General features: G+C 58.2%; 68 protein-coding genes and 7 pseudogenes. 36 read left to right on the forward strand and 39 right to left on the reverse strand.

The window, feature by feature from the left end:
* Nucleotides 1-68 precede the first annotated feature (68 nt).
* Complete coding sequence (tnpB, locus tag FHT97_RS20020) at nucleotides 69-422, reverse strand: IS66 family insertion sequence element accessory protein TnpB (protein WP_113451388.1); 354 nt, start codon at nucleotides 420-422, stop codon at nucleotides 69-71.
* Nucleotides 403-822, reverse strand: a complete 420-nt coding sequence (locus FHT97_RS20025; RefSeq protein ID WP_113451387.1) for a transposase — start codon at nucleotides 820-822, stop codon at nucleotides 403-405. The genes tnpB and FHT97_RS20025 overlap by 20 nt, the downstream gene beginning before the upstream one ends.
* Before the next feature lie 559 nt (nucleotides 823-1,381).
* On the opposite strand from FHT97_RS20025, the pseudogene FHT97_RS30915 reads away from it, so the two are divergent.
* A pseudogene (locus FHT97_RS30915) lies at nucleotides 1,382-1,501 on the forward strand (IS110 family transposase); the annotation flags it as partial.
* Between the two features lie 785 nt (nucleotides 1,502-2,286).
* Here the strand turns inward: FHT97_RS30915 and FHT97_RS20030 are convergent.
* Together FHT97_RS20030 and FHT97_RS20035 are read right to left on the reverse strand one after the other, a co-directional pair.
* Complete coding sequence (locus tag FHT97_RS20030; RefSeq protein WP_183757797.1) at nucleotides 2,287-2,862, reverse strand: acyloxyacyl hydrolase; 576 nt, start codon at nucleotides 2,860-2,862, stop codon at nucleotides 2,287-2,289.
* Nucleotides 2,863-3,410: 548 nt separating this feature from the next.
* Nucleotides 3,411-4,517 (reverse strand): LacI family DNA-binding transcriptional regulator, encoded by a 1,107-nt coding sequence (locus FHT97_RS20035; RefSeq protein ID WP_246712696.1) that lies wholly within the window; start codon nucleotides 4,515-4,517, stop codon nucleotides 3,411-3,413.
* Nucleotides 4,518-4,729: 212 nt separating this feature from the next.
* On the opposite strand from FHT97_RS20035, the gene FHT97_RS20040 reads away from it, so the two are divergent.
* The 11 genes from FHT97_RS20040 to FHT97_RS20090 all read left to right on the forward strand — a co-directional run bounded on the left by FHT97_RS20040 (nucleotide 4,730) and on the right by FHT97_RS20090 (nucleotide 14,315).
* Nucleotides 4,730-6,004, forward strand: a complete 1,275-nt coding sequence (locus FHT97_RS20040) for an amino acid ABC transporter substrate-binding protein (RefSeq protein ID WP_183757798.1) — start codon at nucleotides 4,730-4,732, stop codon at nucleotides 6,002-6,004.
* A 69-nt stretch (nucleotides 6,005-6,073) separates the two neighbouring features.
* On the forward strand, nucleotides 6,074-6,820 hold the full coding sequence (locus FHT97_RS20045) for an ABC transporter ATP-binding protein (RefSeq protein WP_183757800.1): 747 nt from the start codon (nucleotides 6,074-6,076) through the stop codon (nucleotides 6,818-6,820).
* A complete protein-coding gene (locus FHT97_RS20050; protein ID WP_183864015.1) occupies nucleotides 6,820-7,551 on the forward strand; it encodes an ABC transporter ATP-binding protein in 732 nt (243 codons plus the stop codon). The genes FHT97_RS20045 and FHT97_RS20050 overlap by 1 nt, the downstream gene beginning before the upstream one ends.
* A gap of 12 nt (nucleotides 7,552-7,563) precedes the next feature.
* On the forward strand, nucleotides 7,564-8,442 hold the full coding sequence (locus tag FHT97_RS20055) for a branched-chain amino acid ABC transporter permease (RefSeq protein WP_183864016.1): 879 nt from the start codon (nucleotides 7,564-7,566) through the stop codon (nucleotides 8,440-8,442).
* Complete coding sequence (locus FHT97_RS20060; RefSeq protein WP_183757806.1) at nucleotides 8,442-9,485, forward strand: branched-chain amino acid ABC transporter permease; 1,044 nt, start codon at nucleotides 8,442-8,444, stop codon at nucleotides 9,483-9,485. The genes FHT97_RS20055 and FHT97_RS20060 overlap by 1 nt, the downstream gene beginning before the upstream one ends.
* 65 nt (nucleotides 9,486-9,550) lie before the next feature.
* Entirely contained in the window at nucleotides 9,551-10,333 is a 783-nt protein-coding gene (locus tag FHT97_RS20065) for a glutathione S-transferase family protein (RefSeq protein WP_183864017.1), read from the forward strand.
* A gap of 33 nt (nucleotides 10,334-10,366) precedes the next feature.
* Nucleotides 10,367-11,293 (forward strand): dioxygenase, encoded by a 927-nt coding sequence (locus tag FHT97_RS20070; RefSeq protein ID WP_183864018.1) that lies wholly within the window; start codon nucleotides 10,367-10,369, stop codon nucleotides 11,291-11,293.
* Between the two features lie 2 nt (nucleotides 11,294-11,295).
* Nucleotides 11,296-12,057 (forward strand): SDR family oxidoreductase, encoded by a 762-nt coding sequence (locus FHT97_RS20075; RefSeq protein ID WP_183864019.1) that lies wholly within the window; start codon nucleotides 11,296-11,298, stop codon nucleotides 12,055-12,057.
* A complete protein-coding gene (locus FHT97_RS20080; RefSeq protein ID WP_183864020.1) occupies nucleotides 12,057-12,935 on the forward strand; it encodes a 3-keto-5-aminohexanoate cleavage protein in 879 nt (292 codons plus the stop codon). The genes FHT97_RS20075 and FHT97_RS20080 overlap by 1 nt, the downstream gene beginning before the upstream one ends.
* A 32-nt stretch (nucleotides 12,936-12,967) precedes the next feature.
* The gene (locus FHT97_RS20085) at nucleotides 12,968-13,972 is read left to right on the forward strand and encodes a zinc-binding alcohol dehydrogenase family protein (RefSeq protein ID WP_183864021.1); all 1,005 of its coding nucleotides are present in this window, start codon (nucleotides 12,968-12,970) and stop codon (nucleotides 13,970-13,972) included.
* 10 nt (nucleotides 13,973-13,982) lie between these two features.
* The gene (locus FHT97_RS20090) at nucleotides 13,983-14,315 is read left to right on the forward strand and encodes a cupin domain-containing protein (RefSeq protein ID WP_183864022.1); all 333 of its coding nucleotides are present in this window, start codon (nucleotides 13,983-13,985) and stop codon (nucleotides 14,313-14,315) included.
* 688 nt (nucleotides 14,316-15,003) lie between these two features.
* Here FHT97_RS20090 and FHT97_RS20095 read toward each other — a convergent pair.
* The 4 genes from FHT97_RS20095 to FHT97_RS20110 all read right to left on the reverse strand — a co-directional run bounded on the left by FHT97_RS20095 (nucleotide 15,004) and on the right by FHT97_RS20110 (nucleotide 20,735).
* The gene (locus tag FHT97_RS20095) at nucleotides 15,004-15,372 is read right to left on the reverse strand and encodes a response regulator (protein WP_183757819.1); all 369 of its coding nucleotides are present in this window, start codon (nucleotides 15,370-15,372) and stop codon (nucleotides 15,004-15,006) included.
* A gap of 69 nt (nucleotides 15,373-15,441) precedes the next feature.
* A complete protein-coding gene (locus FHT97_RS20100) occupies nucleotides 15,442-16,098 on the reverse strand; it encodes a response regulator transcription factor (RefSeq protein WP_183864023.1) in 657 nt (218 codons plus the stop codon).
* Nucleotides 16,091-17,653 (reverse strand): ATP-binding protein, encoded by a 1,563-nt coding sequence (locus FHT97_RS20105; RefSeq protein ID WP_246712697.1) that lies wholly within the window; start codon nucleotides 17,651-17,653, stop codon nucleotides 16,091-16,093. The genes FHT97_RS20100 and FHT97_RS20105 overlap by 8 nt, the downstream gene beginning before the upstream one ends.
* 784 nt (nucleotides 17,654-18,437) lie before the next feature.
* Entirely contained in the window at nucleotides 18,438-20,735 is a 2,298-nt protein-coding gene (locus FHT97_RS20110) for an FdhF/YdeP family oxidoreductase (protein ID WP_183864024.1), read from the reverse strand.
* Nucleotides 20,736-21,347: 612 nt separating this feature from the next.
* Here FHT97_RS20110 and FHT97_RS30920 point away from each other — a divergent pair.
* Together FHT97_RS30920 and FHT97_RS20115 are read left to right on the forward strand one after the other, a co-directional pair.
* A pseudogene (locus FHT97_RS30920) lies at nucleotides 21,348-21,567 on the forward strand (AraC family transcriptional regulator); the annotation flags it as partial.
* A gap of 248 nt (nucleotides 21,568-21,815) precedes the next feature.
* Nucleotides 21,816-22,388, forward strand: a complete 573-nt coding sequence (locus FHT97_RS20115; protein ID WP_183864025.1) for an AraC family transcriptional regulator — start codon at nucleotides 21,816-21,818, stop codon at nucleotides 22,386-22,388.
* 42 nt (nucleotides 22,389-22,430) lie between these two features.
* Here the strand turns inward: FHT97_RS20115 and FHT97_RS20120 are convergent, their stop codons facing one another.
* From FHT97_RS20120 to FHT97_RS20140, 5 genes are all read right to left on the reverse strand, one after another.
* Nucleotides 22,431-22,706: a hypothetical protein gene (locus FHT97_RS20120; protein ID WP_183864026.1), complete on the reverse strand. Its 276-nt coding sequence runs from the start codon at nucleotides 22,704-22,706 to the stop codon at nucleotides 22,431-22,433.
* A gap of 222 nt (nucleotides 22,707-22,928) precedes the next feature.
* The gene (locus FHT97_RS20125; protein WP_183864027.1) at nucleotides 22,929-23,750 is read right to left on the reverse strand and encodes an alpha/beta hydrolase; all 822 of its coding nucleotides are present in this window, start codon (nucleotides 23,748-23,750) and stop codon (nucleotides 22,929-22,931) included.
* Between the two features lie 15 nt (nucleotides 23,751-23,765).
* Nucleotides 23,766-25,253 (reverse strand): NAD-dependent succinate-semialdehyde dehydrogenase, encoded by a 1,488-nt coding sequence (locus FHT97_RS20130; RefSeq protein ID WP_183757832.1) that lies wholly within the window; start codon nucleotides 25,251-25,253, stop codon nucleotides 23,766-23,768.
* A gap of 17 nt (nucleotides 25,254-25,270) precedes the next feature.
* Nucleotides 25,271-26,497: an iron-containing alcohol dehydrogenase gene (locus FHT97_RS20135; protein ID WP_183864028.1), complete on the reverse strand. Its 1,227-nt coding sequence runs from the start codon at nucleotides 26,495-26,497 to the stop codon at nucleotides 25,271-25,273.
* Nucleotides 26,494-27,528, reverse strand: a complete 1,035-nt coding sequence (locus tag FHT97_RS20140; RefSeq protein ID WP_183864029.1) for an Ldh family oxidoreductase — start codon at nucleotides 27,526-27,528, stop codon at nucleotides 26,494-26,496. Before FHT97_RS20140 ends, FHT97_RS20135 begins: the two co-directional genes overlap by 4 nt.
* Nucleotides 27,529-27,639: 111 nt before the next feature.
* On the opposite strand from FHT97_RS20140, the gene FHT97_RS20145 reads away from it, so the two are divergent.
* The 5 genes from FHT97_RS20145 to FHT97_RS20165 all read left to right on the forward strand — a co-directional run bounded on the left by FHT97_RS20145 (nucleotide 27,640) and on the right by FHT97_RS20165 (nucleotide 32,584).
* Nucleotides 27,640-28,320 (forward strand): GntR family transcriptional regulator, encoded by a 681-nt coding sequence (locus tag FHT97_RS20145; protein ID WP_183757838.1) that lies wholly within the window; start codon nucleotides 27,640-27,642, stop codon nucleotides 28,318-28,320.
* A gap of 28 nt (nucleotides 28,321-28,348) precedes the next feature.
* Nucleotides 28,349-29,908 carry a sugar ABC transporter ATP-binding protein gene (locus FHT97_RS20150; RefSeq protein ID WP_183864104.1) on the forward strand — a complete coding sequence of 520 codons (1,560 nt, stop codon included), beginning with the start codon at nucleotides 28,349-28,351 and terminating at the stop codon, nucleotides 29,906-29,908.
* Nucleotides 29,905-30,897: an ABC transporter permease gene (locus tag FHT97_RS20155; RefSeq protein ID WP_183757841.1), complete on the forward strand. Its 993-nt coding sequence runs from the start codon at nucleotides 29,905-29,907 to the stop codon at nucleotides 30,895-30,897. Before FHT97_RS20150 ends, FHT97_RS20155 begins: the two co-directional genes overlap by 4 nt.
* 57 nt (nucleotides 30,898-30,954) lie before the next feature.
* Nucleotides 30,955-31,905: a substrate-binding domain-containing protein gene (locus FHT97_RS20160; protein ID WP_183864030.1), complete on the forward strand. Its 951-nt coding sequence runs from the start codon at nucleotides 30,955-30,957 to the stop codon at nucleotides 31,903-31,905.
* A 61-nt stretch (nucleotides 31,906-31,966) separates the two neighbouring features.
* Nucleotides 31,967-32,584, forward strand: a complete 618-nt coding sequence (locus FHT97_RS20165) for a DJ-1/PfpI family protein (RefSeq protein ID WP_183864031.1) — start codon at nucleotides 31,967-31,969, stop codon at nucleotides 32,582-32,584.
* Nucleotides 32,585-32,891: 307 nt separating this feature from the next.
* On the opposite strand, the gene FHT97_RS20170 is transcribed toward FHT97_RS20165, so the two are convergent.
* Both FHT97_RS20170 and FHT97_RS20175 read right to left on the reverse strand, forming a co-directional pair.
* The gene (locus FHT97_RS20170; protein ID WP_246712698.1) at nucleotides 32,892-33,344 is read right to left on the reverse strand and encodes a hypothetical protein; all 453 of its coding nucleotides are present in this window, start codon (nucleotides 33,342-33,344) and stop codon (nucleotides 32,892-32,894) included.
* A 935-nt stretch (nucleotides 33,345-34,279) separates the two neighbouring features.
* On the reverse strand, nucleotides 34,280-35,203 hold the full coding sequence (locus tag FHT97_RS20175; RefSeq protein WP_183864033.1) for a LysR family transcriptional regulator: 924 nt from the start codon (nucleotides 35,201-35,203) through the stop codon (nucleotides 34,280-34,282).
* A 256-nt stretch (nucleotides 35,204-35,459) separates the two neighbouring features.
* On the opposite strand from FHT97_RS20175, the gene FHT97_RS20180 reads away from it, so the two are divergent.
* Nucleotides 35,460-36,278, forward strand: a complete 819-nt coding sequence (locus FHT97_RS20180; protein WP_183864034.1) for an alpha/beta hydrolase — start codon at nucleotides 35,460-35,462, stop codon at nucleotides 36,276-36,278.
* 251 nt (nucleotides 36,279-36,529) lie between these two features.
* Here FHT97_RS20180 and FHT97_RS30925 read toward each other — a convergent pair.
* From FHT97_RS30925 to FHT97_RS20195, 3 genes and pseudogenes are all read right to left on the reverse strand, one after another.
* A pseudogene (locus FHT97_RS30925) lies at nucleotides 36,530-37,081 on the reverse strand (integrase).
* 381 nt (nucleotides 37,082-37,462) lie between these two features.
* Nucleotides 37,463-37,618 (reverse strand): annotated as a pseudogene (locus FHT97_RS20190) (SDR family oxidoreductase); the annotation flags it as partial.
* A 393-nt stretch (nucleotides 37,619-38,011) separates the two neighbouring features.
* The gene (locus FHT97_RS20195; protein ID WP_183864036.1) at nucleotides 38,012-39,355 is read right to left on the reverse strand and encodes a PLP-dependent aminotransferase family protein; all 1,344 of its coding nucleotides are present in this window, start codon (nucleotides 39,353-39,355) and stop codon (nucleotides 38,012-38,014) included.
* A 178-nt stretch (nucleotides 39,356-39,533) separates the two neighbouring features.
* On the opposite strand from FHT97_RS20195, the gene FHT97_RS20200 reads away from it, so the two are divergent.
* From FHT97_RS20200 to FHT97_RS20210, 3 genes are read left to right on the forward strand one after another with little or no spacing between them, the layout of a single operon-like run.
* Nucleotides 39,534-39,713 carry a DUF1127 domain-containing protein gene (locus FHT97_RS20200; RefSeq protein WP_183864037.1) on the forward strand — a complete coding sequence of 60 codons (180 nt, stop codon included), beginning with the start codon at nucleotides 39,534-39,536 and terminating at the stop codon, nucleotides 39,711-39,713.
* Nucleotides 39,710-40,489: a sulfite exporter TauE/SafE family protein gene (locus tag FHT97_RS20205; protein WP_259131358.1), complete on the forward strand. Its 780-nt coding sequence runs from the start codon at nucleotides 39,710-39,712 to the stop codon at nucleotides 40,487-40,489. Before FHT97_RS20200 ends, FHT97_RS20205 begins: the two co-directional genes overlap by 4 nt.
* Nucleotides 40,470-40,925, forward strand: a complete 456-nt coding sequence (locus FHT97_RS20210; protein ID WP_183864038.1) for a hypothetical protein — start codon at nucleotides 40,470-40,472, stop codon at nucleotides 40,923-40,925. Before FHT97_RS20205 ends, FHT97_RS20210 begins: the two co-directional genes overlap by 20 nt.
* Nucleotides 40,926-41,792: 867 nt before the next feature.
* Here FHT97_RS20210 and FHT97_RS20215 read toward each other — a convergent pair.
* Nucleotides 41,793-42,359, reverse strand: coding sequence for an HWE histidine kinase domain-containing protein (locus FHT97_RS20215; RefSeq protein ID WP_246712699.1), 567 nt, complete (start codon nucleotides 42,357-42,359; stop codon nucleotides 41,793-41,795).
* Between the two features lie 44 nt (nucleotides 42,360-42,403).
* Nucleotides 42,404-42,637, reverse strand: coding sequence for a PAS domain-containing protein (locus FHT97_RS30930; RefSeq protein WP_259131355.1), 234 nt, complete (start codon nucleotides 42,635-42,637; stop codon nucleotides 42,404-42,406).
* 232 nt (nucleotides 42,638-42,869) lie between these two features.
* Here FHT97_RS30930 and FHT97_RS20220 point away from each other — a divergent pair.
* Nucleotides 42,870-43,311 (forward strand): annotated as a pseudogene (locus FHT97_RS20220) (3-hydroxyacyl-CoA dehydrogenase family protein); the annotation flags it as partial.
* Nucleotides 43,312-43,521: 210 nt separating this feature from the next.
* Here the strand turns inward: FHT97_RS20220 and FHT97_RS20225 are convergent.
* Together FHT97_RS20225 and FHT97_RS20230 are read right to left on the reverse strand one after the other, a co-directional pair.
* Entirely contained in the window at nucleotides 43,522-44,709 is a 1,188-nt protein-coding gene (locus FHT97_RS20225) for a GGDEF domain-containing protein (RefSeq protein WP_183757861.1), read from the reverse strand.
* Nucleotides 44,710-45,250: 541 nt separating this feature from the next.
* The gene (locus FHT97_RS20230; protein ID WP_183864039.1) at nucleotides 45,251-45,922 is read right to left on the reverse strand and encodes a DUF938 domain-containing protein; all 672 of its coding nucleotides are present in this window, start codon (nucleotides 45,920-45,922) and stop codon (nucleotides 45,251-45,253) included.
* A gap of 285 nt (nucleotides 45,923-46,207) precedes the next feature.
* Between FHT97_RS20230 and FHT97_RS20235 the strand changes: the two genes are divergently transcribed.
* Nucleotides 46,208-46,621 (forward strand): response regulator, encoded by a 414-nt coding sequence (locus FHT97_RS20235; RefSeq protein ID WP_183864040.1) that lies wholly within the window; start codon nucleotides 46,208-46,210, stop codon nucleotides 46,619-46,621.
* A 315-nt stretch (nucleotides 46,622-46,936) separates the two neighbouring features.
* Here FHT97_RS20235 and FHT97_RS20240 read toward each other — a convergent pair whose 3' ends face one another.
* Nucleotides 46,937-47,167, reverse strand: coding sequence for a patatin-like phospholipase family protein (locus tag FHT97_RS20240; protein ID WP_183757867.1), 231 nt, complete (start codon nucleotides 47,165-47,167; stop codon nucleotides 46,937-46,939).
* 297 nt (nucleotides 47,168-47,464) lie between these two features.
* Here FHT97_RS20240 and FHT97_RS20245 point away from each other — a divergent pair, with 297 nt between their 5' ends.
* From FHT97_RS20245 to FHT97_RS20265, 5 genes are all read left to right on the forward strand, one after another.
* Nucleotides 47,465-50,062, forward strand: coding sequence for an EAL domain-containing protein (locus FHT97_RS20245; RefSeq protein WP_183864041.1), 2,598 nt, complete (start codon nucleotides 47,465-47,467; stop codon nucleotides 50,060-50,062).
* A gap of 41 nt (nucleotides 50,063-50,103) precedes the next feature.
* Nucleotides 50,104-51,345, forward strand: a complete 1,242-nt coding sequence (locus FHT97_RS20250) for a type III PLP-dependent enzyme (RefSeq protein ID WP_183864042.1) — start codon at nucleotides 50,104-50,106, stop codon at nucleotides 51,343-51,345.
* A 15-nt stretch (nucleotides 51,346-51,360) separates the two neighbouring features.
* A complete protein-coding gene (locus FHT97_RS20255; RefSeq protein WP_183864043.1) occupies nucleotides 51,361-52,509 on the forward strand; it encodes a DMT family transporter in 1,149 nt (382 codons plus the stop codon).
* Nucleotides 52,510-52,894: 385 nt separating this feature from the next.
* Nucleotides 52,895-53,536, forward strand: coding sequence for a VOC family protein (locus FHT97_RS20260; protein ID WP_183757876.1), 642 nt, complete (start codon nucleotides 52,895-52,897; stop codon nucleotides 53,534-53,536).
* Between the two features lie 209 nt (nucleotides 53,537-53,745).
* A complete protein-coding gene (locus FHT97_RS20265; RefSeq protein WP_183864105.1) occupies nucleotides 53,746-54,213 on the forward strand; it encodes a hypothetical protein in 468 nt (155 codons plus the stop codon).
* Here FHT97_RS20265 and FHT97_RS20270 read toward each other — a convergent pair.
* Nucleotides 54,134-56,305, reverse strand: coding sequence for an EAL domain-containing protein (locus FHT97_RS20270; RefSeq protein WP_183864044.1), 2,172 nt, complete (start codon nucleotides 56,303-56,305; stop codon nucleotides 54,134-54,136). The two genes, FHT97_RS20265 and FHT97_RS20270, sit on opposite strands and share 80 nt — an antisense overlap.
* A gap of 82 nt (nucleotides 56,306-56,387) precedes the next feature.
* Between FHT97_RS20270 and FHT97_RS20275 the strand changes: the two genes are divergently transcribed.
* A complete protein-coding gene (locus FHT97_RS20275; RefSeq protein WP_183864045.1) occupies nucleotides 56,388-56,555 on the forward strand; it encodes a hypothetical protein in 168 nt (55 codons plus the stop codon).
* A 159-nt stretch (nucleotides 56,556-56,714) separates the two neighbouring features.
* Here FHT97_RS20275 and FHT97_RS20280 read toward each other — a convergent pair whose 3' ends face one another.
* Nucleotides 56,715-57,140: a hypothetical protein gene (locus tag FHT97_RS20280; protein ID WP_246712700.1), complete on the reverse strand. Its 426-nt coding sequence runs from the start codon at nucleotides 57,138-57,140 to the stop codon at nucleotides 56,715-56,717.
* 786 nt (nucleotides 57,141-57,926) lie between these two features.
* Between FHT97_RS20280 and FHT97_RS20285 the strand changes: the two genes are divergently transcribed.
* Nucleotides 57,927-59,030, forward strand: a complete 1,104-nt coding sequence (locus tag FHT97_RS20285; RefSeq protein ID WP_183864046.1) for an NADH:flavin oxidoreductase/NADH oxidase — start codon at nucleotides 57,927-57,929, stop codon at nucleotides 59,028-59,030.
* Between the two features lie 366 nt (nucleotides 59,031-59,396).
* Here FHT97_RS20285 and FHT97_RS20290 read toward each other — a convergent pair whose 3' ends face one another.
* From FHT97_RS20290 to FHT97_RS20305, 3 genes and pseudogenes are all read right to left on the reverse strand, one after another.
* Entirely contained in the window at nucleotides 59,397-59,618 is a 222-nt protein-coding gene (locus FHT97_RS20290) for a hypothetical protein (protein ID WP_183864047.1), read from the reverse strand.
* Entirely contained in the window at nucleotides 59,608-59,970 is a 363-nt protein-coding gene (locus FHT97_RS20295) for a hypothetical protein (RefSeq protein WP_210296743.1), read from the reverse strand. The genes FHT97_RS20290 and FHT97_RS20295 overlap by 11 nt, the downstream gene beginning before the upstream one ends.
* 381 nt (nucleotides 59,971-60,351) lie before the next feature.
* Nucleotides 60,352-60,489 (reverse strand): annotated as a pseudogene (locus tag FHT97_RS20305) (selenium-binding protein SBP56-related protein); the annotation flags it as partial.
* 255 nt (nucleotides 60,490-60,744) lie between these two features.
* Between FHT97_RS20305 and FHT97_RS30935 the strand changes: the two are divergent.
* Complete coding sequence (locus FHT97_RS30935; protein ID WP_246712707.1) at nucleotides 60,745-61,503, forward strand: transposase; 759 nt, start codon at nucleotides 60,745-60,747, stop codon at nucleotides 61,501-61,503.
* Nucleotides 61,504-61,546: 43 nt separating this feature from the next.
* Nucleotides 61,547-62,023, forward strand: coding sequence for a transposase (locus tag FHT97_RS30940; RefSeq protein ID WP_348649626.1), 477 nt, complete (start codon nucleotides 61,547-61,549; stop codon nucleotides 62,021-62,023).
* Between the two features lie 137 nt (nucleotides 62,024-62,160).
* On the opposite strand, the gene FHT97_RS20315 is transcribed toward FHT97_RS30940, so the two are convergent.
* The 8 genes and pseudogenes from FHT97_RS20315 to FHT97_RS20350 form a co-directional block, all read right to left on the reverse strand.
* On the reverse strand, nucleotides 62,161-63,936 hold the full coding sequence (locus FHT97_RS20315; protein ID WP_183864048.1) for an ABC transporter ATP-binding protein: 1,776 nt from the start codon (nucleotides 63,934-63,936) through the stop codon (nucleotides 62,161-62,163).
* Between the two features lie 64 nt (nucleotides 63,937-64,000).
* A complete protein-coding gene (locus tag FHT97_RS20320; protein WP_183864049.1) occupies nucleotides 64,001-65,104 on the reverse strand; it encodes a glycosyltransferase family 2 protein in 1,104 nt (367 codons plus the stop codon).
* A gap of 3 nt (nucleotides 65,105-65,107) precedes the next feature.
* Nucleotides 65,108-66,274 (reverse strand): acyltransferase, encoded by a 1,167-nt coding sequence (locus FHT97_RS20325; RefSeq protein WP_183864050.1) that lies wholly within the window; start codon nucleotides 66,272-66,274, stop codon nucleotides 65,108-65,110.
* A 1,172-nt stretch (nucleotides 66,275-67,446) separates the two neighbouring features.
* Complete coding sequence (locus tag FHT97_RS20330; protein ID WP_183864051.1) at nucleotides 67,447-68,001, reverse strand: OmpA family protein; 555 nt, start codon at nucleotides 67,999-68,001, stop codon at nucleotides 67,447-67,449.
* A complete protein-coding gene (locus FHT97_RS20335; protein ID WP_183864052.1) occupies nucleotides 67,998-68,672 on the reverse strand; it encodes a L,D-transpeptidase in 675 nt (224 codons plus the stop codon). Before FHT97_RS20335 ends, FHT97_RS20330 begins: the two co-directional genes overlap by 4 nt.
* Before the next feature lie 821 nt (nucleotides 68,673-69,493).
* Nucleotides 69,494-69,694: a hypothetical protein gene (locus tag FHT97_RS20340; protein ID WP_183864053.1), complete on the reverse strand. Its 201-nt coding sequence runs from the start codon at nucleotides 69,692-69,694 to the stop codon at nucleotides 69,494-69,496.
* Nucleotides 69,695-69,716: 22 nt separating this feature from the next.
* Entirely contained in the window at nucleotides 69,717-70,511 is a 795-nt protein-coding gene (locus FHT97_RS20345; RefSeq protein WP_183864054.1) for a DUF2092 domain-containing protein, read from the reverse strand.
* A 231-nt stretch (nucleotides 70,512-70,742) separates the two neighbouring features.
* A pseudogene (locus tag FHT97_RS20350) lies at nucleotides 70,743-72,404 on the reverse strand (SulP family inorganic anion transporter).
* A gap of 264 nt (nucleotides 72,405-72,668) precedes the next feature.
* Here FHT97_RS20350 and FHT97_RS20355 point away from each other — a divergent pair.
* On the forward strand, nucleotides 72,669-76,598 hold the full coding sequence (locus FHT97_RS20355) for an AAA and adenylate/guanylate cyclase domain-containing protein (protein WP_183864055.1): 3,930 nt from the start codon (nucleotides 72,669-72,671) through the stop codon (nucleotides 76,596-76,598).
* Nucleotides 76,599-76,721: 123 nt separating this feature from the next.
* On the opposite strand, the gene FHT97_RS20360 is transcribed toward FHT97_RS20355, so the two are convergent.
* The 3 genes from FHT97_RS20360 to FHT97_RS20370 are packed head-to-tail and all read right to left on the reverse strand — an operon-like array spanning nucleotide 76,722 to nucleotide 81,220.
* Nucleotides 76,722-77,723 carry a 3-oxoacyl-ACP synthase gene (locus FHT97_RS20360; RefSeq protein ID WP_183864056.1) on the reverse strand — a complete coding sequence of 334 codons (1,002 nt, stop codon included), beginning with the start codon at nucleotides 77,721-77,723 and terminating at the stop codon, nucleotides 76,722-76,724.
* A complete protein-coding gene (locus FHT97_RS20365) occupies nucleotides 77,716-79,407 on the reverse strand; it encodes an FAD-dependent oxidoreductase (RefSeq protein ID WP_183864057.1) in 1,692 nt (563 codons plus the stop codon). The genes FHT97_RS20360 and FHT97_RS20365 overlap by 8 nt, the downstream gene beginning before the upstream one ends.
* Nucleotides 79,408-79,420: 13 nt before the next feature.
* Complete coding sequence (locus tag FHT97_RS20370) at nucleotides 79,421-81,220, reverse strand: thiamine pyrophosphate-binding protein (RefSeq protein ID WP_246712701.1); 1,800 nt, start codon at nucleotides 81,218-81,220, stop codon at nucleotides 79,421-79,423.
* A 355-nt stretch (nucleotides 81,221-81,575) separates the two neighbouring features.
* Between FHT97_RS20370 and FHT97_RS20375 the strand changes: the two genes are divergently transcribed.
* Nucleotides 81,576-84,730 (forward strand): N,N-dimethylformamidase beta subunit family domain-containing protein (locus FHT97_RS20375; RefSeq protein ID WP_183864059.1); only part of this gene is annotated, 3,155 nt, incomplete at its 3' end.

Raw genomic sequence — 84,730 nt, forward strand, 5'->3', positions numbered from 1 at the left:
GCCGGTTCGAGTCATCAGATTCTTGAATCTGAACCGCCCCTTTGCGTCAACAGCTCAATTCGCCATCCTCAGCCGGCGATCTGATATTGCCGCACCGGATGGCGGATCATCGCATCGATATCGATGCCATCGAGAATCCAATGCAGCTGCTCTGTCGTCAGCGTCACCACCGCAGTCTCTCGGCGGGGCCATCGGAACCTGTCTTCCGTCAATTTCTTCAGGACCATCACAAAACCGGACCGATCAAAGAACAGGAGCTTCACCCGGTCGCGACGGCGATTACAAAAGGCAAAAACCGCAGGAGCAAAGGGATCCAGCGCCATCGTCTCCTGGACCAGGACCGCGAGGCTGTTGATGCCGGCCCGAAAGTCGATCGGCTCACGATGCAGGTAAACCTGGAGATCAGCGCCAAGTCTGAACATGACCCAGCGCTCCTATTATTGCTGCCAACCCATCGACATCACTGCATTCCACCGTCACGCTCACCCCGTTCGGCAGTGAAGCGCTCAGCTTGGCCGCACAAGACAGCCTCTTGATGCTTTTATCCAAGCTGCTGCGCTGCACTGGCAGGCTCCGATCGGGACCGACCTGAACCGGAACGAACGCCGGACCCGCAGGCACAGGATGACCAAGCCGCTTGGCCCTCTGTATCCATTTCCGCAGGAGATTGACATTAACGCCGTGTTCAAGCGCAAGCCGCGATACCGAGACACCCGGTTCAAGACAGGCTGCAACAAGACGATCTACCGAAGCTGGGTCATATCGACGTCGTCCGTCACTACCCACAAGCCGCACCCGCAGTCTTTGCTCATCTTCTTCCATGATTTGGTGTCCACCTATTTTGGTGGACACTTCATGCCTGAGAGCACTTCGCTTCAGAAGGTGCGCAGAAATTCGCGCTTACAATCAGTCGCCGATAGATGCTGCTGACGTGGATCAGTCATCCCAGCGAGCCCTTCAAAGACTTGACGATGGGTTTTTAGGGTACGCTTTGACCGCCTGACGCCGCGCGAACGTGAATACGTTTTCGCCATGGCTAAGTTAGGCGAGGGGCCTTCCAAATCCGGCGACGTTGCAGAGATGATGAAAGAGCCGCCTACCAAGCTCGGGCCTTTGCGGGCCAGTATCATAAAAAAGGATGATCTACAGCCCTTCATATGCCGACATAGCTTTCACGGTTCCATTGTTCGGAGACTACTTACTGCGAAACTGGATAGGTTCTAACGCGTAGAAGCCGAGATATAATACGGGCCGCCGCCGCTCTATACTGTATGTTCGTGGAGTGAAGGTGGCCCGCGCTAAGCTGAATCGGCGGATTGCTCCGGATGGGCCGCAGCAGGGCCCATGCTTGGCGAGGGCGAACCATGAGGGGGATATCTTAAAATTCATCGAACTTGCGCATAACTGCGTGGCGGTGACGCCATCGCTGGTGCCCAAGCGAGCGGGCGATCGGGTGAAGACCAACCGCCGCGACTCCGTCAGTCTGCAGACGCGGATTCACTGAAGAACTTGCGCTGATGGGGTGTAGGCATCAGGTTAGCTGTCGCGCGAATTTCGCCAAGCTGATGGGATGGAGGTTGGGCCTGCTGTCGATAATGAGAGAATGAAGACGTGGCGACTGCGCTTGAACTGGCCAGCCCGGTCTTGGTTTGCGCCGGTCTCAGTGTTTCAGCTCGGTTCCGTCTTTCCCACACATTCTTTGTCAGATCACTTACTTACGAAACGGAACGCAAGGTCAACAGCTCGTATCCTGTCAAGACCAGGGACGTCTTCGCCTGTAATAGCTTTGCGCCCGGATTCGGCCGTGAAGCAGACCTTGCACCTGCCAATGTCTTTGCGCTTTTCTAAATAACGCAATCTTTGTGCTGCCGATGGCGAAAGTAAGCATCGTCACCTTCACGGGACCGCCAGCCATCCACATTTTTCGGATAGCAGAGAATGCCGAGGTCAGACCGGTAATATGGCCGCGACCATTCGGGCCGTGCGTGGGGGCAGCGTCAAACTGATATGTCATGTCCGAAGGCACCGATCTCCTTCCGGAGATAGTTGCGGTCGTCGAGGATATCATCACTGAAAGCTCGGTAGCAGCCTTGAGGGAGCTATGACTGTCCTGTTGGTGCTGGGCACCGAGAGCGCAGAGGTGTAGACCTATCCAAAAGCGCGCTCGCGCAAACGGCCTTCGCCAATGTATCTCATGAGCGGACTTTCAAGTTTGTCGGGTCGAGCTTATCGGATAGATTGGCCTGAATTTCTTTTGGTGATCGACGGCAGAAAATCGCTGGCAGCTCAGAACTTGTAGCCGACCTGAATACCGGCGCGCGTCATGCCGTTGTTCGGACCATCGCAGAGATTGGCATGCGACGAATGGGCAACCTGGGCGATGACATTCCAGTGTTGGTCAAAGCGGTAACCGACACCCAGGGATTCTCGAAAGAGGAATCGACAGCCGAGATTCGGGCCATCCGTGTTGCCTTCGAGCTCCCCATCGTGCCAGACGCCGCCGAAGCCGGCTTCGGCAAAGACCTGGTCGTTGAAGTTTGCAGTCCAGGAGAGACCCGCAAAGATTTGGGTGGCTTCCCCCGATGTGCCGATCGAGGTGCCGAGATTGATGCGCGGGCGCAGAAGCTGTTGCTCAAAGCCCGTCGCGGAGTCCTGACCGAAGGGATCAAAGAACACCGTCACCTCGGGAAAGATACCGTCTTCGTGCTCGCCGCCGCCCTGTATCGATGCGGATGCTCCGAAGCGTAATTCATCAAAGATTTGCTCGCCGGCATGAGACGGAATGACTGACATATTGACCGTGACCGTCACAAGAAATGCTAGTGAGGAACACCCTACAACTTTCGGAAATTCGATTGCCATCCAGATTTCCTCATCCGACTCGCGTCAGAGCCCATTCCCAATTAGTAGCATCGATCGAGACTTGGTAAACCGCGTTTGATCAGCCTTAGTATTTTATTTCGGATGTGCGGCCAACCACGGTTTGAGCTCTCCCCGTCATGTCTGCGCCGGCTGCTACAGCAGCCGGCGCAACGTCATGACGCCCACGATCGATCGTCCCGGCTGACGGGCGAGGAGAAGCCAACGGAGATAAAGGATGATGGCTGGGACGAATGATCAAGGATCGTCAACCGGGGCCAGGGTGCTCGCGGGCGTTAGGATGGCCATGGAAGGGACACGTACATTGTCACCAGATAGCCGGCGGTGTATCTGGTTCACGCGGATGTAGAGTACACTCACGATCTGATGATTGCTGGCGCTACCATTTGCTACGCTTTCGAAGGTGCGACCGCTTGATTGATCATGCCGTCTGGGACGCGCCCTCTTGCTGGGCCGATGAGTTCATCGATTTGTGGGCTGCCAATTCTAGACGGTATAAAGAAGTTTCTCGCCACAGAGCGCTCCTCAATTTATTGTTGAATAGCTCCAGCCGGGTCGTTGGGTTTAGGCAACACCGAAGCGGGAATTTCTGGGGCAGAGCCCGTGCTGTTACGGACCACAAGCTCCACCGGCAAGATAGTCTCCCTCGGAGCGGAGCTATCGCCGTTCAGCAGTTGCAGCAGGACGCCCGCCGCCGCCTTTCCGGCGCCGAATTGCTGTATGCGGACGGTTGTAAGTTGTGGCTGAACGAGGTTCAGGAATGGCATGTCATTGAAGCCGGTGACCGATATCTGCCCTGGGCAGCCAATGCTTCGCTCCCTCAATGCCTCAATTGCTCCAAGAGCAAGTCGATCGTTGGCGCACAGAACCGCTGTGAATGGCTTGCCCTTGGCTAACAGGTTGAGAAGGCAACGTGCCCCTTCCGCCTCGTCGAAGCGTGAAGCAACCTCGATCAATTCGTCATTGACCGCAACGTTCATGTCATCGGCCGCCCGTCGAAAGGCCGCTAAACGAAGCTGGCCCGTCGACAAATCCTGAGGGCCGGATATGTGGGCAATGCGCGTATGACCAAGATCCCGAAGATGCCGCAGCATTTGACAGATCCCAGAATCGTCATCGTTGACGATCGAAGGTATTGGCGAACCGTCAACCTTTCGGTTCAATGTCACCACGGGCAACCCATCATCAGCCGCCTTTGCAATCGCGGGATCGTTTCGCAGGACGGCCGCATGAATAACCCCGTCGACGCCTCGGTCCCGCAAAACGTCTATCAATCGTTCCTCCCGCTCTGGATCACTGTCGGTATTCACGATGATCGAGGCGTAACCTAGCGGTTCGAGAACACTCTCAATCCCGCGCAGGATCGGGGGGAAGATGACGTTGGTGATGTCAGGGATAATTACGCCAACCGTCATGGTCCGATTGGTGCGAAGCCCGGCGGCAATCCGATTGGGGCGGTAACCAAGCGTTTTGGCCGCGGATTGAATTCGATTGGCGACTTCCTCTGTAAGGTGCTTGCATTCCACAGGATCGAGGGCGCGGGAGACTGTCGACACGTGGACCCCGGTCTCGCGTGCTATGTCCTTCAATGTGATGCGTTTTTTTAGCATGTACTTCGACCCTTCAACGGAGGTCATACTAGCGACTCCTGATATTTAAGCAATCGATTGCATGAATTTGTTGACGATATGATAAGACGTATGCTACCTCCTAATGCAATCGATTGCGTAACTCAGTTGAATCCGCAGGTCATGGAGGTGACCGTGGTATTTCACGGTCGGACTACGGCTTTTGGCGAGCGTGTACGCAATCGATTGCGCAGCAAGTTTCGGAGAATGGAGGAGTCTCGATGAAACTTTCAGTCCTTCTAGCAACCACTGTCCTGGCGTTGAATGCACCAGCCGCTCATGCGGACGATATCAAGATTGGCGCGTCGCTACCTATTACCGGCGGCCTTGCCGTCAGCGGCGAAAAGCATAAACGCGGTTATGAGCTGTGCACTAAACTGATAAACGACGGAGGTGGAATCCTCGGTCGTCCAGTTGATCTCGTTGTCAGCGACAATCGTTCGGACCCGGCAACCGCGATCAATCAATACGAACGGTTCATCAACGTCGACAAGGTCGATGCCGTCTACGGAACGTTCTCGAGCCGCCTGACGTATCCCGTGGCAAGCATACTGTCGAAGTATAACATGGTTCACCCCGTGCCCTCCGGCGGTGCGTTGCGCATCTACGAGCAGGGATACAAGAACCTCTTCTATTTTCAGGTTGGCGCCGCGGAATACACTGGAAAAGACGTCGTCAACGTCATCAAGGACCTGATCCCGGCTGGGCAGGGACCGAAGTCAGCTGCCATCGTCCACGCCGACGACTTCTTCGCCAACGCGATCGCATCGGGCCTGCTTGGCGAGAAGGTAGTCGACGCGGCGACAAACAAGCAGATCGCCGACCTCGCGCCAGGATATCTCAAGGAGGCGGGTATTGACGTCGTCATGCAGGAAAAGTGGCCGGACGATGGGTTCAATGACTGGCTCAACCTCGCCAACTCCATCAAGCGTTCTGGCGCCGAACTGATTGTCGGTCTGACGGCATCGGAGGAAGAGGCCGTACAGCTGACCCGTGCCCTTAAGACAGTCGGCGCGACGCCGAAGTTCGTCTACCTCAGCCAGGGCGCTCAACACGAGTTTATCGAGGGTGTCGGCGCAAGCGCCGCCGAGGGCGTCATGGTGCACGCTAACTGGCACAAGGATGCACCTTTCGAAAGCACGCTGGCAGGAAAGCCGTTCACCAATGAGGACTTCGTCAAGGCCTTCAATGCAGCCTATGGCGTTGACCCCGACGAAGACAGCGCCATCCCGTTTGCTGTCTGCCAGGGGATTGAGCAAGCGATTGCGGGATCCGGTTCGACTGACAATGCGAAGATGGCCGAATGGCTTCACGCGCGTACGAAGGACAGCCCGGTGCGGACCGTGCTTGGACGCTTCTCCTGGGACGATCGCGGCCTCGCGAAGGACAAGTCGTACATCATGACGCAATGGCAGGGCGGGCAGCTGAAGTTCGTCTATCCCAAGGACGAGTTTCAGGGAGTTTCCCCGTTGAGCTATCCCAAGGCGGGCTTTTGACAAAACCTCGAACGGGGCGGACGCGCGCCGCCCCGCAAACCAAGCCAGCGAACGAAGGAGGATCGGGCGATGCTAGAGGTCAGAAACCTATGCAAGTACTATGGAGGGCTGCGAGCCGTGGACGGCGCTTCCTTCACGGTCGAGAAAGGCTCGATCACAGCGTTGATTGGACCCAACGGAGCAGGAAAAACCACCGCGTTCAATTGCATCAGCCGCACCGTCACGCCGACGTCCGGTGAGATATGGCTCGACGGTGAGCGCATCGAGCAGCTGCGCCCCCATAAGATCACGGCCAAGGGCCTTAGTCGCACCTTTCAGATATCGCGCAATCTGTCCGACATGACGGTCATCGAAAATGTCATCGTCCAGTCGAAGGTCAATGGAATTAGCGGGCTCTTCCGTCCAGCAATCAGCCGCGAGGAAAAAGACAAGGCGATGTCGATCCTGGAGTTTCTGGGGATTACGCGCATCGCCTACGAGGATGGGCACAATCTTTCCTACGGGCAGAAAAAGCTCATGGATTTGGCCGCGCTTTTGATGTCGGAACCGAAAATCATCCTGCTCGACGAACCTGCCGGTGGCGTTAATCCCACGCTCATGGAAGAGATCGTCGATCGGATTCGGGCGCTGAATGAAATGGGCCTCACGGTCCTTATCGTCGAGCACAACATGGATCTCATCATGCGGCTATCCCACAAGGTCGTGGTCATGGCGCAGGGCAAGGTCATCTGTTCGGGCACCCCGGATATCGTGCGCAAGGACGCGCAGGTCCTCGATGCCTATCTTGGCGGCGTGTTGGAAGAGGAGGCGGCCTGATGCAGGAACTCCTCCAAGTCACAAATATCACCGCTGGCTACGGCGATGGCCCGGCAATCCTTGATGGTGCCAGTCTGACCGTCGAACCGGGCAAAGTGCACTGCATCATCGGTCCGAATGGAGCGGGCAAGTCGACGCTGATGAAGTCAATCTGCGGAATGCTCAAAATCCGCAAGGGCGACGTGATCTTAAAAGGCAAGAGACTGAACGGAATGCGTCCCGACCAAATCCTGCGGGAAGGCATCTGCTTCGTGCCGCAAGAGCGTGCTCTCTTTGCAAAGATGACCGTACGAGAAAATCTGCGGATGGGCGGCTTCATTCTCGATGGCCAGAAAGAGCTTTACCGGCGCGTTGACGAAATCCTGGAGCGTTTCCCGATGCTTAAGGAGAAGGCTGATCAGCACGCCGGGACGATGTCGGGTGGCCAGCAGCAGACGTTGGCGATGGCCCGCACGCTGATAATCAAGCCTAGTATCGTCATGCTCGACGAACCCTCGCTCGGTCTGGCGCCGAAGGTAATTCAAGAGATGTTCGACATCATGAAGATGATGTCGGCGGACGGCATCACAGTGTTGCTCGTCGAGCAGAATGCCCTGATGGGGCTCAAGAATTCCGATTGGGGCGTCGTGCTCGATCTCGGACGAACCCTATTTCAAGGGCCCGCGAAAGACATTCTCGCCGACCCTCGAATCCGGGAACTCTACCTTGGTGGCAAGAAAGCTGCCGCCTGAAAGGGGAACAACATGGCTCAATTTATCCAGATATTGGTGCTCGGGCTCGCGCTCGGCGGCGTCATAGCACTTATGGGATCAGGACTGTCGTTGGTCTTCGGCGTGATGCGGATCGTGAACCTTGCACATCCGGCTCTGATCATCGGCGGAGCGTATATCGCCTACTGGGCTTTCAAACTCCTCGGCCTCGATCCCATCCTCATGGTGCCGGTTGCTTCGATCGCAATGGCCGCGGTCGGGGTGGTGCTTTACAAACTCCTCTTCGAGCGCGAGGCCAAGAACGCGAAATATTCCGAGATGACGGTGCTGCTGACCTTCGCGCTGGCGACGATGGCAGAAGGATTGCTCGGCGGCATGTTTACGAACACGCAGCGCATTACGTCTCCGGCCTACGCGACAGATGCGATCTTCATCGGCGATCTCTTCATTCCGAAGGGTCAGCTCTACGCCGGTATTGTCTCGCTGCTGATTATCGGCGGTCTGACGCTCTTCCTGAAATACTCGCGGCTTGGCTACGCGATCCGCGCCACGACACAGAACCGCGAAGCCGCTGAACTGCTGGGCGTTAACGTCAACGCGATCAGCATCCTCGCCTTCGCTATCGGGATCGGTCTCGCAGGCGCCGCTGGTTCGCTTGTCAGCTTCGTCTTCAGCTTCTTCCCGGCCAAGCATTGGGAATGGATCGCTATGCTGATGTCTGTCGTCGTGCTCGGCGGTATGGGGAGCATCCTCGGCACCGTCGTGGCAGCCCTGGGCCTGTCGCTCGTCGCGGCCTTCGTCGGCACCTGGATCGGCGCGACATGGTCGACGATGACATTCTTCCTCGCACTTTTCATTGTCCTGCTCGTCCGGCCACAGGGCCTGTTCGGCGAAAAACCGGAGATGGCGTAATGACGGTCACATTCCCTCACTCAAGCACGAACAGCGTGGTTGAAGCCCGGCGTGCGCATAACGAGAAACTGGCGCTGAAGGCCGATCAAACGCGAGCCACTTGGTTTCCGCTTGCACTGCTCACCATCCTGATTGCACTGCCACTTTTGCAGTTCGCAGGCAATTTCAACTACCTCCTTCATCTCGTGCTTTTTGCTGCATCCTTTGTCGCGATGGCTTCCGGATGGAACATATTGGGTGGCTTTGCAGGCTATATCTCCCTCGGCCATAGCGTCTTCTTTGGCATCGGTGGCTACGTGGCCGGAATGCTGCTTGCCCGCTACGGTATCTCAACGATCGTGACGGCCCCCCTGGCTGGCCTCATCGCAGCGGCGGTCGGTTATCTCATCGGGCTCGTGACATTGCGGGTACGCGGGCCGAGCTTCATTATCTCCTCGATCGCACTGCTGATGATTGCGCGGATCCTGTTCGACAACTGGGCATTCATTGGCGGCACGAATGGCCTGACATTGCCCTCGAACAGTCTATCGGCTCAATGGACCAAACTGCCGTACTACTACGCGTTTATCGCCATTGCCGCCTTCACGGTCTGGGCAAGCTACAGGATCAAGCACTCAAAGTTTGGTCTTGGTCTCCGCGCCATCTCCAAGGATGAGATCAAGGCGGAAAGTGCCGGGATAAACACGCGGCTGTACAAGGTACTGGCGTTCGCGCTGTCGGCCTTCTTCGTTGGCATGGCCGGAGCGGTGTGGGGTGAGTACCTGACCTACCTGCGGCCCAACATTTTCCTGATCATCGGCATCTCGGCCAACATGGTCCTGATGTGCATTCTCGGAGGAAAGGGCACGATCGCGGGACCAGTCATTGGAGCTGTCGCCATCGTCGCGCTCAACGAACTGTTCGTGGCGACAATGGGTGCCTCCGAACTCAACATTCTCGGAACGGGTCTGATCATGGCGCTTGGGCTTGTCTTCTTCCCTCTCGGCCTGGTGGGAACTCTTGCCAAGAAAGGCAAGCTTCCCCGGATTTTGAACTGGGACTGACGACAGTCCCATAACCGATCAACACCATGGTGACGGACTTGCCCAAGGGGCAGGAGGAGAAAGTCATGTCCGAATTCGTACTCTACAACGCGCCACAATCGACCTGCAGTCAGCGTGTGCGCTACACGCTTCACACCAAGGGAAGGGCCTTCGAGGAGCACAGACTCGATCTGTTCAGGGGCGACCAACTGAAGCCCGAATATCTCGCGATCAACCCGAATGGTGTTGTTCCGACGCTGGTTCACAACGGCACGCCCGTCGTCGATTCCGCCGTCATCATGGAATATCTCGAAGATATTCTGGGCGATGTCGCGCCACTGCGTCCGCGGCCTCCGATAGAAGTGGCGAGGATGCGGGCAATGATGAGCTTCATCGACGAAGTTCTGACACCGGCCGTACGTGTTCCGTCATACAACCTGGCCTTTCTGCCGCATTACCAGGCAATGACGGAAGAGGAGTTCCTCGCCGTTTGTGAAAGCAAGCCGCTGCGACGCGAGTTCCTCTTGAAAATGGGGCGAACCGGCTTTCCGCAGTCGGAAATGGATGAAGCACTCGGGCGGCTGAAGCGAGGGATCGACCGCATGGCCCATTGGCTGGGCGAATGTGGCGGCCCTTGGCTGCTGGGCGCTGAACTGACCCTCGCTGATATCGCCATCATTCCGGTGATCGTTCGGATGGACGACATCAACCTCGGCCATCTCTGGGCTGATGCGCCCCAGATCGATCTTTGGCTGCGCAACATCAAAGCAACCGATGCTTTCGCGCAGACTTATTATCACGGGTCTCTGCTGACCGAAAAATACCCCCATCTGCAATCCCTGCAACGGACGGCGCACGTCGCCGCATAAGCGGCCGCGCCAGCACACAGGAGGAGACAAGCAATGCAACACGTAACCATCGAACCCCGGCTGATCGCGACGATCGCGGACGTGACGCCAACGGTACTGACCGCAATGGCGAAAACGACCAATCCGCGCCTCAAGGCGATCACGGATGCCTTGATCAACCATCTTCACCAATTCATCATCGAGACGCGTCCGACCGAAGAAGAGTTTGAGTTTGGGCTGCGCTGGATCGCTGCGCTCGGCCACCACACCCATGAGACCAACAACGAGGTGGTACTGGCCGCCGATGTTCTAGGCGCGTCGACCCTCATCGATCTGATCAACAATGACGGCATGCAGGGCGAGACCATGTCGGCACTTCTCGGTCCGTTCTATCGTGGCCACGCGCCAGAATGTGTCGACGGCGAGTGCATCGCCCGATCCGAGACGCCGGGACCGACGCTGTTCTTCTCCGGTCGCGTGGTCGATATCGATGGAGCGCCTGTCGCGGGTGCCAAGCTCGACATCTGGCAGGCTTCTCCCGTGGGACTCTACGAAAACCAGGACAGTGACCAGGACGACTTCAATCTGCGCGGCGTCTTCCATACGAACGAGCAAGGAAGCTTCCGCTTCAAGTCGGTTAAGCCCGCGGGCTATCCCGTCCCGACGGATGGCCCAGTCGGCGTTTTGCTGCATGCGCAGAAGCGGCATCCGATGCGGCCCGCCCACATTCACTTCATTGTCTCAGCACCTGGTCACAAGACGCTGATTACACAGATTTTCTCCGACACCCAGGAAGCTCTCGTAACCGACGTCGTCTTCGGTGCGAAGGCTCAGATCGTGGGCGACTTCGTCGAGCATCTTGAGCCGCATCCAAATTATCCCAGCGAGCAGCTGCCTTTCTATACCTGCGAATACACATTCAAGCTTCTCGAAGGTGACCCGACATATCCCATCCCGCCAATCTCTGGAACGAAGGCCTGACAATGAGTGAGAACGTTCAATTCGACACCCTCAAGGGTCAGGTCGCGATCGTGGTCGGCGGGTCCGGCGGTATCGGCAGCGAAACATGCCGCCTGCTGGCCCGAGCCGGTGCCACAGTCGTGATCGGCTATCGATCCGGGGAGGCCAGGGCGCGTGAGATCGCGGAGGCGTTGCCGGGACGCGGCCATATCGCGCTTAGGGTCTCGATCGAGGATACTTCATCGATCCAGACTTTCTGTGCCGCGGCCCTTTCCGCTTGCGGGCGTGCCGACATCCTCGTGAATGCCGCAGGCGTGACAAAGCCGGTTCCACATGCCGATCTCGACGCACTCACCGACGAGATCATCGACCAGGTTTTCGTGAGCAACTGGCGAGGGGTGTTTGCGACCATTCGAGCCTTTGCACCGGCACTGGCGGAACACGGCCAGGGACTTATCGTCAACGTGTCGTCGATTGCCGCCTTCACAGGCATCGGATCGAACATCGCCTATTGTGGCGCAAAGGCGGGTCTCGACATTATGACGAACTCGCTCGGCCGCGCCCTCGCTCCAGCGGTTCGGGTCATGGCTATCTCTCCGGGCGTGGTCGATACCGAATTCGTTCCCGGCCGCGGCCAAGAGTTCAAGGATAAGGCGGCAGCCGCAACGCCCCTGAAGCGTCTCACCACGCCGACCGACGTTGCCGAGGCCATCCTTGCCTGTGCAACGCATCTTAAATTCTCGACGGGCACCCGCATCGTCGTCGACGGAGGGAGGCATCTCTGATGCAACAGAACGTTTTCATCACCTGTGCGGTTACCGGCAATCTCACGACCCGCGAAAATCACCCGGGTCTGCCGGTGACACCTGAGGAAATTGCCAACTCCTGTCTCGAAGCAGCGGACGCGGGCGCGGCTATTGTCCATATCCATGTCCGCGATCCCGAAACGGCAAAGCCGTCGATGGAGATTGCGTACTATCGCGAGGTCATCGAACGGATCCGCGCGAAGAACAATGCAGTCATCCTCAACGTCACCACGGGCCCCGGCGGTCGGTATCACCCAAGCGATGAAAATCCCGCCGTTGCCGGTCCCAGGACCACGTTGATGCGGCCTGAGCGACGGGTCGAACACATCGTGGCCTTGAAGCCCGACATTGCCACGCTCGACCTGAACACCATGACTTTCGGGGCCGAGGTCGTGATCAACACCCCTGGCAACGTGAAGGTCATGGCAGAGATCATCGAGAGCACCGGCGCAAAGCCTGAACTTGAGGTTTTCGACACGGGCGACATCCAGCTTGCTCACGATCTCCTCAAGGCCGGTGTGCTGAAATCGCCTGCCATGTTCACCATCGTCACCGGCGTCAAATATGGCCTCCCGTCGACAACGGACGCGATGGCGACCGCCGCTCGTATGTTGCCGCGCGACGCCGCTTGGACCGGCTTTGGCGTCGGGCGGATGTCGTTCCCAATGGCGGCACAAGCCTATCTGCTTGGCGGACACGTCCGCGTGGGCCTCGAAGATAACTCGTACATCGCCAAAGGCGTCCTCGCAAAAGGCAATGGCGAACTTGTCGAGCGGGCTCGCGACATCATCGAAAAGTTGGGTGGCGCCATCGCAAGCCCATCGCAAGCCCGCGACATCCTCAACCTCAAGCCTTGAACCCAATTGCTGGTCTCAGAAAGGACAACACTATGAACATCCAGATTGACACGAAGTTGGGCAAGGCGCTGCGGGTTAGCGGTCCGTCGCCCGATCTTGATAACCTTCAGATCGAGGTCGCCGATGTTGGCGTGCCGCAGCCTGGTCCAGGGCAGGTACTGGTCGAAATCATCGCGGCAGGTGTCAACCCGAGCGATGTGAAGGCCTCGCTTGGGCACATGCCCCATGCCATCTGGCCGCGCACACCCGGCCGCGATTTCGGCGGCATCGTGCGCGAAGGGCCAAAACACATGGTCGGAATGGAAATCTGGGGCGGTGGCGGCGAATTGGGCATCAGCCAGGACGGCAGCCATGCCAAATGGATGGTGCTTGATGAGAAGGCTGTGCGGCAAAAACCCGCCAATTTCACCATGGAGGAGGCTGGCTCCATCGGCGTTCCCTTTATCACGGCGTACGAAGGTCTGCGCGAGGCCGGTGGCGTTCAGCCAACTGATGTCGTCCTTGTATGCGGCGGCAACGGCAAGGTCGGCCAGGCGGCTATCCAGCTCGCGACCCTGGCGGGCGCCAAAGTCTTTGCGGTCGAATATAACGCCCAGCCGCTAATCGGCCATACCAACGGCCCGGTGGAAATGCTCGACAGCAGCAAGGATGACGTGGCGGCCATAGTTCGCGAGCGGACCAACGGCCACGGAGCTGATATCGTCTTCAACACCGTCGGCAGTCCGTATTTTGAATTGGCCAACAAGGCGATGGCCAAGCAGGCGCGGCAGATCTTCATCTCGACTTTCGATCGCGCCGTACCGTTTGACATCTTCAACTTCTTCCGTGGTCGGCACAAGTATATCGGCATCGATACGCTGGCCCTGTCATCGGTCGACGGCGCCCGCATCTTCGACCGGCTGAAGGGGAAATTCGAGGAAGGTCTGTTGAAGCCTTTCCCGATCAATCCGGCCACCTGCTACGGTCTCAGTGACGCGGCCAAGGCATATACGTCTGTCCTGCGCGGAACGGCCGACCGCGTATTGTTTAAGCCCTGAGACAGCCGACATGCAAGTAACGCGGTACAAGGAAGCTCGGCCCTACGAGGCGGCCGAGCACTATGACATGCAATGCCTGCGCCTTCAGGGGAAGGAAGCAACGAACACCGACACCATCTGGATTGGCCTGTCGCACCTGTTGCCTGGTGCGCGAACCTCCCTGAAGGATGCGGCCGTTGAGAAAATCTACGTCGTGATTTCTGGCGAAGTAACAGTTGAGACAGCCACCCAGTCAGTAGCGTTGGGTCCGTTAGATAGTTGCAGACTAGCAGCTGGCGAAGCGCGGGCGCTATTCAACCGGTCCGGTTCCCTGGCGACCATTCTCCTCGCGATGCCCGTATAATTGACGAGGTGTCCCAAAAATCGGAAACCCGTGTGGCGAAAGCGCCTATGCCTTGCCGCTGACGGCGTCGGCAAGCCGCACCGCGGAAAGCAATATGATGCATTTTACCTCTCTCCCGGCATAGCTGTAACCGCCGAGATCAAGACGGCAGGAGGCGTATCCCCGAATATATTTTTTTCACCGGTGGTCGAGGGGACGGCTATAAGCAAGCAACCAACTATTGCATAGGCGAGCGGCGAAGCGCGGCGCCGTCATCAAGCAATCGGCGGCGCGGTTCGACAGGTCAAATGCCAGAAGCGGCGTTGTCTATGGACTTGCGCAGCGATTCAAGCCGCCTGTCGAAAGCTGTCGTATCGATCGTCTCGATAGGCTCGTGACGCCGAATCTCGCATCGCAATGTGTATGATCGGCGAGACAGGTGATTAACCAGGCTGACGCTCAGGGACCGCAATCCGTCTTGCTCGGACAAATGGGTGTTCGTGAATGAGGACACAGTCCTGTCTCCTTTGCTTGCTTCCTCGGTGTATGCCTGAAGCGGCGTGCGCCGAGTACCCCAAAAGGTGTCGCTCCGGTGAGAACACCGGGCTTCTCAGCCGCGACCGCTCGGTTTAATTTGCTGGGCCGTGCGAGACGTTTCGCTAAATGGTTCCGCGCAGAATAGCTGCAATTTCAGTTTGACTTTCAGCGCTCAGTGGCCGAGCGCTGATTCGAGGCATCCGATCAGTTTTTCGATATCGACCGGCTTGCCAAGAAAGGCGAAAGCGCCGCCGTTCATCGCTGTGCTGCGTGTCCGCTCATCCTTGTACGAGGTGACAAAGATCATTGGGGGGCGCTGCGAATGCCTGTTCAATTCAGCCTGTAGTTCGATCCCGCTGAGGCCGGGCATCTTCACGTCGACAAGCATGCAATCAATGGCCGATCGCGGTTCGAAAGCAAGAAACTCTTCCGCCGAGGCGAACAGCCGGCACTCGTAGCCGTAGGACCTGACAAGATCGTCCATGGCTTCACGGATGGCCTGGTCATCGTCGACGACGGCTATGGTTGGGATTGGGGGCAATGAACGGGCCTTCTCTGGCTGCTTTTCTAAGTCTTGTTATGCCTTCATGCCCAACTCAAAGATATCATACTAAGATACAGGTGGTCGTACGCCTTCGCCCAGCATTTCGGTCTTCCTTACAAGCTCGGCCACCGAGCGAACTTCCATTTTCCGCATGACATTGCCGCGATGCAGTTTGACAGTGACCTCGCTGATCCCGAGTTCGTAGGCGATTTGCTTGTTCATCAGCCCCTTGACCACCGCGTCCATGACCTCGCGCTCACGTGGAGTCAGATTTCCGGCAAGCGATGCGACGGCCTTACTCTGCGCACTCTGGCGTCGGCGCGCGGTATCGTGCTCCATCGCCGTCGCGACGGCATCGAGAATGTCCTGATCCTTGAAGGGTTTGGTCAAGAAGTCGACAGCGCCAGCCTTCATCGCCCGCACGCTCATCGGAATGTCGCCGAAGCCGGTCATGAAGATGATGGGCATCTGGCTGCCGATGCGTTCGAGTTGTGTCTGGAAATCCAGTCCACTCACACCAGGCAGGCGGACATCGAGAAGAATACAGCCCGGACGATTGAAGTTCGCCGTTTCCATGAAGGACGCCGCGCTCTCGAATGCCTCGGCGTCAAATTTCATCGAACGGAACAGGTCTGTCAGCGCTTCCCGCATGGAGAGATCGTCGTCGACGATGAAGACGACAGGCCCGGCTGGTTGCTTCTGCGATTTGCGTAGGTCAGGCATGTTCCAACTCCGGCTTTATCGGCAAGCGCATCTCGAATATCGCGCCGCCTTCGGGGTGATTGGTTCCGTCGAGCTTTCCGCCACGGGCCTCCAAGGTACTGCGGCAGATAGACAGTCCCATGCCCATGCCGGTTGCCTTCGTCGTAAAGAACGGTGAAAACAGCTTGTCCTTCGCATCTTGGGTGATCCCGGGTCCGGAGTCACGCAACGCGATGCACACGTGCTCGATGTCAGGTCGCTCAATCGCTATCTTGATAATCCGCTCTGGGCAGCCGGCCTCATCCATTGCCTGAACGGCGTTGGTGATCAGGTTAATCAGGACCTGCTGCAATTCGATCTTCACGGCAAGGACCGACGGAACGCCTGGCTTTTGATCGACAAGCACCGTCGTGCCGCTCCGCTGAAGCTCGTGCTCCATCAGAGCCATGGTCTCATCGACCAGGCTGCCGAGGTTGAGGGTTTCGAGCTTATTGCTCGCTGGAGAAAGCAGACCGCGCGTGTTTTGTATGATCTCGCTCGCCCGCTGGCTGTCGCGGATCATTCGCTCGGCCGAACGGCGTACGGCTACAAGATCTGGTGGATCTCGATCTAGCCACCGCAAGAGCGTCTGCGCGTTGACCACGATCGCACCGAGCGGCTGGTTGAGCTCGTGCGCAAGCGATGCGGACATCGCGCCAACCGTTGCTGCCTTCGATGCCTTCGTCAATTCCGCCTGCGCTTCCGCCAGGGCCTTCAAAGCCACTTCGCGCTGGGTTACGTCGACCATACTGACAACGACCCGGTTGAAGGCGGCCGGGTCTTCCGGGAAGCTGATGCTTAGTAATACGAGCTTCGTCTCTCCATTGTCGGCGAGTACTTCGACCTTGTCCTCGAACACCCGTTCACCGTCCATGATCGCCTGAAACACGTCAAGGAGCTTCTCCTGCCCCGGCAGGATGAACCGGCGGGGGCTTCTGACCGAGGCAGATCCCAGCATCTCGCGCGCTGCTTCGTTCGCCGCGACCACTTTTATAAGACCCACACAATGATCGAGGACGGACGGGTTCGCGCGCGCATACGCCTTGATGTCGGTAACCCCCTGTGCCCGGACATCGATCAGATAGCCACGCAGCTTCGAGTAGTCTCGCTCCCACAACGCAACACGGGTGCGGTCGAAGATCGACCGATATCTTGCCTCGCTCTCCTTCAGCGCGGAATTGATGGAAAGTAGCGCGAGGCGAGCCGTCTCCGACTTTAGGAGAAGCATGGTCGTGACGCATAGCGCAGCGAGTGCGACGGCCAGGCGTACGGTAGACTGAAGGTCGGCATCTTTCCCATGTGTCACAACGTAGGAAACAAGGGTGAGGGCGGCACAAACGGCTGCGATGACGAGCAGCCCCACCCGGGTACTCGCTTGCACCGCAAGCAACATAACGACCACATAAAGCACCGCAACGGCGCCCTCGATATCGGTGTACGTATCGACGTAGAAGACGGCGGCCGCAAGCGCGATCGCAATCAAGGCGAAGACCAGGTTCTGACCCGATCCCTCCACATCGCGAACGCGGAATATCATTGACGGTACAGGCATCCTTCCCCCAGTCTTTTCTGCCAAGACCTTACCCGCTTTCTGGTCCCATCTAACCTATACATAGGTGTAAACCGGACTGGTGGTTGTTCGATGTATCCGCGCCTTGCAGCGACGCCAGTTCTGGTCGTGCATGATAGCATTTCTTTCAATCCAGTAGCTGCCTCTCGACAGGCTTTTCCGGTCAGGCAAATGATGCAGCAATGGCGTCTCGGCCGGTGCCTTGCAGGCAGAGTCCGGGTGCAAATTACTTTACTGCTTCTAAGGATTCCACCAGCCCCAGACCGGTGCTTCACTGCTCGTTTCGGTCGGCGGAGATTCTTGCTCGTAGAGGCAGGGGCGTCTCCACCAGCCACGTGGCCATCGCTGTGGAGCAGCTCGCAATCGCCACGTACCATAAAGACCGAACCGCCGGTCAAGCTGTCAAGTGGGAGCCACACAAAATTGTAGATCTCATGCATACCGGTGGCAAACACGAGTATGTCACCAAGCCGATATAGCCGCCTACCATCGTGGCACCGACCAGAAAGGCGAAGAACCTGACGTTCATTGCCTTGTGTTCGCTGGACTTTGCAAAGTTTGCAATGGACTCCTGGTGCATGACGAGATCCTAGCACCTTGCCCAGATCGGACCACGTAAGTGTACGTGGATGAGCCAAAAGTTTGGGTCCATGGAAACAGTGGCCTGGCACCCACAAAGCCACTGCTCCAATGAAATGCGGCTCGAAATAGACGCGTCGCGGGCACAATTTTCCGGAAGTCGATCCGCTGGTTAGCCGTCGCTGGTCGCGGTGACCGTCACTGGAACGCCCTTATAAGACGGCGTGCCCGAGATACGGTCATAGTGGCTCAGAGAGACGACCGCGTTCATCTCGGGGTAGTAGCCGGCAACCGATCCTCTTGGGATATTGTATTCGACCGCCGTGAAGCCACGCACGCGATGCGTGGCCTCGCCAGTTCCCACGAGGCCACGAATGTCGATCCGGTCGCCGTCCTTGAGGCCGCGGCCGGCCAGATCGTCCTTGTTCATGAAAATCACATCGCGGCGGCCAAAGACGCCGCGATAACGATCATCGAGACCGTAGACAGTCGTGTTGTACTGGTCGTGGCTGCGGATCGTCGTGAGGACCAGAGCATCGGGGTTCTTGATCAGCGGATCCTCATCGAGGCCCGGAGCAACAAGGAAATTTGCCTTGCCGGTTTTGGTGTTCCACCGACGGAAGGAGGCGGCGACATCAAGGCGAAAACCGCCATGCACACGCACACGCTTGTTGAACTCGTGGAAGTCGGGGAACACCACTTCGATCTTCTCGCGGATACGGTCATAGTCCGCAATCATGCCGTCCCAGTCGATGCCATAACGATTGCCAAGCGTCGCCTTCGCAATATTGGCGATGATTGCAGGCTCGGACTTCAGCGCTTCACTCGGAGGCTTCAAGAAACCGCGCGAGGCGTGAACCATGGACATGGAGTCTTCCACGGTGACAGCCTGTGGGCCCGAGGCTTGCGTGTCGAGGTCCGTACGTCCAAGACATGGCAGGATCAGCGAAGTCTTGGCTGTTAGAAGATGCGACCGGTTCAGCTTGGTGGCGATGTGGACGGCTAGATCGAGCTTGCGCATGCCCTCGAAAGTGGCCTCCGGGTCGGACATCGCGACGGCAAGATTGCCGCCGAGGCAGAGAAGCGCCTTGGATTCACCCGCGATGATGGCCTCCACAGCCTCGATCGCATTGTGTCCCTTCTCCGCGGGCGGACGAAAGCCGAACGCTCGTTCCATGCCGTCGATGAGCGCTTTGTTGGGGCTTTCGGTGATCCCGACGGTGCGGTCGCCCTGAACGTTTGAATGGCCGCGGATCGGAGCGATACCGGCGCCTTGCCGGCCGATATTGCCGCGTAGCATCAACAGGTTGGCGATCTGCTGTACGTTGCCGGTGCCATTGGCGTGCTGGGTGATGCCCATGCCGAAGCAGACAATCACGTTTTTTGCCTTCGCGTAAACCTCGGCCGCACTCTCGATGGCGTCCTTCGTCAGCCCGCTGATCGCGACGATCTGATCCCAGCTCGTGTTCTCAACATCCGCGCGCAGGGCATCGAAGCCGGCGGTATGTTCCTCGATGAACGTCCGATCAAGCACCCCGGAGCCGCCCGTCGCGATGTCGGCCACATCGCGTTCGAACAGGGCCTTCATCAGGCCCTTGAGCGCTGCCAGGTCTCCGCCAGTACGGACCTGGTGATAGGCTGACGCGATCGGTGTCGATGAGAGGGTCATCATCTCGATCGGGTCTTGGGGCGCGGCAAAGCGTTCTAGCGCGCGCTCCTTCAGAGGATTGAAGACGACGATTGGAACACGACGGCGCGAAGCCTCGTGCAGCGTCGTCATCATGCGCGGATGGTTTGTCCCGGGATTGTGGCCGAAGCTGAAGATCGCATCGGCGTAATCGAAATCCTGCAGGGTCACTGTGCCCTTGCCAACTCCGATCGACATCGGAAGCCCGACGCTCGTCGCCTCGTGGCACATATTGGAACAGTCTGGAAAGTTGTTGGTCCCGTAGGCGCGCACGAAGAGCTGGTAGAGAAATGCTGCTTCGTTGGAAGCACGACCCGATGTGTAGAATTCCGCTTGGTTTGGATTGTTTAGCTTGTTTAGTTCTGCGCCGATGAGTTTGAAGGCAGCCTCCCACTCGATCGGCTCGTAGCGATCGGTCTCGCTGTTGTAATGCAGCGGCGTTGTCAGCCGCCCCGCGTCTTCCAGCTCATGGTCGCTCCAGTTCCAAAAATCGGAAACGGTGTTTTTCTCGAAGAGTTCCGGTCCAGACCGTTTGGCTGTCGATTCCCAGGTTATCGCCTTGGCGCCGTTTTCGCAGAACTCGAATGACGACGTGTGTTTGGGATCCGGCCATGCGCAGCCAGGGCAATCGAAGCCTTCCGGTTGATTGGCCCTCAGTAGCGTCATGGTGCCTTGGGCCACAACCCGCTGGTGAGCCAGCGTTTTGGCGACAGCCTTGAGCGCGCCCCAGCCGCCGGCCGGTTGCTCGTATTGTTCGATACCTTCTGGACGCTGATCCTTCATGTCGAATCTCCTTGAAATCCGGGGCTGCTTCGGCGCCGCAGGCGCATCAGTCGAGAGAGACTATCACAGGTGTGCATCCGGCCCATTATACTGAGGAATAGGGCGTCGCGGACTGTTCCCGTAGGTGTTGGCCTTAAGCCAATCTCGCCCAGCGCCGGATATTGGTTCGGACGGTGCTTGATGAATAGGGCGGCCGCCGAATCATATGCTGGCACGTTCAATGGTGGCAGCGAACCATATCCGCTTCCGCTTATGAAGCCCGACACGGCTTCAGAAAAAGAAGGCCGTCTCCGGGCGGATGGAGACGGCCTTGGCGGATCTTGGGAGGATCCGCGGCTTCGGCGGAGGGGGAGGGAACACCGAAGCCGGTAGCTGGGAGGGCGCTACCCGCCTCATGAGGGGTGAGGCGATGGAGTCGAAGGTAGACCCGTCCAGCCGATCACGTAACTAAACTTAGGTATTGGCTGGATTAGACCAGCAGTCGATTGGAGCTGCCACCGGCACTTTCATTCTCCACGCCGATGGGCCGATCAGAGAGAATGAAAGGTCTGATGGCGGCGCTGGCCGCATCGCTGACACCTTTAGCTGCACTCTGACGGATGAGGTCGATGCGCGAGCATCAAGGATGACATACGCCGCGATCTTGCAATCGAGATGCTGCTGAGCACCGTCGAAGGCGACGGGCGAAATCGCAGCCCAGCTTGGCTATTCGGAGCCTAGCTCCTTCTTCCGGGCATTTCGCAAATCGACGTCGAAGAGCCCCGAAGCATCACCCAGCGAGAGCCACGGTAGTTCGGGAAGCCAAAAGCACCAGGGACCTTTGTATAAATGATCCCGTTTATGGAGAAGCGAGCATGCTGTTTCGCAGTGCCATTTGGCTCTGGCTCCCTACTCCGCACTGAGCAAGCGCATCGGATTTCTCGCTCCATCAATGGGCGCGCCTATATGCCTACCCGACAATCTATACCGAGGCGTAGCGGTTCCATACCAACGTCTAGGGAAATACACTGGCCGTACAATTCATTGCTCGCATCCTGCGTCTCACTATGGGGCCAGCCGAACTCTCCAAGGAGATCATGGATGCCTGGCGCTACGCCTCTTACCCGACCTACACCGTCTTCTCTTGACCTCTCCGATGTCAGCCACGAGACCTTGCGCGAGGTCTCGCGCTTGCTGTTCCATGCCACAAGTTACGTCGACCGGGACGAGGCCATCACCATCAACCTCGTCAAGGCAGCGTCGACCCTGCTGCGGCCTTTGAAAGCCAGCGGCGTCGAAAGCAAACAAGGCTCAACGCGGGGCCTCGCCCCTTGGCAGATCAACCGTTTGAAGAGCTTCGTTGATGAGCGGATATCCCGCCCAATCTCACTTGAGGACCTCGCGCGTCTAGTTCGGTTGAGTAAGAGCTACTTTGCCGCGGTGTTCAAGGTTAGCTTCGGTTTGACGCCCCACAACTACATCGTTTCGCGACGGGTCGAGCATGCCAAGCATAGGATGCTGACAAGCAACGCCTCCCTCTGCGAAATTGCATTGGATTGCGGCTTGGCCGATCAATCCCATCTTTCGCGAGCCTTCCGTCGCGCGACTGGAACCACGCCAAGCGCATGGCGGCGACATGCGGCAGCAGTTGATGTCCCGCGCTACAATAGCTGAGGACCACCACGGCGATCTCGCGCAAGCTGGAGGATTAGATGCTCATGCCGACTCTTTGGCCGCTTCGCCATCGTTACTCCAAAGGGCGCTGTCGAGACGGTTCATGGCTAGCCGATGCTCGGCCATATTGGTCCGTTTACAGCGTGGCAGATAACGATCCGCGCGAAGGATAATCTCGATGTCGATCTGACTAGCGTGGATCGCCTCAGCATGTTTTTGTTCACGGACGTCTGTTTGAAACCCATCCGAAACGATCGGAACAGGCTGCCTCGAGCAGCCCGCCTTCTGGGTCAGCATCTTGAGCGATGTGGCCGTCACTTGTTGCCATTCCAAGAATTGCCCGCGCGGAGACGGTCTTTCGAACCTTGATGTAACGCGCGCTTGAGCTTAGCATTGCCGTTTTGTTTTTACGCGTCACCAATCCCCGGACTTTGCAATGCGGCACTTTCTGGCAGCAAACAAAAGTACTCCACCCTCATGTAGGCCCCGTCTGCGCTGCCGGCAACATATGCAATTTGGGCCAACAGAACTATCCGACGATCAAGCTCCAGAATTTATGAAGCTGATCAGAAGATCTCCCGTTTCGGATCCCGCTACTCCCAGGTCGCGAACAGAGTTCATATGGTTGCGACCCGTTATCTTGTTACGCGTTGCCGAAAGGCCTTGGGCTGCAACGTGGTTGATGAAAGCATCCGATTGGTCATGAAAGGGACGTGTTTCGTCCTGGCCGACAGCCACTAAAACTCGGCAATCTGCTCGATGCCGTCGAAAAAGTGGTGTGAAGCGAGACACCTCGTCCTCGGTCAGCGCTATCTCTCTCTGCAAGAAGGATTGTTGGAGCGGTGCAAGATCATAAAGGCCGCCGAGCAGGAAAGCGCCCTGAACTCTGGATGCTTTTTCGCTCTCCTCGAACGTGAACGTCGCGAGATGCGCTCCCGCAGAGTGTCCGCTCACAGAAAGACGCAAGGGATCGCCGCCATAACTTGCAATATGCTGGACGACCCATTCCTTGGCGCGGACGACTTGGTCGACAAGAACCTCCATGCGCTGCCCCGGCATGAGGGAATAATCAACAATCACGGCGATAGCACCCGCCAAAGTGATGGTGTTGGCGATGCAAGAGTAATCCCGCTTGGAGAACATCCGCCAGTACCCGCCGTGGACAAACAGGTGGACAGGAAGGTTCTGACGGGGACCCGCAGGAAAGAACATGTCCACCGTCTCATCTGGTCCGTCGCCATATGCGACGTCCAGTATCATTGGCAAGGTTTCGCGCGTCCTCGCACTCGCCGCGACGATCTCACCAACAATGGCATCGAAATCCGCGACATGGTCGCGGATCCGGAATGGGTCGGTTTCCATAAGAGCAACTCCGCTTCAGAAACTCGTAGCGATATATTTGGCTTCCATGAACTCGGCAATGCCATGGTGCTGTCCGCCCTCGCGCCCCAACCCGCTCTGCTTTACGCCGCCAAACGGCGCTGCCGGATCGGAGACCAAACCTCGATTGAGGGCGATCATACCTGCTTCGATGGCGGAAGAAACGCGTAGGCCGCGTGCAAGGTCACGGGTGTACACATAGGCTGCAAGACCATATTCCGTATCGTTGGCACACGCTATGGCTTCTTCCTCGTCATGGAAACGGTAGAGCGGTGCAACGGGACCGAAAATCTCCTCTGACATCATCTCCGAGTTTACCGGGACGTCGGCAAGGACAGTCGGCGGGTAGAAGAAACCAGACCCGGACGGCGCCTCACCGCCGCATAGAACGCGCGCGCCCTTGCCTTTTGAATCGTCAACCAGGCGGCTGATTTTTTCGACCGCCTTGCGAGTGATCATCGGGCCGCAGTCGGTCTCGGCGTTGATGCCCGGACCGACCTTTAAGGCGGCCATACGCTTGGCCAATCCTTCGGCAAATGCGTCGTATATGCCGGATTGCACGTAGAAGCGGTTTGCTGCCGTACATGCCTCGCCCGCATTGCGCATCTTGGCGATCATTGCCCCGTCGAGCGCGGCACCGAGATCGGCATCATCGAAGACTACGAAGGGCGCATTGCCGCCGAGTTCCATTGAGCACGAGATGACATGCTTCGCTGCCGCTGCAAGCAGTTGTTTACCAACGCCTGTCGATCCCGTGAAGGAAAGCTTCCGTACACGCGGATCTGCCAAAACATGTGCCGTCACAGGCCCGGGATTGGTGGTTGTCAGAACGTTGACGACGCCCTTCGGCACGCCAGCCTCTTCGTAGATTGCCGCAAGTGCGTAGGCCGTGAGTGGCGTTTCGCTGGCAGGCTTGAGGATGACCGTACACCCTGCCGCAAGGGCAGGGGCGATCTTGCGGGTTGCCATCGCTGCGGGGAAGTTCCAAGGCGTGATCATCAGGCAGATCCCGATGGGCTGATAATCCACGATGATGCGGTTCGTGCCTGATGGGGCGATGCCGAACTCTCCTGTGATGCGTACTGCCTCTTCGGCGTTCCAGCGGAAGAACTCGGCAGCGTAGGCGACTTCGCCGCGCGCGTCACGCAACGCCTTACCGTTCTCCAACGAGATCAAGGTCGCCAGCATCTCCGAGCGTTCGACCATCAGTTCGAAGCAGCGACGCAAAATCTCGGATCGCTTGCGGGGCGGAGTGGCACGCCATGCACGCGCGGACGCCGCTGCGGCATCGACGCATGCCTGGGCATCTTCGATTGTCGCATCAGGCACAGCTGCGAGAATGACACCAGTCGACGGATCGACGACGTCGATTTGCCGACCGGACTGCGACGGCCGCCATGACCCGTCGATATATAGCCCGCGTGCAGCGGCGTCGATGTCCGGCGTTTCGCACTCGGTTGCATGGATCTGCTGGGCAATGGTCATGAGTTTTCCCTCGATGTTCAGATTGCGGAGGCTTCGAGATCGCCGTCGTAAGCTGCTCTTACAAGACGCTTCATTGCATCGAGATCGAACGGCCGTGGATTGTTCTTGATGAGCCTGTCGATGCCGAAGGCCTGTTCTGCCGTCCAATCGAGCTTGTCGGCTGCCAGCCCGAGATCGGCAAGGGTGGGGGTGATACCGATCGCTGCGAACAGCCTGCGAATTTCCTCGATCGCGGCGACGGCAAGCTGTTTTGGATCGGCACCCTCACGATCAAGCCCAAGCGCTTCAGCGATATCGGCCATTTCGGAGGTGGAAACCGACCTGTTGTAGTTCATCACGTACGGCATCATGGTTGCAACACCGAGGCCGTGCGCGGTGTGGGTCAGCGCTCCGGCTGGGTATTGGACGGCGTGAGCCGCTGCGGTCCCTGCTGTCCCGAAGGCACAACCCGCTGCCAACGCTCCCATCATGACATCGGCTCGGGCCTCTTCATCAGAGCCATCCTTGCAAGCCTTTTCGAGACTGCGCCCCAGAAGCTTGATTGCCAACAGTGCAAAATGATCGGTGAGGGCGCTCTTTCCGATAAAGACGTGTTCTTGCGCCAAAGCGGGATCGGTGCCTCTGCGAGCCGCGGTGAAAGCCTCGATAGCGTGGGTCAGGGCGTCGGCTCCGGCGATTGCGGTCAGTCCGGGAGGGCAGGTCATCGTCAGTTCCGGATCGCAGATCGCCACGGCCGCGATTAGATATGGGCTGGATATGCCGACCTTCAGCGTGCGGTCGGTGTCGGAAATGACCGCAACGGGTGTGACCTCTGATCCCGTTCCTGCCGTTGTTGGCACGGCAATGACGGGGATAGTGGGACCTGGGACCTTGTACTCGCCGTAGTAATCCTTCAACGCTCCGCCGTGGGTGAGCAGCAGGGCCGCACACTTTGCCATATCAAGGCAACTTCCTCCGCCGATCCCGATCACCAGATCGGGATCAAAGCTGCTTGCGTCCTCGACGCATGTCGAGACAGTAGCTGCGGGGACGTCAGGCTGGACACCATCATGAATCAGCACTGCAATGTTCGCAGCCTCCAGCGACTTGACGATCTCGCCGAAGACGGGCGTGCCAGCAAACCGTTTGTCCGTGCAGATGAGGGCGCGTTGACCTAGTTTAGTCGCAACCGAGGGGAGAGCATGGCGCTGCCCCTTGCCGAAAAGAATTTCGCGGGGAAGCCGGATGGCGGCGAAAAGGGTCATTGTCGATGTCCTCTGGCAAGTGGTTTGTTCGAGTAGGAAAGTGCGTTGAGCTCGTCCCACAGTTTGGGGCTGATCTCGATTCCGTCCTTGTGCGCCTGTTCACACCGCGACGATGCGCCGTCGCCGGGAACTGTGACGGGGCGCAAAGGATCAGCGGGGATGGAAGTTCGGATTCGCTCGAGATAGTCACTGAAGCGCCGGACCAGGGCTGGCTCTGCAGCAACGTCAATGACGATCAGCACATCTCCCTTGTTGCAGATATTGTCGGCGTCGAGCGTGCCGCGCACGTCGGGAGCCAGCGCCGAACCAGCGATCGAGGCGACGAGGAGCTCGAGCGCTATCCCGAGAGCGTACCCCTTTGCATCGCCGAAAGGCGCGATCGAACCCCTTGTGGCAGCTGCGGCATCCGTGGTCGGCTTTCCGTTGCTGTCGCGAGCCCAACCTTGCGGAATGGCGACGCCGTTGGCAGCATGATGGTGGATCTTGCCCATTGAAACGAGACCGGTTGCCAGATCGACAATGAGCGGCCTTCCGGCCGTGGGAACAGCGATCGCGAGCGGGTTGGTTCCGAGGAGCGCGCGCGTCCCTCCATAGGGGTGAACAAGCGCTTCGCTCGAGGACATGGCAATGCCGATTTGGCCGCGATCGGCCACGCATTCGACGTAGTGCGCAAGCATGCCAAGATGGTTGGAGTTGCGGATGCCAGCAACTGCAATGCCAGTTGCACGAGCCTTGTCAGCGATCCGCTCGAGCGCGGCATGGGCGACGACCGGTCCCAGTCCTTTCTGGCCATCAACCTCAAGGAAAGAGGACGAGCGCCAGTTTTGCATTCCCGCAGCCGATGTATCGATAAGGTCGCGCTCAATGCGGGACAAGATACGCGGTAGCCGCTGCAGGCCATGGGAGGGATGGCCTTTCAGCTCCCCTTCCACCAGCACGCGTGCCTGCATTGCAGCGTGGGCCGCAGGTGTTCCGCGGTCCGCAAGGAGGCGTGTTGCTAACGCCATGGCGCCGTCTTTATCTACCCTCACAACATCTCCGATATAAAATCCTATAGGATATGGGATTGCATATCGCGGAGCATCGTGTTAGCGATGGTTTGTGTCAAGAGGCAAAAAATAATGCAGGACCGGAATATAACGATGTTGAACGAAGCGCCCGACCCAAGTGGATTCATTCAGCGGAGCAACAGCCTCGCAGGCAGTGTCTATGACGCGATCTTCGCCCAGTTGATGTCCTTGAAGATTGCCCCAGGCGCAAGGATCACCGTCGATAACCTCGTCCGTGAACTCAACGTATCGCAAACCCCTATCCGCGAGGCGCTCGGTCGCCTTGAGGGAGAAGGGCTTGTGGTGAAGACCCATCTCATCGGATACAGCGCAGCGCCTCAGATCGCTCGCAGGCGTTTTGATGAACTCTATCAGCTCCGTCTGCTGCTTGAGCCTGCGAGCGCAGCCAAGGCTGCATCTGTCATGGATGAGCACAAGCTCTCCGCACTTAAAGAGGCCGCAGGTGTGATGGGCCGCCGGGACGGCGGCGACGAACGACTGCGCTATTCGACCTTCGCTCGCCAGGACGCGCTCTTCCACGACAAGATTCTCGAAATCGCTGGAAACGAGCTCATTCGCGAGACGCTGAACCATCAACACACGCACTTTCACATTTTCCGATTGATGTTTCACTCTCGGGTCACCGAGGAGGCTCTAGATGAACATGAGGCTCTGATCACCGCGTTCGCTGCGGGCGATGCTTCCGCAGCCGAAGCGGCAATGCGTGTCCATCTCGAGCACTCACGTGACCGACTGCTCCCCGCGTTCGATTAAGAGGCCGCCGATGTCGAGCGTTGTGAGCATGGAACGAAACGGAGGGGCCTCGGCGACTGAGACCCACAGCGTTGCGCGCGCTCCCGTTCTGCGCGCCGAGGGTGTCTCCAAGCAGTACGGACCAGTTACGGTTCTATCTGATGTCTCCCTCGAAATCTTCCCGGGTGAGATCCACGCGGTCATCGGCGAAAACGGTGCTGGCAAGTCGACCTTCATGCGCCTCTTGTCGGGCTACGCCGAACCGAGCACCGGGTCGCTTTCCATGAGCGATGGTGCGGTCCGGTTCTCTAGGCCGGAGCAGGCTCAACAGGCAGGTATCGTTCTTGTCCACCAGGAGATCCTGCTCGCTGACGCGCTTACCGTTGCAGAAAACCTGTTCCTCGGTCGTGAGCGGATGCGAAACGGCGTGGTCGACGACAAGGCCATGCGTCGTATCGCCAGGGAGAAGCTCTCCGAACTCGGCTGTGATGCGTCACCCAACGCGCTGGTGCGCAACATATCGCTCGCTGATCGCCAGCTCGTTCAAATCGCCCGCGCGCTTCTCGACGATTACAAGCTTGCGATCTTCGACGAGCCGACTGCAGTCCTCACCGAGGAAGAGGTCGAGCGTCTGCTTTCGATCATCATGCGACTGAAAGAACAAGGCACCGCAATTCTATACATCAGCCACCGGCTCGATGAGGTGCAACGCCTGGCCGACAAGGTAACGGTGCTACGTGACGGCAAGATGGTTGGCAGCTATCCCGGCCACACCCTAAGCCAGATGGACATGGCTCGCCTGATGGTCGGCCGCGATCTCGCCGCGCTCTATCCGCCCAAGCGGGTAAAGGCGTCAAGCGGCGTGGAACTGACTGTTCGAGACCTCTCGGTGCCAGGTTTCGTCAAGGGCGTGTCCTTCCAGGTGCGCAAGTCCGAGATACTGGGTTTTGCCGGGATGATCGGTGCCGGTAGGACGGAACTGTTCGAAGGCATCATGGGATTGCGCCCGGCAAAAGGTGTGGTTGAGTTGCTGGGCAAGCCCATCGACATCCATTCGCCGCGGGCGGCACTCGATGCGGGCATCGGGTATTTGACCGAGGACCGAAAGGGAAAAGGTCTTCTTCTGCGGGAAGGATTGGCGCCTAACCTGACGTTATCGGCTCTCGGTCGCTTTCACCCCGGGCTCCTGATGCACCGTCGCCGCGAGCGGGCCGCGCTCGCTGACGCAATCGAGCAATACGATATTCGCCTCAAGAGTACGAGGGTCCAGGCGGGCCAGCTCTCAGGCGGCAACCAGCAGAAGCTGCTGCTCGCCAAGGTACTGCTGACCGCACCGTCGATCGTCGTGATCGATGAGCCAACGCGCGGCATCGACATCGCCAACAAGGCGCAGATCTACGCCTTCATTCAGCTGCTGGTCTCGCAGGGCAAGACCTGCATCGTCATCTCGTCGGAGATGCAGGAACTGATCGGCATCTGCGATCGGATCCTTGTGATGCGGGAAGGGCGCATCGCAGGAGAGGTCTCTGGCGAAGAGATGACAGAACACAATGTCGCGCTCTTGGCGACGAGCGATGCCGCTGAACGTGTTCAGGGAGGAACAAGATGACCGTATTAACAGGCTCCACTTCGGTTAGACCGGAGCGGGAATGGAATATCGGCTGGGCCGACGTCGGACCCTTTGTCGCTTTGGCCGTGCTGATGGTGATCGGCTTTGCGATCAATCCGGACTTTCTGTCCGCGACCAACCTCGGCAATGTCATCACGAGAAGCGCCTTCATCGCCATCATCGCCGTCGGCGCGACGTTCGTGATTTCCTCGGGTGGGCTCGATCTGTCCGTCGGATCAATGGCCGCGTTCATCACCGGAATCACCATCATGTTCATGAACCGGATGGCCCCGGAGTGGGGGGTGTCGGCAATCCCGGCTGGCATGGTCGTGGCTGTAGCCGTGGGACTGTTCTGCGGCCTCATGAATGGCCTGATCGTCACTGTCGGGAAGATCGAGCCGTTCATTGCCACGCTCGGCACGATGGGCATTTTCAGGGCGCTGATTACCTACATGTCGGACGGAGGCACGATCCCGATCGACCGGAGCCTACGCGACGCTTACCGTCCGGTGTATTTCGGGACGGTCGCAGGTATACCACTGCCTATCGTGATCTCGCTCGCAGTTGCCGCGATCGCATCCTTCATCCTCTACAAGATGAAGTACGGGCGCAAATGCGCAGCCGTCGGCGCCAACGAGGACGTCGCGCGCTACTCCGGCATCTCGATCATTAAGACCCGCACTATCGCCTACGCGATCCAGGGTGCCTGCGTTGCAATCGCCGCCATCTGCTACGTGCCGAGACTCGGAGCAGCCACTCCGACGACAGGTGTTCTTTGGGAACTGCAGGTCATCACCGCGGTGGTGATCGGCGGAACAGCGCTGCGGGGCGGCAAGGGACACATTTGGGGAACGGTCGCGGGCGCGGTCATTCTTGAACTCATCGCCAACCTGATGGTGCTTTCCGATTTCGTCTCGGAATACCTCGTAGCTGGTGTCCAGGGCGTCATCATTATTATCGCCATGCTCATTCAAAGGTTTTCGAAATAATCCGTGTCAGGACCACACGGGTTCACGGTCTTCGGTCCAAATTCTGGGAGGAATGGAATGTCTACTACGAAATGGATAGCGGCCGCGGCCGTGAGTACTTTGTTCATTGCAAGTCATGGATTTGCCGCCGACAAGAAGGTCGTCGCGGTTTCGATCCCCGCAGCCGATCACGGATGGACGGCAGGTATCGTTTATCACGCTCAGGCGGCAGCCAAGGAAATCAACGCTTCGTTTCCCAACGTCGAAGTCGTCGTCAAGACCTCGCCCTCGGCAACCGCACAGGTAAGCGCGCTTGAAGATCTCTCGGCAGGCCGCAAGCTCGATGCGCTGGTCATCCTGCCCTACACGTCCGAGGAACTGACCACGCCTGTGAAGGCCGTCAAGGATTCGGGGACGTTCATCACCGTCGTCGACAGGGGTCTTAACGACCCGTCCATCCAGGACCTTTATCTGGCGGGCGATAACATCGCCGTAGGCCGTAACACGGCGAAGTTCATGATCGACAAGCTCGGCGGCAAAGGCAATCTCGTCGTACTACGCGGCATTCCGACCGTGATTGACGATGAGCGTATCCAAGGATTTCAGGATGCCATCAAGGGCACCGATCTCAAGGTTCTGGACATCCAGTACGCGAACTGGAACAGCGATGAAGCCTTCAAACTCATGCAGGACTATCTTGCCAAGTACCCGAAGATCGATGCTGTATGGGCAAACGATGACGACATGCTGCTTGGCGTACTGGAGGCCGTCAAGGAGTCAGGTCGCAAGGACATCAAGCTGGCGCTCGGCGGTAACGGTATGAAGGACATCGTCAAAAAGGTCATCGACGGTGACGCAATGACCCCGGTCGAGACGCCTTACCCGCCTGCCATGATCAAGACTGCGATCTACATGACGGTCGCCAACCTCGTCGGCCAGGCGCCTGTGCGTGGAGCGGTCAAGCTGGATGCGCCGCTTATCACCCAGGAGAACGCCAAGGAATACTACTTCCCGGACTCTCCGTTCTGATTATCAACGTCACCGGGGCGGCCAGCGCCGCCCCATCGCATGACCTAAGAGGAGTAAAATCATGTCAGGCAAGAAGATACTGATGCTGACGGGCGAGTTCACCGAGGAGTACGAGATCTTCGTCTACCAGCAGGCGATGGAAGCGGTCGGCCATACGGTGCATGTGGTCTGCCCGGACAAGAAGGCAGGGGATCTGATCAAGACGTCGCTACACGACTTCGAGGGCGACCAGACCTACACCGAGAAGCTCGGCCATTTTTTCACGATCAACAAGACCTTCTCGGAAGCCGAGGCGCAAATTGATCAGTACCACGCGGTCTACGCGGCGGGCGGGCGCGGTCCTGAATACATCCGCACCGACAAGCGCGTCCAGGCGATGGTTCGCCATTTCCACGAGACCCGGAAGCCTATCTTCACGATCTGCCATGGGGTCCAGATCCTGATCGCCGTCGACGGGGTCGTGCGCGGCAAGCGGGTTGGTGCTCTTGGCGCTTGCGAGCCTGAAGTGACACTCGCCGGTGGCACCTACGTCGATCTGTCGCCGACGGAGGCACTCGTTGATGGAACTATGGTTTCGGCGAAGGGATGGACGGCACTTGCGGCGTTCATTCGCGAGTGCCTGAAGGTCCTTGGGACTGAAATTCATCATCGTGACGACGTGGCACAGGCTGCGGAATAACCGGCAAACTTTTGCTGACCTATAGATCTTAAGTTTAAGGCTGCCATGTTGGCGGCCTTCCAATCATGAGAAAGAAAAGCGACCTCATCTTTGGGGTCGGGTTCGATCGGATAGGAGAATTCACATGGAGGCACGCCCATGGGAACGCTGTCTGACCCTCTCACCACGGACTGATCATCAAGTTCAGTGGGGACGAAGTATTCATCGAGTTCGAAAGCGCCCTAAACACTGTCCAGTGCGTGATAGCGCTCGAGGCGAGAGGCCTCGAGCAGCGCCAGTTAACTCGTTTGAAGAGCTATTTCCATCGTCAGTCGGGCTGAACTGGCCGGATCGTTTCCACCGAAATCTCCCCCTCCAAGACGCCGCGCGAGACATCGGTGCGGTTTCTGTCGATCTCGATCACCGTGTAGAGCTTGTCGTCGCGAAATGCTCTCGCGTTGACCGTGGTAACGTCATCTGCGGGCGCGGCGTCAACCTCCATGAAGTCTAGTTCACGGCTCGCCGCGACGATCCGCGCATCCCCCGCCGTTCTTGCGGCGACAATCACTACGTCATGTCCTGGCGAATTGCCCCAACGCGGATCATCTGGCTCGGCGATCGGCTCCAGACGATAGATTCGAAGCGTCTCACCAGCATCCCCGGACGCCCCCGCCGCTGCAGCGTCGGCGATTTGAGCCTGGCTCTCCACTGAACGTCCAAATGTATTGGGATTGGTCGCATTGTTGACTTCGTCGGTACCAGTCTTCGAAACGTTCGACATTTTGTCCTCCATGGTCCGACAATAACGATGTGCGTAACCAACAGTTCCCGTGCCCTCTTTAGTCGTGCTGCGGCTCGGGATCGAAGCCTTGCAGCGTCAATCCTGCAGACAGGCGTCACGACCGGCGCCAGCATCGCGTCCGCGAGATTCGGCAACTCGCCACATGCCATGAAAGATCGCGGTTGTCGGCAAGGCGCTCAGGGAGGGCAACCAGCTGGCGCTCCCGCGCGTCTGGGCGGACGCCGGAGGTCGTCAAAGCTGTGGGAGCTGCTTGACCCTCGCCATGGCGACGCCTCTCGTCCATGCCGATAGGGTTGCCAACACGCCTCGAAAGCTTCTGAAACGGGCGCTTAAGCGGGCGACATTCTCTTACGAAGGTCGAGGGCGGAAGCTCTTAGTCGACGAAACGAACGTTACGTCGCTCAAAGCAAACACACCAGAGAGCCGGTGACCAAGGGGTGCGGACGCAACAAGGCCCATCACGGGGTGAGATGAGCCTCTAGGCCGGTCCAGGAATAACGGGCCCCCACAGCAACAGCGAACGCAAATACTGACGGCGGAACCGATTTCTGTAGATCTAAGGGCGGCCCATTGCCGTCATCATGGGACGGGATCACCTTCCAGCAACAAGTGCGAAGCATCAATCTGAGAAGTTCAGACGGCCGCGGGGGCAATCTCACGCACCAAGGTCTTGAGGCGTACCGGCATCGACACTTTCAAGCCGCAACGGGCGGCCTAGGTGATCGAGGTCGCGACAAAGTCCGCGCCAATATCTGCAAGATTGATCTCAACATAGTCCTGATCGTTTGCGGTCGGCAGGGTCCGTGAACAAAGTCGGCATTCGACTGTAAACCGACATCGGCGAAAGGAATATGTCCCTAAAACCAGTCCGTCAGTTCTGGATGCGGCGCCCCTCCGACAAAGCTTGATCTCTACTATGGAACCTCAGCATAGCGGATGATGCTCTGATTCTGTACGTTCGCGACTAGTTCATCAGAACGAGACAAAAATCGGCGGAGCAAAGGTGAGGAATTTGAATCGTTGTATCCTAAGGTGAGATCAATTGTCGGAGGCACACCCTCAAGTGCTCTAGCAACGACATTTGGAGTCAGCATATTTTGCGCATAAAGCGGAATAAGCGTTATTCCACCTGTAGACACGACGAGCGACATTGCTGATGGTAGGCCTTCGCCTTCGTACTCTGCCTCGAGTGTGATCCCGACGCTCGACGCGTAATCTTGGATTACCGATTGCAATACGGGAGAAATTCTAGCCGAACTCACGTAAGTTTCGCGCGCAAGGTCCTGGGGCTGGATCTTTTTACGCGACGTCAAGCGGTGGTCCGCCGGCATCACGGCGATCAGTGGCTCCTTAGCTAAAAACTTGAAGGAGACACCAAGACTCTGCGTCTCGGGGCGAAGGAAAGCGACGTCCAGCTTGCCTCGCATCAGTGCCAGAGCAAGGTCTGGGGAAGACTGGCTAGACAATATAATATCAACCCCCGGCGCTTCCTCACGAATGATGCGCAATGCATGGGGTAGCCACACGACCTCTTGGCCTGCGAGAAAACCGATAGCGAACGACTGTTTTTCTGGCCGTTCTGCCCGCCGGGCTCCTTCCGCAGCGGCCTCGACTTGCAACAACGCCAGCCGCGCGTGATCAAGAAACACTTTACCGGCAGCGGTGAGCGTCACGCCGCGCGACTGCCGTTCCAACAGTTTCACACCGACTTCGGTTTCAAGATCGCGAATTTGCCTGCTGAGTGAAGGCTGGGAAGTGTGAAGCCGCCGTTCGGCTGCGGTCAGGAAGCTTCCCTCCTCCGCAACAGCAACAAAATAGCGCAAATGCCTCAGTTCCATCGGGTCTTCGCTATACCTTCAAGGCATAGCTCGAACGTACAAGGTATTTGTCTTTGATAAAAGTAGGATTTAATCAATGTCGCAATTTCGGGATACAATCGAACACGCCTCACCGGAGTATTTCGCTCGCGAGTCGAAAGGAAAGATGAGGTATTCCTGACAATCTTGCGTTGTTTATTTCAGCGCGCGTGGGTGAGTGGCTCTAGTTGAGCAATTATGACTTTAAATGAGTTAACAGCACGGATGGAGCGAGACCATGCCTACAATCACTACCACGGACGGCGTAAACATCTTCTACAAGGACTGGGGCTCAGGCCAGCCGATCGTTTTCAGCCACGGCTGGCCGCTGTCGGCGGACGACTGGGACGCTCAGATGACCTTCTTTCTTCAGGCCGGGTACCGGGTGATCGCCCACGACCGGCGCGGCCACGGCCGGTCCGACCAGCCCGGCACCGGCAACGACATGGACCACTGGGTTGCCGACCTCGCGGCCCTCACTGAGCACCTCAACCTGCGCGGCGCGATCCACATCGGCCACTCCACGGGTGGCGGCGAGGTAGCTCGCTATGTCGCCCGCCACCCGGAGCGGGTCTCGAAGGCGGTACTCGTCGCTTCCCTGACGCCGAACATGTACCGGAGCGAGGACAACCCATCCGGTCAGCCGCCGGAGTGGTTCGAAGCGATCCGCGCGGGCGTGCTTGGCAACCGCTCGCTGTTCTTCCGGTTCGTCCCTGAAAACCCGTTCTACGGTTACAACCTGGACGGGGCCGAGCCTTCGGAGGCGATCATTGCAAACTGGTGGCGTCAGGGCATGACCGGGGGGGCCCTGGCTCACTACGCGACTGTCGACTCTTGGCTGGAAGATTATACGGAAGACCTCAAGAAGATTACCGTGCCGGTATTGGTGATGCATGGCGAGGCCGATCAGGTCGTCCCCTTTGCGAGTTCCGTGCCGCGTGCGGTCGACCTGCTCAGGAACGGGTCGCTGAAGACCTATCCAGGATACCCCCATGGCATGCTGACCACACATGCGGATGTCCTCAACTCCGACCTGCTCTCGTTCATCAGGTCTTGACGACATCGACCGGACCGCGGCCTTCAACCTGTCACCCGGGAGTGCCGGGTGACACCTGTTGCCATTGACATGCCAGCATTGCTGGCGTTGCTGCCATCTTCGGGTTTTATTGCGCTCAACGCGATGGCAGCCTTTGGGACCTGGCCATCGTGTCCGAACGGCTGAAATGCCGGCGCATAGTCGCTTCCTCGAATCGACGGTGCCGCTCGATTATGCACGAACGGCATCGCCCGGTACGGTGCTGCAAATTTTTAGATCTCCGTGCGCTCGGCGAGGTCTATGTCAACGCCGAGATACCTCACTGAGTAATCTTGGTATGGCCAAGCAGGATCTGGATCGCTCGGAGGTTGCCACTGGCCTTGGATCAAGGCAGCCTTCGTTCGTCGAAGGGAATGCGTGCCGTGATCTTGCCGACGCAGCCAAATCCCAGTGACCCACTCATCGACCAGTCTGGCGTGTTGCCGTGTGCTGAGATGATCGGGTGGTCGACTCGACTGGGGAGAGACATAGTCATCGACTGTTCCTCCCCGTGCGGCCGGTCTTCTGAACGACCATCGCTCGAGTTCGAATTTCGTGGCACGTGACGAGGGTCCCAATTTTGATTTTTGGCAAATCGCAGCCGCGGAGCTCGCTGTCGATGGCGAGATCGAACGCGCTCGATCTCGCATCCTTCCTTCTCGGTCGAGAAAGAAGCACACTGCACAGATCTTGCGCTGCTTCAGGGGCTTCTTGACGCCAACTTGCTTGCCTGCGTTCCAAGCAGGTCGACCCAGTGCAGCAGGATCGTATTGTGAGATACCCATTTCAGTTCTCCTATGGCCACCATTGGCCAGAGGGAGAACGCAGAGCTCTCGGTTCTATGACGCGGCCGGAAATAGACTGACCGGAGTTGGGGCCCGGATGGAATTGCAACCACAGAACAGGTGAGCTCAATGATCACTTCCGCCATCATTGCAGTCATGTGAGCGCCAGGTTTACAGACCAAGAAGTTACCATTATGCGGCTACGCGCCTCTACGGCCCACCGCCGCATCATTGCGCAGGCCGGCGTTTGGCCAATGGGGCAAGTGATGCCTATGCACGAGCACTTCGCCAAATCGCGGAGGCGTTTGCGACCTTTGGTGACATTTACCGTAGCTCAGACAGGTCATGTCCACACACCGAACGGTACGGTACGCACGTGCTTTAGGTGGTGGGCACGGTCCCACCGTCGATCACATGCTCGGTGCCGGTGATCGATGACGCTCTATCAGATGCCAGGAAGGCGATCAGGTCCGCCACCTCTTCCGGCTTGGCCGGTCGTCCGAGCGGTATGCCGCCAAGCGAGTTCATGATCACCTGGATCGCCGCGTCATAGCTGAGCCGGCTTCCTCGGCGATACGCGTCCTTAGAGACTGGCCACCCTCTCTAGCACCACTAGCGTTGTACTACAGAATCCGCCAGCGGCTTTCACAGCGTTCATCCAAGCTGCGCGTGAATTTGCCGCGACCCAAGATCGGAGGACAAAGCAGGAAACGTCAATCGAAGGGAGGCTCGAGCGTGGTGCTCGCCCCCATGAGGGATTCGGCCACTTGCGGCGATCACTCGGCATTGGGCGGCCGGCGGCACATGAGGCCCGATAAACAGACTTCTCCCAATGCCAGGCAAATGGCAGCTTCTGCCACCGGCACGAACGACCGAACGTGTAAGCTGACAACTCCAGCCAAGGCGTCGAGTTAATCGACTGGAAGTTCTTCACTCCGTCGCTTCGAGATCGTGGTCACTGGACCGGAGTAGGGCGGCAAGCGTGCGGAGTCCCGTCTCGAGCTGATCGATTGAAGGCGCCGCCAGGGCAAGCCTGACGGCGTTAGGCGCGTGGCCGGGGTTGACGGCGAAGGTTGTCGACGGGGTCAATGCGATGTCGCGACGGGCTGCGGCCGCCACGAAACTCTGGGAGCGCCAGTGCTGCGGCAGCGTCAGCCACAGATGATAACAGTTCGGATTGGCCTGGAAGTCGAACCCCGCGAGACACTCGGCGGCGAGCGCCTGGCGTACCTGCGCGTCGCCGCGCTTCAGGCGCGCAAGTTCTGCGGCAGCCCCGTCCGTCATCAGACGCTCCGCCGCAGCGAATGCGAAGCCCGATGCGGTCCAGCCCCCGGAGCGCACTGCCGCCATCACGCTTTCGCGCAGCGCAGGCGGGGGGACGATGAACCCTAAGGTGAGCCCCGGTGCAATCTTCTTGGAAAGGCTGTCGACGACGATGCAGCGATCCGGAGAGAGACTGGCAAGTGGCGGGCCGTCCTCGAGAAAGCTGTACACATTGTCCTCGACGATCCAAAGATCAAGCTCATCGGCGGCGCGAACGAGATCGCGTCGACGGGAAGCCGGCATTGTCGTTCCCAAAGGATTGTGCACTGCTGGCTGAACATAGATTGCCGACAGGTTTGCCTCCTGGTGCGCCTTGCGTAGCGCGTCTGGACGCAAGCCCGAAGAATCCATCGCGAGCGGAACCAACGAGATGCCCAGTCGGATCGCGACGCCCTTTATGAATGGATAGGTCAGGGCCTCGACGCCGCATCGTCCGCCGTTCGGAACAACGGCCGCTAGCGCCGCCGCGATGCTCTGGCGGCCGTTGCCAGTGAATACGAGTTGCTCCGGGTTCGGAGACCACTCGGTTCTCGCGAAATAGGCCGCCGCGACGTCGCGTATTCCACGGGTGCCGACGCTGGTCGCTTGTCTCAAGGCAATCTCCAACGCCGCAGGCTGACCCAGTCCCTCCAGGCTCCTGGCGACGATGGCCGTTTGGTTGGGGAGGGTGGGGTAGTTGAACTCGAGATCGATCCGAACGTCGCGGGGTTCGCCCGGTGCGGCGGCGCCCCGCCTCGCTTCACCGGATATGAACGTGCCTCGACCGACCTCGCCAACGACCAGTCCTCTGCGCAGAAGCTCTGCGTAAACCCGGCTTGCAGTGGAGACAGCAATCTTACGCTCATACGCGAATGCTCGCTGCGGTGGCAGGCGATCGCCAGGTTTAAGAGCCCCGGCGGCGATCTGCGCGGCGATCGTGTCGGCGAGCTTCAGATATTCGGAATTCGCCATTATTGCTCCGAGCTCAATGTTTTTATTGTACCGATATAGTATCGGAGCATAATGCCCTCGTCAACCGGTGGCGCGGGGCACTATCACAACCGCAATCATTCCAGGCCGCCTGCCGATCTCGACCAGCGGAAGCGACGACGGCCTCGCGTTGCAGCGGGTCAACCGATGGAGAATGGAAATGATCACAGTGCTCTCAGCATTCAGGAAGGTTCTGCGCCACTACGGGCGTCGTATCGCGGTGTCAAAGCTTCGCGAACTTGACGACGATGCTCTGAAGGACATCGGTCTTGCGCGCTCTGAAATCGAGGCCGCAGCCTTCGGCCGGATGCATGCCTACAGCCGAGGGAGGAGGTCGTGACCACCCAGCCAATCGCTGCAGATCTGACCTTGATGACCGTTCTGGTCGCTTTCACAGGGGTCTTCTTGATCTGCTTCCTGAAAGGGGCGTTCGGAGGAGGATTCGCTATTGTCGGGATCCCGCTCCTGTCGCTCGTGATGGATCCGGTAACCGCCGGTGGCCTGCTCGCTCCCCTGTTTGTCGCCATGGACCTCTACGCGCTCCGCTATTGGAAGCCAAACACGTGGTCGCGGCAGGATCTCGCCCCGTTGCTTCCCGGACTTATTGTCGGAATCGGGAGCGGATATCTGCTTTTCCGCTTTCTCGACCATCATGCGATCGAAATCGTCATGGCTGTCGTCACACTGATCTTCGTTGGGCTGTGGCTCGCGGGAGGCGGCGGCGTTTCCATTCGGCCTCGATCGACACCCAAGGCTGTTGCAGCCGGGCTGGCGTCGGGCATCACCACGATGGTTGCTCATTCCGGCGGACCGCCGCTTGCGATGTACCTGCTGCCGCTCGGTTTGACCAAGGAAGTCTATGCGGGAACGACCAGCCTCTTCTTCACGGTCGGCAATGCCACCAAAGCCGTTCCGTGGTTGATGCTGGTGCGGCCGGAAGGTGCTGACCTGGTGCTAATGGCCGTATGCTTGCTCGCGGTTCCCAGTGGTGTCGGAATGGGCTGGCGACTTCATGGACGTCTCGATCAACGCCAGATCTTCCGCGCATGCTACGCACTGCTTGCTGTGACTGCTGTGAAGCTTCTGTGGGACGGTGTTGCCGGGTATCTGGTATGAAGATCACCAGGAGGTGAGGGTCGATGTGGTGGCGATGTCCTTCCGTCCGTCGCTCAAGAACGTCGTCGGAAAAAGGCAGGCGGTCTCGCGGGATACAACTATTCCCGGCGATGCGGAAGGCGGGAGAGGACGGGTTGGTCTGGACGGTCATCGATTTGTGGGGATTCCTTTCGAAGCCGAGCAGGAAGGTGTCTGGCACCACGATTCGTTTTCGGGCCTCTGGGGTTTCGAAATTGAAGACCTGATTGTCTATCTCAAGGCAAAAGCGAAGAAAACATGTCCTGCTTTCACCCGAAGTCCAGTTGCTCTGGATCGAAGTGGAGAAATTCCGAGTCCGCTATCGAGCGAACGGTGCCGCAATGACACGGCAATCGATGCAGTCGCGACCGAAAATTTCAGGCGACCAATTCATGAGGTACCTTCGCAACTGACCTGATCGTGAAGAGCGGTTGGTCCGTGACCGATGCAGCAAATATGATAGTCGCCGAATATGTTTCTTGCCGAAGGTCTAACGGGGCAGATGCTCGGTCACCGAGTTATCCTCAGTGAAGGACAAGCTGTTCAAGGTGTGCACAGAATGACAAGTTCTAGTCGGATGCCTGCACAGCAGGGCTATGACGGGATTCGAGAATTAAAGAGATTGCCACTATGGGGTCGCGCTCCACGTGCAGACGCATCGCTGCAATGGCAGTTGCCTCCAGTCGGAGCCGCAGCAATGAGCGGCGACTGGCGAGGATCTCAAGCTGAAGCTCGAAGACTTCGTCGATGCGCAGGTCGTGCTGGTCGCCATGTCTCAGGTCTTCGGCGCGATCCAGAAGAAAACTCGAAGTCCGAGATCAGCAATCAGCTCGATGCGACACCGGGCGAATGTCTCGGCCATCGGACGCCGGCCTAGGTCTTCCGCAAGAAGCTACGCGCGCAGATGAAACATGTAGCTTAACGCGGCGCGCAAGTCGCGGTTCGCCATGAACCCTCAATCTCTGGACAGCCGTCTCGCTCACTGATCGCGGTTGGCAAGTGCGGAAGGTGCTTGTCGGTAAGTGGCGCGATCCCTACTAGCCGTCGATCAGCTTACGAATGGCTCGGACAAGTTGACCTTAATCGGTGGGCTTTCCCACATTCAACGCGGTGGCGAGGATAGGGAAGGGAGCCAGTTCGTGCGCTGCGGATGCGGTTGCAAGCACAAAGGGGATGCCTCGCTTCTCAAGCTCCACCGCCACTGGCGTGACCTTCTGCCGCCTCGTCCTCGACCACGAGAACGCTGTCGCCGTGGTTTCCACTTCCTCGGGGGCGCTCACATTTCTCACACCGGGATCTTGATTAGAGCGATAAAACCCTCAGCGGGATAGGAAAGTTCCACCGATCCTGCGATGTGGACGCTGAGCCCTTCGATCAGTTCGCTCCCATAGCCCCTCCGCTGCGGATCCGACACAGGTGGCCCGCCTTTCTCGCGCCATTGACAGGCGATCAATTGGCGCCCTCGCGTTCCGGTTTCCAACTCCCAGCTCACGTGGATGCGACCTTGCGACTCGGATATCGCACCGTATTTCATCGCGTTGGTGGAAAGCTCGTGGAAAATCATGCTGACTGGAAGCACTTTCGCGCTTGGCACCTCGACGGTCGGACCTGAGCAATCGAGCCGTTTCGAAACTCCGATGCTGATCGACTCCCTCATGAGGAATTCGAAATCGGCAGTCTCGGAACGGGCGGCGATGTCCTGCGGCTTGAACGTCACGTCGAGGCGACCGAGCAAAGCCTCTTTGAAGTTCGCCGCATCAGGCTGATCGGCCCGTGTGTTCGTGATGACGGATCGGACAACAACCGACATGTTCTTCATTCGATGCCGCATTTCCGCGACAATGAAGTCCATTTCAGCGTCGTGACGTTGGCGTTCCGTCACGTCCTCGAACATAACTAGGATATTGCGGCTGTTGTCGTCGGGATGGATAAGCCGCCGCGCGTCCACGGAGGAAGGTCCGTGGCCCGATGTTCGGGAATGTCCCACTGTCTGTTTCCGAGAGAGAAGAAATTTTCTGAGAGAATGTCGTCCCTGTCGACCCCGAAGGCTTCTATGAACGCATTGTTGGCTGTCGTCACGCAGAAATTCTGATCGATGACGACGACCGGTTGCGTCATCGTGTCGACCACATGCGTATTCCTCCGCGCTCGCGGCTTCCCGTATATGGCATCCTTTGGGCTTTGATCGGCCCATGTGATCAGCTCACTCACGACGGCATCATTGTACGGCGTCTGAACAACGGCTGGCTATAGGGGCATCTGCCTCCGCCTCGCCGAAACGCTTCGAGAAAATGAACTTCTTTTTTTGTTCGACAAGGCATGGCTGAAATGTGAACAGCCGGGCCGCCCTTGCGACCCCCATCCGGCACCTGCGATGCAGCTGGTGGAGCTGATCCGGGGCGATGCGACCAGCAGAGAAACATTCGAGACGGTTTATGACGTCATCAAGCGACTCGGCAAAACTGCTGTGGTCGTAGATGACTATCCGGGCTTCACCGTGCATCGGACCTCATTTCAATGATCAATGAAGCGGTCTACGCTCTGCACGAGGGGGCGAACTCAGTTCGCGAAATCGACAACAGTATGCGGCTGGGTGCCGATCGCCCAATGTGACCGCTCGAACCTGCCGATTTCATCGGTCTGGACACCTGCCTCTCCGTTATGAGTTCGTGCGCGTAGGGCTCGCGGACAGCAAATATCGACCTAGTCCCCTGCTGGTCAAATACGTCGAAGCCGGCTGGGTCGGACGAAAGTCAGCGAAAGGATTTTACGACTATCGCGGGGATGTGCCGGTGCCAAGCCGCCAATTTAGCGGGTGGACATCGCCACGGCAGTCCTGCCACCAAGAGCACGTCGTTACTCGCTCCGTTTTCTGCTGTAATAGTAAAATATGTCTCTGCCGGCCATTCCGGCCACTGATAGCGCTTTTCGGACTATGCCGCTACTGTCTCACGCAGGCTCCAAAAGCAGGCAACTTTAAGGGCTAGAAATAGTCTGGCCTGAACAGCCCGTTTTCACGACACCACCCGAATATCCGGCGACGCAGAACGGGCACTTCGAGCCTGTCTAACGCAATTTCTTCCGGCTCGCTTTGCTTCGTAAAGCGCCATGTCGGCCCGGCGCATTGTGTCGTCAAGACTCTCCCCGGCGACGACTTCCGCGACACCGAAACTTGCGCTCACGGTTAGCGACTTAGGCAAACCCTCTACAGTGATTGCCATCGTCTCGCGCCGCGCAACACCGGCAAATAGCATGGCCGCATCGACCGTGGTGTTCGGCATAAACACCCCAAACTCCTCCCCGCCGATACGCCCGACGATAAAATCCGGCTCGGCTATGGATTTCAGGAGGTCGGCAAAGGCTCGGATCACTTGGTCCCCGGCATGGTGTCCGAACGTGTCGTTGATACTTTTGAAGCGATCGATATCGCAGATCATGACAGAATGTAGGACAGCAGGTGCAACCAGGCGCGCAGCGGAGACACCATTCTCGAAGCCTCGGCGGTTGGCAAGACCCGAAAGCATGTCCCTTTCGGAATTGCTGCGCTCGTCAGCCATGATATCGAGGACGAGCACCGAAAGCAGTGTCAGACCCACCGCTACAATCAACACCGCAGTCGATCCCTGAGAAATCACTGCATAGTTCGTGTGAACGTAATCGGCGGCTTTGGTACCAGCACCCGCGGTCACCGCCAGCGCAGCTTTCGCAAAGAAATGTAGACCGGTTGCAACGAGCAGAAAGCCGAGGACCCGATCGATCTTCGCGTGGCGCGCTGAAGCAAAGACCGCCACAGCACTGGCGAGAACGACCAGGGCAAACGGTGTTTGATAAGATATGGCGTGCCGAAGCGTGCTACGCGGCAAACCATAGATAACGAGATCGAGTACGACACAAGCTGCGAAAAAAAATGTGGCCCAGAGCGGCGCTATTCGGACGTCATAAAGCTCGCCGATACCCACGCGTAGAAGGATCATCCCCCCAAGCACGCTTCCAAAGGCCAGAACGGCGAAGAGTCGCGGCAAGTCTGTGTATGCAACAAGGAGTTCACTAATGGCGGAAAGTGAAGCGACAGCGAAACCCGCCGAGAACCACAGTGCGGCCTGACGCGATCGGCTGCGCACTGCCACGACGGCGAAAACCAGTGCAAAGCAGATCGCGATGATGAAGTTCACTACAAGGAAAAAAACTGCTCCGTTCACCATTGCCACATCCCACTACAAGCCCGGCCGAAGCTTCAGTACAAGTGTCCTAATAAATTGTGAAACACGAAATAGCGATCGTTGCCCGAGGTCGCATTATCACCCTGGCGATCCAGGTCACTTCACTCGATCCAGTCTCGCTTCATAGCGGGACTGGATCCGCAGCCGCAATAAGACAAACGCGGGGCGGTGGCTAGATTCCTTTCAACTGCACTGGATGGCGAATGACGGGCTCTCAGGTTTTGTTCCGGCGGGACCTTCGAGAGCTCGTCCGCTGTCGAGCCTCTTTCGGAGGTTTGCGATGAGCATGTTTTAATGACGGCTTCACGTCCATAGTGTGGAGCCATCGGCCGCCGTTGCTGCGAAGCGGACATGACGCCCTCCAGGATCCGCTGACCAAAGGCCGCAACCGAGCGCAACTCCTTGGCACGGCTTGCATTCGGTTCAGTGGCGACTGACACGACGCGTCCTTGCTTTTTTGTTGCAGGGCACCCGCTGGCACGTTTGTGGTACCCGATCTTCCGGGGCCTGGGACGATTGTCGTTCAGGCACTGCCGCTGGAGAAGACCAGCAACATATTGTTGGTAGGCATCTCGATCGCCTCGCTGAGACTAAGTCCAGCGGCCTCGCCCACTTGTTCAAGATCAGCGATATCACGCACACCCCAGGATGGGTTGCGCTCCTTTAGAGCCGCGTCGAAAGCAGCGTTCGAGGGGGCGTTGTGTGCGCCGTCGCGCATGAACGGGCCGTATAGAACAAGAAGCCCACCAGCGCGAAGCAAACGGCCAGCTCCTGCGAACAATCCTAAGCTTGCCGCCCATGGCGCGATATGGATCATATTGATCGACACGATGGCGTCAAAAGCCCCCATTTGTTCGACGTCCCATTGTCCTGAGCACACATCAATATCCCGCGGTGCCAGCACATTCTTCAGCCCTGCGAATTTGCTCCAGCTAGACGTGCTGGTGCGAGCGTCGGCATCCGGATCACTGGGCAGCCAGGTGAGGTTGGGCATTGCTCCCGCAAAACACACGGCGTGCTCGCCAGTCCCGCAACCAATCTCCAGCACAGCGCCATGTGTTGGAAGGACACGTTTTAGGGCCGTGAGGATCGGCGCCGAATTTCGCGCAACGGAAGGCGAGAACATGCGCTTGTCGGCGCTTACGTCGCGCTGTTCCAGTGCAACAGGCGAACGGTCGTCCTTCTCTGCGGGCATGGGTCTTGAATCCACTTTGGCGTTGTCTCCCACCTTATAGCTGAAACGATGGGACTGAAACCACTTGGTCTAACGCGGCCCCGTGGAGGTTCAATTCTATGAACCTTGTTATTCGGTGAATGCATAGCGCATAACTGGTCTGCATAAAGTCGCATTTATTTTGGGCGTAATTGAAGTATGGTCGACGTGGGAAAGCAAAATGCGAGCCTCTAGATTGCTGGTTTGAATACGTCCTTCCGTTGCTCCCGATCGGAGCAAGGAGAACAATGCACCCGGGGGACTGCGTTGAAACAGAAAGACATTCAACCCGAACTCGCCGGCGCGATTCTTATCGTCGAACCCGATGCGGATCTGTACTCTCGCATCGCGGCTCAGTTGGCATGCACGGGCCTCGCTGCGATCCCTGCGATAAACGCACTAGAAGCGCTAAGTATTCTCGACCGGCGAACTGACATCGGGCTTGTGTTCACCGCCGTAAACATGCCAGGTCCACTTGACGGAGTTGCTCTTGCTGTTCGCATTCATCGTGAGCGACCGGATCTCGCAATTGTCATAACATCGGGAGTCGTTAGTCTCCGGCAGTCTTCGCTTCCCCCACGCTGTCGGTTCCTGAGTAAGCCATATGAACCTGAGGAGGCGATTAAATGCTTCCGGTTCCTGCTGGGAGTTAACACACCTGTTTCGACCGTTCGGATTTAGGGGAAGACCCGCTCAAGCTTATAAAATGAAAACCGCGAAGGCCTTTGCGACAAATCGTTCAGCTGCCGTAATTCGCGGGGACGTCGCATAGGGTTGCTCTGCAGCCTGTTTTACCCCGCTTGAGATGGCCTGGGCATCGACTTTAAATCAGGATCGGGCTTGGCATCGCCTGGAGCCGGGAAGAACCGACCGTTAACATGCGATGACATCGTCGATAGCGCACGTCAATGGCGCGGGCGTAGGCAATCCAACGCGTGATCGTCAAAACGATCCCAACCGGTTTCCGATCGCTGTCACCGCGTTCCGGGCCACCGCTCATAACGTCAGGTGCGGTGCGCTGGAAGGGCTAAAGCCGGCTATCCCGTTGACGCGGCGCCAGGATGTCTCGAGCGCCGCCATTACACCTTTCTCCCCGTCCAGCGCAACGCCGTGGGCAAGAACGACCGCATTCATCGCCCCCGCGGATGTGCCGGTAATGCTTGAAATGACCAGGCCGGCCTCGTCGATGATCCGCTCGATTACCCCCAGCTGAACGCCCGAGCGCACCGCCACTTTGCAGGGCGAGATCGATGGCTATAGGCTCTCGCCGGATGACATGTTCGCGTTGGAATTGCTGCTTGGTCTTAGTGGTATGGTAACCTTCCCATTTCAGCATCTCTAGACCATGGCGAATATTGCGGCGTAGCCAGAGACAAATGCCACCATATTTCAGTGGTTTAATGGAATAAAACACGCGGGGAAATCAGATCCATATATTGTTAACCAACGCGAAAAGTTACAATTCTAGTTAACTGAGAATTTGTATCTCAACTCGTAGTTTTGAAAAAACTTCATGAGGAAAAGATGCGCGCCTTCGTTCCCCATACGGCCAACTTTTTCGGTCGCGATTTCAACCGCAGGATCGTATTTCCTATGGCTGGGATCCTCATCGTGGCAATTACGATTGTCATTGCCATTGTTGTTCTATCCGCGCGTCAGCAAAACAGCCTTGAAGTCGAAGCATCCACCAAGCTTGCAACTACGGCTCTCCAGGTCAAGGCGCGCGAGGTCGCGCGCAATCTGCGGGACTATGCGGTTTGGGAGGACGCATACAAAAACCTGCACGACAAGAGCAACCTGGAGTGGGCGGCAACCGACGGGAATATCGGGGCGAATATCTTTGAAGGCCTGGGCTACGAGATGGCCTTTGCTGTCGATGCCAACGAAAACACCGTATACGCAGTGATCGAGGGCGTTCCGCAGAAGGTTGATGCCCTCAAGCTGATGCCACGTGGATTGCGTGATCTCTTGCATGTCGCTGCCATACAGACTGACCCGGTTACGAGCTTGATCAAATCAGGGGACAATGTCTACCTGGTTGCGGCCAGCGCTTTGTTGCCTCCCTCGATTGATCGATCGACGGTTAATCCGCGCAAACTTACGATGCTGGCTTTCGCAAAGCGGCTCGACCAGAGCTTCCTGGATCGCATGGGACGAGACTACTTACTCTCCGACTTGAAGATCTCGCTTCATGAGGCCGGTGGAGCGGAGGCATCTATACCATTGCTGACACAAGACAGGGTATTCCTCGGAGCGATTACCTGGTCACCCGCAAAGCCGGGATACCAGCTCCTGCAGTTTATCCTGCCCCCGCTATGTCTGGTGCTTGCAGTTCTGGCGGCGTTTTCAGCTCTTGTCGTGCGCAATGCCAGGCGTTCGACGAAGGAATTGGAGGATTCCGCCAAAACCGTGGAAGCCTATGCTCAGACGCTGAAGGAGAGCGAAGTAAGGTTCAAGGACGTGGCGGAAGCATCGTCCGACTGGATTTGGGAAACCGACCATTCGCTCAAACTGGTCTACTTCTCGGCACGTTTTACCGATGTCACCGGGTTGCCCGCCTCTGATGTTCTCGGGAAGACACTCGGTCAGTTCTTTTCAAGTGACGCTGACTCTGACGGTTGGAAGCGGCTGGTCGAGGGATCTGATGAGCACGTCTCGTTCAGAGATCTTCGCTGCTGCTATCGCGACGCAAAGGGTCACATCCGCATCTCCAGATTGGCCGGTCGTCCCATCCTTGGCACGACAGGGGAATTCCTTGGTTTCAGGGGGACAGCGACAGACATTACCGAAGAAGTGGAAGCCCAGGAACGGGCAAGCCATCTGGCGCACCACGATGCCCTGACTGGACTTCCGAACCGCGTTCTGTTCCGGGAACGTCTGAATGTTGCTCTTACGTCGAATGCCGAGCAGACCGCGAGAGTTTCGGTGATCTGCCTCGATCTCGATCACTTCAAGGAAGTCAACGATACCTTGGGCCACGGTGCTGGAGATCTCCTGCTTCAGCAACTTTCGGGACGGCTGAGGGCATGCGTACACCAGAATGACACCGTCGCCCGACTTGGCGGTGATGAGTTCGCGATCATCCAGATCGGCCTCAACCAACCGCTGGAAGCCGAAGAACTCAGCCGAAAACTCATCGATGTCGTCCGCGCGCCTTTCATCATTGAAGGGCAGGATCTTCATGTCGGAGTTAGTATCGGGATCGCGATTGCAAACGTGGATGATGCCGATCCGGAACGGTTGCTCAAAAGTGCGGACATCGCACTTTACCGAGCCAAGCAGGGTGGTCGGGCGACCTACCGGATTTTCGAGGCTCAGATGGATGCCGAACTCCAGGAACGCAAGACTCTCGAATATGATCTTCGTCAGGCGGTCCTGAAGGACGAACTCGAGATTCACTATCAGCCGTTGATCGATCTTGCACAGCATGGCGTTGCGGCCGTGGAAGCGCTGGTTCGATGGAGGCATCCGATCCGCGGTCTCGTGTCTCCGGCAGAATTCATTCCGCTCGCAGAAGAAACCGGCCTCATCGTCTCGATGGGCGAGTGGATCCTCGAGACGGCCTGCCGACAGGTCATGGAATGGGATGGACTGCGCGTCGCGGTAAACCTTTCACCCGTGCAGTTCCGCAACAAGGAGCTGGTCGAGACAGTGCGCCAGGTCCTGGTACGCACAGGGCTCGATCCTGCGCGCTTGGAACTCGAGATAACGGAAAGCGTCCTTATCAACGACACATCAGCAGCCTTGGAAATCCTGAATGGCCTCAAGAGCTTGGGTGTCAAGATTGCCATGGATGATTTCGGCACCGGCTATTCGTCGCTCGGCTACCTGAATTCGTTCCCCTTCGACAAGATCAAGATCGACAAGTCCTTCATAGGAGACATGAACAGCAAGGATAAGTCGGGCGCCATTGTGAAATCCGTCATCAGTCTCGGCCAGAGCCTGAACATGACCACGACTGCAGAAGGCGTTGAGACGCCGGAGCAGGCCGCGTTCCTTGCCCAGGAGGGTTGCGACCAGCTGCAGGGTTACTACTTCAGCCGCCCTGTGACCGCACCGGAACTGTCCGCCTTCATCGGGCGCTGGGCTTCCGGTAAGGAAGCTGGCGAAGAAGCCGCATAGCTTTCGCGCACGACGAATAATCAAAAACAGGTTCAACGAAAATGAATGCCCATGCCCTTTCGGCCGAGCACGTACTCGGCCACGACGCGCGACATCTGCAAGGTCAGATTGAGACAGCTTTTTCGGGCGACGGAAGGACCCTCCGGCCCGCGAAGGATGCGCTCAGAAATTTCGCAAGCGTGGATGCGGTCATTGCGGAGCTCAAGCCGTCAGAACCCGTCTTCTGCATCACGCCCGAAAGACTACGCAGTGCTGCTGCGAGCTTCTCTTCGTTTCCCGGGACCTGCCTTTACGCCGTCAAATGCAATCCTCATCCGTTTGTTCTGGAGACCCTTTACCAGACCGGAATTACAAACTTTGACGTCGCCTCTCTCGACGAGGTCGAACTGATTGGCAGCCTGTTCGGAAGCACCGCTGGAAAGTTCTACAACAACCCGGCGAAGACACGCCGTTCGATCCGAATGGCAAATGATCTGCACGGCATTCGCTTCTATACGGCCGATTGCCTGGAGGAGGTGGACAAAATAGCCGAGGAAGCCCGCGGTAGCGATCTCGTGATTGCCGTCAGGCTCGCCACGAATGGAACCGACGCTCGCTATGTTCTCTCGACCAAATTCGGTGCGATGCCGGACAAGGCAATCCACCTGCTGCGTCACATCCGCTCAAAGGGGATCAAGGCGGGGATTTCATTTCATGTCGGTTCACAGTGCCTCGCACCTGGTGCGTTTTCAGAGGCTGTGGAACTTGCCGGAGACGTGGCGAAGCGGGCAGGAGTGGAGCTCGCGGTTCTGAATGTCGGTGGTGGTTTTCCTGCTCCTTATCCAGGCGATGACGTTGTTGGCCCGGGGCATTATTTCAAGAGCGTCGCGCGCGCACTGCGCAATGGCGCAATACCTCGCTCCTGCTCCATCTTATGTGAGCCCGGCCGAGCGCTCGTCGCCACCGCCGGGATCACGCTCGTCCAAGTGGTGATGAGGCGTGATCACAATCTTTTTCTGAACGACGGAGTATTTGGCACCTTGCAGGAACTCGGGCATTCAAAAGAACGCCGGCCGGTGCGTCTCATTCCGAGCAAACCGCGTGTATCCGCCACATACACCGATTTCAAGGTCTGGGGGCCGACCTGTGATTCAAACGACGTGCTCGGTGCACCTTTCAGCCTCCCGGATGATGTGCGTGAGGGGGACTGGATCGAGGTGGGCATGATGGGAGCTTATAGCCTCTCCATGCGCACTCACTTCAACGGATTTTTTGCCGACAAGATCGTGACGATCGGAGCATAGGAGACAGGCTTCGAAATGAAACGATTGGCCGCTTCTGCAATCGGAGCCATGGGGATCGTGCTTTGGGCAAGCGAAACCGTGCTCGTAACCTATACGACTTCCATCCCTCCACTGCAGACGGTTTCGATGGCGTTCCTCTTCGCGGCGGCTCTGTCGCCGGCTGTATGGTACCTGACCGGAAGCCATCCTCTTCTCGCCTTCCGGCAGCCGATCCATGTTTGGCTGCTGTCGGTGAGCGCGCTTGTTGGCTATCATGCTTGCATCTATTACGCGACCCAGAAGGCGCCGCCGGCCGCAGCTGCGCTGCTTCAAGGGACTACCCCACTGATGATCGTTCTTGGCTCCTGTCTTCTGCCGGGCGAGAGACTCAGATGGTGGCACGTCGTCGGTGTTGCCGTCGGACTGTTCGGCGTGCTGCTGCTCATCGAGCGCGGCGGTGATGCATCCATATCCGAGGGTGCGCCGTTTTACCTGACGCTCATCGGGATCGCTGCCGCGCTCTGGGGCATCTATTCGGTGCTGACCCGGACACAGGCCGCAGTACCCTCGTCTGCTCTCGGGTGGTTCTACGCAGCATCTGCGGCCGTATCCTTCCTGGCACATCTGGCGCTTGAAAGCTGGGTGGCGCCTAGTGTGGCGGAATGGTCCGCGATGGCAGCACTCGGCGTTCTGCCCATGGGCCTGGCGATCTACATGTGGGATCACGGAATGAAGCGTGGCGACATTCAGGCGCTTGGCGCGTTCTCTTATGTCGAGCCTTTTATCGGAGCGGTCCTTGTTGCGATCTTTTCCTCAGCAGCGATTGAAGCCTCCTTGTTTTGGTCAGGCGCACTGATTGTGGGTGGCGCTGCATTGGCGAGTTCGGGGCTCTGGAAGCCCGATACAAAGGACGATAACGAGGGAAAGGAAGCGACGATGCGTACGCCCGGAGCTCCGGTGCCCAAGCGGTCTATCCTTCAGCTGCTTGCCGAGGCGGATTCCAAAGGTGAGCTTGCTTCAATCAACAACAGGCTGCTTGAGCGCCTCATCGAGATTGGTCGCGATTACAACGATCCCCGCAAACACGATGCTGAGCTTGCGGAGTTGCTTCTCGCTTTGGGCATTTCGGTAGCGATCTGGGATAAGGCCATCACAGAGAGCGACGCCAGGGAAATTGCGGCCTGAGGCATTGCTGCTATCTGCTCTATGTCAGACGAGGGCGTAGCGAGCGGTCTGAAAACCAATCCCCGGGACGGCAAGCCTTCTCATGGTTTTAACATGAGGCTTTGGAAACAGGCGCTCTTCGAGGCTTGCCGAAGAAGGATCAGCGCCCATTTCACCTTGTGCAAAAGCCCCGTTGTAAAGTTTGGAAATGGCCTATCCGGTGTTCATGAATTACTATTGAGCGCTCAAGGGTAGGCGCATCGGCCACCTGGCAGCAGCTCGAGTTCATTTTTACGTAGCACGCATCATTCAAATTCATACGGAAGCCGATCCAGGCCTCCATGCGAACCGCAGCTGGAATCACTGGAACGCGATCATCTCGGGATCGAGGACGGAGGAGACAAGAATGAGTATTCTTGGTGAAGGCAACGGCAAAGCTGGCAAGACGAACGTCGATCTAAAGCTTGAAGTCGTCGCGATTCCCGTCGCTGATGTTGATCGCTCGAAACGCTTCTATTCCGCGTTGGGGTGGCGGCTCGACGCCGACTTCCCGGTCGGCAATGACTTCAGGGTGGTGCAATTCACGCCGCCTGGCTCACCCGCGTCCATCCATTTCGGCGTCGGCATCACCAGCGCCGCTCCCGGTTCTGCTCAAGGACTCTATCTCGTCGTCACAGACATCGAGGCGGCTCGTGCTTCGCTCGCGAGCGGCGGTGCGCAGGTGAGCGAGATCTTTCATCGCGACGGCCCCGGGCAACCGGCAATCGAGGGCCGGGATCCAAACGGACGAAGCTACAGGACCTATGCGACCTTCAAGGATCCGGACGGAAATGCCTGGCTGCTGCAGGAAATCACGCAACGGCTTGAGGGACGGCAGAGCACCGAGGTTACGTTCGCGTCACCTGCAGAAATCGAAGGCGCCCTGCGAAGGGCGGCTGCTGCTCATGGTGAACATGAGAAAATCACGGGAAGGCACGACGAGAATTGGCCGGTATGGTATGCGCATTTCATCGCCGCCGAGCAGTCCGGCGGGCCGCTGCCCAAGTAGCGTGCGCCATCCAATCAGCAGTTTCACACCGGAATAACAGAGAATTGAACGCCCGGTTTTTTCCTGTCAGCGAAACTGCGCCGATCTCGTCACCACCCAAACCTTTGTTGCAGCCTCGTAGCGGCTGCCAGTGTACCGTTTGAACATCTGGCACGGTACGCTAGCTTTAATTTTTCCGGTACACGAGCCAGGACGAAGACATGGGTAAGATGGTGGCGTGCCTGCTTGCAGCGGGACTTCTATTCCAATTGCTGGCCACGAACGCTGACGCAGCCAACGCGCTCGAACGAGCGATCGGGGAGGCACAGCCATGCAAGTCACTGAAAGCGAAGGTGTCCAGCTTCGGTGTGAGCATCGATGTTGGAATCGACAGGTTCGACACGGCCAAGATCGAAAGTCTGCAGATCTCGGTGAATGGCGACGCAGCCGAGGCAAGTGCGAGGGGGACGCTTGCTTGCAAGACATCTGACGATGCCCTCGTGAGAGGAGGCTTCTCGGCGACCGCACAGGTTCATCTAAAGGTCGACCTCGCAACATGCAAGACGACCGAGAGCTCGATAGAGATCGTCGGGACAGGCGGTCGTTTCGGTGACATCGTCAAGGGACTGGAGGATGAGATCGCAAGCGCGCTTCGCCGCAGCCTGGAGAAAAACGTGGCCAAGTTCTGCCAGAGTTAACCGCAGACTGAGGTAGCAATTCTTTCGAGCTGAGCCGGCAGTCAAAAAGGCGTTCGACGTCCACGGTCGGAAGCGGCCTCGCGAAGAGATATCCCTGGAAGACCTCGCATCCCGCCCTTTCCAGGAAACGCGCCTGTGCTTCGGTCTCTACACCCTCCGCAACGACTTCCAGTCTCAACAATTTTGCCAGCGAAACGATGGCATTGGTGATTGCCATGTCTTCTGAATCGTTCGGGATATCTGCGATGAACGATCTATCAATCTTGAGTCGGGACAATGGAAATTTCTTGAGCATGCTCAAGCTGGAATAACCGGTCCCGAAGTCGTCGATCGAGAGGCTTACCCCCAGGGCCTTCAATTCATGCATCCGTGCGATAGCTCCCTCAACGTCCTGCATGATGAGGCTTTCTGTGACTTCCAATTCGAGCCACTCCGGGTCAAGGTCCGCGTCGGCCAGTGCCTGACTGACGTGAGAGGTCAACGACGGCTCCAGGAACTGGCGAGGCGAAACGTTGACCGCAACGCGCACGCGGGCAACACTACGTTTCTGCCAGTCTTTGGCTTGCTGACATGCCTTGTTGAGGACGATATCGCCGATCGCGACAATCAAACCCGTTTCCTCGGCGAGGGGTACGAACTCCGATGGAGCAAGGACTCCTCTTGTAGGATGGTTCCATCGGACAAGCGCCTCGACACCAATCACATTGCCTGTATTGGCGTATTGAGCCTGGTAGTGAACGACGAATTCATCGCTCTCGATTGCCCGACGGAGGTCATCGATACGCGCAAGTTTGTTTCTTGCTTCCGCGGCCATCACAGGCGTGAACATCTGAATACCGTCACGCCCAGCCTCTTTCGCTCGGTAAAGGGCGAGATCCGCATTGGCGCAGAGTTGCGAGGAGGTCACTCCAGGCCGCTCCAGGCATGCCACACCGATACTGGCCGTGATGCGAAGGTCGATTCCCGAGATCGATATCGAAGTTGCGATCGCCGCTCGCAAACGTTCAAGCCGATCTCTGAAAGATTCGTTGGTCTGTCCTAGAATCAAGACAAACTCGTCGCCGCCTATGCGTGACACCAATCCGGCTTCGCCGACCTCACGGACGATCCTGTTGGCAACGGCCTTGAGAAGTTCGTCACCGGCGGCATGCCCGAGGCTGTCGTTGATGAGTTTGAAGTTATCGAGATCAAGAAAGGCGACGGCGACGGCTTTGTCGTCGTCTACGGCATTGGTGAGCATCCTCTGAAGGGTGCGGTCAAGCAAAGTTCGGTTCGGCAGGCCTGTGAGCACGTCGTGTTCCGCCAGATGGGCGATACGTTCGACGTCCCGGTTTCTATCGAGTGCGATTCCGATTGTCTGCGCGACAGCGGACAGGAATTCCAGTACGCCCGCGTCTTCGTCTGCGAGTTTGGAGATCATCAGTGACCCGTGCCGCCCGCCATCTCGGGAGGCTATCGGGAGCGCCAGGGTTTCGGGGGAGGGCGCGTCCAGGGTCTCGCCATGGATCACGATCTGCACGCTTCGTGATGGAAAGAGGCTGCGCAGCGTGACGATGAAGTCTTGCAGGAGTGATTGGATTTCGACACCTCGCGCAACGTTTTGCAGAAGTTGCGTCTGGGCCCGCATCAGCTCTTCGGCGCGCTTGCGGCTTGTGATATCTCGCGAGGCGCCTACAACGCCGATGACGTTGCCGTTGCGGTCGCGCAGTGGAACGCGAGTCATCATCAGCCAGCCATCCCCTGTGAGGCGGGGCTCCTCCACGCCGAGATCCGCGAGACCGGTCGTCATGACCTGTCGCTCGATCTCGTCGATCTCCTGTGCGAACGACGACGGGTGAATATCGAAGTCAGTCAGTCCCACCAGTTCGTCCACATGCGAAAAGCCGTTGTTCCTCACCACCGCACGGTTCGCGAACAGGAACCGGCCTTCGAGATCCTTCGCATAGATGAAATCTGGCACGTGATCGATCATCGCCTTAAGCCATTCATGTCGCTCGCCTGGGTCCGAAGATTGTGTGTGCTTGGTATTCTCGTTTGTGTCGGGGACTGCCGGCTTGGTCGCTTCTTGCCGGATTTTTCTGCGGGCGCTCATTCCATTCCTCACAGCCTGATTGGCTTATGGCGAACGTTAGGCACAACGTATTATGCAACTATGAAGAAGGTGGCCGAGCGCCATGGTTGATATCTTCCGTTTTGAGGATGGTGAACGATCCGTTTATGGCGATTGGTCGAGTTGTGAACTCGACGATCGAGACAAACCGAACCCTATTTCGATGCGAGACGTACTGGCGATCTTCGGCCAGATCTTCGCGAAGGAATGCGCCCGTAACAGGGTGCGTTAGATCAAGTTTGGTGAATTGAAGCGACCCGACGTCCTGCGCTGACCCTCGCATCCGCAACAGCAGGGGGCTTTTGTTCGCAACCGAACGGAGACCTATTCAATAAACGCGCTATGCCCGCAAATGACGCCGCTCTCCTTGAGTGTTGCGACGTCAGGCGCTTCAGCATGGCTCGCGATTTAGGATTCCTAGCGTCCTTATCTGATCCGCAAGCGTCAACAGTGCCTTCGCAACAGTTTCGTCCGACATCAGCTCAACATTTCGGGCGATGTCGTCAATCACCTGTTCGGTGGACGCGTCGATAGGGAAAATCTTTCCGTTTTTGACGAGTAGATCCCGCAGAGCGCTAGATGCGGCAATGCTGCGCTCCAACAGGCGGCGCCGATCCGCCATCGGTAGCTTGGAAAGATGGTTCGCCGCTCGGACGAGATCGACGACGAGGTTGGTGGTGACTGTCAAGAGATTTGAACTCCAACGTTCTTGCGACCGCAAACCTACCCGTATCTTCATCACACTTTCGAGGATTGCAAGCTCGCCCCCCAGTTCGCAAGCCGGGCCAGCAGATGATTGTTGGCCGCAGTCCTTCAAGTGTATCCCCGCCGAGGCAATCTGGGCGGCGGATCAGATCCGGAATCTGTCCGCACTTGGCCACAATTGCTGACCTCCAGATCCGACGTGCTGCCTGGGGGCATCGAGCCAGGCGATCCCACAAAAAGGGTCCTGCTTGGTTCGAGCAAGCGGGGCAGTGCTGGCTAGGTGAGGAACAACGGAACGTGGAACCCCGTTCTTCCGGCCACCAACATACCATCTCAACGTTTGTTGCATGCTGAAGGAGAGGGCTCACATATTTGTCGACGCTGTTTCGAACGATTGGATGGAGAAGAGCGCTCTCGGCCTTGCTGAAACCTCTTCCCCTCCCAATGACGATACTAACTCGAAAGCCCCGCTTGCCTGAGAACAAGCGGGGCCACACTGAGGAAAACAACGGTGGAGCGCAATCAAATCGCTTTTTCGACGCCTCAAGCAGTAGCCGCTCGCGTTTGTTCCAAAGTATCAGCATCTTCAAGCCCCGGAAACTAGGGGGTGAGCATGCGCATCCTGCGCACTATGGAGCAAGCGGCGGTCTTGAGACCCCCAAGTGAGGAAAGCCTTTTGGCTTCCGTTTCGGTGGGAGCCGTCTAGTCGGGAATGAAATTGATTGCATTGGTTCGGATCGTCTCATCGAAATTGTACGCTGCTGGCTCTACGGTCCGAAAACAGCACGACTGCGCAAGGGACCGTCGATAGATTACCCGTCAACTTGCGAAAGTGGCAACTCACGGACAATATGGTGCCACCGTCCTGCATTTCTTATCGCTCAAGTAAGGGAACCCTATGCCAACTCCTGTTCTTTTCACTCCTTTTCGCGTAGCCGGGATGGAGCTTTCAAACCGAATTGTCATCGCCCCGATGTGCCAGTATTCAGCGGAAAATGGATGCACAACTGACTGGCATCTGATCCATTTGGGCCAGCTCGCCCTATCGGGAGCGGGATTGCTGACCATAGAAGCGACTGCCGTATCGCCGGAGGGGCGGATCACCTTCGCCGATGTCGGGCTATACGATGACGTTACGGAAGCCGCCATGGCAAGGACCCTTCAAGGGGTACGCAGATATTCGGACATGCCGATCGCGATTCAGCTCGCTCACGCTGGGCGTAAGGCTTCGACAAGCATCCCATGGCGCGGTGGCCAACAAATCCCGCCTGATCAGATGAACGGCTGGCAGACAGAAGCGCCTTCTGCTGTAGCGTTCAGTTCGGAGTACGTGCTACCGACGGCTCTGGATCTCGGCGGTTTAGAGCGCATTTGCAATGCTTTTGCCTCAGCTGCAAGACGGGCGGCCAATATCGGTATCGATGCCGTCCAGATACACGGTGCGCACGGCTATCTGTTGCATCAATTCCTGTCACCGCTGTCCAATCTGCGGACGGACAACTATGGCGGAACGATCGAAAATCGAATGCGCTTCCCGTTGGCGGTCTTCGACGCGGTCCGAAGCGCGTTCACGGCAGGCAAGCCCGTCACGATGAGGGTTTCGGCGACGGATTGGGTTGAGGGTGGCCTTGAACTGGCCGAAGTCATTGCCTTTGCGAAAGCGCTTGAGGCGAGGGGATGTGACGCCATTCATGTATCAAGCGGCGGCCTGCATCCCAAACAATCGATCCCCGTGGGTCCAAGCTACCAGGTCCCGCTGGCACGGGCCATCAAGAATGCAGTGAAAATCCCCGTTGTGGCTGTCGGATTGATAACTGAGCCGGTCCAGGCTGAAGCGATTGTATCGACGGGCGACGCGGATCTGATTGCAATTGCACGGGCGGCACTTTACGATCCTCGTTGGCCTTGGCACGCTGCCGCGGCACTTGGCGGTCAGGTATCGGCTCCTCCGCAGTATCTGAGGTCGCAACCGTCGCAGTACAGGAACCTGTTCCGGACGTAGCTCTACGAAGTGAAGGATTCGACCTCGGCCCCCAGGATTTTTCGCGACTTTGGCTTTGGTCGTTCGCCGTTCACAGAACCTTTTTGAGGTCCCACCCATTTTGGGGCGCTTCCAACCGCGTCTTGCAGCCCTGACGTCCGCCTCGGCGGCCGCTTCCGTTTCGCCTCCGGCATCCCCTCAGCCCAAACACTTATCCAATATCGGCCGCCATGAAGATATAACGGCCGAGGTTGGCGCGGCGACCAGATGACTATCTCGCCCGGAATAATCTCCCGGGTCGACTTAGCGCGACCCGCCTTCCGAAGTCCGGCCCCTGGGCGAAGTGCCATTTTCGGAGCGGTCTCGAAGCTCGGCCTTTGCGATCGCCTATTTCTTTCCAGCGCCTAAAGGCTCCCGTTCGAATTTGGGTGTCCACCCGCGAGTCATGCCTCGGCTCATTGCGGCTTCGGCCAACGCCAGCTGTATGCGAAGGTGTTTGATATCTCCAAGAAGAGTTGCGATGGTCGCCTTGGCATCCTCATCGTGGAAGGCGAGGGCGGCTTCGACCTCGAAATCAATATCCAGCTGCTTTGCTGATTTACTCGACATGACCTGCCTCTCTTACGAGTTCATAGAAGTGCTGAATAGCGTCGTTCTCGTCTCCCGCGCACTGGAACCATATCGGTGACCGCATCACGACGCGGGAGCCGACTGCACTGTAGTGACCACAAACTCTACGCGTAGCTTGGTCAAAAGCGACATCGAAATAGCCGACAGGCTCGCCCGAACAGATGTCATAGACATTGGCCGAATAGAAACCCCAACTCCGAGGGTTCGGCGTCATGATAATGATTGCCATCAAAAGGGGATGGATTTCGGCGATTGTTGCTTCGGTGGGAGGTGTCCAATAGGTGCCCGCGATTTGTTGAGCGCGCGGCTGCGCTATCGGCACGCGTGGCATGGCCGTCGTCCTCTGTGTGTTTTGGATGTTCCCATTATGTTCCATTTTGCTATCGAGTCAACATTGCCGACCTGGGGATTTCGGCGAGAAGTATCAGCTCGTGTTCGAGCCTCGCCCGGCACATGATCCGACCAAGGCCTACGGTTTCGTCAATAGCGTCCTAAGTCTCGAGGACCTCTCTTCCTCAATTTGGGTCTTGCGCCGGGACGGGGCAAAAATGGGGGGGCATCAAAATGATCGATATCCCGGCGGAACCCGCCGATCCTGGCGAGCAGTCTCCGCCCTGTAGGCGGACCCGGTGTGGGCGATGCGACTGTGGCCATTCGACGAAAGATCTTGGCGGCGCTGATGCCGCTCTGTCTAATGGGGTCGCCACTCCGCGGCGACCTCTTCTGGTTCGATCACCTTGACGATGGACGGGTTCTTCCCATCCGGCTTGGTATCGATGATATAGATGCGCGAGGATCTCAATTCCGGCACGACGAAATAACGCCGCTCAGCGTGCGGGTGTAGCGCATTAGTCGGCCGTGAAGAACTCGGAAGCTGCTGATTAGACATAGGAATCGAAGGATCTGCAGATCTTCTAATTGCCGGAAACAGCCACGGAACGGGCTGTTTCCTTGCAAAATCAGTTTGAGGTTCCCCTGGTTGGCGAAGCGTGATTCACTGGGTTTATCGCGGTGAATCGGAGAGCCAGGAATGGGTAAACCACGCGAACGGCGCCAAACGGGTGAACAGGATTTATTCCGATCCCGGCTCGACCAGATCATCAACATGAAGCACGAACTTGTGCGTCTGGCGCAGGCTATTGACTGGCCTGTGTTGGAAGCCCGCTTTGGGACGGTCTATTCGGACGGAGCTGGCATGCCGCCATTGCCGACGCGGCTGATGGCGGGGCTGGCCATTCTGAAGCACACGTTCAACCTGTCCGACGAGGCGCTGTGCGAGCGCTGGGTGGAGAACCCCTACTTTCAGTACCTGTGCGGCGAGGAGTTCTTTCGGCACGAACTGTCGTTCGACCGCTCCTCGATGACGCGCTGGCGGCAGCGCATGGGCGAGGAACGGATCGGCGCGCTCTTGCAGGAGAGCCTGGCCGTGGCCGTCAAGACAGGCGCGATGAAGCTGCAGGATACGCGGCAGGTGATCGTGGACACGACCGTTCAACCGAAGAACGTCATGTTCCCGACGGATGCCAAGCTTATTCACCGGGCGCGCGAACGGCTGGTGCGGCTGGCGAAGAAAATGGGGCTTGATCTGCGCCAGACCTATATTCGGGTCGGTAAATTCGCCCTGATCCAGCACCAGCGCTACGCTCATGCGAAGCAATTCAAACGGGCCGGCAAGGCGCTAGTTGAAGACCTATCTCGGCCGGACCGTTCGCGACGTCGAACGTCAGATCGCCGGCGACGAACAACTCGACGCGATCTTCAAATGGTCGCTCTATCAGGCAAAGACGGTCATCGCGCAGCGGCAACGTCAGCGCGGCCGCAAGATCTACAGCCTGCATGCCGACGAGGTCGAGTGCATTGGTAAAGGCAAGGCGCACAAGCCCTATGAGTTCGGCGTGAAGGTGTCCGTGGCCACAACACTGAACCGTTCAAAGGGCGGGCAGTTCGCCCTGCACGCAGCGGCGCTGCCCGGCAATCCGTACGACGGCCACACGCTCGCGACCGTCATTCCGGATATGGAAAAGATGATTGGCAACGAGCTCTCCCGCATTCTGGCCGATGCTGGATACCGCGGCCATAATGCTCCCGAAAGTCACAAATTGAGGGTCTTCACCAGTGGCCAGAAGCGCCGTCTCACGCCCGCCATCAAGCGCCAGATGCGACGACGATCGGCGGTCGAACCCGTCATTGGACACCTAAAGAGCGAACACAGAATGGACCGGAATTATCTCGCTGGCGAACAGGGGGATGCCGTCAATGCCGTTCTGGCCGCCGCCGGATACAACTTCTCCCTCCTGCTGCGATGGTTCAGGCAACTTTTGTGTCTGTTCGCCACACTCTTCCTCACGTTCCAGAGCCGACCGATGCCGCAACAACCTGCCTGAGAGCGAGTTCTTCACGATCGACGCATTAGGGCAAAGGCACGATGAACAGACGTTCCAGCCGAAACGATGCAACGTGTCGCTTTGCCGATCGTTCCCCCTTGACAGCTGCCACACCCTTGCCGACCAGCTTTTCCGGGCTAAGACGAAAGCTCATAAAGTTGGTCCATGCTCAGCGTCGCGATCTCTGAAAACGAAGCCTGATTCTTTACGCGGCCACTTTGAAGCACGATGACCTCATCGCAAAACGAGATCGTGCTGCGGTGATGGCTAATGACGATCGTCGTACGCCGACTTGCTCTTGATTTCAAAGTCTCGACAATCGCCGCCTCCGACAGTCCGTCCATGGCATTGGTTGCCTCGTCCAGAATCAGGATTTCCGGATCGCGCACCAGGGCCCTTGCGAGCGCGATGCGCTGTCGTTGACCCGCGGAAACGGTGGCTCCCCTGTAGCCGACGACAGTCTCATATCCATCAGGTAGCTTTTCGATGAATTCGTGTGCCTCAGCAAGTTTGGCGGCCTCTATGACCTCCGCAAGCGAAGCGCGGTGGCCATAGGTGATGTTTTCCAGAATGGTCCCGTCAATCAGCTCGAGGTCCTGGCTGGCGAGCGCGATCTTCCTTCGCCACTGCTTGGGATCGATATGGGTGAGCGGAATGCCGTCCACCAAGATCTTGCCCTCATCGGGTTCCACAAATCGACACAGAAGATTGACGATCGTGGTTTTTCCGGCTCCCGATCGTCCAACGATTGCTGTCGAACGGCCTCTGCGAATATCGAAAGTCGCGTTGAGCAGCACGACAGGTCGGGAGTTGGAGCCCGGATACTTGAACGTAACCCCGTCAAATTTGACCTGATTGTGCAGCCTCGGAATCGGACTGTCACCTTCAGGGGGCTTCGGCTTGTCGGAGGGGTCGAGGAGCCATCGGACCTCTTCCAAAGATCCGCTCCATCCCTGTACGGCGCTCCATGCCATTTGTAGTGAACGCACATGTGGTTGCAGCCGATAGAGCAGCACGACGAATGCCACGATAACGGGAAAGCTGACACCCCAAAGCCAGGCGCTGACGACAACAGCCAAGAATAGAGCCGAATGGAGCACTTCCGTCAGTGGCGGTAATACTGCCTGTCGCGACTGAAGGACGAAACCCGCTTTTCTGACGGCATCAGAAGAGGAATCGAAGCTTGCCTTTTCGCGCTGTTCTTGTCCGAAGGCCCGAATGAGACGTCCCGCGTGAACGAGATGAAGCATCTTGGCAGCGAGTTCGCTGTTGAACGATGTGACGTTGCGACTTGGGCCTCTGAGACTGGCAGAAAGCAGCGCGTGAAGCGCTTGGATCACCACGAGCCCGAGGAAAACGCCAAGTGTCATCTGCCACGAAAGCAGTAAGAGAAAGGCGAGTAAAATGACCACGGCTGAAGCGTTTACGATCGTCGCAAGGGTCGTCTGTATTGCGTCCGAAGCCCGCCAGGATTCGTTGGAGATGATATTGAGCAGCCGTCCAGGGCTTTCCTGGAGGAAGAATGGGAATCCAATCGTCAAAAGCTGGTTGGCGAGAGTGCTTCGCATGGTATGGCCGGCTCGGCCGTAGATCATATTGGTCAGCACGGAATTGGCAAACGCCAGCACATTCTTGAGCGCGATCAATCCGAGGATGGCGACGGAAATCGCGATCAGCCTTGCCCGATCATCCAGCCCGGAGCCCACTTGTTGGAAGATGGCTGATAGCCCGGCCATTCCTGGCGGTTCACCCGCGCCTGCGATAATGCCGAGCATCGGTATGATGAGACCGATACCAGTCCCTTCTAGGACTGCCGTGCTTAGGCCCAGAATGACGACAACCACGAGCAGGCCGATCTGTCTGCTCTGCGCCTGATGTAGCAGCCGAAAATTCAAGGTGAGGAATTCTAGCATGGCGGCGATGACCTGAATGAATGACAGGCGCGTACGCGCGCACGTTCGTGGTTAGGCTTAGGCATCATGCGAGTCCTTGAAGCGGCTCGATACTTCTGGCTGGTACAGACTGATAGTACCGCGCCATGAGATCCATGTGCCGGGTGGCGCCTGCAGAAAAACGGCACAGCCATGGTGCGTAGGTAGCGGAACGAAGGCCGTATCGCTCTCGACGCCGGATGAGCTGCCACTTTCCCGTCAGCGTGAGAAATTCATGTGTAAGCTCTGGTCTCTGCTCGTCCATGACCAGCTGATATAGGAAATAGAAGAAACACAGTGTCCCGTGCGAATAGCTCGAGGATGCCGCGTCTGCCTGTTCGGCGATTTTTCTTTCGATCGTGAGAATACAATTGGCCGCACGGCGCACCGACTCCCGTGTGACTGCAATGCCAATGGCATGAAGGGCGCCGGGATCGTCGCAAAGGGACCGCCGTTGGAGATTTTCGGCGACGAGTTTTAGGTGGGTCCGACGCATTTGCCGCTTGTGCCGCGTTGTGACACTGTCGCTGTGAATGCGGTAGGCTACCAGGCTCTCATCGATCATCGCCGCTGGAAATTGTCGTGCGATGCGACCGAAGAGATCGAAATCCTCAGCGTGCACATAACCCGCGTCATACACCAGCATGTCTTCAGGAATGACGTTGCGATTGTACATCACCGTCGAGTGCAGAAAGATAGTGAAAAACATCGATAGAACGTCCCAGTCCCCAGTCTGATAGATCGGATTGGGCCGTCCGCGCACCACGCGATTACCGAGAAGTTGATCGATGCCGGTGCCGCTGATTGCGAGTTGAGGTTGCTGGGCAAAGAGCGCGACCTGGCGCGAGAAGCGGGATGGGTAAGAAATATCGTCCGCGTCCATTCTGGCGATCAGGTCGCCTTTCGCCAAAGCGATTCCCTCGTTCAGGGTCGCGATGAGCCCAAGATTTTCCCGTGAGACAATTCGGATGCGGCCATCGGCATTTCTATATCGTTGGAGAATCTCCAGCGAACCATCGGTAGACCCGTCGTCAAGCGCGATGATCTCAAAGTGCTCGTAGTCTTGCCGCAAAATGCTCTCGACGGAGGCGGCAACGTGAGCCTCACCGTTATAAACCGGCAGGACGACGCTGATCAGCGGTATAGACATCGTTCAGCTTCCCCGTTCATCGCGGTTGGCATAGCTGGGGCGGTAGACTGAGGCACTGTAATTTCGCTCGCCAGCCTTATTCGGTTGGATGGAGGGTGAGGTGAGGGATTTCGCGGGGCTGACATAGGGAAAGTAACGTTTGAGTTGATTGAGCGGCCTCTCGAACGCCAGCCAGGAAATCGACGCCAGCATCAATGTAGCGGTGGTCGCAATCACAAAGCGACTGGGGCCTTGCTCGGAGACATTAACGAGAAGCCAGGGCTGAGCCTTGACGACCAGGGAAAGCATAATCGGATGAAAAAGGTAGACGCCGTAGCTCATTCGCCCGACTGCGGTTATCGACGGGCGTTCCAAGAAACGACCGAGTGGTCCACGCATGCCTCGGGAACAACACGCAACCAGCATCGCGAGTGGTATGAGTGGAAAGACCTCCGCGCCAATCCACGTCAACCAGTCCAGAACGGGGGTCATGGGCACTGACTTCAGCCACAGGACAATGACGGAGGCGATCGTCAGAGGGACAACGCCCATCCTGATCAACGGGGACCAACGTTCAGTATCTCTTGTATGGACAGCGAGGAGCGAGCCGGCAACGAGAGCATCTACCGACGCAGGTGGAAGAAGGTCTCGCGCCAGCGCTGGCGTACCGGTAAATGGCCAATAGAAGCGATAGGCCAGCGAGAACGCTATGATGGTGACGCAAATTGAGGCAATCAGGCGGCGCGGAGCAAGCAGGATCACCAGCGGCCAGGCAATGTAAAACTGCTCCTCAATGCTCAAGCTCCATGTGTGACACAACACCCACGGCGTCCACTCGTCGCGAATGGCGTACCAGAAATTCGACAGATACAGCGCGTGCCACTTGAGACTGCCCCGAGCCCCTTCGAGATTGACAAGCCAAACGAAGCCCAACATTGCGAAGTAGGGGGGAAATATTCGCAACGCGCGACGGATGTAGAACGCCTTCAGTGCTCCACCTGCCTGGTAGTCGACGGAGGATCGCGCGTCCAGCAGGAGCCGCGTAATCAGCATACCACTGAGGACGAAGAACAAACGGACGCCGAGATGTCCTAGAACCGATCCGTTGACGGCGAAGAAATGGTGGTAGAGGACCATTGTAACGGCGATAGTCCTAAGTCCGTCCAGTTGCTGGTCGCGTGCATAACCCATGGATCTCCTCAGCCGTTTGGGAGACACTCTTGCCGGAGCGTTTCCTGATGGCATTCGTGCAGCCCGTTTCTGCTGCTGATTGTTCCGCCCTTGGATAAGACGGACTGAAGTGTCGGCGCGGGATGAGACCTTCCGGCGGAATCGGGCCAAACTGTGACTCCCCCGGGCGATCGGACTTAAGTCTGACGTTGCGAGACCGACTCCAATTGCCGTGGCGCAAGCCAGTGTCAGTGCTTGATGGAAGGCCACCCCGCGCTGGCTCCTTCCTCGAAACGTTCGGCAGGCTCTGGATCTTCGTCAATCATTTTCCGCGCCATGATCGATCTGAAGCGTAGGCCGTCTTTCGGGAAGGCGCAGAAGTTCGACCGATGTCCCGTCTTGGGGAAAAACATAAATATGCCGGCGTGGCAGGGATGTTTCGGAATTCGAGCGCTGTCATTGCTGCGAGGACTCGTGGCCGATTCGCCTTCCCGTCTGACCGCCTCTTGATGATTGCCCGGCGACGATCGGTATTGACCGTAATCGAATGACATTGTTTGGGCCGGCATGGGCTTTGTTTCCGCAGCGGTCGAATGAGCCTGCACGAAGACGAGCGAAGAACCCTGATCTGGCAAGTCGGATGAGAGGGTGCATATGCCTGGGGTTCACAGCACTAAAGGAGTAAAATACCCGTTCTTAGCGGTAGTATACCGTCTTTTACCTTCTGAAGTAGCAGTTGTTGGTGAACCTCAATCGGATTTCATGATCATCTGGATCGCTGGCGATTGCGTCGACATCGCGGTCGGAGAGCAGATAGACGTCGAGTTCCGGACAAATGCGCCTCAGCGCGCGGGCAAGGCGCAGCGCCGATGCATCGAGACTGGAAGGTTTCCCCTGCCGTTCGCGGCACGATGCGTCAGTGCTTCGCTCGGTTCTGGATCCGGTCGGGGAAACCGGAAGCGTCAACAATCACTCGAATAGGCCGCCGGCCGCGGATGACTAGACCTCTCGAGCCCCCGTTACGCCAACGCGATCCACGCTTCACCGCTGCGCTCATCGCTCTAGGCTGCGGGATGGATCAACCTGCCATGGGGTCTGCGGCAAAACTAGCTGGGCGCTGGAGCCTACTGTCGCGAAGGATGTTCGAAACTGGCCCGCTGCGACAGGATCTATTCCATCAATTCCAAGAACGATCAGACCGCGTCGCGCTCCATGCGCAGGTTGGAGACGACACGCCGGTTCTGCACCTTACAGGAGCGGCTCGTGCAGTCGCGAACCTCGCGGTCATTGCCGTAACCCTTGGCCCACACGCGGCTGGCGTCCACACCCTGCGAGACGAGGTAGGCCATGACCGCATCGGCGCGTCTCTGCGATAGTGTCGCCATTGCTGAAGTTGACCCGGAATCGTCAGCAAATCCCTGGAGTTTGACCAGCCACTGCGGGTTGCTTTTCAGCCAGATGGCTTGCTTGTCCAGTGTCGCCTTGGCGACGGGATCGAGTGTGGCGGAATCCTGCGTGAAGTAGGTCCGCCTGCCGACGTTCAAGATGAAGTCCTCTTCGCTGCCGGCTTTGACATTTGCAAAACCGGGCGCAGGATCGTTCGTCTGCCCGGTCATGGGCGCGACTGAAGGCTCCTCGACTTCGGCAACATCGGTGGTGCTGCAGGCGGCAAGCGTCATAAGGATGGTCGCAGCGACAACCAGCCTCGAATATCCGGTTAAAGCAGACATCAGGGGGATTTTCCTCATTCGACCGCGTTGGCCTGGCTGATCTTCGCGGCACTTTCACCCTGATCGGCAATGTGCGGCAGGACTTGTACAGCTGTGCCGATGGGGCAGCGCTGATAAAGATCGATTGCATCTTCGTTGAACATGCGGATGCAGCCGCTGGAGGCATCCTTCCCAATGCTGCCCGGCTCCAGAGTCCCGTGGAAGCGATAGCCGGTATCGACGCCGTCACGATGCAGATACATGGCGCGCGGACCAAGAGGGTTCTTCGGTGACCCTCCATCGACAAACTCCGGCAGTTCTGGGTGACGCTGGCGCATCTCTGGCGGCGGCGTCCAGCGTGGCCAGAGTGCCTTCTGGTCGATCGTGGCGCGACCATACCATTTGAAACCGTCACGCCCGACCCCGACGCCATAGCGGATGGCAGTCTTGTTCTCCATGATCAGGTAGAGAAAGTGATGGGTGGTATCGACAACGACGGTTCCGATCGGCTCGCTACTGAAATACTTGACGACCTGGCGCTGCCATTTCCTGTCGATCCTGGCAAAGTTGGTGCTGCGAAACGTCACGCCGTTGTCGACACGGGTGCCGGAAAAATATGAAGGTGCTGCAGCGAATGTCGGAGTATTGATTGCCAAAATGCCGAGCGAAGCCGCTCCGCCAAGCACAAAATCCCTGCGCGTCCATCCCATTGGCAGCATCCCCTCAATGCCAAGAAACTTCGTGCAGTAAATCAGATTTTTTTGTCGTCACAAGATAAATCTACGTACGCCGCCTGAAGTAGAAGGGTCAATTACATGACGCGCCCCGTCATTGCGCAACCGCTTTTTCCCGATTGAAGGATTTTAGCCGGCTCTGCCTTGGCCGCGTCACAGCGGGCATGTTCTTGTCGCGAAATGTCAGATTTCCACAGAAATCCTCATGGAAATTGCCCATCTTTACTGCTCCTTTAGTGCTCCCGAACGCGATCTACATGGCTGAGCGCGTGTAGGCTGCCCGCTGCAATGATCCCTGTCATCACGATGCCGGAAAATCCGATGACGAGAGCCAGGGTACGTACAAACCCATGCTTCGGCGTGACATCGCCAATCCGATGGTGCCCGTCGCGAACGGGAAGTACAAGGCGTCGCCGAAGCCTCAATCTTCAATGCCCGATCACGAATCCGCACCCGACCATGACGACGAGCCGTCCCGAATGATGGCCCATAGCAGATAAAGCTGGTTCAGAAGTGCCGAAAAAGCAGATGTAGCGGACACCTGGAATCTGAACTCGGAAACAGTTGGGATCCATAGGCGAAATCCGATTGTCTTTCAGACGATTGGGCTAATAGGTTAAAGTCAAAAATGGGTTGAAGACGCAGGACGAAAAGCCGGCTCGAATCCGACTTTTCGGACCTCGGTCACCGGGCGAAAAGCGGTCGGGGCGAGCTCCCAAAGCAAACACCGAGGAGTTCGCATGCCACGATCACGCCCTTCGCGTGGGCGCGCCAATCGGCGCATGAATAATCGCACGCTAGCAGTAGTAAACGCCTGCCGCGCACCGACGTGCGCTTCGGCGGGCAACACCGGCGACACTCACGGGTGTCAACGGTCGCCCGACCCTTGCCTCTGCGGTAGGCAGTAGCTTGAAATCGACCACGAGACCGTCGCGTAGCTCGATGCTTGAGGCGCCGGCAACAACTGCCAGCATTGTAATCGCGATCCATTTGAGCATGTCTTCTCTCCTTTCAGGCCAATCATTTCTTGGAGAATATTTCAGGGAGTTCGTCAGCATCCGGCAGGTCCTTCAAATCTCGCCTTTTAGCGCCATCAGGCGCCTTGAAATTGAAATCGCCGGCCGCCGCGTCGGGTCCGGCCTTCCATGATCGTATGTCGATGGTATATTGCGGGAAGCCTTTGACCTTGGTGCTTGTGACAACATAGCGGCAAGGGTAGGGGGTCTGGCCCTGGGCAATCCAGATCTGCCAATCAACCCCTTCCCTGGTGCGAAAAGCCAGGTGGTCGCATTCGTCGCCTCGTATGACGCCACTGCCGAGATCCTTGACGTCAACCACCTCGGACATGAGCGCGTCGTAAGGATGCGATATCAGGATGTCTCCGGCCGGCAGTGGCCGATGGAATTTTTCGCGCAGGGCGTCGATGAGGTGATCGGTCGTTCCTGGCACCTCGGCCTGGGCGTAGAGGTTGGCGTCCTTGCCGAGGATCGACAGTGTCTTGCCATCAAAAACGATTTCGACGTTGGCGAAGCCACCCTGGCGTGTGACGTACAGCTTGTCTGGCCGATTGATCTTGACTGCGCCGGAGCTTGCTAGCGCAATCTTCTGATCCTGCTTGGTAACGACCTCCAGATTTGTATCATACTCGAATGATATTGCCTGCTGGGCTGTCATGTAATCGGACATCGCCTTCAAAAGGCTCTTAGCCTGCTTCTCGTCCGCATGGGCCGACGTCGCGCAGGAAAGTGCGGTCAAGGCAGTTGCCGCCGCCAGCAGTCCGGCATTTCGAAAGAGGCTTTCCACTTTAGATCGCATGGGTGTTTCCTCCGTTCCATACGTGAGACGACGATCGGCGCGGCTCGGAACAAGCGCGCGGCATGAATGGTTCTCTAGAACTCGCAGGAGCGCTTGTGTTCGACCGGTTCGCCTGTGGCATTAGGTCGAGGAAAGTTGCTCCCTCCTGAAGTTTGCAATGCAGGAATGGCGGTAACCACGCAGACAAGCCGTGCGGCGAAATACGACCGCAGCGCGGCTGGTCAGTTCTGACTAGCTGTCACCAAGTCCTTCCAAATAGTGTTGCAGGGCTGCATTCGTGCTGAAAAACAGACGCTCCCGCCCCATCGTTTCGGCGAAACCGGAGGCTCGAAGATAATCGAGTACATCCGGATTCAATCCTGCAAGCCAAACGGTTACGCCTTGAGCGGTAACACGGCGTTCGCTGTCGATCATCGTCTGGAGTGCGGAATACTCGATATCAAAAACCGCGCTCATATCGAGTGCGAGCACTCGCGGTTTATATTCGGCTGCGAATGCCTGAATTTGATCAGCGACTTACTGCACATTGGCGAAAAACAGACGACCCTCAGGGCGAAGGATGAGCAGACCATCGAATGTTTCATCGTCAGGGTGCTCCGGCGAAAGCGGCCGGAGGACGTCGGTGCCCCGCTTGCGGCCGATGACATAAACTTTCGCTTTTGCCGACTGGCTGGCCAAGCCGATCATCGAAAGAATGATCGCGACCACGATGCCCTGGAGCGTGCCAAAGACGAGCACACCCAGGAACGCCGCCAGCGCCCAACGGAATTCCATCCGCCGGACCTTTCGGATGGACGCAAACTCCACTGGGGAAATGAGCCCGACCGAGTAGATGATCACAATCGCGGCGAGCACGGCTTGCGGCAGCAAGCCAAGCAGCGGGGCAAGGAACAACATGGTTGCGGCCGACGTTGCGGCAGCGACAAGGGAGGCCGTCTGGGATTGCCCGCCGACGGCTCGAACCACGGCCGTCTGTGACGTTCCACCGCCTGCAGGCATTGAGCCAAAGAACGCGCCGACTGCATTCGCAGCTCCGGTCGCGAGAAGTTCGCGATTGGGTCGTATGGGTGGTTCGGCCGGGGTTGCGAATGCCCTGCCAGCGGCAATCGTTTCGGTGAAACTCATGAGAGCGATGCCGAGTGCTCCCGGGAGAAGCTGCTCGACCAAACCGGCACTGGGAAGAGTGAGTGACGGCAGTGATCGCGGAATGAAGCCGACCGTCGCGATGCCCAGGGCATCCAGGCCGATGACCCACGAAATCAGGATGCCCGCAGCGACGATCACGAGTGGGGCCGGAGAATGGGGCCAACGCCGTTCCATGACTGCCAACGCGACCAGTGCCACGACTGCGATTGTCAGCGTAAGCAGCGATGTATCAGGTAAATGATGAACAAGACTGACGATGTCACGGAAAAAGCCTGCCTTTTCGATGTGCACGCCGAGCAGTTTCGGTATTTGATCGAGCACAATCACAAACCCGATGCCTGCTTTGAAACCGGTTAGCACGGGAGAGGAAATGAAGTTCGCCACAAACCCCAACCGAAGGACCGAGGCTGCAAGCAGGAGCACACCGGTTAAAGCAGTAAGTGTTGCAAGTGCCGTAACCATTTTGGCTGGATCGCCATCCGGAACGACAATCGCGAGCTCGGTCCCCGCCAGGATGGCAAGGGTTGTCGTTGAACTTACACTCAACACTCGCGACGTGCCCAGCAATGCGTAGACAATCATCGGCACGAAGGCTGTATAGAGGCCAACTCTCACCGGAAGCCCGGCCACTGTGGCGTAGGCCATTGCTTTGGGCAGGACGATCGCGGCAGCTGTCAGGCCGGCCACGACATCGAGCCGGAGGCCGGATGAGAACGCGGCGCCGCCATTGTTTCTGCCTATCGTCATTTTCGTTTCCGGGGTCACAGCTATTCCTTCAATCGGGGCATCGACCCTAACGCTCGTCTGGCGGACTCATTCAAAAATTGGCGCGCCAAGCATCCATATCAAACCGCCATCATTATGCCCCAATCGGCGATGCAAGGGGCGTATATTACGGTATCGCACACGATCGGAAATCCGCTGTCGGGATGAGGCAGGGGCCTCTCAGACGTGGATCGTTTCGCAAATTTGCGTTACCCTCAGCGTTTCCGGGAAAGCGCGAGGCCCCCTATGTCGGATGCGAGTTTGCATGAGGCTCGGCTGATTGAGAGTTTCGCGCCACCGCCGCTGAGGCTCTTCGGGAGACAGAAGGATGAGCCTTCCGATCGCCGCATGGCCTTGTTGTGGCTCGACGTAGTCGCCTTCACCCGGATTACCGGTCATTTCCTGGCCCGGGGACCGGCTGGCATCGAAGATCTGGCGAATCTGCTGGAACTGCATTTCACAGGACTGATCGATGTGATCGTGGCCCATGGCGGCGAGCCGCTGATGTTTGCGGGCGACGGCCTGCTTGCCGGCTGGCCGTGCGAAGGCTCGACACCTTCGGACGCACTTCTCCGCGCTGCCACCTGCGGCAATCACGTTCTTGCCACGTCGCGAACAAGCTTGCCTTCGGGAGAGCCGATCGAACTCCATGCCGTGCTCGCCTTCGGGCAATGTCATACGGCGGAGATCGGAACGGGCAGCCTGCGTCTCCACGTCACCGTAGGAAAGGGGCTCGCAGACCTGCAGGCGGCGAGCATCACACGGGCGAAGGGACAGTTGCTGGTATCCGCGGCCGCGTGTTCGATCCTCGGTGATGCAATAGCCGTGCGCTCGATCGGCCCCGACGCAACGATCCTTTCGACCTTGCGCGATCAAGCCGACCTCATTCCCCTGACCATTCCGCCGATGACGCCGCAAGACCGCGAGCGACTTGCCGGGCATGTCCCGCTTCCTGTCGCGAGCCGCCTCAACAGCCAGCTCCTCGACTGGACTGCCGAGCTCAGGCGCATATCCGTCGTGTTCGTCGCTCTTTCCCGTCTGGATCACGCTTCGCCCGATATCCTGTCCCGCTTGGAGTCGGTCGTTGCCGCAATCAAACCCAAGGTCGCTGAGCACGACGGTTTCATACAGCAGATTCGCGTCGATGAACGCGGCGCCAATCTTGTGATCGTTTTCGGGGTTCCGCCCGTTGCGCACGCAGATGATCCGGTCCGGGCAGTCCGATCTGCGATCGACATGCGTGATGCGCTGCGCGGCATAGGCCAGCCGAGCAGTATCGGCGTCGCGACGGGAACGGCATTCTGCGGACTGATCGGAAACGACGTTTTCCGGGCATGGACCACTTACGGGGAGGCAGTCAACCTTGCCGCACGGCTGCAGGGCTTGCAGCAGGGCACCATCCAGTGCGACGAAGCCACTGTCCGCGGCGCACAGGACGCCATCTCTTTCACTCCGATCGGTCACAGCCAGGTTCGTGGGTGGGATCTGAATGTCCCCGTCTGGACGCCGAGGCGGCAGGATCGCACCGGCTTCGACCAATCGATGCATGGGCGCGACAGTGAACTCGCATGGATTTTGAAAGCTTTCGAGGAGACGAGCCAATCCGGCAATTCCCGGTTCGTCCTTGTCGAGGCGGAATCGGGAATGGGCAAGTCACGCCTCCTTGCGGAATTGCATCATCGTCTCAGGAGCGAACAATCGGCTACGCTTGCCGGTGTCGCCGACCGGATCGAGCATCGTGTCCCCTATCGAGGCTGGCGAGACATACTCACGCAATTGCTTGGGCTGGAGGTCAGACATCCGGAGTTACAACGGCGCGAGGCGACGTTGCGCGCACTTGGCCCGGAGCTTTCACCCCGCGCAGCGCTCCTTAACCCCATCCTCCAACTCGACTTTTCCGAAACGCCCGAACTGCAAGCGATGAGCGCGCCCTTGCGCATGGAGGCTCGGCTCGACCTGTTCGTATCACTTCTCCGCCGCTTTGCCTCTGACGGCTCGTTGCTGGTTACCGTCGACGACGCCCAATGGCTCGACGATGAGAGTTGGACCCTGGCGGCAGCAGCTATTCGTTCCGTGCGCGGTCTCTGCCTCGTCATGGCGATGCAGCCGATGGAGGACGACGCGCGGATCGAAAGCCTGTCCGGGGGCGGTGTGGTGCGCCTTAAGCTGCTCGGTCTGTCGGACGAGGAACAGGACAGGTTGGCGTTGACCAGGCTCGGTGCAGACCGCATCGCTCCCGAACTGGCAAACCTTTTGCGAGCACGCGCCCGCGGGCATCCGTTTTTTTGTCTTGAACTCGCTCGCGCGCTTCATGACGATGGCTTGATCGAAGTGGTCGACGGGACGTGCCGGATCGCGCAACATCTGGCCGATGATCGCCTGCCCCTGCCAGATTCGATACACGCCGCCGTGGCGCGCCGCATCGACCGTCTCGATCTCGAAAGTCAAGTGACGCTCAAGGTGGCAAGCGCCGCGGGCCTGCGTTTCCCGACCGCCCTTGTGGCCGCCGTTCACCCGACCGCCAACGCCGAGCCGGCCATCGTCGGCCGCCACCTGTTGATGCACCAGCGTGCCGGCATGCTGCAGACTGATCACATCGACGAGCTGGACGGCTACAGCTTTTGCCATGGCATCATGCGCGACGTTGCCTATGAGCTGATGCTCTATGGGCAGCGTAAGCAACTGCACCGGGCGATCGCTAGCTGGTACGAGCAAAACAGCGTCCTCGACATATCACGCGTTTATGCGCTCATCGCGCATCACCTGGAGGCAGCGGGCGAACTGGTTCGCGCGGCTCACTATTTGCGGCTCGAGGCCGAGCGCGTTTTCGGTCTCGGTTCCGTTCGGCAATCGCTTTCTATCGGCCTTCATGGTGCCGCACTCCTTGGTTCGCAGGTGCCGGTTGACGGCGCCGAACTTCAAAAAGCAATCGGCCAGGAAATGGAGCAGATTGCAGCACTCCTCGGCGACAGGCGACCGGCGGATCTCGTCGACTTGCCAAGACTTGAGGACGAACATGTCGCAAGTCTCGTCCCGCTGTTGCTAAGCATCGCGCCCTACGCCTATCAGAGTCAGAAGCCGGAATTGTTCGCGCTTCTTGGCGCGAGGTGCCTGCGCTTGACGCTTGCTCATGGGCAGGCAGATTTTACGCCAGATGTCTACGCAATGTATTCTATCGTCCACGCGGCTATGACCGGTGACCGGCGGACGGGTGCTGCATGGAGCGATCTGAGCATGCAGCTGCAACCTGTGATCAAGGGCGCAAGCTTTGCCCGCTGCGCCTTTATCAACGTGTGGTTCCACAATCACTGGGTAGGAAATCTGGAGGACGGAATTGCCCGCGCCGCGGCGGGGGCCGACGCAGGCCTTGCAAGCGGTGAAATTGTCTATGGCTGTTTCAATCTGACGACGGTCGTCGTGCTGCTTGTTGCGGCGGGCCGTCCTATCGATGTGGTGATATCGACCGGTATCGCGCTTCTCGCGCAAAACGGTGGTCGGGTGCGCAATTCTGCCTTCACGCTCCTCCTGGAGTTGCAGTCGGCCCGAGCACTGGCGGGCAAGACACGGGCGTTCGATCAGCTTTCCGATGCTACTGTGGACGAGGAGGCGGAGTTCTCCTCCATGCTGCAATCGCGCTTCAGCAACCAGGTTGCCTGCTATTACACTGCTAAACTCCGATTGGCCGCGCTTGGTGGAGACTGGCGAAGCGCGCTCTCCTGGGCAGAAAAGGCACGTGCCCTGTTGCCATTCTTCGCCGGACAACCCTCCGAGGTCATGCTGCTACACTATCATGGCGTCGCGGCCCTGGCGCTTGCTGCTTTTGGCTCCCCGGAGGACGCTCAGGCCCTGCGTGCCGAGGGTTGGGATTGCGCGGACCAGATGCGCAACTGGGAAGGTCTGAACGAGTCCTGGCTCGGTCCGAAGGCGGATATTCTCGAGGGGCTGCTCGAGGCGGGTGCCGGGCATATTGAGGTAGCTGACAGGTTGTTTCGTGCGGCCGCGCAACGCGCGGCAAAAGTTGGCCATCTGGAGGACCATGCCTTCGCCCTGGAATGCCTGGCCCGGCTGCAAAAAGCAGTCGGCAAGGTCCCGGGCTCGCTTCCCGGGGCGCTGGCTGCTTACCGGACTTGGGGTGCCGAAGGGAAACGCGCACGCCTCGCTGACGAATTTGCCTGAGGTTGAGATGTGTGGACTGCGAGACGATGACTTCGACGTATTGTGTCGCTCCATCTTGGTCGCACAAAAATGCACCGCTGAACGAAACTGCGCTCAATTCATTGGGTGTTGTCGTAAGTTTCGTCAAATCACCCGCTGCAGCAGCACGGCATGCGCATGCAAGTCCAGCCCGAGTGCGAGGAGCATGACGTAGGGCGTTGTTATGTCCTCCTCGCGAGCAGCCAGCGTCACGGCGATGCTCGCGACGGTCATGTTTCCGAAATCGGTGATGGTGCTGAGCGCCGGTCCGGTTTCCAGCTTGCTGGACCAGCTCTTCAAAAGCACTGTCGAGGCCTGGTGGCCGATTAGGGTGATGTCTGTGCCGGAAAGCCCCTGGCGCTGCAACACATCCAACGCCGCCCTCGGAGCGGTTTCACCGCCAAAAGACTTGAAGGCGTCGATGCCCTTCTCTGTCATGTGAAAATAGGGACCGCTATATAGTTGGTCTTCCGGTTGCCCGTCGGTCTTTATCCGGTTCCCGGCGACGTACATGACACCGTAAAGGTCGGACTGGACAAGAGCCTGCTGGTCCCGGACGACCCATCGTACACCGGCCGTTGCACCGCCGAGCACGGCAGCCGCAGCCCCGTCGCCGGCGCTGATAGAGGCAGCCTCGTTATAGTCGACAGCCCGCGTCCAGTCGCAGCCGGCAACGACGAGGACACGCCGGACCCGTCCCGCCTTGAGCAGGGCATCGGCAATGACGAGCGATTCCGTAAAGTTAGAAAAGTCGTTGCCGAGCGCCAATGGCATGGCCCGCTCAGGCAGACCAAGACCCTTGTGCACGTCTCCGAGGTCGCTCGGCACGATGTAACGGCTGAGCGATGCGCAGCCGATCAGAAGGTCGATGTCATCAGCCGTTACCTCCGCGTCGATCATCGCCTTCTTGGCGGCAGCCACCATGATGGAGGCCAATGTCTCGTCGGCTCCAAGGACATGCCGCCGCTCATAACCCTGGAACAGCGCGAGGATCTCCGTTTCCGAGGCGTTATTCCTCAGTGCGTTGAAGATCGGGTCGTCGTTGAGCCGCACGCCTTTTGGTAGCTGGTAGCCCAGTCCGATGATCCCCAAATCGCTCTCAACCATGCTGCCACTCGCCTTTCGGCAAACCGAGCCGCTGCTGCAGGACGATCTCGGCCGTCTGCAGGGCGCCCTCTGCCCACGTTTGGTTGGTCGAATAGGCTTCTCCGCAGATGTAGCAGGGGAAATCCTCAACCGGTTGGGTCATGCGGGTAAGCATGACATCCGACTGGACGTTGACGTTCCAAAGATGCACGCCGCCGCCGTAGGGGTCGCGCGACCAGTCCATATAAGCGGCATCGATGGGGCGCGGGGCGCTGTCGTTGCCGTGCATCTGCATGAGTTCTCGATGGAGTTCGTTTACCATCTGTGTGGTGGCGGGGTGCAGTGCCCAGTTATCGGCGAGCCGTTTGGCGAACGGGTCAGACGGGTCCGCGATTTCGGCTGTGTCTGGCTGGAACTTCGCCCAATGGTGACCCGGGCTTTTAAGGTTGAGCGGCAGGCCTGCCTTGTGGACTTCCGCCCGCTTGTCCAGCCCCTCCCAGAAACTCACGTTCAGGAGATCGTCGTAGACCATGACGAGGCCTGGTGCGTCCCGCTTGGGAATGATCCCGCCGTCTGGCCCTGCGGGCCAATAGTAGCATTGCCGGATCGGCATGTCGGTGAGCGAACGACCGGAACTTACCTTGGAATCCTGCCACCAGCAGTTCGGATAGAGCAAAAAACATTTGAAGAGGGGAATTGGTGCGACGGAAGCGAGGTCTTGTCGGAACTGGATGTTCTCAGGGCCGAGAACCTTGCCTTCCGGATCCAGCAGTTCGATGGAACGGCGCGGCATGGCGAGCACGATGGCACGCGCCGTCCTTGTCGTGCCGTCGCGGAAACGCAGCTCGATACCTGTGGAGCCGTCCTCAAGCGTGATGCCTTCGAAACCGGCAAGCCATTGGTTGAACTGGATCTCGCCACCAGCCGCCTGGAAACGGTTCTGGAGCTCCCAGGGCACAGTCTCGTAACCGCCGTTGACCATCCGGTAGCTGACGCCCGGAGTAAAATCGAAATACTCGGCGGTCAGGTCAAGTGCATTGGTGTTTCCGCCGAGACAGTCATATCCGACAGTCGCACGGGCGGCGGCATATCCGTCAGCACTAAGGCCCTTGGCGAGGAGATTCCACAGTCCGTGCTGCCACAGTGGCAATCCGTCGATCTCAACTTTTTCGAGATACTGGCGCAGTGTCCCGGCATTGAGATTCTCCATCAGCCCGGGCATCAGGCTTGTCAGAACGCGCCCGATCAGCGAGGCGGGACTCCCGGCACCGCTGGCAGCCAGCCAAGCCGCTTCCCCTGGATCGAACCAGTAGGGGAGTGCCGCCGTATCGCCGAGATCGCTTGTGCGCAGGAGTTTGCCGCGCAGGAAGGCAATATTACCAGGAAGATCGACAACCTGGGCATGGTAGGGCAGTTTCAACACGCACTCGACCAGGCCGGTAACAAGTGTTTGTGCTGGTGCGACATAGCGCATGCCCCCGACCTCGGCGGTTGTATCGGGCATATGCGGAGAACGGGCCGAAAGCAGGCGGCCTCCAATGCGGTCGCTCCCTTCGAAGAGGGCGACCTTGAGTTTTCCCCGGGCAGTCTCCCAGACTGCGAGGCCGGAGCCCGTCAGACGCGATGTCAGCATCCGCCATCCGGCATAAATGCCGCCAATCCCGCCGCCGACGATCGCAACGTCGACATCAGGTAATGCAACCATGGTTTCCCCTCCCTCAGTCGACCTTCTTTTGCCAGTAAGGCGGGCTCCAGTATGGAGGAGCGGCCTTGGGGTCTATATGCGCGACGATCACCTGCGGTCTCCCGTTGTTTGCGCCATCGACGATCTTTGGCCAGGCGTCCCGAAGGTCGCCGGGGCTCGAGATGCCAACCGCATTGGCGCCAAGGCCTTCCGCCACCTTCACCAGGTCGGTCGTGCCAAGGCTGTAGGCATCGCTGAAGCCGCCATCGCTCGGGAACATCATCGCCATTCCCTGTGCCACCATGTTGAGATCCTCGTCCTTCAGGACGACCCAGATGGCGCCCACCTTGTGGGCGGCGGCGGTGGAGATCTCGCCGAGCTGCATCAGGAAGGCTCCGTCCCCAACCAGTGCGAGAGAGAGGCGACCCGGCTGTCCGAGCTTGGCGCCAATCACGCCGCAGACACCAAATCCCATGGGGCCCATGGCAAGGGCGCTATGGAATTCCTGCTTTCGGTCAACGATCAGGGAATGCAGGCCCCAGCCGACGCAATTTCCGCAATCGATGAAAATGGATGCATCAGCCGGCAGCAATTCGTTGAGCGTTCGGCAAAGGGCGGCCGGCTGGAGAGGAGCCGCTTCCGAGGTGTAGTCGTCGGGCGAGGAAAATGGCGAATTGGCCTTTTTGATCCCGGCGATCTCGGCCTTTCGCTCTGCAACCACCGCAGGGGAAGCCGGCCAGGTTGGCGCCTGATCCCAAAGAGCCCGGATGAAGGCTCCGGCCTCCGCGACGATTCCGTCGGTTACGGGGAAGCCGCGTCCAATCATCGCCTGATCGATATCGACCTGGATGAATGGGCCATTCGGCACCAGCATCGGGTTCCATCGGTAGGTTGCAAGCTCGCCGAGCGAGGAGCCGATGACGAGCAGGGCGTCATGGGCCGCAGTGCCATCCTTGTTGATCATCCAATATTGCGGCCATTGGCAACCAGCAAACCCGTAGGTGCGAAGCGACAGCTCGTTCGTTTCGGGAAAGACGCCCTTGCCATCCGAGGTCGTCATGACCGGAACCTGCCACCACTCCGCCAGGGCCCGAAGCGCGTCGGCCGTGTCAGGATCCCGAACCGCGTCTCGGCAGCCGCTGCCGACCAGGATCAGTGGACGCATGGCGGTCGACATCACCTTGAGCACTCGCCGGACGGCGTCGACCGGTGCACCGCCTGGCAGCGAACGATAGTTGGTGGGACGGGCCGGGGGGCGCGGCGCCACGATCTGAAACGGGTCCTCGTCGTCGATCATTGCCGACGCGACACTGTCGGAAATGCCGAGACGTACGGCGCGCCGGGGAATTGACAGCATGTCGCGCAGCGCCTGCTCGATAATGATAGGCGCCCCGGCCGATGCTGCGATATCGGCGCTATAACGGGTTCCCGCGGCGTAGATGTCACGAATATTCAGACCGCAGTCTGTCCCTTCTTGGAGATAGCCGCGGCCAAGGAAGTTCTGCTGCACCTCGCCGGTCAACGTCATGACGGCAGAACCGCCAAAATTGGCGTTCATCGTGCCGGTGAGGGCGTTGGTGGCACCGGGGCCGCTGGTGACCAGGACGACGCCGGGCTTGCCGGTCGCCCTGAAATAACCGTCGGCCATGTAAGCAGCCGCGGACTCGTGCCGGCACACGATATAGGTGAATTCGCGTCTTTGCCTGACCCGCTCCAAAAGATGTGCGATACCGGCACCCGGAACGCCGAACATCAGCGTCGCATTTTCGAGAACCAGGTAATCGAGAAGCTGGTCGGCAACGGTGCCGCCTTGCGAAGACGTAGGTGCAGCCATCGTCATGAACTCCGCTTTTCGTTAGATTGGCAGAAGAGCTATGAACGCGATTTCAGGTGGTTGCGAATGCAGGTGCTACTTGCGGGCAGTAACGCATCTTGCCTGAGGTCCGGCCGCATGTCGAGTGCTAGCAGACGCTACGCGTTGCTATGTATCGAATATAGTCTGTGACCAGCGAGCGTCATTAGCGCAACTACACATTGAGCATGCTGCAATCCTATCGCCAAAGAGATGTCGACTGTTTTACATCGAAAGGCGTACACTGTATTTCATGCGTTATCGATTATACTTAAAAAACCTGCTTATTGGCCGGTTCTCAGGGGTTTGATCTTGAAAATTTATGAGGGAGCATGCCATGAATCGCAACGCTCGCCGATGGGCTTCCAGCTCGACACTCATGGATTCATGGCTCCCCAGGTGGCTTTCCGGCGGCCGAAAGTCGAAATCCCGCAATGCGGCCTACGGAGGCGACGGATCTCATCAAGTCGCGCTCGCCACGCCGACCGCTGTGGGGACGGCCTCCGGCGCCGTGGCCGACAACCCGATTAAGGAAACGATAGCCGATGGAGAAGATCGTCGGAACGGGGGCGCGGTCTGCGATGCGCACGGTCAGGTGATCAGCGATCTGACGCCGCTATCACTGGCAAATGGCAACGGAGACGGACCTCAGGGGGGCAACGGTGCCGTGCCTCGCTCTGTCGCCGGGGGATGGGATCATTTCTCAGGCAGTTGGGGTGCGCAAACATTTGGAATAGAGTCATCGCCGCACGCCGGTCAGAGCACGGTTGGCAAGACTTCAGGACAAGACCCGGCCATTATGGTGGGTGGGCACGTCGCTTCCGGCAGGTTCGTCATGCCGCAGACGGCCACGCTCGACCAAGGAAGCGCGACTGGGTCTCGTTCACTCCAGGCGCTTGGTCTGTCGTTCGGCGCGTCGGCGACCGACCAGCTGCATGGCCTGTCCCGAATGTCAGGTTTTCGTGAAACCGCAAGATTGACCGTTTCAACGGTCTCGAGCGGAACTCTAGTTGGTGTTGGAGAGCCCGTAACCGGAGGCGCCAGCTCCAAGAGCGCCACGCTTTTTGCTGCGCCGGCAGCCGATCTGGGCGGCACTCAGAGTGCGGCGATCCAAAGTTTGGCGGCCGCAGCGGCGGTCAGCAACGCGATCGTGACCGAGAACCAGAAGCAAGGTAATCCGGAGAGTGAATGGGGCATCGACGGGGCAGGCAGCACGAACATCGAGGGTTTTGCCACCGACATCAGCGTCAATCGCGGCCAGACTGTCAGCTTCAAAATCAACACGAACTCCAACAACTATCGAATCGACATCTATCGCCTCGGCTATTACGGCGGCATGGGCGCGCGCAAGATTACGACGATCCAGCATACAGGCGTGCAGAACCAGCCTACACCGTTGCGCGATAACGCTACCGGTCTGGTCGACGCCGGCAACTGGTCGGTGTCGGCGTCCTGGGCAATTCCGGCAGACGCGACGTCGGGCATCTATATTGCAAAGCTCGTGCGGCAGGATGGTACCGCTGGTGAGAACCAAATCCCATTCATCGTACGCGACGACAGCAGCCACAGCGATGTTATCTTTCAAACCTCCGATGAGACCTGGCAGGCCTATAACCCCTGGGGTGGAGCCAATCTCTACCAAGGCAACGGGCCAGGGGGAGATTCCGCCCCGGGTCGTGCATACGCTGTCAGCTACAATCGCCCGATCACCACCAGGGGCGGCGGCCTCGCGGCCGGGCCGCAGGATTATATCTTCGGTGTCGAATTCTCAGCCATTCAATGGCTTGAGAAAAACGGATATGATGTGTCTTATATGGCTGGAATGGACTCCGACCGCCTCGGCAGCCTGATTAAAAATCATAAGATGTTCCTGAGTGTAGGCCACGATGAGTATTGGTCGGGACAACAGCGTGCCAATGTCGAGGCAGCGCGGGATGCCGGGGTTAACCTCTCCTTTTGGAGCGGCAACGAGGTTTACTGGGAGACTCGCTTCGCTCCAAGCATCAGTGCGGGCGCGCAACCCTATCGCACCCTGGTCAGCTACAAGGAAACAAGGGCCGGCCCAATTGATCCGGATAATCAATGGACTGGAACCTTCCGGGATCCACGTTATGTCTCGTCGACCGCGGTCGGGGGAGGGCGGCCGGAAAACGCGCTGACTGGTACCATGTTCCAGGTCGATTCCTACCGAAGTGATGCGATTACCATCCCGTATGATGACGCCAACCTGCGGTTCTGGCGCGATACCAGCGTGGCAACCCTCCAGCCGGGCCAGACAGCAGCCCTTCAGCAGAACTATCTCGGATATGAATGGGATGAGTCGCCTGACAATGGATTTCGCCCCGCTGGGCTTATCGAGTTGTCGTCGACGACGTTGCCGGTCAGCCAATATCTGCTGGACTACGGTACGACAACCGGCAATGCAACCGCAACGCACAACCTGACGCTTTACCGGGCGCCGAGTGGTGCATTGGTATTCGGTGCCGGCACAGTTTACTGGGCATGGGGGCTTGATGCGAACCATGACCTGGAAGCCACGCCCGTCGACCCGCGCGTAAAGCAGGCGATGGTCAATTTGCTGGCCGACATGGGCATCCAGCCGGGTACGCTGGAAGCGGGACTGGTAGCCGAAACACAGTCAACGGATACCACAAAGCCTGTGTCATTGATCATTGCGCCGAACGACGGGACCCCGCTTAAGGTAGGCAATGCCATCACCATTAGCGGAACCGCATCCGACGTCGGCGGTGTTATCGCGTCGGTCGAGGTCTCCACCGATGGTGGTACGACCTGGCACCGGGCGGTTGGAGACGAGTCCTGGACCTATAGCTGGGTCGCGCAGACAGCCGGTACGTTCACCATCAAGACCAGGGCGGTAGACGACAGCCTCAATCTCGAAACCCCCGGTAGTGGCCGAACAGTGACGGTAACGGGCAACAACTTCTTTTCCGCTTCAGCGATACCGCCTACCGTGCCGGACGGCGATGCAAATGCCATCGAAGTTGGAATGAAGTTCCAATCCTCCGTCGCAGGCACTGTAACGGGTGTTCGGTATTACAAGAGCGATTTGAACATCGGACCGCACACAGGGTCGCTGTGGTCGAGCACAGGCACCAGATTGGCGACGGTCACTTTTTCCAACGAATCAGGGGTCGGTTGGCAGGCCGCCAGCTTTTCAACGCCAGTCTCGATCGTTGCCGGCACCACATATGTGGTCTCTTATCACACCAACTACGGGCACTATGTGGCAACAGGAGGCTATTTTGCCTCTTCCGTAACGAATGGATCACTCACGGCGCCGGCGAATGCCGGCGTCTATAGCTACAATTCGGCAAGTGTTTTTCCGAGCAGCACCTTTAACAGTGAGAATTACTGGGTCGATGTCCTATTCAATCCGGCGACGGCAAACAACACGCCGCCGACGGCGGTTGCCGATGCCGGCGATGCGACAGAGAAGGGCGGTGTCGCCAACGGCTCTGGTGGTTCGCCCGC

The organism is Rhizobium sp. BK399 (assembly GCF_014194695.1).
Classification (GTDB): domain Bacteria; phylum Pseudomonadota; class Alphaproteobacteria; order Rhizobiales; family Rhizobiaceae; genus Rhizobium.

Coding starts and splice junctions, on each gene's coding strand:
- FHT97_RS20055 (WP_183864016.1), top strand. CDS start 7,564: ATGGCTCAATTTATCCAGATATTGGTGCTCGGGCTCGCGCTCGGCGGC.
- FHT97_RS20070 (WP_183864018.1), top strand. CDS start 10,367: ATGCAACACGTAACCATCGAACCCCGGCTGATCGCGACGATCGCGGAC.
- FHT97_RS20125 (WP_183864027.1), bottom strand. CDS start 23,750: ATGGAAACCGACCCATTCCGGATCCGCGACCATGTCGCGGATTTCGAT.
- FHT97_RS20030 (WP_183757797.1), bottom strand. CDS start 2,862: ATGGCAATCGAATTTCCGAAAGTTGTAGGGTGTTCCTCACTAGCATTT.
- FHT97_RS20195 (WP_183864036.1), bottom strand. CDS start 39,355: ATGGCGAATTCCGAATATCTGAAGCTCGCCGACACGATCGCCGCGCAG.
- FHT97_RS20340 (WP_183864053.1), bottom strand. CDS start 69,694: ATGCTCAAATGGATCGCGATTACAATGCTGGCAGTTGTTGCCGGCGCC.
- FHT97_RS20130 (WP_183757832.1), bottom strand. CDS start 25,253: ATGACCATTGCCCAGCAGATCCATGCAACCGAGTGCGAAACGCCGGAC.
- FHT97_RS20315 (WP_183864048.1), bottom strand. CDS start 63,936: ATGCTAGAATTCCTCACCTTGAATTTTCGGCTGCTACATCAGGCGCAG.
- FHT97_RS20285 (WP_183864046.1), top strand. CDS start 57,927: ATGCCAACTCCTGTTCTTTTCACTCCTTTTCGCGTAGCCGGGATGGAG.
- FHT97_RS20250 (WP_183864042.1), top strand. CDS start 50,104: ATGAATGCCCATGCCCTTTCGGCCGAGCACGTACTCGGCCACGACGCG.
- FHT97_RS20110 (WP_183864024.1), bottom strand. CDS start 20,735: ATGAAGGATCAGCGTCCAGAAGGTATCGAACAATACGAGCAACCGGCC.
- FHT97_RS20270 (WP_183864044.1), bottom strand. CDS start 56,305: ATGAGCGCCCGCAGAAAAATCCGGCAAGAAGCGACCAAGCCGGCAGTC.
- FHT97_RS20245 (WP_183864041.1), top strand. CDS start 47,465: ATGCGCGCCTTCGTTCCCCATACGGCCAACTTTTTCGGTCGCGATTTC.
- FHT97_RS20345 (WP_183864054.1), bottom strand. CDS start 70,511: ATGCGATCTAAAGTGGAAAGCCTCTTTCGAAATGCCGGACTGCTGGCG.
- FHT97_RS20165 (WP_183864031.1), top strand. CDS start 31,967: ATGTCAGGCAAGAAGATACTGATGCTGACGGGCGAGTTCACCGAGGAG.
- FHT97_RS20360 (WP_183864056.1), bottom strand. CDS start 77,723: ATGGTTGAGAGCGATTTGGGGATCATCGGACTGGGCTACCAGCTACCA.
- FHT97_RS20230 (WP_183864039.1), bottom strand. CDS start 45,922: ATGCCCGCAGAGAAGGACGACCGTTCGCCTGTTGCACTGGAACAGCGC.
- FHT97_RS20040 (WP_183757798.1), top strand. CDS start 4,730: ATGAAACTTTCAGTCCTTCTAGCAACCACTGTCCTGGCGTTGAATGCA.
- FHT97_RS20170 (WP_246712698.1), bottom strand. CDS start 33,344: ATGTCGAACGTTTCGAAGACTGGTACCGACGAAGTCAACAATGCGACC.
- FHT97_RS20090 (WP_183864022.1), top strand. CDS start 13,983: ATGCAAGTAACGCGGTACAAGGAAGCTCGGCCCTACGAGGCGGCCGAG.
- FHT97_RS30935 (WP_246712707.1), top strand. CDS start 60,745: ATGAAGCACGAACTTGTGCGTCTGGCGCAGGCTATTGACTGGCCTGTG.
- FHT97_RS20320 (WP_183864049.1), bottom strand. CDS start 65,104: ATGTCTATACCGCTGATCAGCGTCGTCCTGCCGGTTTATAACGGTGAG.
- FHT97_RS20060 (WP_183757806.1), top strand. CDS start 8,442: ATGACGGTCACATTCCCTCACTCAAGCACGAACAGCGTGGTTGAAGCC.
- FHT97_RS20075 (WP_183864019.1), top strand. CDS start 11,296: ATGAGTGAGAACGTTCAATTCGACACCCTCAAGGGTCAGGTCGCGATC.
- FHT97_RS20145 (WP_183757838.1), top strand. CDS start 27,640: ATGTTGAACGAAGCGCCCGACCCAAGTGGATTCATTCAGCGGAGCAAC.
- FHT97_RS20150 (WP_183864104.1), top strand. CDS start 28,349: ATGGAACGAAACGGAGGGGCCTCGGCGACTGAGACCCACAGCGTTGCG.
- FHT97_RS20025 (WP_113451387.1), bottom strand. CDS start 822: ATGGAAGAAGATGAGCAAAGACTGCGGGTGCGGCTTGTGGGTAGTGAC.
- FHT97_RS20265 (WP_183864105.1), top strand. CDS start 53,746: ATGGTGGCGTGCCTGCTTGCAGCGGGACTTCTATTCCAATTGCTGGCC.
- FHT97_RS20180 (WP_183864034.1), top strand. CDS start 35,460: ATGCCTACAATCACTACCACGGACGGCGTAAACATCTTCTACAAGGAC.
- FHT97_RS20160 (WP_183864030.1), top strand. CDS start 30,955: ATGTCTACTACGAAATGGATAGCGGCCGCGGCCGTGAGTACTTTGTTC.
- FHT97_RS20365 (WP_183864057.1), bottom strand. CDS start 79,407: ATGGTTGCATTACCTGATGTCGACGTTGCGATCGTCGGCGGCGGGATT.
- FHT97_RS20200 (WP_183864037.1), top strand. CDS start 39,534: ATGATCACAGTGCTCTCAGCATTCAGGAAGGTTCTGCGCCACTACGGG.
- tnpB (WP_113451388.1), bottom strand. CDS start 422: ATGTTCAGACTTGGCGCTGATCTCCAGGTTTACCTGCATCGTGAGCCG.
- FHT97_RS20105 (WP_246712697.1), bottom strand. CDS start 17,653: ATGATATTCCGCGTTCGCGATGTGGAGGGATCGGGTCAGAACCTGGTC.
- FHT97_RS20115 (WP_183864025.1), top strand. CDS start 21,816: ATGCCTGGCGCTACGCCTCTTACCCGACCTACACCGTCTTCTCTTGAC.
- FHT97_RS20335 (WP_183864052.1), bottom strand. CDS start 68,672: ATGGGATGGACGCGCAGGGATTTTGTGCTTGGCGGAGCGGCTTCGCTC.
- FHT97_RS20065 (WP_183864017.1), top strand. CDS start 9,551: ATGTCCGAATTCGTACTCTACAACGCGCCACAATCGACCTGCAGTCAG.
- FHT97_RS20045 (WP_183757800.1), top strand. CDS start 6,074: ATGCTAGAGGTCAGAAACCTATGCAAGTACTATGGAGGGCTGCGAGCC.
- FHT97_RS20100 (WP_183864023.1), bottom strand. CDS start 16,098: ATGCCTGACCTACGCAAATCGCAGAAGCAACCAGCCGGGCCTGTCGTC.
- FHT97_RS20175 (WP_183864033.1), bottom strand. CDS start 35,203: ATGGAACTGAGGCATTTGCGCTATTTTGTTGCTGTTGCGGAGGAGGGA.
- FHT97_RS20155 (WP_183757841.1), top strand. CDS start 29,905: ATGACCGTATTAACAGGCTCCACTTCGGTTAGACCGGAGCGGGAATGG.
- FHT97_RS20330 (WP_183864051.1), bottom strand. CDS start 68,001: ATGAGGAAAATCCCCCTGATGTCTGCTTTAACCGGATATTCGAGGCTG.
- FHT97_RS20225 (WP_183757861.1), bottom strand. CDS start 44,709: ATGGTGAACGGAGCAGTTTTTTTCCTTGTAGTGAACTTCATCATCGCG.
- FHT97_RS20035 (WP_246712696.1), bottom strand. CDS start 4,517: ATGACCTCCGTTGAAGGGTCGAAGTACATGCTAAAAAAACGCATCACA.
- FHT97_RS20290 (WP_183864047.1), bottom strand. CDS start 59,618: ATGTCGAGTAAATCAGCAAAGCAGCTGGATATTGATTTCGAGGTCGAA.
- FHT97_RS20275 (WP_183864045.1), top strand. CDS start 56,388: ATGGTTGATATCTTCCGTTTTGAGGATGGTGAACGATCCGTTTATGGC.
- FHT97_RS20325 (WP_183864050.1), bottom strand. CDS start 66,274: ATGGGTTATGCACGCGACCAGCAACTGGACGGACTTAGGACTATCGCC.
- FHT97_RS20260 (WP_183757876.1), top strand. CDS start 52,895: ATGAGTATTCTTGGTGAAGGCAACGGCAAAGCTGGCAAGACGAACGTC.
- FHT97_RS20215 (WP_246712699.1), bottom strand. CDS start 42,359: ATGGACTTCATTGTCGCGGAAATGCGGCATCGAATGAAGAACATGTCG.
- FHT97_RS20080 (WP_183864020.1), top strand. CDS start 12,057: ATGCAACAGAACGTTTTCATCACCTGTGCGGTTACCGGCAATCTCACG.
- FHT97_RS20355 (WP_183864055.1), top strand. CDS start 72,669: ATGTCGGATGCGAGTTTGCATGAGGCTCGGCTGATTGAGAGTTTCGCG.
- FHT97_RS20370 (WP_246712701.1), bottom strand. CDS start 81,220: ATGGCTGCACCTACGTCTTCGCAAGGCGGCACCGTTGCCGACCAGCTT.
- FHT97_RS20255 (WP_183864043.1), top strand. CDS start 51,361: ATGAAACGATTGGCCGCTTCTGCAATCGGAGCCATGGGGATCGTGCTT.
- FHT97_RS20050 (WP_183864015.1), top strand. CDS start 6,820: ATGCAGGAACTCCTCCAAGTCACAAATATCACCGCTGGCTACGGCGAT.
- FHT97_RS20135 (WP_183864028.1), bottom strand. CDS start 26,497: ATGACCCTTTTCGCCGCCATCCGGCTTCCCCGCGAAATTCTTTTCGGC.
- FHT97_RS20295 (WP_210296743.1), bottom strand. CDS start 59,970: ATGCCACGCGTGCCGATAGCGCAGCCGCGCGCTCAACAAATCGCGGGC.
- FHT97_RS20085 (WP_183864021.1), top strand. CDS start 12,968: ATGAACATCCAGATTGACACGAAGTTGGGCAAGGCGCTGCGGGTTAGC.